Here is a 115343-nt window from a genome sequence, read left to right as displayed (position 1 = left end):
CTACGGACAGGGTATCAAAATCGCTCAGCTTTTGTTGATATTCCGCGAATAAATCAGCCAGCGTGGTCAGGGTTTGCGCCTGTTCTTCCTCGTCCGGAGAGGCTTTTGGTATCGCCATCAGCCCCCGCAATTTCAGGTTGGGCAACCCGTTGATAGTATCAATCAGGGCTGGCAGTGCATTGATCTGAATGCCTGATTTACTGTCTTCATCATCGATATTAAGCTGTATGCACACATTCAGTGGCGGCATGTGAGAAGGTCGCTGGTCGTTCAGCCGCCGGGCAATCTTTTCTCTGTCTACAGACTGCACCCAGTCAAAATGCTCTGCAACGACTTTGGTTTTATTCGATTGCAGCGGGCCAATCATATGCCATTCAATATCAGTGAGTGCAGACAGATGCTGAATCTTTTCAACGCCTTCCTGTACGTAATTCTCACCAAACAAACGTTGTCCCGCTTCATACGCCAGGTTTATATCAGATACCGGTTTAGTCTTGCTGACCGCTAGTAATTGCACGGATTTTGGAGGACGATGCGCATTGGCAGTAGCTTGTTCGATTCGCGATTGGGCGGATTTCAGTCGTTCTGCTATTGTTTGCATTAATCATCTGGTGTTTGGAGACGTGGTTGTGGATATTACCGAACTTTTGGCTTTCAGTGTTAAAAATAAAGCTTCCGATTTGCACTTGTCGGCAGGGCTGCCGCCGATTATTCGTGTCGACGGGGAAATGCGCAGACTGAATATCCCTGAGCTTGATCACAAGCAGGTACATTCGCTCATTTATGAAATCATGAATGACAAGCAGCGCAAGGAATATGAAGAGAATCTGGAAGTTGACTTTTCCTTTGAAGTAAAGGATTTATCCCGTTTCCGTGTTAACGCCTTTGTACAGAATCGTGGTGCTGCTGCGGTACTTCGTACCATCCCCAGTAAAGTATTATCACTGGATGATATTGCAGCCCCGCCCATTTTCCGTGACCTGATTGACCAGCCTACCGGCCTTGTTCTGGTGACCGGTGCGACAGGTTCGGGTAAAAGTACCACGCTGGCAGCCATGATTGATCACATCAATAACACCAAACGGGACCACATTCTTACCATTGAAGATCCCATTGAATTTGTTCATGAAAACAAGATGAGTGTTCTGAACCAGCGTGAAGTGCACCGCGATACACACAGCTTTTCTAACGCGTTACGTTCGGCGCTCCGTGAAGATCCCGACGTGGTGCTGGTGGGTGAGTTACGGGACCTGGAAACCATCCGTCTTGCGATGACTGCGGCGGAAACCGGTCACCTGGTATTTGGTACGTTGCATACCAACTCAGCGCCGAAAACCATCGACCGTATTATTGACGTTTTCCCGGCGGAAGAAAAAGCAATGATCCGCTCCATGTTGTCAGAATCATTACGGGCAGTTATTTCGCAAACCCTGATGAAAAAAGTCGGCGGTGGCCGAGTAGCGGCACATGAGATCATGGTGGGCATACCGGCAATCCGTAACCTTATCCGTGAAGACAAAGTGCCTCAGATGTACTCGGTTATCCAGACCGGTCAGGCGCATGGTATGCAAACCATGGATCAGGCACTGCAAAAACTGGTTGCATTAGGCGTCGTGAGCCATCAGGATGCAGCGGCGAAATCCACCGATAAAAATAAAATGATGTAGGAGGTAAAGGGTGAAACTGCAGGGGTATTTTGAGAAAGCGACAGAACTCGGGGCTTCGGATATTTTTATTACCGTAGGTTTCCCTGTCAGTGCCAAAATAGACGGGCAGCTGACCCCGTTAGGCGATGAGCCGTTATCTCAGTTTCAGGCCAAGGAACTGGTTCAGAGTGTGATGGAAGAACGTTACATCCGTGAACTGAATGAACTGAAAGAAAGTAACTTTGCAGTTGGTATTACTAATGTAGGACGTTTTCGTTGCAGCGCATTCTGGCAACGGGATTCCATAGGTATGGTCGCCCGCCGTATTGTCACAGAAATTCCTAAAGTGGATGAACTGGGACTGCCTGCGGTACTTAAAGATATTATCATGAGTAAACGTGGCCTGGTGCTGATGGTGGGAGCTACCGGTACCGGTAAGTCTACCTCGCTGGCGGCACTGATTGACCACCGCAATCACAATTCCAAAGGGCATATCCTTACTATTGAAGATCCCATCGAGTTTATTCACCGGCATGGTTCCTGTGTGGTAACACAACGAGAAGTGGGCATTGATACCATGAGTTTTGACGACGCATTGAAAAGCTCTCTGCGTCAGGCGCCCGATGTGATCCTGCTGGGCGAAATCCGCTCTATGGAAACCATGGAATATGCCATGTCATTTGCTGATACCGGCCACCTGTGTGTCGCGACTCTGCATGCTAATAATGCAAACCAGGCGATAGAGCGCATCATGCACCTTGCACCTAAGGAAATGCATAACAAGTTGCTGTTCGATTTGAGTTTGAACCTGAGGGCCATCGTTGCCCAGCAACTGGTGCCGAAAAAAGACGGCAAAGGCCGGGTAGCTGCTATTGAGATCCTGCTTAATTCCCCGTTTGTGGCTGATCTAATTCAGACAAACCGTACCGGTGAGTTAAAAGATGCCATGAAGAAAGGCAAAGAAATGGGCATGCAGACATTTGATATGGCGCTGTATGAATTGTTTAAAGAAGATCGGATCACCTATGACCAGGCCATTCATCATGCCGATTCACCGAATGATTTGCGTCTGATGATCAAACTGGACAGCAGTGAAGGCAATGAGCTGGGTTCTTTGTCCGGCGTGTCCATCGATATGGATGACTGACTCTTCCGATGCTGAAGTTATTTGGTCATGACGACCGTTTTCTGGTTCAGCAGGTTCGCTCTGAGCTGGATGTCGCCCGTATTCCTTACCTGGTAAAAAATGAATATGCCGGTGGTGCGGTGGGCGAACTTCCCTGGCAGGAAACACAAATGGAATTGTGGCTGCTTGATGAGCAGTGGTTCGGCAAAGCGAAGGGAATCGTTGATGCGCTTACCCCAAATAGTAATAAAGGGGAGAACTGGCAGTGTACCCATTGCGGGGAAGAGAACGAAGGGCACTTTTCACTGTGCTGGCAATGTCAGGCCGTGAAAGCAGAGCCGGCTTACTGACCGGCTTTCTCAGTACTGATTTTCTGCCCAACTGGTGAAAATCACGCAGGCAGAAACGCTGTCGACTTTATCTTTAGTCAGTTTCTTATAGCCACCTAATTCGAACAACATAGCTTTGGCATCCGCCGTAGACAACCGTTCATCCCAGGTCTCCACTTTTACGTTAAAGCGGCCGTGAAGGCGGTTTGCAAATCGTTTGGCCAGTTGCGTCACCGGTTGTTCAGTACCGTCCATATTCAACGGCAGCCCGACAATGACGAGATCCGGTTGCCACTCATCATAGATCCTTTTAACCTTTTCCCAGTCCGGCACACCATCCTGTGCTTTCAGGGCGGCAAGAGGAGAAGCTGTACCGGTTATCTCCTGACCAACAGCTACGCCAATACTTTTTGTGCCAAAATCGAAGCTTAAAACAGTCCGGCTCATATCAGGCGTGGCCAACCTGCGGCGTAAGCTGCCATACATCCACGCCCAGTTTCTTCACAGCAGACTGCCACTTCTTGTGTACGGGCGTATTGAACAGAATGTCTGTGTCGGCTTCCACCGTCAGCCAGGCATTTTCCTGCATTTCCTTCTCAAGCTGGCCGGCTTCCCATCCCGCATAGCCCAGCGCGATGATTGCATGCTCAGGGCCCTCGCTGTGACCGATGGCAGAGAGAATATCTTTTGAAGTGGTCACAACAACACCCGGTGCCATTTTCAAACTGGAACTCCAGTCACCGTCATCAGAGTGGAGCACGAAACCGCGCTCCTGACTGACCGGACCACCGGCCAGCACAATATGCTCTGACGTACTGTCGGCAAACTCCGTGTCTTTATCAGTTTGCTCAAGCAGTTCTTTCAGATTCATGTTCGATGGCTGGTTGATCACAATACCCATTGCGCCTTCACTGTTATGTTCGCAAATGTATGTGATAGACCGCGAAAAGTAAGGGTCTTCCAGTGACGGCATTGCGATCAGAAAGTGATTTTGCAAGGACTTCAGTTCTGTCATTCAACGTTACCTCAAAGCTGCCAGTTTAGTTTCTATGGCATCAAACAATTTACCCATAATACTGAAATCGAAATGGGCTTCAATTTCACGGACACAGGTGGGGCTGGTGATATTTATCTCTGTAATACGATCGCCAATCACATCCAGACCAACAAACAAAATGCGGTGCTCTTTCAGTACGGGCGCAATCGCGTTCGCCAATGCTTTATCAGACTCACTGACTGCCTGGGGACGCCCGGTACCGCCGGCTGCCAGATTACCCCGGGTTTCTCCCTTAGTGGGTAACCGCGCCAGACAATAAGGCATCACTTCACCGTCTACAATCAGAACCCGTTTGTCACCCTCTTTAATGGCCGGCAGATATTCCTGCACCATCATCTGTTGGGTCCCGTTTTTGGTCAGGGTCTCAATGACGACGCCCAGGTTATTACCATCGGGTTTTACCCTGAAAATCGATGCGCCGCCCATACCGTCCAGCGGCTTACAGATTATATCCTGATGTTCTGCGTGGAAATCTCTGACCAGTTGGGGGTTGCGTGTTACCCGTGTAGCCGGAATTAAATCCGGGAACCAGGAAGTAAATAACTTTTCATTGTAATCCCGCAGCGCCTGAGGATTATTGACTACCAGCGCGCCTCCGGCTTCCGCTAAAGACAGCATTTGTGAGGCATACAGAAATTCACTGTCGAAAGGCGGGTCTTTTCTCATCAGCAGAACATTGATATCTGCCAGTGCCATGGTCTCGCGGGGCGACAATGAATAGAAATCCTGTGCCTGGTCCCGTACGGTAACTTTACGCACGGAGGCCATTGGCTTGCCGTTATCCAGATAAAGATCGCTCATTTCCATATACAACAGGGTCGCGCCGCGTTTCTGCGCTTCCAGCATCATGGCAAAGCTGGTGTCTTTATGGGGTTTGACAGACGAGATAGGGTCCATCACAAAGCCGACTGAATAGCTCATCGGGTGATTCTCTTTTATGTAAACGGGGTAATACCTCTACTATGGCGTTGATATTGCTAAAATCAACACCTTTTCGCAGGTAATCATCGTGCTACACCGCGTTAGCCGGCGGTTTGTTCCGGAAAAGTGAAGATTATCTTGTTGCCGCCCGACTGGCGCTGCACGATTTGCATGGTTCCGCCAAGACCCGCGGTAATTTGTTGATAGCACAATGCCAAACCACCCGGTGCCGAATGCCGTCTGAGCAGAGTGGCTGCTGCGGGTCGCATGGCGTTGTGAATGGTGGTGCGCGGAATGGCCTGTCCTTCATCTTCAACAATGTACCTGATCATCGGGTAAGTGCCATTGCTTGTTTTTGATGCGGAAAGCCAGATTTTTCCTTCGTTACGGTTGGGGTAGCTGTGATGGCACACGTTTAAAATCAGTTCGTTGAGTATTTGTGTAAACGTGCCGGTAGCAATGGTGGAAGTACAATCCGGGTCGATGTCGATACAGGCTTTAATATCAATATGCTTCGCTGTGCTGGCAATGACAGAAAGCATGGTGCCGGTGGCTTTCGCCAGTGAAATCTGCTTCACCGGATTGTGAGTGATAAGGCTGATGTAACCGGATAATTCATCAAGTCTGCGAACCGCTTCGCCGAGCATGTCTGAACCGGCTCCGGTTGAGCGGTTTAATGCATTATAAAATTGATTCAGTTCTTTACGGGAGAGTTGTTTTAAACTCACATTTCTTTTGTTCTGTGCGGTAATCACTTTTTGGAAGGAAAAAGTGGTCTTTACCACGGCCAGTAACGCTTCTGTTTCTTTGATTAAACCCGATGCCATGGGGCGGAAGGTTTTAGGGAGCGGACAACTGGCAAGAATATGCTCAGCCTCTGCCATTTTCAGGGCCAGTTTTTCAGCGGTTTCTTTTAAATGCTTATTTTCTTCCTGCTGCTGAGAAACCTGCTTTTGTAAGATCCAGTTGGCGCTGTTTTTTCCTTGCTGATAATCACAGTAAGCAAAAATTTTACTCAGGTTTACCGCTACGGCCTGATAATGGGCAATGGTGTGGGGATCCGGAGTTTGCTTCTGACCGCCGGTGACCGCCAGAGTCCCGATACATTTATTTTCACGGATCAGCGGGAATGACCAGCAACTGGTGATCCCGACTTCTGCCATTTCCGGTGAAAAGTCCTTCCAGTTCGGATGGGCTGCAATGTTATCGATGAAAAAGGGCTGGCCTGTTACGGCCGCCGGCCCGCAAGCGCCTTCCTTTTCACACAGTTTCATTTCGTGAATGGCGCGAATAAAATGCTCAGGCAGAGATGGGGCGGCTAACAGGGATAAGCTGCCGGTTTGCGGTACAACCTGCATGACTGCAAAACGGTAACTGTTGGTGTGCTGTTCCAGAAATTGTAAGTAGAAAGTCACCACCTTCGCCAGAGGCTGACCGTCGAGAATACGTTCAAGGCAGGCACTGTAGACCTGATCTAAATTCAACCTGCCGGAGGCGATGGCCGGATTACCGGCGGAATGTACGAGATACATAAGCTTTTTATTGTTTTTCTGGCTTAGTTATTTTTTAACCTGTTTTAGCATACAAAACAAGTATGACGTTTATAAGTCTCCATGCTGGGACTGTAGAATAGTAATGGCAGCAAGGGCTGCTGTTTCTGTTCTTAATATGCGCGGGCCCAGACTGACAGAGGTATAGCCGCTTTCATTTGCCTGATGAATTTCCTGCTCAGACAAACCACCTTCCGGTCCGATAAGCAAACGAAAGCCTTTTGATGAATAGGGCGTTTTTACCAGCGGTGAATCTGCGCCCGGGGCTAATATTAAACGAACAGCCTGAGTCGGACTCGCCAGCCATTGATTCAGTGTTACCGGCGCATTGAGTACCGGAACAACATTACGTCCGCATTGCTCACAAGCACCGGTGACAATTTTTTGCCATTGCTGAATTTTCTTTTCCCAGCGCTTTTCATCCAGCTTCACTGCACATCGTTGTGTCAGTACCGGTGTGATTTCAGTAACACCCAGCTCGACACTTTTCTGTAAAACAGTATCCATGCGGTCGCCTTTCGACACACCCTGACCCAGATGAATTGGAAGAGGTGACTCTTTACCGATGGTCAGGCAGGCGTCAGTTTCAATGACAACCTGTTTGCGGTTCACTGCGATAATCTGGGCACTGTACTCATTACCATCGCCGTTAAACAGTACGACGGGATGATTCGCTTTAAGTCGCAACACCGTGGCAACATGGTGTGCAGCGTCATCATTAAGCAGAAACTCTTCGTCCAGAGGAATATTACCGGGGTGGTACAGGCGGGGGATTCGCATCGTGATATCACTATAACTTCAGTTTTATAAGCGTTATATGATAGCGAGTTTGCGGGTGCAGACGCAATGTCTGCACCGCAGTAAACGGGGGAATTTAGTTAACCTGAACGCTGTTCGGACGGGTTTCTTTGGAAATTTTACTTAAATCCGTCGCAGCACCGCTCTTTCGGGCGTGAACAGTATTTTTACCTTTGTCAGAGGTGAGGGCAAAACCCAGGATGAAGAGAACAATCACAAAAAGAACAGATAGAAAGAACATTTTAAAATCCCTTAGTTTAGCAAACCGGTACTTGGCGATAGCTAAATAACCAGATACGTCATTACGTCTTACATCCAACATCGGATCCTGATGTTGTAAATCCATACGAAAGAAGTCACTTTCTTCCGGTATTCTGGTTCGTATTTCCTGCCACTGAGCGGCTTGTAAGCCGAAAAGTGATGACTGAATATAGACTAAAATCTGCGAATTTCCAGCCTTTCCCGATGCCGGATTTATTCAATTTTGTTATTAGCACTAAAATCAGTTGGTTAAAGAAACACGTTGTCGAGCATTCATCGCGCTGTTTTTTTCACGCACTGCAAACTTTACGTTGATGCGATGACAGAAATATTATCGTCAGCTTATAAGTGTTTCATCATCTGAAATTATACCATTGTATAACGCAGAAAGCAGACCAGTGGCATTGCATGAACTACCGCAATATTGCTATCGTATCGCCGCACTGTGCAACGATTCGCGCATTAACAAAGGAAACAGAAATGGAAGAAACTTTATCAATGTTTACTGCTTCAGATATTGAACGGTATATTAATACATACGCTATTCCCTGGGCGATCAACATCGCGATGGCAATTGCTATCTTCGTTATTGGACGAATCATTGTCGGTATACTGCTGTCTGTATTCCGTCGTGTGATGGCAAAATCTAAATATGACGAAATGCTTATCAATTTTGTAGAGTCGATTGTCTCTGCAATACTGATGTTGTTCGTTATTGTGGCATCACTTGACCAACTGGGCGTGGATACCACCTCTCTTGTTGCTATTGTGGGTGCAGCCGGTTTAGCTATCGGTTTATCTCTGCAGGATTCTCTGAAGAATTTCGCAGCCGGCGTTATGTTACTGGTATTCAAGCCGTTCAAACAAGGCAACTATGTTGAAGCCGCAGGTACTGCCGGTGTCGTTCAGAAGATTGGTATTTTCCACACTGTGATGACGTCCCTGGATAACAAAGAAATCACTATTCCGAACGGTAAGATTTACAGCGACAACATCACTAACTACTCTGCAAAAGACACCCGTCGTTGTGATATGACGTTCGGCATCGGCTACGATGATGATCTGCTGAAAGCTAAGCGCATTTTGCAGGAACTGGTAGATGAAGAAACCCGTATTATGAAAGAACCAGCCTGCTTAATCGGCGTGGCTGAATTAGGTGACAGTTCCGTTAACTTTACTGTTCGTCCGTGGGTGGCTGCCGCCGATAACCTGGCCGTACGCCTGGCCTTCACTGAAGCGGTGAAACTACGTTTTGACGCGGAAGGTATTTCTATTCCTTATCCGCAAATGGATGTGCACTTTTTCAAAGAAGCTGACAAAACAGTATCTGCGAAAGAATCAGCATAATTCTGTTTAGTATTCTGAGTACTTAACACTGATACTAAAAACCCCCTTTTTCGAAAGGGGGTTTTTTATTGGTGCCCGTCGGGTCAGCTCCTGACACCTTCACTGCGTTTGGCAGCTACTTACAGGAAGGGCGTTTAGCTGTTCCCTGATAATCCGTCATGGCAGCCTGCATGTTGGCCTGCAAGTTTTCAATACGGCTTTGCGGAGCAGGGTGAGTGGAAAGAATTTCTACCGGACGCTGACCGTTGCTGGCGGCATCCATGTTCTTCCATAACTCTACTGACTCCCTGGGATCGAAGCCTGCCTGCGCCATCAGTGCCAGGCCGATAAGATCGGCTTCAGACTCGTGGGCACGGGAGAAGGGCAGCGTAATCGCAACCTGTGAACCCATGCCAATAGCCGCCATAATCGCACCGCTGTATGCCACCTGGTTTGCTTCAATTGCCGTTGCTACGGCTTGCGTACCCAAGTTTGTCAGTGTGGAAGTCGACATACGCTCGTTACCATGATGAGCAATAACATGGCCGATTTCGTGTCCGATAACGGCTGCTAACTGGGACTGGGTTTTCGCCACATTGAGCAAGCCGGTATAAACACCGATTTTACCACCGGGCAATGCAAAGGCGTTGACCTGGTCATCCTGAAAAACCACCACTTCCCATTCGCCGTTAAACACCGAGTCCGGTACCAGCGGCGTCAGCGATTTTGCAACACACTGAACGTAGGTATTCTCTACCTGTTTACTGGAAACCTTCAGTTCCTCTTTCATACTTGAAAACGCCTGACCGCCCATTTCGGCCATTTGTGTTTCAGAGTACAACAACACCTGGTTGCGCCCGGTCGGGGATGTAGCACATGCGCTCAGCACACTTGCCAGTCCCGCCACTGCGAGCACCTTCATCCGTTGTTTCATTTGTGTCCCTCTTCTGCGTTTTTTCATTGCTTAATACTAATTAAGTGCCTGTTAAAAAGCCACTGGCAAAGGTTAACTACGAAGCGGTAAGCGAAAGAGTTTTTATTGTTAAGCAACGGTTCAGCTTTGTTGTGGGAAAGTGTTCAGACAACAAATGAAGGGAAGATAAGATGACATAAATTCGTCATCTCCCTGACTTATTGCTGTCATACCGTTTCCTTAGGTTATTGAAATTTTGTTGTATGCACACTCAGCCGCATGCGACGTATTTCAATAATAACTTCTAAAGGAAACAGCATGTTGATGCAAAATAAATTTAAACTGGGATTACTGGCGTTGGTGGTATCTGCCGCTCTGACAGGGTGTAGTTTAGATGGCGAGGACGGTGCCGACGGTGCACAGGGCCCTCAGGGTGAACAGGGCGAAACCGGGAGTGATGGTCAGGACGCCACAACAGGCGTCGCACTGGAAGTTGTTGGTCGTGCAGTTGTCGGCGGGGCCGGTGCTGCTGAAATTGTGCAGTATCATGCAGGTACTCAAACCGTTTATGCGACCAACGGTGAGTCAGATACCATTTCTGTGATCAGCATTGCAGAACTCACCGGAGATGCCCTGGAAGCGCCGGTTACCTCTACCAACCTCACTAACACATCAATCGAATTACCTGTTGAAGCAGACGGCACAGCGCTGGCCGGCCTTACCAGCATTGCCGTTTCCGGCGACTTGCTGGCTGTCGCTATTCCCGCAGATGAAAAAGCTGAAAACGGCTTTGTTCTTTTCTACAACGGCCTTGATGCCGGCGAGCCGGTTTTCCTTTCCGCTGTTGAAGTTGGCAACCTGCCTGATAATGTTGTTTTCACTCCGGATGGTACAAAGGTACTCACTGCGAACGAGGGCGAACCGTCAGATGATTACACCATTGACCCTGAAGGTTCTGTAAGTGTTATCACTGTCACAGACGGTGTCCCGGCAGACACTGCAACAACCCTTACATTTGAAAGCTTCAACGGCCAGCAGGCAGAGCTTGAAGCCATGGGCATGCAGTTCCCTAATCCGTCCGGCCGTACTATAAATGGTGTTGCCATTAACACCACAGTCGCTATGGATTTAGAGCCTGAGTACATCACAGCCACCGATTCTGTTGCTTACGTTACCTTGCAGGAAAATAACGGTGTCGCCGTGGTTGATCTGGAAGCCATGACTATCAGCATTATCGGACTGGGCGTAAAAGACTGGAGTCAGTACCAAATTGACGTGCAGGAAAATGGTGAAGTCAGCTTTGGTCAGTACGAAGGTCTGTATGGCGTTTATATGCCGGACACAATCACCAGAACCACGTGGAAGGGGGCAACTTTCCTGCTGACTGCAAACGAAGGTGATGCCCGTGAGTACATTTTCAGTGCAGATGATGAAACATCCTGTCTGGCTGCCGGAGGTCTGGAGTTTGACGACGGTGACTGTCTGGCTTACACCGATGAAGTTAAAGTCGAAGATCTCACTGCCGCAACAAATTCAGAGCTGGCCATGTTGCAGGCAAACGGTGAAGCTGATGATCTGCGGGTGACGCTGGGTATGGGCGATGCCGATGGTGACGGTGAATATGATGCAGCATATACGTATGGCGCACGTTCTTTCACTATCTGGGATCAGAACGGCCAGGTTGTATTTGATTCAGGCGACGATTTTGAACGCATTACCGCCTCTGTACACGGTGCAGCGTTTAATAACGGTGATGATGAAAATGAAGGCGACAGCCGCTCCGAAAATAAAGGGCCTGAGCCGGAAGCCATTACCACAGGTACACTGGGCGATCGCACTTATGCCTTTATCGGTACTGAGCGTATGGGAGGCATTTTTGTTTACGACATCACGAATCCTTACGATGTCAGTTTCTCTGAATACGTGATAAACCGTGATTTGACGGAAGGGCTGACGGCTGATGACAGTATTGGTGATCTGGCGCCGGAAAGTCTGGTATTTATCAGCCCGGAAGACAGCCCTACCGGTGAAGCTTTACTTGTAGTGGGTAACGAAGTCAGTGGCTCAGTCTCACTGTGGCAGGTAACTGCTAAATAAAGCTTCTGCCTCTTTATACCTCTTCAGAAAGCCTGAATGCATTAGCATTCAGGCTTTTTTGTTTGTCAGAAGTCCGATGACTTTTGGGTCTCAAACGGCTAAGCTACGAAAAAACGAGAGAGTTATTCATGACTAAAAAAGTTGTTATCAGTGGTGTCGGCCTGTGGACACCTGAACACGTAATCACTAACGAAGAACTCGTCGCCAGCTACAACGCCTACGCAGACAAGTTTAATGCAGAAAACGCGGCACAAATTGATGCCGGCACTGTTGCTGCCAAACCTCATTCCAGTGCAGAGTTCATTGAAAAAGCGTCCGGTATAAAGCAACGCTACATCTACCGTAAAGAAGGCGCGCTGGATGTTGAACGCATGCGCCCGGTCATTCCTGAGCGGCAGGACGAAGAGTTGTCCCATCAGGGGGAAATTGCTCTGGAGGCTGCGAAGAAGGCGCTGGCAGCGGCGAATAAATCACCGGAAGACATCGATGCGGTGATCGTATCATGTGCTTATACACAACGGGCTTATCCTGCCATTGCTATCGAAGTGCAAAACCAACTGGGTATTAAAGGTTTCGGTTTTGATATGCTGGTTGCCTGCTCGGCGGCCACATTTGGCATGCACCGCGCATGGGAAATGGTGGCATCCGGCAACGCCCGTGCCGTGCTGGTTATCAATCCTGAACTGGTGTCACCTCAGGTAAATTACACCGACCGTGACAGTCACTTTATTTTCGGTGATGTGGCAACGGCCACGGTGGTAGAAAGCGAAGACACCGCAAACAGCGACCATGTATTTTCGGTGCTGAGCACAAAAGCGGTGACATCGTTTTCAAATAACATCCGTTCGAACTTTGGCTACATCAGCCGCGCTCACGATGTTGATCCGTACGGTGAAGACAAATTATTTCACCAGGCCGGCCGTAAAGTATTTAAAGAAGTATGCCCGATGGCTGCTGACCATATTGAGGCACACCTTGCCAGTCACAGTTTTACGCCGGCAGATGTACGCCGCTGGTGGTTGCACCAGGCCAATATCAATATGAACCTGTTAATTGCTAAGCGTCTGTTAGGGCGGGATGCGACGGCAGATGAAGCGCCAATCGTACTCGACCGTTACGCTAATACGGCATCAGCGGGCTCAGTCATCGCATTTGCATTGCATCATCAGGATCTTCAGTCCGGTGACGTGGGCGTACTGTGTTCTTTCGGTGCCGGATACTCCATCGGAAGTTTAGTTATTCAAAAGCAATAAGTTGCCGGAAATAGGGAAGTTATGATTTCAGATATTGGTTACGGCCTGAATGCAGCAGGCTATCTGGTTCTGCTGCTGTTGTTATTCACAGTCCGTAAATCCGGTCTGGCGAAGCACTTGCTGGTGCTCGCCACGATGGCAACCATGGTGTGGTCACTCAGTTTCGTCACCAGGCTTACCGGTCCGGTTTCCGGTCCGCATTTGCTGATAGCAGACACTCTCAAGCAAATGGTGTGGTTATTATTCATTGCCGGCTGTCTGCAGGATAACTTCAATAATCTCTGGCAGGTGCTGCGCAGGCCGGCGACGATGGTGATCCTCACGCCGCCGGTACTGGCGTTATTTCTTCCTTTTATTTCTACAATTCCTCACTCCTGGCAGTTTCTCTTTCTTACCGTGTTATCACTGGAAGTACTTATTCTGCTTGAAGTTTTATTCAGACAGGCGGGTGAAAATCAGTGGGCGTATAAACCGCTGGTGCTTTACCTTGGCGCCATGCACCTGTTCGAATTTGTGATGTACGCCAATGCCACTATGGTCACAAAAATCGAGTTGGTCTACGTGGTATCAAGAGGGTATATCTATTTACTGATGATGCCGCTGCTGGTGGTTGCTATCCGCCGCATCAAGCATTGGGGCGTTGATATATTTATCTCCCGTGAAGTGGTGCTGCACAGCTCCCTGCTGCTGGTGGCCGGTATCTATTTGCTGGTAATGGCACTGGCCGGTTATGTGGTGAATTACATCGGCGGCAACTGGAGTTCCACGATTCAGACTGTGCTGGTGGTACTGTCTCTGGCACTGCTCATCACAATGGTCCTGTCGAACAGTTTCCGTACGCGGATAAAAGTATTCATCACCAAGCACTTCTTTGCCAACCAGTTTGATTACCGGGTTGAATGGGTGAAGCTGACTCAGGCTCTGTCTTCGTCAGAAGCTGATGCAGCGCCGGATGTTTATGGCAATGCATTGCGGGGGGTGCTGGGTGCCATCAACTATGAAAACGGCACACTGGTTAAAGCCACGGGTATCGATTTTGACGTGGTGGCCAATGTAAACAGCGAAGGAATATCGGCAGACGAAATTAAGATCCTCAAGCAACTTATGCCATTCTGTCAGCAAACCAACTGGCTGGTTGATGTGGATGAGTATGCATCAAAGCCCTTTGAGTACAATGGCTTGCTGCTGGACAGAGAGGCGCTGAAAGGTTGTCGCTTTCAACTGGCACTGCCACTTTTAAATTCAGAACAAATATGGGGCTTTGCCCTGCTAAAAACAAAAGACAGTGAGGCACTGACACTGAACTGGGAAGTCCGCGATTATCTTAACGCTGTGACTGAACAGGTTGGTACATACTTACTACACCATGAAGCCGCCAATGCCGTGGCAGAGAACGCACAATTTGCTGCTTTCAACCGGATGTCAGCGTTTGTACTTCACGATTTAAAAAATGTGATGGCGCAAATCGACCTCATTCTTTGTAATGCCGAACAACACAAACATAACCCTGAGTTTATTGAAGATACCTTTGAAACTCTGCATTATACTAAGGCGCGCATGGATAAAATGCTGCGTCAGCTCACCGAGAAAAAGGTCGATGAGCCCGGTGTGTTCTCAGCGCACACACTCTCTGATTTAACCGGTAAGCTGATAGAAACCCGTTGTCAGTCGCTTAAACCAGTACCTGAACTGGTGGTGGAAAGTGAAGAAAAGGTAGTGGTCGATCCTGAGAAATTCAGTAATGTGATGTACCATCTAATCAGTAATGCACAGCAAGCCACCGGCGATGACGGTTTTGTCCGTATAACGCTGGAAAGTGACCTGGCCGGTCAGCGCCAGATTGTACGGATTGAAGACAATGGCTGTGGCATGGATGAAGCATTTATTGAACAACGGTTGTTTAAGCCGTTTGATACCACAAAAGGTAACGCGGGCATGGGTATCGGTGCCTATGACGCAAAAAATTATATGCAGTCTATTGGCGGCAAATTGTCGGTAGAAAGCGAAACAGGAAAGGGAAGTTGTTTTACCCTGGTGTTCCCGCTGGATTAACAGATTTCATTTCCCATAATTCATATTTACTAATGGAAACATGCGAATGACGGATACGATTCTTGTTGTCGATGACGATCTCGGCATCCAGAAACAGTTAAAATGGAGCTTTGCTGACTACAATGTGGTATTTGCAGATGACAGAACCTCTGCGATTGCCCAGTTGCGTCGTCATGAACCCAAAGTAGTGACTCTGGACCTGGGTCTGCCACCTGATCCTGCTAATGCCTCTGAGGGGCTTAAAACTCTTGAAGAAATCATGGCACTGGCACCGCGGACCAAAGTGATTGTTGTCACCGGCAATAACGATAAAGAGAATGCGCTGAAAGCAATCGATCTCGGGGCTTACGATTTTTATCAGAAGCCCATCGACTCCGATACTATCAAGCTGCTGGTCAACCGCGCCCTGAATCTGGCTAATCTGGAACATCAGAACCGCATTCTGGCGAAAGCCCGTCCTGCCATGGGACGTATTATCGGTAATTCTGAGGCAATTCAGGTTGTTATGCGCAAGGCCGAGAAAATTGCCGGCACCGATATCAGTACGTTATTACAGGGCGAAAGTGGTACCGGTAAAGAAGTGTTTGCCAGAAGTATTCACGAACACAGCCCCCGTAAAGACAAGCCTTTTGTCGCGATTAACTGTGCGTCGATTCCTGAAAACTTGCTGGAAAGTGAATTATTCGGCTACGAAAAAGGTGCATTTACCGGGGCTAATAAAACGACTCTGGGTAAAATCGAAACGGCTCAGGGCGGCACACTGTTTCTTGATGAAATCGGTGATATGCCTATTGGCCTGCAAGCTAAAATGCTTCGTTTCCTGCAGGAGCGGGTGATTGAACGGGTTGGCGGGCGAACAGAAATTCCGGTGGATATCCGCGTGATCTGTGCAACCCACCGGGATTTGCAACAGATGGTGGCAGACGAAACCTTCCGTGAGGATTTATATTATCGTGTGGGCGAGATCCCTATCTTTATTCCGCCACTGCGTGACCGCGACCAGGACATCATTCTGCTGGCCCGTACATTCCTGAATACATACCGGGAAGAGTTCGGTGCTAAAGCCAAGAGCTTCTCTGATACCGCTATTCAGGCTATGTTAAACCATAAATGGCCCGGCAATATCCGTGAAATGCAGAATAAGCTGAAATCAGCCGTCATTATGGCAGAAGGCTCTGTGGTGCAGGCTGAAGATTTAGGCCTTATGGCACCACGGGGAGACAACGAGCCGGAAACGCTGAATTTACGGGAAGTCCGTGAGATGGCGGAAAGCCGTGCTATCAGACGGGCTTATCAGACAGCCGATAAAAATATGTCAAAGACTGCAGAGTTGCTGGGTGTGACCCGGCCGACCTTGTATTCTCTTATCGACAAATATCATATGGAAGACATTAAAACCGGCGTGTAACGCCGGTTATTCCATTGGCCACTCAATACTGGCCAGGTTATTCAGAGAAGTTTTTATCTGCACATCGGTGAGTGAGAACTTCCCTTCCAGCGGAGAGGGCGGCAGAACATTGTCGTTTTCTTTGCAGGCTTCAATGGCGCCCACCCAACAATCTCTTTGGGATATTTTTGCTGCGTACAGGCAATAATCCATCACCGAGAAGGTTTTTACCCAATCCATCTCATAAGGATTTCTGCGACACAGAGGCATTGCACAAAATCCCACGCTGCAGGTGGCGTTGATCACCACATCATCAGGTAAGTGAAAACGCTTGTGGCGTACCGCCTCGATAAGCCTGTCAGCCAGTTCCACCATATCATTACGGTTAGCGTTGCGGCACACCGCCAGAAATTCTTCGCCACCCCAGCGGATAAGCAAATCTGTCTGCCTGAATACTTCTTTTAAGATACCGGTAAATTGTACGAGGAAGCGGTCACCGGCAAGGTGACCGTATTCATCATTGATTTGCTTAAAGTGGTCTATATCAATTAAAAAGCAGAGTAAGTCATGATTCGGCGGAAAGGTCTCATCATTAAGACTGGCGTAGTGATGTTGCACCCGGCTAATCTCACCCGGCAACTGGGCTGAGAGGAAGTTTCGGTTATACAAACCAGTGAGCGCATCACGCATGCTGACCTGCTCCAGCGCATGATAAGCTTCTTCCAGCTGTTGATTTTTCTGCTCCAGCTCAGTGGTCCGGTTGCGGACTTCCAGTGCCAGCCGCTGATTTTGCCGGTACTGGTTATAACGGCTCCACAGCAAAAAAAGAAACAGCAAGAGGGACACCAGGCTACCCAGCGATAACATACTTTCCAGGTTATGCTGACGCACCTGAGCCAGTTCAACAGTGCGGTTTTTCTCCTGAATCTCGAAATCCCTTGCCTGACGTTCCATCTCCACTTTGGCTTTCAGCTTCTCAAAGTAGATCGCTTGCTCCGTGTCCATCTGGTGTTCCAACCTGGCGATGGTTTCGTCAACAGAGTTGAAAAAGGCCGGAGGCAGTACGTCCAGACGGGGGGCGATGTCATTATCGGCAGTCTGGTGAGCAATAAACCGGGCGACGGTGGTTTCCCGGCTGGGGGGGGCAACCTGCAAATCTTCCTGTCTGACCGTCCCCTGGGCACTAAGCAGCGAGGGAAATAATCCAAGCAGTGTAATCAAACTGCCTGACAGATAACTTTTCATCTTCATCCTGTTCAGAAAAAGTAAAACCGGGGAGCACAGTGACACCGTGCTCCCGTTATTGCGTATTGGCGCGCTTTGCATTCCATGCAAACGCCTGCACCCGGCCGCCACCTTGTGGTATGTCTGTCAGGGTGTTTTATTTGTCAGTAAAGGCCTGATGTCTTCACTGCTTTGATTTTCTATCCATATTCTGATGAGTCTGGAACGGCAGATCCCTGTTTCTGCCGACAACTTTCCAAGCTTCTCAATTGCGTCTTCAGATAATGTAAATGTAGCACGTCGCATGGGACCGCAAGGCGTAATGTTGTCTTTGTTAGCAGAGTCCGTTGCCGGATAGACCTGCCTGATAACATGTTTACCTGCTGCGTAGGCCAGTGCGTCGTCAATAAATTCATCAACGCTCACCGGCTCAACAGGTTTAGCTGACGGCGTGGATTTTTTGAGGCTGCACAGACTCATAAGATTTCCCCTCTCTCCGCGACAGAAGTTCTTCAATAATATTGCGAATTTCTGCTGATGCTTTTCCGTCCGGCTCACTTTCCATGACTGACTGGCCAGACTCTTCAGAATCGTCATACATATTGCGGCTGTATGTCACTGAGTCCAGTACCGGTACTTCAAATGAACGACAGACATCTTTTGCTTCCAGGATCCTGCTGCCCAGCGAAGGCAGAGAAGGGCACTGGGTAATCACAAAAGCAGCATTCATGTCGGGATTCACCATTTTGCAGGTTGAAAGAATATCTTCCATATGGGGAACCGTTTTCAGATCCCGCCGTTTGGGACGTAACGGAATAAGAATGTGGTCAGCCACTGCCATCGAGGAGCGCAGCGCAAGGTTATCCTGTCCGCCACAGTCAATGACTACGTAATCGTAGTGCTCGCGCAGGCTCAGTAATTCGTTGCGGATCTTGCCGTACAACTGCACGCAGTTAATCGACGGCAATTTATCATTAGCTTTGCGTTCCTGAATCCAGTCTGAAGTAGTGCGCTGCGGATCGCAGTCGACCATCAGTACACTGGCATTTTTTTCAGTTCTCAGATAAACAGCGATATTTTGTGCAAGGCAGCTTTTGCCACTGCCGCCTTTCTCGCCACCAACCAAAACGATCATCGTTCGTTCCTCAACTTTTGATCCGTCATCACGGATAAACGGTTAACGAATGTGACTGAAAAAGTGAACATGAGCCGGATTAAGGACTATGCTTGTTCGGTAACCCCGCTATCATTATCTGTAATCAGATGGCAGACCGGAGGCTTTGCGTCACGGGCTTTCGCACCGCTTTGCCTTTTTCAACAGTACATTTTCGGGTAAGCGGCGGGGATGCCATGGCTTACCGGTAATCAGGATACTAGTTAAAACAAACGGTGTGCGCCGCATGCCTCTCGATATTTAAGAATAAAAAAATATACCTGTCAGACCAGGTGGCCGGTGGCGACAAACGGGCTGCAGGACTTGGAAATCCGCGGTTCGCCCGTGTAAATCATTCTAATTAAAGTTATATCTGTTAATATGCCAACACATGGTGTTATTGAAAACTATACCCGCAAATAAGGAGAAGGGAGTGGTAAAAACATCCCTGTTGAGTTTGTTTCTGCTGGCTTTCAGCACAGTCAGTTTCGGGCAGAATAATGCAATGGATGAAGCGTTTGATTCATTCAGTCACTTGTATGAAGAGCGCTTCGGCCAGATCAGGGCATGCATGAACCCCACATTTCAGCGTTTCAGTGTGTGTTCTCCTGCTCTTCGCAACGATGGCAACGCGCCGTATATTCTGCATCACGGAAAACCTGTCGATACGGTGGTTGTTTTGCTTCACGGATTAAGCGATTCGCCGTTTTATATGTCTGGCATAGCACGGGCACTGCATGACAAAGGTTACAACGTTATTGTGCCTTTAAACGTAGGACATGGCCAACTGGATGCAAGCGATGAAATGAGCGACAGCAATCTGGCAGAACGCTGGGGTGCACACCTGAGTGACGTCATGGCGCTGGCACCGCAACTTGGTAAGCACGTTTATCTGGGCGGCTTTTCCACCGGCGGCGCGCTCTCTGTTCAGCATTATTTGCATCACCCTGACAACATTGACGGCCTGATGTTATTTTCCGGTGCTCTGGCACTCGACAGCGGCGTAGAGCGGTTATCCGGGATATGGGGAATTCAGTGGGTCGCCAGGTTTCTTGACGGTCACTATGAAACACAGGGGCCGAATCCGTATAAATATCCCACCATTGCCAGTTTTTCCGGACTTGAACTGATGGAAGTGATTGATGATGTGAGAGACCAGTTTGAACAGGGGAAAACTGTAGACGTACCTGTATTTGCCGCACATTCTCAGGCAGACACCACTACGCCCATTACCGGTATTGAAGATTTAATGTCGCGGGCAACCACGAAAACCAATACCTTTTTTATCATCGATGAGAGTTATAAATTATGCCATGCTGATGTGGTGGTGAATAGGAAAATGCTCAGTGATATGCATTTCGATAAATCCGGTGTGGATTTACGTGATCCCTGTGCGGCTCCCGGCGCTAATCCGCTTTTTCGCCAGATGATTATGATGCTGGGCAGCTTTATGGATGAAGCGGCACAGAAAGCCGGTTAATTGATTGACACAGTGCCCGGGATTGATTAATTTAACTCCATTATCGCTACGAACTAACATTGCAAACTGGTCAACATGATTTTTCAAACTTTGTCACAATCAGGCAAGCCACAATCTGCACTCATTATTCTACTCGCTATTCTCAGCAATTGGCGGGTTCGTTAGTACGTAAATGAACTGAAGAAAACCCGCCGCGAAGGCGGGTTTTTTGTTTTCGTCTTCGTGGTTTTAACAAAATACGGAGACGACAGCCATGACTCACCCGGTAACCCGGCAATTACATGCCATGCACGATGCAGTTAATAATAACGACTTAACTGCATTACAAACCCTGTATTGTGAAGACGCCTTTCTGGTTGATAAACCTCGGGTATCCTCACGCTCTGATCTGCAGCGTGCCCTCAGAGCTTTTAAACAACGGTATATGCCTGAACATATCGTCTCGCAGGGCGACGAGGTTGTCATTGAAGCCGGTGACACTGCGCTGGTCATAAGCAAGCTGTACCTGAATGCAACCGGCTCGGTGGACTGCAATGTGAAAAAAGCCATTTATGTATTCAGAAAAAATGCAGAAGGTAAGTGGCAATGCGCCATCGATAACTTCTTCGGCGTTGATCTGATAGATTATGTGTAGGTGGTTTTGCTTACTATCCGTTTTTTTAGTGGCCGGCTAATGGCAATGCGGCCATTGAAAATACGGATATCGCCACCATATCGGGTGAACCGCAAAGACAGACCGGCATTAAGGTTTGTCCGCTAACCGGAAGCTATATCCTTGTTGACGCAGGAAATTGAAACAGACAATAACGACAGAGGACCTTCAGTGAAACTGGTCTTCTTTTTGTTGTGGCTGTTGATTGCGTTTACCTCGGGGAACGGTGCAGAGCGGCAGGCCCATGCCCAGTCAGACAGCCTGCAAAGCTCTGAACACGCCGCACTAGCATCAGGCCGTTCAGAAGGTCTGATCACGCGATATCTGCAGCCCCAATCTCATTCCGGCGATCGTCCGGAACCGCTGCTGTTTACCGGCGCTGAACTGAAACTCGCCGGCGTTTACCGGGTGCTGCATAGTGTCGCCACCGGTTTTTCTGAGCTGGCTGCCCGGCCTGCACAGCCTGTTTTTTCGCGCCCTCCAGCCAGGGCGTCTCCTTAATCCTTCATTTTTGATATTTACGGGCCTCTGGCCCTGTTTACAATTTTTGAAGGACAATTATGAAACCATTTTCTGCACGGGGCGTGATGACCGCACTCGTGATTGTGCTCGGCCTTTTGAGCGCAATGCCCAATATTTTACCGCCGTCATGGCAACAACAATTACCCGGCTGGTATACCCAAAATCAGTTATCTTTAGGTCTTGATTTACAGGGCGGTTCCCATTTATTGCTGGCCGCTGATACACAGCCACTGTTTGATAAAGCCTTTACCGGCATGAAAGAAAGTCTCACTAAGGATTTACGGGAAGCGGGGATCCGCTATCAGGTTCTGTCTGCTTCTGACAATACCCTGCGATTATCGATATCAGGGGCCGGCGGGCAATTTCAGCAGGCCCGTGAGCTTGCCTTTGCTTACCGTACAACGGGGCAGGGCGAGCCGCAGCTCACCATTGAGCAAAACGATAACCTGCTCACAGTCAGTCTGTCAGAGTCGTTTAAGGAGAGCCTGGTCAGTGATGCGCTGGAGCGCAGCGTGGAAGTGGTACGCCGCCGTATGGATGAGACCGGATTGGTCGACCCCGGCATTTCACGGCAGGGTAACGATGGCGTGCTGGTACAGATGCCGGGCGTTACAGACCCGTCACGTATCAGGGAGTTACTTGGAACAACCGCGCAAATGGAATTTCACTGGGTAGTCACGGATAGCAGTCGTGGCAGTACCGTGATAATGCAGGATATGGACGGTCAGCAATACCGCCTGGAAAAGCGGGTTGCGATGGAAGGTGAGCACATAACTGATGCAAGGCTAGCTTTCGATCCTGACACAGGAAACCCAGTGGTGACTTTTAAGCTCGACAGTACCGGCGGCAATATTTTTGCTGCTATGACCCGCACGCATATTGGTGAGCCGCTGGCAGTCGTTCTGGATGGCAAAGTGATCACCGCACCGGTAATACGGGCAGTGATTGGCGCATCGGGCGGCCAGATTAGTGGTAATTTCACACCGGATGAAGCTAAAGATCTGGCACTGATGTTACGTGCCGGTGCGCTGCCTGTGCCCCTGACTGTGATTGAAGAGCGGACGGTTGGTCCTGATCTCGGTAGTGATGCTATCAAGATGGGGCTGAGTACAGGACTTGCCGGTGCTGCGCTGGTTTTGGTGTTCATGACCGCACTTTACCGTCGCTGGGGGGCGATTGCCTGTGTAAGCCTGATGATTAACATGGGCCTGCTTTTTGGCGTGCTGAGTTTATTCAGGGCCACACTTACATTACCCGGTATTGCCGGCATTATTCTTACCCTTGGCATGGCAGTAGATGCCAATATTCTGATAAATGAACGTATCAAAGAAGAGTCGCTGAAAGGGCGTGTCGCCGGGGCGGCAATCCGTTCCGGTTTTGACAAAGCCTGGTCAACCATTCTTGATTCCAGCCTGACAACCCTGATTGCCGTGAGTCTGCTATTTATGTTTGGCAGCGGGCCGGTAAAAGGTTTTGCGATTACTATCGGAATTGGCCTGTTTACGTCCATGTTCACGGCCATTGCGGTAACCCGCCTGTTAATGTTGTTTGCTATCAGACGCCGTGAAAGAGAAGTGCTCCATTTCCCGGGATTCCGCTGGCTGTCGCGGTCAGATAAGAAGCCGCTGAACTTCCTGAAAGGCCGTGTGGCAGGCTTAATTACGTCTGCTGTCTTGTCGGTGGCTTCCGTGGTGCTGTTTTTCAGCCCCGGATTGCATTACGGCGTTGATTTCACCGGTGGCACACTGGTGGAAGTGAAAAGCCATAACGTGCAGGTGGAACAACTGCGTAATGCTCTGACAGAAGGCAACATTGAAGGCGCCAGCATTCAGGAGTTTGGCCGGGAAGGCGATTATCTTATCCGCGTCCCTCAGGTAACTGCGGACACTCCGGTTGAACAGGCAGCGTTGCAAAGTCAGCAGGTTAATCAGGTGAAATCTGCAGTAACCACACTGGATGACCAGGCAACCTTCCCCCGTGTGGACATGGTTGGTGCGAAGGTCAGCGGCGGTTTTGCTGATGCTTCTGTGCTTGCTGTGCTGATTGCCGGAGGGGGGATTCTGCTGTATTTGTGGTTGCGGTTTGAATCACATTTTGCACTGGCAGCAACGGCGACGATTGCGCTTGATCTGACAAAGACCATCGGTTTCTTTGCGCTCACCGGACTGGAATTTAACCTCACGGCAGTAGCAGCATTGCTGGCCCTCATCGGCTATTCTATCAATGATAAGGTCGTGGTGTTCGACCGCATCCGGGAAGGATTCCGGGCTACACCGGATAAACCCATTATTGAAGTACTCAACCGGAGTATTTCTGCGACCTTGTCCAGAACATTGTTTACATCAATGACTACATTTCTGGCTTTATTGCCAATGGGGCTGGCCGGCGGGGCGTCTGTCGCGAGTTTTGCGCTACCCATGCTTTTTGGCATCGTAATTGGTACCAGTTCCTCTATTTTTATAGCATCGCCTATTTTGTATTACCTTGGAAAGCGGCGTGAAAAGAAAGGGTTAAAGCAACTGCGCCCCACCGCAGAGGAGGTGAGAGAATCACTGGCGCACATACCCTGAGCGTCGCCACGAACAGAGTCTGCAACTTCAGGTAACTTGCAGACTCTTACTGAAACGGAAATAACCTGTAAAAAGGAAACCTATGTTCGCCATCGATTACCAGATCCTTATAGCGGCTGTATTGCTGTTTGTCGGTATTCTGTCCAGCAAACTGTCCCCAAGGCTGGGTTTACCTCTGCTGGTACTGTTCTTACTGGTAGGCATGCTGGCAGGAGAAGACGGACTGGGACTGGCATTCGATGATGCCAGCACAGCACATGCGCTGGGTACACTGGCGCTGGCTATGATCCTCTTCGATGGCGGGCTGCAAACTTCTTTTTCTTCTATCAAGCTGGTATGGAAACCGGCTTCATTTCTGGCCACCTTCGGAGTAGCCATAACGGCCGGGATAACCGGTTACGCAGCAGCCTTTATTCTGGGTGTACCACCTATGGTGGGATTGCTTATCGGGGCTATCGTCGGTTCTACCGATGCTGCCGCAGTATTCTCTATTTTGCGGAACGCCGGTGTGCATATCAGTCCGCGCCTGAAAGCTACGCTGGAAATTGAAAGTGCTTCTAACGATCCCATGGCGATTTTCCTTACCGTGGGCATACTTGAGCTGCTCACCAGTCAGATGAAGCCGGGGTGGGATCTGGCGCAGCTGTTTATTCAGCAAATGGGCATTGGTACCTTTGTCGGGCTTGGCGTAGGCTGGGCTGCAGTAAAACTCATCAACCGTATCACACTGAGTGCGGCAGGGCTTTATCCTGTTCTTGTCGCAATATGCGGTTTTCTTACGTTTGGTATATCTGCCAGTCTGGGCGGGAGTGGGTTTCTGGCAACTTTCATCGCCGGAGTCTTTATCGGTAATAGCCGGTTTGTACTAAAACGGGCTACCTTTATGTTTCACGACGGTCTGGCCTGGCTCAGCCAAATCGGCATGTTTGTTATGTTGGGATTGCTCGTGAATCCTGCATCGCTCCTCAAGGTCTGGCTGGAAGGACTGCTCATTGCAGCTGTTCTTATCTTCGTCGCCCGTCCGCTGGCTGTTGCTCCGTTTCTGGCCTTTGCCGGGTTCAGCAAGCGGGAAATCGGGTTGGTATCATGGGTGGGGCTTCGCGGATCGGTGCCGATTATTCTGGCTATTTTTCCGTTGTTGTTCGAAATTCCCCAGGCCTATCTCATTTTCAATGTGGTGTTCTTCGTTGTATTGATTTCGGCTACCTTGCAGGGTTCAACATTGCCGTGGATGGCAAAGAAACTGAAGCTGATTGAAAAGGCACCGGTAACACCGGCTGCCACCCTGGAAATCAGTGCTCTGGGCGAAGTTAACGCTGACATTGTTCAGTACACGCTGGGAGATTCCGCCAAAGCTGTTAACCGGACGCTGGCTGAACTGGCACTGCCTGAAGGTGCGGTGGTGGCAATGATAACCCGTGGTGATGCGGTTTTTCCGCCAAGGGGATCAACGTTGTTACTGCCGGGGGATCATATCTTTATTCTTATCCGCCCGGGACTACGGCCCTTCATCGATTGTATTTTCTCCCACACTTCGCAGTTGGAACCGTCGGCTTTTAAATCCGGAGAGTTAGTGCTGAAAGGCGCGGCAAGAGTGCATGAAATAAGCCATGCATATGGTCTGGACCTGGGAGAAACAAAAAATATCACACTGGATGCCTTTATCAGAAAGCATCTAAGCGACGATGTGGTGGAAGGGCTCACTTTGCATCATGCTGCCGGGCGATTTGAAGTTAAAGCGGTAAGAAATGGTCTGGCTGTAGCAGTGCAGTTTACCGCAGACAGCCGCCTGTCAGAGTCGTGATTTTTGCTTTGAAAAACGGCCTGTGAGGTGCTGACATATCAGGCCTGAAATGGCAGTGATGAAAAAACTAAGGTTTCTGCCGTACTCTGTATCAAGGGGAAAAAGTATCGGGCTGATACTGGCTGTTATGAACAATGCGCAGGTAAGGTAAAAGTCCGATTGTGTCACGAGTCTTACCGGGATAAGAAGCAAGCCTGTCAGCGCAGATAATATAAAGTTTAAAATGATATCGTCCATGACATCAGTTCCGTTTTATCTGATGTTTGAGATGATCAGAGATTACGCCGTCTGTTTTATTATGGCAAGGTAGACAGTGCCACAGAACGTGGCACTGAAACTAGTTGCAATCAGAACTTAATGTGATGCAGCGTATTTTTCGACTTCAGACCATACCCGAAGCAGGTTACCGCTAAGTACTTTCTCGATGTCTTTGCGGCTGTAACCACGATCCAGCATGCCCTGAACCAGATTCGGGTAGGTAGAAACATCTTTCAGACCGGTTGGCAGAGAATCACCCACACCATCAAAATCTGAGCCGATACCCACATGGTCAATACCAATCAATTCTACGACATGGTCAATGTGGTCCAGCACCTGACTCAGCGTAGAATACGGATAGGGGTTTTCCTTGCGGTACTTTTCATCAAAAGCAGCGACTTCTGCACTGTCTTCACCCATTTCTTTGATAAGTTTGTTTTTCTGCTTAGTCAGGTTATTCCGCCAGTCCCGGGTTTCTTTTGAAACAAAGCTGGAACCAAAGTTAATCATGATCACGCCGCCATTTTCACCCAGCTTTTTCACCATATCGTCGTTCATATTACGCTCAAATCCCGGCGTGTATTTACGCAGGGAAGAGTGTGAAGCGATAACCGGTACCTTGCTGATTTCAATTGCCTGATAAAAAGCATCATCGGAGACATGAGAGATATCCACCATGATCCCCAAGTTGTTCATTTCAGCTACCAGTTCCTTACCGAACGGGCTCAGGCCATGCCATTGACGGCGCAGGTCATAGGATGAGTCAGATATATGGTTAGACAGCGAGTGGGCCAGCGTAATGTAGCGGATACCGCGCTCATAAAACGTTTTCAGATTTTCCAGGCTTCCCTGAACCGGTGAACCGTTTTCCATACCCATGGGCAAAGAAATGAGTCCTTTCTTAAACTGGGCTTTTACATCCGCCACGGATTTTGCGATGGCAAATTTCTCCGGTGAACGGTAGACCATGGCTTCAACCAGGTCGATAAGCTGGTGGGCTACTGCTGTAGACTCGTCGGAATTATCCAGGCTGGCCGGCACATAAATAGACATGAACGGTGCTGTCAGACCACCTTGCTTCGCGCGGGGATAATCAAAGTCGCCGCCTTCTGTCGCAACGCTCACGTCTTCCCATTTTGCATGTACGCGGTAAGGAACATCAATGTGACCATCCACAATGATGGTTTCCTGTGCGATAGCCTCAGCTTCTGCTGAAACCGGGGGAATGGTTTCTGCCTGTGCAGCATAGCTGCCGGTCAGTAACAGTGCCGGTATGAGAAGCGACAATGGCTTTTTAGTTAAACGTCCCATGGATTTTCCTTCGTTCATTATTATCTGTGTCGTGTGTGTTCGTGAATTGCAAGCGTTCCGGCAACGGGTAACTTAAGCAATCGTGCTCATGTAGCCTACGAAATATTTAAATTGCCTACAATCATCACACCCGTTGCGCCAGCTAAATGCACTGAAATAACAGGTAAAATGAAATGCTTACCCCGGGTTGTTACGTCAACGAAAGAAGCTTGTAATAAAAGTTTAAATTTTGATATGGTTTTCAGGGCGTGACTTCCCGCTTTAAATACGGGATACTGCCTGTCGACCTGTTACCGGCAATTGAATGCGGTGGCAGGCTACAAGAATAATCTTCGTGGTAATCCTCTCCTAATCTGTGTTTGGTGAGTCCATTGACCAGAGTTGTTAGTGGTCGCGTACGCAGGGACTGCAGGCTTTCACCAATAGGGCAATTCCCCTGGCGAATTCCATTTGTTGATTACCACCAATAAACGTAATGAGAACAGAATTATGGCGATTAACTACACCCCGCTGAATAAAGAAAAACATAAAGATGTAAAAATAGCGGTGAACAACGCGTTTGCTTTCGCAAAAAATACACACTTATCTGCAGCGTCTATCCGTGAATACGCGCAACTGGCGTCTACTATGCCAATCGTATTTATTCAGGATCCTAACAGCGACCGTTATCACACTGTTGCCATGCTGGGTATGGAACAAAATCAGAACCTTTTCCTGGCGACAGACAAGTGGAAAGGTCCTCACGTACCAATGAACATTCTGCGCTATCCTTTCGATGTTCGTCCTGAAGGTGAAAAGCTGGGCGTTTACATTGATGAAGAAAGTGAACTGGTAGGTAAAGAAGAAGGTCAGCCGTTATTTAAAGAAGACGGTTCTCCTTCTGAGTTTCTTGATAACCGTCAGAAATTCTTAGGTGACCTGGCAAACAGTGAAATGCTGACTCAACGCTTCATTCAGAAAGTGGTTGAACTGGAATTACTGGACGCCATTCAAATTCGCCTGACTTACAAAGACGGTCAGCAGCGCAACGTGACCGGTATGTACAGCATCAACGAAAAACGTCTGATGGAACTGCCTGAAGAGAAAGTACTGGAATTGCATAAGCAAGGTTTCCTGGGTGCACTGTATGCAGTAATGATGTCACTGGGTCAGTTGAACCGTCTGGTTGAACTGTCTAACGACACGGCGAATCCGATTGCCAGCATGCAAATTACCGGTGAAGCAGCTCAGGCGGCCGCACAGCCAGCTGAAAATGCGTAAATAATTTGTTCAGAAAACTATAAAGCGGGCATTGCCCGCTTTTTTTTGTATCTTTTTTGCGGTGTGAATTCTCAGGCCGCCACAAAGGGGATAATATCGCCGGTGATACCGTGTTTCATCCTGGCTTTCATACAGTCTGCGGTGCCGTAATCAAACTCTCTGCAGGTGGACGAGCGTTTTTCATAAATAGAGCAGCCGATATTGCCACCTATGTCACCTTCCAGGGCCACACACCGCGGAGAAGGTTGGTTTGTGCCCTTCATTGCGACCAGGGAAGGGGAGATCTTTTCAGTCAGTTCCGGCGGTACACTACCACCGGTAAACGGGTCAGATTCTGCCCAGTAAAACGATACACGAAACGTGGCGCAGCAGGCACCACATTGTATACAGGGATTCATTACTATTCTTGCTCCACACTACGTGCACAACAACCAGCAAATTCCGGGTTGGCCATCACATTGTTACAATGATTTTGATGTCTTTCAGGCAACAAACAGAGTGTGTCAGAACGACCATGTTGCCGGGACGGCGCATTATTCCAGAGTGCCGGAAAAACGCAATAAAACATTGCACTGTCGCACTATTCTTTTTTTATCCGGGGTGTTTAATTACCATCAGTCGTCTGAGGAGGGATCATGATTGAATTACAACACTGTGCGGTGTCACTGGCACCGGATTTTACCTTTGGCCCGGTTAGTGCGGCACTGACTGAAGGCCGGCATCTTGCCATAACCGGGAAAAACGGCAGTGGTAAATCGGCGCTGGCGGCCATTCTGGCCGGAGAGGGCGAAGTGGTCAGTGGTGAAAGACGCCTGACCTGTAAGACAGGGTGGGTCAGTACTGCACAGCAGCAGGCATTGATTGCTCAGGAAAAGAAAAAGGATGACGCGGACATTCTTGATGTCATTCCTGTGCCCAGCACAGCCAGGGAAGTTATTTTACGCCAGATCAATATGGCTGATTGCGGGGAGGCATTCACTCTGCTGACGAGCGGCCTGCGGATGGTCCATTTTCTTGATAACGCCTTTTTGGGGTTATCTACCGGTGAAACCCGGAAAGTGCTGCTGGTTCGCACCCTGTTAGCTTCACCTGATGTGCTGGTGCTTGATGAACCTATGGATGGCCTTGATACCGCATCCTGCGAGTTTTTGCAGGAGCACCTGCAAAGTATTCAACACCGTTGCACTATCGTGATGGCGCTGAACAGGCTCAGTGAGATCCCGTCTTTCGTCAGACAACTCTGGCTGATGCAGCAAGGGCAGTTGTCCTGGCAGTCAGAGGGCGGCGGAGTTGAGCAAAGCGATTTAGCTCACCTTAAACAATTGCTGCACATGGAGAATACGTCTCTTACCTTACCGGAGAAAGACGAAACACGGTATTCGCCGCAAATGGCAGAAGGTGACAATGTGCTGGTAAAGCTGGTTAACGGCAAAGTGAGTTACGACAACCGCACTATTTTCTCGGGTCTGAACTGGCAGATTAACCGCGGGGAGCACTGGCAGGTTACCGGGCCTAACGGTTCAGGTAAAACCTGTCTGCTAAACATGATTACCGGTGACGATCCTCACTGTTACACCAATGAACTGACAGTATTCGGTTACAAGCGGGGCAGTGGTGAAAGCATCTGGGATATCAAGCAGCATATCGGGTTAGTGTCTAACAGTTTTCATCTTCAGTACCGTGTCAATTGCAGTGTATTACATGTCGTATTGTCCGGCTTTTACGACAGTATCGGGTTATACGAACAACCCGATATCAGGCAAAAACAACTGGCCCGTGAATGGCTCGAACTGGCTGGTATGGCACACAGAGCTAATGAACCTTTCCAGTCACTGTCTTTCGGTGATCAGCGACTTTTACTTATTCTGCGGGCGATGGTGAAGCATCCCACGTTGTTAATTCTTGACGAGCCATGTAACGGCCTGGATGAAATTAACCGTCTGAAAGTACTGGCACTGCTTGGCATTATCGCCGCAGGCAAGGAAAGCACATTGTTATATGTGAACCACCACAGTGAGGACAAAATCAACGGAGTTGAACTTGTGCTTGCCATGGGACGCCATAATCAGGAAGCGCAGGCTTAAGGAACGGTTAAGCGGGTGCCCGGTACTTCTTCAGTCCGCAACTGAGCCTTGAACTGGATTATACCCACCGGGACCTAGGATACAGGAGCTATCATGCGATTTATCAGTCTTATCTTATTTGTTATCAGCATTTCTGCGTCTGCACAGTCTTATGAAACGAGACTGACTGTTGCCGCTGACGGTTCCGGTGATTATACCTCCGTTCAGGATGCCATCTACGCTGCCAAAGCCTTTCCCTGGACAGACGTCACCGTGTTTATTAAGAACGGGGTTTATAAAGAGAAGGTCAACGTATTTGCATGGAACACCCGCATCAAAATGGTAGGAGAAAGCCGGGAGGGCACGATTATCACTATGGATGACCATTTTGATAAACTGGCGAAAGGCAGAAACAGCACCTTTCATACCTACACGGTACGCGTGGCCGGCAACGATTTTACTGCTGCCAACCTGACTATCCGTAACACTGCCGGGCCGGTGGGGCAGGCCGTTGCTTTGCATGTAGAGGCTGACAGGGCGGCGTTTTATAATGTCAGTATTGAAGGCTACCAGGATACCCTTTATGTCGCCGGTGAGGGTCACAGGAGCTACTTTGAAAACAGTATAATAAGCGGCTCAGTGGATTTTATCTTTGGTGAAGGAACGGCATTGTTCAGTGGTTGTGAAATCCGCTCGCTGATAAGCAATACCTATGTGACCGCTGCATCCACACCACAGGATCAGCCTTTCGGACTGGTGTTTGATAACAGTCACTTTACTGCACCTGACGGTGTTGAAAACGTGTATCTGGGACGGCCCTGGCGACAGTTTGCGGCAACGGCTGTGATGAACAGTCAACTGGACGGGCATATTCATCCGGCCGGCTGGCACAACTGGGGGGATCCGTCGAAGGAACAAACCAGCCGTTATGAAACCGGCGGGAATACGGGAGAGGGTGCTGCCGGCTCAGACAGAGTGAACTGGCAACACGCACTCAGTGAACAGCAACGTCAATCCTACAATAAGGCCACCGTATTACGGGGCTGGTTACCGGAAAAACCGATCTAAATCCTGCCTTTTGATCGCTTTCAAGCCCCCGTCCTGCGGGGCTTTTTTCGTTGCCGGTAATTTTTTCAAAAAACTTTTCACGTATCCATTCTGATTCTTTTTTAATCTTTTCATGGGCTTTACATAAACAACTGTATATAAAAACAGGCTGCAGCCCAGTGTTTACGTGGGTTTTAGCCGTGTTTTTCCTTGACAGTGGGGAAAGTAGAGACCAAACTGTCTAGCAAGTGGGTAAATGTGGCGAATTGTGGATCGAGTCATCAACGAATTGCAGATTGGTACTCAGAAAACAAGAACAACAAGAGCACAAAAATATAAAAGGCTAGGGGAATGTTCCGCGGCGCTAATGCAATCAATCTGGATCCCAAAGGTAGACTGGCTATACCAACAAAATACCGCCAGTCACTTCTGGATGATTGTAACGGACAACTGGTCTGCACAATCGATACACAGCAAAGCTGTTTGCTACTTTACCCACTTCCCGAATGGGAGGAGATCGAACTCAAACTGAGTAAGTTCTCCAGTATGGTTCCGGCTGAACGCCGGATGCAGCGGCTGCTACTTGGTTATGCCACCGAAGGTGACATGGACAAGAGCGGCCGTTTTCTCTTATCCGCGCCTTTGCGCCAACACGCCAATCTCTCCAAAGAAGTCATGCTCGTCGGACAGCTTAACAAATTTGAAATATGGGATGCTGATATTTGGGCTAAACAAATTGATGCAGACATGGAAACCGAGCGTGATGGTGCATTTGAGCTTACTGACCGCCTGCAGGAATTTTCACTATGAGCAACACCCCATTCAGTCATGTTTCGGTGTTGCTTAATGAATGTATTGACGCACTGGCGATTAAACCGGACGGCATTTATATTGATGCCACATTCGGTCGCGGCGGACATTCCGGCAAGATCCTCGAAAACCTTGGTGCTGAAGGCCGCCTGATCGCGTTTGACCGTGATCCTCAGGCGATTGAAGCTGCACAGCGTTTTGCAGATGACAAACGCTTTACCATTGTTCATGAACCCTTTGGCGAGATGGCCCGTGTTATCAGCGAAATGTCTCTGACGGGCAAGATCGACGGTGTGCTGATGGATCTCGGTGTCTCTTCTCCACAGCTCGATGATGCTGAGCGTGGTTTCAGCTTTATGAAAGATGGCCCGCTGGATATGCGCATGGACACCAGCCGTGGCCAGAGCGCTGCCCAGTGGCTGGCAGAAGCTGATGAGCAGGATATCACCCAGGTAATAAAAGAATTCGGCGAAGAGAAGTTTGGCAAACGTATCGCCCATGCCATCGTGGAAACCCGTCAAACCACGCCTCTCACACGTACCGCTCAACTGGCTGAGCTTATTGATAAAGCGGTGCCGGTAAAAGACAAATTCAAGCATCCTGCCACACGCGCTTTCCAGGGGATCCGTATTTACATTAATGCGGAGCTGGAACAACTGCGGGTGGGGTTAAAAGCGGCTGTGGATGTACTGGCGAAAGATGGCCGTCTGGCTGTGATTTCTTTCCATTCTCTGGAAGATCGTCTGGTTAAACGTTTCATTAAAGATCAGAGTCGCGGCAAAGTAGTACCGGCTAACTTACCGGTAACACAAGCTGAGATTGATGCCGACAAAGTTCTCAGGGCGCTGAGCAAAGCGATTAAGCCGACCAAAGAGGAAATTGCACAGAATGTGCGCTCCCGGAGTTCTGTATTACGGGTGGCCGAAAAACTATGACGGACCGGCAGAATTCACGGACGACGTCTCCGACAAACTTCAGTTTAATACTGATTCTGGTCTCAGATTTGACCCGCAACAAGTTGCGGGTTTTGTTGTATTTAATGGTTGTAACCAGTGCCATGGCTGTGGTGCTCGGCAGTCACCTGAACCGTCAGCAAAATATCGCCATGGAAACACTCATGCAGCAGAAAGATGATCTCGATGTGGAGTGGCGAAATTTAGTGCTGGAACAACGGGCACTGACAGAACACAACCGCATTGAAAACGAAGTGGAAAAGCAATTAGATATGTACCGGCCAACCGCCGATCAGGAAGTGGTGGTAAGACTGAAATGAGCATATTTGCACTCCCTGCCAAAAAAGTGAAACGTGGTGCCAGACAGAATGTGACCCCGTCACCGGTGCAATGGCGTTTTGTACTGGTCATTGCCATTGTTATGCTGGTGTTCGCCGGGCTTGGCGTCCGCGCCGCCTACATTCAGGTCATTGCTCCGGATAACCTGATTGCTCAGGGCGATAACCGTACCATGCGTACCAAAGATATGCCGGCATACCGCGGAATCATTACCGATCGCAATGGCGCAGAACTGGCTGTCAGTGTGCCGGTGCGAGCTATTTATGCCGACCCGAAAATTATCCATGAACAGGGCGGACTGGAGCAGTTTGAACGCTGGGAAGCGCTTGCCGATGTGCTGGGCCGCGATGTAGAGGACTTACGCAGCAAAGTACAAAACCCCAAACGCCGTTTTGTTTATCTGCAACGTCAGGTGTCTCCGGCCATGGCGGATTATGTTGCCAAACTGGATATCCCCGGTATTTATCTGCGCCGTGAAAGCCGTCGTTACTATCCTAATGGCGAAGTGACAGCGCAACTGATTGGTATCACCGATGTGGACGACTCCGGTCTGGAAGGTCTGGAACGGCTTTATGATGACTGGTTAACCGGTACACCGGGTTCAAAGGTTATCCGCCGTGATGCCAAGGGCCGTCAGGTGGAAATTCTGAAATCCACTGACGGAGAGGAAGCGGGGAATCTGAAGCTGACAATTGATCAGCGGATTCAGGCGCTGGCCTACCGTGAAATCAAAGAGGCGATGCTTTATTACCAGGCTGCTTCTGCTTCCGCTATTGTGCTCGATGCCCACACCGGTGATGTGCTGGCCATGGTCAATGCCCCTTCTTTTAACCCCAACGATCGCAGCGATGTGTCTCCCCACCGGATGCGTAACCGTGTGCTGACCGATGCCTTTGAACCCGGTTCATCGCTGAAGCCGCTGGCAGTGCTGTCAGCGCTGGAATTCGGCAGTGTAAAAGTGGGTGATATTGTAAATACCAACCCGGGCTGGATGCGTCTGGGCGGCAGTCTGGTAAAAGATGCCCGTAACTACGGCAAACTCACCTTAGAAGAAATTATTCAGCATTCGTCAAATATGGGGACCTCCCGTCTGGCACTGGGTGTACCGAAACCATTTTTGCTCGATACCTATTACAACATGGGACTGATGAGTGATACCGGTACCAACATGCCGGGTGAAAGTAACGGTCTTTTCCATGAGCGCAGCCGTTGGTCTGATTTCGAACTGGCTACCTTATCTTTCGGTTACGGTATATCTGTAACTACCGCACAGCTTGCGCGGATGTATGCCACTCTGGCCAACGGCGGTGTCAGCATGCCGCTGAATATTGTTAAGCAGCCTCAGTCCACCGGTTACAAACCGGAACCTCAGCGGGTGGTGTCTGAAAAGAATGCCCGTGCCGTGCTTGAAATGATGGAGAGCGTTGTGCAGCGTGGCGGTACAGCCACAAAAGCCGCAGTGCCGGGTTATCGTGTGGGCGGAAAAACCGGTACAAGCCGTAAAGCTGTCGCCGGTGGTTACGGCGACGAGTACGTGAATATTTTCGCCGGTGTGGCCCCTTTATCTGACCCGCAAATCGTTACGGTTGTACTGATCAATGAACCCGGTGGTGATCTTTACCATGCCGGAGATACAGCGGCGCCGGTGTTTTCTGAAATTATGGGCGGTGCCCTGCAACTGCTGAATATTGCCCCGGACGACAAACAGGTCACGTCTACGAAGTGGCTGAACGGAGGGCGCAATGGTAGTTAATGCATTTGAACAAAGTTTAAGCGTGTTGCTGGCAAAGTTCGGTATTACAGCGCCGGATGTCCGCATTCAGGGGCTGACGCTGGATAGCCGTCGGGTTACCCCGAAACTGGCCTTTGTAGCAGTAAAGGGACATAGCATGGATGGCCGTGAATTTATTCCGCAGGCTATCAGTCTCGGTGCCAAAGCCATTCTTGCGCAAACCGAAAAAGTGCGGGAGCACGGCCGCATGGAAATGCGTGGCACCACGATTATTGTTCATCTGTATGAATTAACAGACATCCTGTCATCACTGGCCGGGGCGTTTTACGACTATCCCGCCACCAAAATGCAATCTGTTGCTGTCACCGGTACCAACGGAAAAACCTCCGTCGTGCAAATGTTATCCCAACTTACTACCGCCGGCGGAACACGCTGTGCAGCAGTAGGGACGCTGGGTGCAGGGCTGTTTCAGGGGGCAGATACAGAGTGGGAACCCACACCTGCCGGCAATACCACCCCTGACGCTATCCGCATGCAGTATTTATTGGCAGAGTTTGTGCAACAAAACGCGCGGCAAGTGGCATTTGAAGCGTCTTCTCATGCCCTGGTGCAGGGAAGGCTCAGTCAAATCAAAACGGATATTGTGGTGTTTACCAACCTGTCGAGAGACCATCTTGACTATCACGGCACCATGGAAGATTACGGTGCGGCCAAGCGTCTGGCTATGCAACTGCCGGGCGTCAGCACAGTAGTACTGAATGCCGATGATCCTGAAAGCGACCGCTGGCATACCAACAAGCCCTCCGGTGTTACCACTGTGTGGTTCGGCATGTCGGAATTGGCAGCGCAAAAGTCAGAAGATCGCCATTGTTTGGCCACAAATGTGAAATATCATCCGGACGGGTGTCAGTTCAGACTGGTATCAAGTTGGGGAAGCCGGGATATTCAGGTGCCGCTTCTGGGAGCGTTCAACGTGCACAACCTGCTGGCTGTGATTTCAGTGATGCTGGTGCAGGGGCTTCGTTTTGAAGAAGTGGTGGCGTTGTTACCACAGGTTTCTCCGGTAGCCGGAAGAATGGAAGTATTTCCTTTTACCGCGCATGCGAATGTCATTGTGGACTATGCCCATACTCCGGATGCGCTGGAAAAGGCGTTACAAAGCACAAGAGCGCATACCCCGGGGGATGTGTGGTGTGTTTTCGGATGTGGCGGCGACCGTGATAAAGGCAAGCGTCCTCTAATGGGACAGGCTGCTGAGGCTGTAGCCGATCATCTTGTCATCACTACCGATAACAGCCGTTCAGAAGCGCCGGAAGATATCGCCCGTGATATCCGTGAAGGACTGACACAGCCACAACGTGCGGTGGATGAGCCGGACAGAGAAAAGGCCATTCGCCACTGCCTGGAAAAGGCAGCACCGGAGGATTTGATCCTCGTGGCGGGTAAAGGCCATGAAGATTTTCAGATCATCGGTGAGCAAAAGAAAAATTATAACGAGCGGGCCGTGGTAGCGCGGCTGCAAAGGGAGTACAGCTAATGATTCTGACCACGCTGTCCTGGATTGCCGGTAAAGTGAAAGGCGCCCTTACAGGGGAAGACCGGGACGTAAACGGGGTAAGTACAGATACCCGTACGCTGAAAGAAGGTGATGTGTACATTGCCTTAAGCGGCGAAAATTTTAATGGTCACCGTTTTATTGCTTCGGCAGAGCAGGCCGGTGCCAGTGCAATAATAGCCAGCGAACCGGTGAATACTGCTTTGCCTGTCATTCAGGTAGAAGACACGAAACTTGCTCTGGGTTTACTGGGTGCTGCGGTAAAAGCGCAGGTCGCACCAAAAACTATTGCCGTGACAGGCAGCAGCGGCAAAACCACCGTAAAAGAGATGACTGCGGCAATTCTGGCACGCCGCGGCAATGTGCTGGCAACAGCGGGTAACTTCAATAATGACATCGGTGTGCCGCTGACATTATTACGTCTGGAAGAAGGCCATGATTACGCAGTAATGGAACTGGGTGCTAATCACCTTGGGGAAATTGCGTACACCACCGAACTGGTGAAGCCGGATGTGGCGACCATTGTCAATGCCGCCGCTTCTCATCTGGAAGGATTTGGCAGTCTGTTAGGTGTTGCCCGTGCAAAAAGCGAAATCTTTAAAGGGCTGAACGAACAGGGCGTAGCTATCGTCAATGCTGACAGTCAGTTCGCAGAGTTCTGGTTGGGCAAACTGAAGTACAACAATGTACTTACTTTCTCACCCCAACAGCAAAATCAGTCGGATTATACAGCAGAAGACATCACCGTCGGACTGGACGGCTGTGCTGAATTCAACATGGTCACCCCGCAGGGGCAAACCGGCATCCAATTACGCATCCCCGGTATTCATAATGTGGGTAACGCACTTGTAGCGGCCGCGCTGGCCATGCAGGTGGGAGCGACCCTGGAAGACGTACGTACCGGATTGCTGAACATGGCGCAGGTGAAAGGGCGTCTTAATGTAAAAGCGCTGTCTGACCATTTCCGGTTGCTGGATGATACTTATAACGCCAACGTGGCATCGGTGAATGCGGCTATTGATACGCTGTCCACATTCTCCGGTTTACGGGTTCTGATCCTTGGTGACATGGCGGAGCTGGGTGAAAAAGCCCGCTTTTACCATGAGCAGGTAGGTGAGTACGCGCAGCAAAAGGGCATTGATTACCTCTTCACTCTGGGTGTACTGAGCCAGAGCGCCAGTGCTGTATATGGTAAGCAGGGATTTCATTTCACCAGTGTGGAAGCGCTGATGGAAACATTGAGTAGTGTGCTGATGGCCGATCAACGGGATATTTCCGTGCTGGTTAAAGGTTCGCGCAGCTCGCGGATGGAACGGGTAGTGGAGGCCATTGAGGTATCCCGCCTGGGAAAGTTTGAACGCCGTCGGGAGCGCATTGCATGTTGATATGGCTGGCCGACTGGCTTAAACAGTTTGAACCGGGATTCTTCGTATTTTCCTATCTGACGCTCAGGGCAATTTTAAGTACCCTGACGGCACTGGTGATTGCGATTGTTATCGGACCGAAAATGATTCGCTGGTTGCAGCGTCTGCAAATCGGTCAGACCGTACGTGACGACGGTCCGCAAAGTCACCTCTCAAAAGCGGGCACGCCGACTATGGGCGGACTGCTCATCTTATCGGCGATTGTGGTCAGCGTGTTGTTATGGGCAGATTTAACCAATCGTTATGTGCTTGTGACTCTGGCCGTAGTGATTGGCTACGGCATCATCGGCTTTGTTGATGATTACCGCAAAGTGGTGCGTAAAGACTCCAAAGGCTTAATTGCCCGCTGGAAATACTTCTGGCAGTCAGTCATTGCACTGGGTGTGGCGTTTTACCTGTACAGCAGTGCAAACCTCGCCGCTGAAACCTCTTTGCTGGTGCCTTTTTTCAAAGAAGTTATGCCGCAACTGGGTCTGTTTTATCTGGTAGTCGTGTATTTTGCGCTCGTAGGCACATCGAATGCTGTCAACCTCACGGACGGGCTGGACGGACTGGCTATTGTACCCACCATACTGGTTGCCGGTGCGCTCTCAATTTTTGCCTACGTCACCGGTAATGTGAACTTCGCGACTTATCTGAATATTCCTCACATCCCGCTGACCAGCGAGCTGGTTATTGTGTGTACCGCTATAGTGGGCGCCGGACTGGGCTTTTTATGGTTTAACACTTATCCGGCTCAGGTATTTATGGGCGATGTGGGTTCACTGGCTCTCGGCGGCACGCTGGGTATTCTGGCAGTCCTGGTACGTCAGGAAATCGTGCTCATCATTATGGGCGGTGTTTTTGTGATGGAGACCGTATCGGTGATCCTGCAGGTCGGCTCATTTAAGTTACGTGGAAAACGTATTTTCCGCATGGCACCTATCCATCATCATTTCGAACTCAAAGGCTGGCCGGAACCCCGCGTGATTGTGCGGTTCTGGATCATTTCTCTGATTCTGGTGCTGGTGGGACTGGCTACATTGAAGCTACGCTGATTTATGAACGAATTGCTGGCATCACAACATGTTGTCGTGGCTGGTCTGGGAATGACCGGTCAGTCTGTTGTGCGCTTTTTAACAGAAACCGGTGCGTCAGTGAAAGTCTGGGATACCAGACCGGACGCCAGAGTACCTGACAATATCACTGTTCCTGTCACCGCCGGTGAAGTGCCGCCGGGGTACTGGGAAAATGTTGATACCCTCGTGCTCAGTCCGGGGATTTCGCCGTCCCATCCGTCGGTGAAAAGTGCTGCGCTGTCTGGTGTGGAAGTCATTGGTGATATCGAGCTGTTTGCACGATTGTCGCGCACGCCGGCTTTCGGCATTACCGGTTCAAACGGAAAAACCACCGTCACGCTTCTGCTTACCCATATTCTTAATCAGGCCGGACTGAAGGCCTGTGCTGCCGGCAATGTTGGCCGTCCGGTACTGGACACCATTGGTGAAGGATTTGATTATATGGTGCTGGAGTTGTCCAGCTTCCAGCTTGAAACCACATCATCTTTAAATTTACTCGCCGCCACGATTCTGAACGTGAGTGATGACCACCTTGACCGGCATGGCACCATGGCAGCATATGCAAACGCTAAGCAGCGTATTTTTGCGCATTGTCAGCATGCTGTTATCTGGCAGGGACATCCGGAAACCATTCCTCAGTCTCACGTTGCTGAAACGACACTCTACCAGGCCAGCGAAAGTAAAACCGGCTTCGGCTTTGTCAATCAGGCGATTACCTTGCAGGGCAAAGCTGTTTTGCCTATGAGTGAAGTAAAGCTGGTAGGTACACACAACGTGCTGAATATTCAGGCCGCACTGGCAATGGCGCTTGTTGCCGGCGTGAGTATTGAAACCGCCTGCAACGGAGTAAAGACCTTTGAGCCGGCTCCCCACCGCTGTGTGGAAATCGCCAATACACAAGGCGTACGCTGGATTGACGACTCTAAAGCGACAAATGCCGGCGCCACGCTGGCGGCTCTGGAAGGACTGGGCCGGGATAAAACCGGAAAACTGATTTTAATTGCCGGCGGAGATGGCAAAGGGGCTGATTTGTCCGTACTCAGGGAACCCTTGCTGCAGTATGTGGATTTGGTGCTTACCATCGGAAAAGATGGCAGACAAATCAGCGACCTGATCCCGGGGGCACATTATTTACCCGATTTACCTTCTGCGGTTCAACTGGCAGCTCAACAGGCTGAGCCCGGCGATATGGTGCTGTTGTCTCCGGCCTGTGCCAGTATCGATATGTTTAATAATTATGCTCACCGGGCACGGGTTTTTGCTGAAGCGGTTCACGGAGTATCCGGTAAATGAGTACAGCAGCGTCTGAGCAAACAGGCACAAAATTATCTGAGATTTTTTCTCAGCGTCACTGTGCGGCAAAATCCGCGTCACCTTATGATGCCGGTCTGATTCTGGTGGCACTGGCGCTGGCAACACTAGGGCTGGTAATAGTGACCTCCGCTTCCATGCCCGTGGCTGACCGTTTGTACGGTAATCCCTTTTATTTTTCCATCCGTCACGGCATTTATCTTCTTGTCGCCATTTTGTCTGCCGGTGTGGTGCTGCAGGTGCCCATGAGTTTCTGGCGTGTAATCAATCCCTGGTTATTGCTGGCTGCCATTGTGATGCTGCTGGCGGTACTGGTGATGGGGCGTTCTATTAACGGTAGTACCCGCTGGATTGTAATAGGGCCGCTGACCTTACAACCGGCGGAACCTGCCAAACTGTTCTTCTTTACTTATCTGGCCGGTTATCTGGTGCGCCGTTATGAAGAGGTGACAGAAAACATTAAAGGCTTTATTAAGCCGCTGGTGGTGTTCTTTGTACTCGCCTGCTTACTGCTGCTGCAGCCGGATTTCGGTACTGCGGTGGTAATGTTCACCACCACAATGGGACTGTTATTTCTGGTGGGCGCAAGGCTCTGGCAGTTCTTTGCCATCGTGTTTGTGGGCTTACTGGCCATCGTGTTCCTGATCGTTTTTGAAGAATACCGCATGCGGCGGGTCACGTCTTTCCTTGATCCCTGGGCCGATCCCTTTGGCAGCGGTTATCAGCTTACTCAGTCGTTAATGGCCTATGGCCGGGGCAGCTGGTTCGGACAGGGGCTGGGCAACAGCTACCAGAAGCTGGAGTTTCTGACTCAGGCTCACTCCGATTTCATTATGGCAATTCTGGCCGAAGAACTGGGCTTCACCGGTGTGCTGATTGTGCTGGGACTCATTCTTTTCCTCGTTGTCCGGGCTCTGAAAATCGGCAATCACGCACTGGCTAAGCAACGGCCTTTCGAAGGATATCTGGCTTACAGCATCGGGATCTGGCTGAGCTTCCAGACTGCCGTAAATGTTGGTGCCAGTGCCGGCATTCTGCCCACGAAAGGTTTAACACTGCCACTTATCAGTTATGGCGGTACCAGCCTGATCGTGATGATGGTGTCGGTGGCCATGTTGCTGCGGATAGATTTTGAATTGCGGGTCGACGGTGTTCAGGCTATCGGCCGGAAAGATAAACGTAAGAAGAAGCCGGCTCCGGTTTCCTCAGCTGCTGAAGACGGTGAACAACCGGAACAAAAGAGTAAAGAAGATATCAGAGCCATGTTAGAAGAAGTAGAAAAGGGGGCGTTGAATGACTAAGCGCTGTCTTATCATGGCTGGCGGTACCGGCGGACACGTGTTTCCCGGACTTGCCGTTGCACATGCGCTGAAAGCCGACGGCTGGGATGTACACTGGCTCGGCACCGCAGAAAGGATGGAAGCGCAGGTTGTGCCTGAAAACGGATTCCCCATCCATTTTATCCACGTGAAAGGGTTACGGGGTAAAGGGTTATCAGCCAGAGCCAGCGGATTTATGGCGCTGATGAAAGGCATGGCAGAAGCCGGAAAACTGATTTCCTCACTCAAGCCTGATGTGGTCATTGGCTTTGGCGGTTATGCCAGCGGACCGGGTGGTGTTGCTGCGTGGTTACGGGGAATTCCTTTAATCGTGCATGAGCAGAATGCGGCCGCAGGTATGACAAACCGTATGCTGGGTAAACTGGCAAAGCGCATTTTACTGGGCTTCGATAATGCCAGAGGCGGGTTTGGCAGTGCAGCAAGCAAATGCATGACGGTGGGTAATCCGGTGCGTCGGGATATTGTGGCAATCGCGCCGAAAAAAGAAACCCATTCGCCGTTGCGTATGCTGGTGATTGGTGGCAGCCTGGGAGCGAAAGCGCTCAATGAGGCTGTGCCTGCAGTATGCAAGAATCTCTATGGGTTAACTATCCGTCACCAAGCCGGGAAAGGTAATGCAGAAGCGGTTCGAAGTGCTTATGCCAGTGGCAGTGTGGATGTGCAGGTCAGTGAATTTATTAAAGATATGGCGGCAGCCTATGACTGGGCTGACTTTATCGTTTGCCGTGCCGGCGCACTGACTGTAGCTGAAGTGGCAGCGGCGGGGTTACCTGCGGTGTTTGTGCCACTGCCTCATGCTGTTGATGATCATCAGACAAAGAATGCCCTGTCTCTGGTAGAGGCCGGGGCTGCGGTGTTATTACCGCAAACAGAATTACAAAGCGGGCTGGGCAAAGTGCTGGAAAACTGGCTGCGTCATCCCCAATCCTGTCTGGCCGCTGGCAGAAAAGCCCGTCAGTCAGCGATAACCAATGCAACACAGCGGGTCGCAGAACAGTGTGCCCTGCTGACAGGAGACAAAGCGTAATGGTAGGTGAAAAACCATTCCAAAACCCGCAGATGCGTAAAGTGAAGCGCATTTTCTTCATCGGTATCGGTGGCGCGGGCATGGGCGGTATTGCAGAAGTACTACTGAACGAAGGCTATGATATCGCCGGCTCAGATATACAGGCCGGTGCGATGACAGCACGGCTGGAAGAGCTGGGTGCTGAAATCTTTATTGGCCATCATGAAGACAATGTTACAGCGTCTGATGTGGTGGTGGTCTCCAGCGCGATCAACGAGTCAAATCCGGAAATCCGCTATGCCCGTGAACACCGCATTCCTATTATCCGCCGGGCCGAAATGCTGGCTGAACTTATGCGCTTCCGTCATGGTATTGCCATTGCGGGTACCCACGGAAAAACTACCACGACCAGCCTGATTTCCACTATTTTTGCCGAAGCCGGCTGGGATCCCACATTTGTTATCGGTGGTCTGCTTAACAGTGCGGGCACAAACGCACGTTTGGGTAAGAGCCGCTATCTGATTGCTGAAGCAGACGAAAGCGATGCGTCGTTTCTGCATCTTCAGCCTATGGTGTCCGTGGTGACCAATATTGAGCCGGACCACATGGGTACCTATGAAGGTGATTTCAACAAAATGAAAGACACCTATCTGGAGTTTCTGCATAACCTGCCATTCTACGGACAGGCCATTTTGTGTGGTGATGATGAAGTGATCCGTTCTCTGCGGCCGAAAATTGGCCGCAACATCCTTACTTACGGTATTGAGCCGGGTAACGATGTGCGCGCAGAAAATATTGAACTCAGGTTCGGTCAGGCGCAGTTTGACGTGATCCGTCCTGACAGGCCGGTACTGAATGTCACGCTGAATCTCACCGGCATGCATAATGTGCTCAATGCCCTTGCTGCCATTGCTGTCGCCACAGATGAAGGGGTCGGTGACGACGCTATCGTGACGGCACTGAAATCCTTTGGCGGTATCGGACGCCGGTTTGAAGTACTGGGCGAGTTTACGACCAGCAAAGGTGATGTGTGCCTGGTTGATGATTACGGCCATCATCCGACTGAAGTCAGGGCAACCATCGCGGCGGCCCGTACTAACTGGCCGGATAAGCGGCTGGTCATGGTGTATCAGCCACACCGTTACACACGTACCCGCGACTTATATGAAGATTTTGTTGAAGTGCTCTCACAAGTGGATGTGCTGTTATTGCTGGATGTGTATGCCGCCAGTGAACAGCCCATTGAGGGTGCTGACAGTAAAGCACTCTGCCGGTCCATCCGTTTAAGAGGCCAGGTGGAACCTGTTTACGTGGGTGAACCGGATTCTCTGGCAGAAATTCTTGCCAGTGTGATGCAGGAAAACGACGTGATCATGACCCAGGGAGCCGGTAATATCGGCCAGATTGCTAAAAAACTGGCAAAATCTGAATTGGAACCAAAAAAATTTCAACGTGAGTGGCAGTGATGGCTGAACAGGTAAATCCACAAAAATTTGGTCGTGTAGCAGTAATGTTTGGTGGTGATTCTGCTGAGCGTGCAGTATCGCTGAACTCGGGGAAAGCGGTACTGAATGCCCTGCTAAGGCAGGGAGTAGATGCCTTCGCATTTGACCCTGCTGAGCGTCAACTTACTGAATTAGTTGATGAAAAAGCTGATCGTGTGTTAATCATGTTGCACGGACGTGGTGGCGAAGACGGTGCGATGCAGGGCGCATTACAGCACCTGAAAATCCCCTATACCGGCAGTGGCGTGCTGGGGTCTGCGCTGGCGATGGATAAGATCCATACCAAACAAATCTGGCAATGTCTTGGTTTATCTACCGCAAAATATCAAATTGCTGACAAAAGTGACTTTGAAGCTGGATCATGCGGGGCTATAATGATGGAATTGGGGAATGAAGTCATGGTCAAACCAGCCCGCGAAGGTTCCAGTATCGGGATGGCGAGAGTGACAAGCGCTAAACAACTAGAAACTGCCGTTCAGGACGCCTTTCAATATGATAATCAGGTCCTGTTAGAGCAGTACATCGATGGCCCCGAGTTCACTGTCTCTGTTTTGCAGGGCAGGGCATTGCCGTCGATCCGCATGTCTACCCCCCATACTTTTTACGATTACGCGGCCAAGTATCAGGACGATACAACCGTGTATCAATGCCCCGGTGGTTTGTCGGAAGACAAAGAAGCTGAACTGGCAGCATTGTCGCTTCGTGCGTTCAATGCATTGTCTTGCAGCGGCTGGGGCCGCATTGACGTAATGCAGGCTGCTGATGGCACGTTCTACTTGCTTGAAGCGAATACCGTACCCGGCATGACTGAAAAAAGTCTGGTGCCGAAAGCGGCGAAAGTGGCCGGTTTGAGTTTTGATGAACTGACGCTGGAAATTCTGGCGACCAGTCTCTCATCAGACTAAACGGAGCTTGCATGACAAAGGCGAAGCACAAGAAGATTCAATTCTGGTCCGGCGTGGCATTTCTGCTCGCGGTCATTGGTGGTCTGATTGTGGGCGGCATTAAAATTCAGGATTACCTGCAGGATGCCCAGAGAGCACCGGTACAGGTGGTGGATTTTTCCGGCGAGTTCAGCCATGTGGATGTAACCAGGCTGGAGCGTCTGATCCGCAAGTCACAACCGGGAAGTTTTTTCTCGCTGGACGTCAATGAAGTTTACAAGCTGGTGGAAGCCCAGCCATGGATTTATCGCGCATCGGTACGTAAGCAATGGCCAAATACGTTAAAGATTTATCTGGTCGAGCAAAAGCCGGTGGCGCAGTGGAACGATGACTTTTTGCTGAATCCCTACGGGGACACATTCAGCGCCAGTGTGGACGACATGACGCTGCCCAGGCTTTTCGGACCGGGCGGCAGTGAGAAAACCGCGCTGGAGGGCTACAACGCCATGCAGTCATTGTTGGCTACCACTGCCATGCCTATCGCAGAGCTGACGTTAAGCGAGCGGTTTGCCTGGCAGATTCAGCTGGCCAATGGCATTGAGCTGAATCTGGGCAGACAGGAATTTATAGATCGGTTGCAACGGTTCATCGATGTGTATCCGTTGCTGGCGAAGCAACCTAAAGCGGTGAAGTATGTGGATTTACGCTACGACACCGGGCTGGCAGTCGGCTGGCAGGATGCACAAGACGAAAAAAGTTAATGAGAGAGTTTAGGAATACCATGTCAAAACCTGCTGAACGCAACCTGATTGTCGGACTGGATATCGGTACCAGCCAGGTGAAAGCCGTTGTCGGCGAATTACTGGCCGATGACCAGATCAGCATTGTTGGTGTAGGCACGCATGCTGCGCAGGGTATGGATAAAGGTGGCGTAAACGATCTCAACCTGGTAGTGAAATCTGTACAACGTGCAGTCAGTGAAATGGAGTTGATGGCCGATTGTCAGGTTTCATCCGTATTCATGTCCATTTCCGGCCGTCATGTGAAGTGCCAGAACGAAAGTGGCATGGTACCGATCAACAACCAGGAAGTGACACAGGAAGACGTGGATAACGTGATTCATGCAGCGCGCTCGGTGCCTATTGCGTCAGAACGCCGCCTGCTTCATGTGCTGCCGCAGGAATTTACGATTGATGTGCAGGAAGGGATTAAAAATCCGGTTGGCATGTCCGGCGTCCGTATGGAAGCTGAAGCCCATATCATCACCTGTGCCGATGATATGGCAAAAAATCTGGTGAAGTGTATCGAGCGTTGTGATTTGAGCTCAGATCAGCTTATTTTCTCTGCTCTGGCATCCAGTTACGCTGTATTAACTGATGACGAACGTGAATTAGGTGTTTGTGTGGTGGATATCGGTGGTGGCACCATGGATATCGTTATTTACACCGACGGCGCAATTCGTCACACTGCTGTGATCCCTGTGGCGGGGAACCAGATAACCAGTGATATTGCCAAGATTTTCCGCACTCCTATTAGTAATGCGGAAGAGATCAAGGTGAATTATGCCTGTGCGCTGAAAGACATGGTCAGTATGGAAGAGAATATCGAGGTGCCCAGTGTGGGCGGTCGTCCAGCCAGAGCTATGTCCAGACACACCCTGGCAGAGGTGATTGAACCTCGTTATCAGGAATTATTTGAGCTGGTGCATAAAGAGATCCGTGCCAGCGGTTTTGAAGAACAAATTGCAGCAGGCCTGGTTCTGACCGGCGGTACCGCCAAGATGGAAGGGGCTGTTGAATTTGCGGAAGAAATCTTCCAGATGCCTGTGAGAGTGGGCAAACCAATAAATATGCGCGGGTTATCGGAATATACCGATGACGCAAGTTTTGCAACTGTGGTGGGCTTGCTCCACTACGGCAAAATGCAAAGTGATAATAAAAAATCCAGTAAGCAGAAGTCCGGCGAAAGTTTCTTTCAACGGGTGCAAAGCTGGTTTAAAGGTGAATTTTAATTTTATTTTGGGGGCGCTAAGACTACGGCATACGGTCGCACGGAGGCATCCGACCGGCGTAACTATGACCTGGCTTAGTGTTGTAAGACGTACCAATCCGGAGAGTAAGTATGTTTGAGTTAATGGATAGCCACGGCGAAGAAGCCGTAATCAAAGTTATCGGCGTCGGTGGCGGCGGCGGTAATGCTGTAGAACACATGGTGGCACAGAATATTGAAGGCGTAGAGTTCATCGCGGTGAACACTGACGCTCAGGTATTGCGCAGCTCTAGCGCAGACGTGACACTGCAAATCGGTTCATCGCTGACGAAAGGTCTCGGTGCCGGAGCTGATCCGAATATCGGCCGTGAAGCCGCTCAGGAAGATCGCGAAACCATCCGTCAGGCTTTAGACGGCGCTGACATGGTGTTTATCACTGCCGGTATGGGCGGTGGTACAGGTACAGGTGCTGCGCCTGAAGTTGCCAGAGTTGCCCGCGAAATGGGCATTCTGACGGTTGCTGTAGTGACCAAGCCTTTCCCGTTTGAAGGTAAAAAGCGTACTGCTTTTGCTGAACAGGGTATCGTTGAGTTAGCGAAAAACGTTGATTCACTGATCACCATTCCAAACGAAAAGTTGCTTAAAGTGATGGGCCCGGGCACGCCGCTTCTGCAAGCTTTCAGCGAAGCCAACAACGTACTCAATGGTGCGGTGCAGGGTATTGCTGAACTGATCACCCGTCCTGGTCTGATTAACGTTGACTTCGCCGACGTAAAAACCGTGATGTCTGAAATGGGTACTGCGATGATGGGTAACGGTGTTGCATCCGGTGCAGACCGTGCTGAAGAAGCTGCAGAAGCCGCTATCGCCTGTCCGCTGCTTGAAGACATCGATCTGTCCGGTGCACGGGGTATTCTGGTGAATATCACTGCCGGCCCTGATTTCTCCATCGACGAATTCGAAACTGTGGGTAACGCCGTTAAAGCGTTTGCATCTGAAAATGCTACCGTGGTTGTGGGTACGGTTATCGATATGGAAATGGCCGACGAACTGCGTGTAACGGTTGTTGCAACCGGTATCGGCGCAGAGCGTAAGCCTGACATTTCACTGGTAAGTTCTGAAGGTTCCCGTTTATCCGGTGCAGCCCGCGAGTTCGGTACTTCAAGTACCAGCGAAGCCCGCGCTGTAGGCTCTACCGATGGTAACCAGGCACTGAAAGTAGAAAGTGAAGCACAGCCGAACAACGATTTAGAATATCTGGATATTCCGGCATTCTTGCGTAAACAGGCAGACTAAGCTGTTCATTTCGGGGAATTTTTCTCCGGAATTGTTGTCAATGTATAAGAAGTTGGTGTTTAACCAAGGTCAAGTGTGACAGAAATTTGACAAAATAAACTTTTGTCTATATAGTACGCGACCGCTTTTTGAACAGGTAAAAGCAACGAAATGATTAGACAACGTACAATCAAACAATCGGTACAAGAGACCGGTATTGGTTTACACAAAGGGGAAAAGGTCACTATGACTCTCCGGCCTGCGCCTGCGAACACAGGAATTGTGTTCCGACGCATTGACCTGGAACCCTATGTGGATATCCATGCGCGTGCAAACGCGGTGGGTAACACCATGCTGTGTACGTGTGTAAACAATGAAGATGGTGTCAGTATCCACACTGTGGAACACCTTGCTTCAGCGTTAGCTGGTCTGGGCATTGACAACATCATTGTTGAAGTAGACAGCAACGAACTGCCGATTATGGATGGCAGCGCCAGCCCGTTCGTTTTCTTACTGCAATCTGCAGGTATTGAAGAGCTGAATGCGCCTAAGCGTTTTATCCGTATCACGAAGACAGTGCGGGTTGAAGACGGAGACAAGTGGGCCGAGTTACGTCCTTACGATGGTTTTCGCGTGGATTTCCGTATCGATTTCGATCATCCTGTGATTAGTCAGACTAATCAGCATATGGTGATGGATTTTGACAGTTGTTCGTATGTAAAAGAAGTCAGCCGTGCCCGGACATTCGGTTTCATGCGCGACCTTGAGTACATGAACGCGAACAATCTGGCACTGGGTGGCAGCATGGAAAATGCTGTTGCTCTGGACGAGTTCCGTATTCTGAACCCTGAAGGTTTGCGTTATGATGACGAATTCCTGAAGCATAAGGTTCTGGACGCAGTGGGTGACCTTTATATGGGTGGTCACAGCATCATTGGTGAACTGGCAGCCTATAAAACCGGTCACGGCCTGAACAACAAATTGTTGAATGCTGTGCTGGAGAAGAAAGATTGCTGGGAATATATCACTTATGAAAACCAGGATGAGATGCCCATCCGGTATGCAGAGCCCGTCATAGCATAAATAAATTCTTGTTTGAAAACCGCCTTTTACAGGCGGTTTTTTTTGTACCTGATGTAAATTTTTAATACCAAAACTCTCCAAAAGATTAATCACTTCAAAGGGAAGTGAACTATCCTTAGTGGTAAACTCTCCATATAAACAGACAACGATCTGTTGTACGCGCAATTCATGTTTTAATTTTCGGGGAATGTACACTGCCTATGAGCACTCAGGGTTGTCCCGCTATTCTTTCAACGCATCAAGGCCGGATTGAACCGGTATTTGTCCGCTGCCTGCCAGCTTTACTGTTTTTTTATGCATTGGTATTCCTGTTTCTTTTCCCTGCGGACCTAATTGCAGCTCCGGTCGCTAAGGAAGCGCCGGCGACTATTCCTTACAGTCAGTATCATCAGCGTATCTGGGATACCCGTAACAATATGCCTCAGGTCTCTGCCATTAGTATTGCTGAAGACAATACCGGCTTTATATGGGTAGCCACAGAGGGAGGACTGGCGAGGTTTGATGGCAACCGGTTCCGTGTCTTTGATGGCAGAACATCTCCACTGTTTTCCGATCCTATTCTGCGGAAAGTCTTTGTGACACCGGATGACAGGTTATTTGTCGGTACATCAAATCACTTGCTAAAAATGGAAGACGGGCAAATAGAAGAAGTGCTGTTTGACGGGAAGTCTCTGGGAGCAATTAACGATATTATCTGGTTTAATGGATATCTTTACGCTGCCGGAGACGGTCTTTTCCGGGTGTCAGCAAATGGTGACCATGTAAACCGCATAGCAGGGGAAGCCGGGCATATCCGAACCCTCGCCACAGATCAACATCGTCTCTGGATTGGCTCAAGTACCGGGCTGAGTTATCTGGACGGGCAACACATCAGCCAGTCAGTGCCCGCAAGCGTGCTGCCTGCCGGCGTGCACATTATTCACCTTGCGCAGTATCGCGGACAGCTTCTGGTGGGGACGTCGGAAGGCCTTTTCATTGCCAGCGACAGCGACAAACTCAGTGCATATGAAACCACGTCCGGTGTAATTAACGATCCAATTGAGATGTTATTTGCTGACAGTAAAGGCAACCTATGGATAGGCGGTAAGCAACGTCTTCTTCAACTTAGCGGCCATACTCTGGTAGAAGAAGTTACCGAAATAAAAGGCAGGACGTCTCCCTGGTTTGTGTCTGCCTTCGAAGACAGAGCGGGCAACCTTTGGTTTGGAAGCCGCACTCACGGTCTGCAGCGTTTGCGCTATGACGGAACATCCCGTCTGGGTAAAAAGGCCGGGCTAGATGAACCCTATGTCTGGACTTTTGGCAAGCAGGGGGACGGGATCCTTGCCGGCACGAATGCCGGGCTCTATCTGCTCAAAGATCATCAATTCACGCCCCTAATACAGGATGCCAGGTTGTCTAATCACGTGGTCTATTCAATATTAACGGCCACAGACAATACTCTATGGCTGGGAACCCGCAGTGGCCTTGTGCACCTTGATGAAAACTACCAGGTGTTACAGCGGTTCCCGCAACTTGATGGCATGCAAATTAACGGCATTGAAGAGTTTCCTGGCGGCGATGTGCTGGTGGCCTCTACAGGCGGATTGTTTCGCTGGGATCAGGAAACGCTGCAAAAAGTTTCGTTTAGTAAAGGTGAAGAGATTGGTAATACCCGCTTTGTGTTTGCAGACAACACAGGCGATATCTGGGCGGGCACCACCGGCGGCCTTATCCACCTGAACGGCAAGGGTGAGCGGATACCTGTCAATGATGACATTCTCAACACAGTGTCAATTGCCTATATCGGACAACTCAAAGACGGCCGTATGCTGGTCGGGACTTTTCAGTCCGGCTTTGCGGTTCAGCAGCAGTCAGGCTGGTACTGGCCGGATGAACGTCAGCTACCGGCATCCGGCGTGATGTTTATGGCTGAACAAGACGACAATCTGGTCATTTCCAGCCTGAAAGGTGTGTATCAGATAAGTAAGCGTTCACTTGAAGCCGGTGCACCGGTGGAGGTGTCTATACTTGTGGACGATTATGGCCCGGAATCAGACACTGACGGGATCCGCTGCTGCAACGGCGCGGGAAATGCGAAAGGTCTTGTTGACGGTAATATGCTCTATCTGCCCACACTCAACGGAGTGGCAACCATTGATTTAACTCTGAGTGCCATTCACCGCAGAGGACTGGTACCGGTAGTCGATGAAATCATTGTGCAGGGCGAATCCGTGACAAGGTCGGGGGCTTTACTCTCTGAGGGGGAGCGGAATCTTCAGATCAATTACACCAGTCCCCGTTTTTACCGTAACAGTGCACTGGAATTCCGTTACCGCCTGAACGGGTACGACCGTGACTGGATTGACGCCGGAAACAGGCGGGAAGCGTTTTACACGAATTTACCCCCGGGCGATTACACATTTGAAGTGGAAGCCCGCCTGAAAGAGTGGAATGCCTGGGGAGAGCCTGCCTTTTTCCGTTTTTCCATGCCGCCCTTCTGGTACGAACAACAATGGATGCGACTGGTATTTGTGTTGTTCGCTGTCCTCGCTTTCTGGGCGGTATACCACATCAGAACCCGCCGGCTGGAGCGCGCCAGACTGCAACTGGAGGCAATGGTAACTGCGCGCACCGCGGAGCTTGATAAAGCAAACAAGCAGCTTGCAGAAGCCAACGACCAATTGCAGCAGGCAAGCCTGACCGACTCCCTGACCCGGCTTAACAACCGTCGCTATCTCGATACCTTTATCGATAAAGTCCTTGCGAAGGCTGCCCGCCAGCAACGGGGGGTATTTTGTATCATTCTCGATATCGATAATTTCAAAGTCCTGAACGACGAATTAGGCCATGCTGTCGGAGACGATATTCTGGTTAAATTCGCAGATATTTTGCGCAGGGAAGTGCGCAGTGCCGATCACGTTATCCGCTGGGGCGGCGAAGAGTTTTTGATTGTGCTGGATGCAGGCATTTCCGTAAGTGAATTTATCGGGCGCCTGATGTGTTCTATGGAGCTGACGCGCTGGCCTCACCAACAAAGGCTCAGTTCGCCGCCTACCTGCTCTGTTGGCGTATGTTACCATCCGCCCAGCGGGGAGGCTGGCTGGACATGGTCTCACACCCTTATCCTGGCTGATAAAGCAATGTACATGGTTAAGCGGTGCGGGAAAGAAGGCTGGCTTCAGTTACAGCCGCAGCAACCAGTGGCAGAAGATTTACCGGAAAAAGTCATTAAACAGAAGCCGGAGATGCTGGTTAACAGTAACCGTTTCCACATGGAAGGTTCACCGCATATTCTCGCGGCGCTGAGTAACCTGAAGAATAATATTTTTCCGTTACGGGAAAGAAAGTAGTCATCCTCCGTGTATTTTGTCGTCAATTCTTCTTACCTTGTCTTACGGGGTATGAAAAAAACGCACTGAGTATCTGATTGTGGTTTGTTCATTTGCATTAACAGCGGTAAACTAGTCCGGATTTTATTAAGAGTGCCCGATGAAACTAACGATAACCTTTATTGGTAAGCAGAAGCGATACAGGAAAAGCATCAGTGTGAGAACACTGGTGAGTTTTACCGTGCTCTCGTCGTTATTCATGTTAGTTTCCAGCCGTTCCACTGATTCCGTTTCCGAAGATATTGCCAGAATTAAGCTTGCTCAGGCCGCTAATGAAGCCGGAGGTGCAGAAGTTGATGCACTTGCCGCCAGCACACGTCAGCAATTACAAATTCTGGCAGAGCGTCTCGCTGAAATGGATGCGACGGTGTCGCAACTTGATGAAAAAGGCAAATTAATTGCCGCTGAATTTGGGATGAAGGCAGAAGATTTAGACGCCTTTGACCCCGGCACTTCGCCAAAAAACGTGGATAATGAACCCCTGATGGAACAAATCGCCGCTTTACAGCAGACTGTGTCTGCGAAAAAACAGCAGCTGGCGATGCTTGAAAGTCTTGTCCGGGGGCATCATATCCATGAACAGAGTCAATTATCTGGCCGGCCAATAGCGTCGGGATGGTTGTCTTCTTATTACGGCATGCGCGCAGATCCTTTTACCGGCAATCCAGCAATGCACAAAGGGCTGGACTTTGCGGGTAAATCTGGTGATGACGTTGTTTCCACTGCTGCAGGCATCGTGACCTGGGCAGGAGAACGTCACGGTTATGGCTTACTGATAGAAATCGATCATGGTGATGGAATGGTGACCCGGTACGGGCACAATCAGGCACTGTCGGTTGCTATCGGTGACGTTGTAACAAAAGGTCAGACTATCGCAGTGATGGGTAGTACCGGCCGCTCCACAGGTGCTCATGTTCACTACGAAGTAATAAGAAACGGGCAACAAATCGATCCTCTGCCGTACGTTACCAAAAGACGTTAAGCAGCAGCCAGAAAAGGTTTACTCCGGTAAACCAGCACAAACAGATAGGGTGACAACCATGCACATGATGTGCGCGGCGTCATTTATTTTAAATCTACGAGCCCACCGGGATGCCGGAACTCGTAAAAAAGTAGTGGAATCATCAACCAAATGTTTGCAAGCATCCTGAGGAAAGTATTCGGTAGCCGTAACGACCGTCTCATAAAAAAACTAAAAAAGAACGTCGATGCCATCAACGCATTGGAAAAGGAATACGAAGCGTTAAGCGATGAGCAGCTAAAGGCGAAAACTGCCGAACTCAGAGCTCGTTTGGAAAAAGGTGAAACCCCGGAAGATATCCTTAACGATGCCTTTGCCACCGTACGTGAAGCCAGTAAGCGCGTTTACGGTATGCGTCACTTCGACGTACAGATGATTGGTGGTATGGTACTGCACACAGGTAAAATTGCAGAAATGCGTACCGGTGAAGGTAAAACCCTTACCGCGACCTTACCTACTTACCTGAATGCACTGACCGCTAAAGGTGTCCACGTTATTACCGTGAACGATTACCTGGCCCGCCGTGATGCCGACTGGTCCCGCGAATTGTTTGAATTCTTAGGCATGACAGTAGGGTGTAATGTGCCCGGCATGTCACCGGATATGAAGCGTGAGGCCTACAACGCCGACGTTACTTACGGAACGAACAACGAATTTGGTTTTGATTACCTCCGTGACAATATGGCCTTCAGCCCGCAGGATCGCGTTCAGCGCCCGCTGCACTACGCGGTAGTGGATGAGGTTGACTCTATTCTTATTGATGAGGCAAGAACGCCGCTTATTATTTCCGGTGCAGCCGAGGACAGCTCTCACCTGTACAGAGCAATTAATACGGTGATCCCTGAACTGGTTCAGCAGGAAAAAGAAGACGAAGAAGGGCAGGAAGGCGACGGCGATTACACCGTTGATGAAAAAGCCCGTCAGATTCACCTGACCGAGCGGGGACAAATCCACGTTGAAGAAATACTGCAACGTAACGGTATTCTGCCGGAAGGTGAATCACTGTTTGCTGCCGGTAATATTTCCCTGCTTCACCATATCAATGCCGCATTGCGTGCCCACAAGTTATTCCAGAAAGATGTGGATTACATCGTAAAAGACGAACAAATCGTCATTGTTGATGAGCACACGGGCCGCACAATGGAGGGCCGTCGCTGGTCTGAGGGCCTGCATCAGGCGGTAGAGGCCAAAGAAGGCGTGAAGATCCAGAACGAGAACCAGACTCTGGCATCGATTACCTTCCAGAACTATTTCCGTTTATACGACAAACTTGCCGGTATGACAGGTACTGCCGATACCGAAGCTTTTGAATTCCAGTCTATTTACGGACTGGAAACCGTGGTTATTCCGACTAACCGTCCAATGGCCCGTAAAGATATGGCCGACCTGATTTATCTGACTGCACAGGAAAAATACGACGCCATTGTGGCAGACATCCGTGTTGCAGTGAAAAAAGGTCAGCCGGTACTGGTCGGTACGGTGTCTATCGAAAACTCTGAACTGCTGTCCCGCTTTCTGAAGAAAGAAAAAGTGCCGCATAAAGTGCTGAACGCCAAGTTCCACGAACAGGAAGCGGATATTATCGCTCAGGCCGGCCGTCCCGGCGCTGTTACCATCGCGACTAACATGGCCGGTCGTGGTACAGATATTGTGCTTGGCGGTAACTGGAAAGCCGAAGCTGAGAAACTGGAAAACCCTACTGAAGCGCAACTTAAGAAACTGAAAGATGAATGGGAAGCGCTGCATCAGCAAGTACTCGATGCCGGTGGTTTGCATATCATTGGTACCGAGCGTCACGAATCACGCCGTATTGACAACCAGTTACGTGGTCGTGCCGGCCGTCAGGGCGATCCCGGTTCCAGCCGTTTCTACCTGTCGCTGGATGATGCACTGATGCGTATCTTCGCGTCTGAGAAAATGGCTGGCATGATGAAGCGCCTGGGCATGGAGCATGGCGAAGCCATTGAGCACCCGTGGGTAACCCGCGCAATTGAAAACGCCCAGCGTAAAGTAGAAGGCCGTAACTTCGATATCCGTAAGCAATTGCTGGAATACGATGACGTGGCTAACGATCAGCGGAAGGTCATTTACGAGCAGCGTAATGAACTGCTGGATGAAGGCGATATCAGCGAAACGATTAAAGCTATCCGTGTAGACGTGGTGAATGGCGTAGTTGATGAGTACATTCCTCCCCAGTCACTGGAAGAAATGTGGGATGTACCGGGGCTGGAAGAGCGTCTGAAAGCAGACTTTAAAGTCGACTTGCCAGTGCAGAAATGGCTTGATAGCGATGACAAGCTGTACGAAGAAAAACTCCGTGAGCGTGTTCTGACAGAAATCGAAGGCGCTTATCAGGAAAAGGAAAATGCGGTAGGCCCGGATGTACTGCGTCAGTTTGAAAAAGCGATCATGCTGCAAAACCTCGACAGTCACTGGAAAGAGCATCTGGCCGCTATGGACCACCTTCGTCAGGGTATTCACCTGCGTGGTTACGCCCAGAAGAATCCTAAGCAGGAATATAAGCGTGAATCCTTTGAACTCTTCTCGGGTATGCTTGAAGCATTGAAAGTGGAAGTTATCACCATCTTGAGCCGTGTGCAGGTAAAAGCTGAATCTGACGTGGAAAAGGTGGAAGAGCAGCGTCGTCAGGCTGACGATGTGCCTAAGAACTTTAATCATGAAGAGGCACCTGAACAGGCACCGGAGGCCGATGGCCAGTCAGGCATCCGTTCTGAAATGCGCCAGGGGCCTAAAGTAGGCCGTAACGACCCGTGCCCTTGCGGTTCTGGCAAAAAATACAAACAGTGCCACGGTAAACTGTCTTAATGAAAGAAGTGCATGTAGCCGTAGGTGTAGTACTTCGTGACGGGTTCGTTTATATCTGTAAGCGGCCCGACGACAAACATCAGGGCGGAAAGTGGGAGTTTCCCGGTGGTAAAGTGGATGCCGGCGAAACGGTGACTCAGGCACTGGCCCGTGAGCTTAAGGAAGAGATTGGTATTGATATACAAACCAGTCAGCCACTGACTGTTATCGGTCACGATTACGGAGATAAGCGGGTACTGCTTGATGTTCATACAGTCACGGACTTCGCCGGTGAACCTGCCGGTCTGGAAGGACAACAGGGTAAGTGGCTTAAGCTTTGTGCACTGGAGCCCGAAGATTTTCCCGCGGCGAACGTGGCGATCATAGAAAAGCTTCAGGGCTGAACTTACTCTGCGTCTGCTTTCAAATCAGAAACCCCGGCCATGAAAAGCCGGGGTTTCTCACATTTATAACCTGTTATTTCATTACAGCCATGTAATGTTTGAAATAAATACAAAAAAAGTCCGGTATTATAATCTGACTACGCCAAAAGGCTAGATTGACAGATATTCCGCTGCGTACGGTCTTCTCAGGCGCCCCCTAAGTCATTGAGATCTTATACCTAAATGCAGTTGTTGTGACATTTGTGCATAAGGCGACAAAGATGCACTTGTAGGGAGATCCCCCCACAACCAGATTTCCTCTTATACCAAGGTATCCTGTTTGATACCTAAAAATTTCAAGCCTGCTCTAAACCTTTACTAAACGCGCTGTTAAGCAAACGTTCATTCATAGTAAATTTCCGAGGTTTTCCATGGCACTGAAAAAAAGCACTGAGGCCAGCCCGGCCACACCGGCCGTAAGAGTTGACGCGAAACTACGCAGAGAAGCAGAAGAGCAGCGAAAAAAGGCCCGCACGCTCGCCAGGCAACAACAAGCTGCCGAGCGGGTAGCGACCGCGACAGCTGAACTGGCCAGTGGCATCAGTCAGTCTGCCAGCGCGACCGATCAGTTGGGTACTGCCATCAATGAAATTGCGGCCGGTGCAGAGGAGTCCAGCAGTGCGAGTCAGGAGAGTCTGGCGGCGATCACACAGATATCTTCATCACTTAAATCTCAGCTTACCTTATCCGGACAGACCCTGGATAAAACCAATGTGCTTCAAACCTTCGTTGACCGTGTTATGGGCAACCTCGGCAATATGATGGACAGCGTAAAAACAGCGTCCGAACACCAGTCACGCTCTGTAGTTATGATGAGCGAACTGGAGCAGCAAGCATCCAATATTGGTGAAGCAGTTAAACAGGTTACCCGTATCGCCGACCAGACTAACCTGCTTGCATTGAATGCGGCAATCGAAGCCGGACGCGCCGGTAAACACGGTAAAGGCTTTGCCGTTGTGGCTGATACAGTACGTGCTCTGGCTGAAGTATCGGACAAGAGCGCTGCCGACATCGCCATGCAAATCGAGCAAATTCAGCAGCAGTCAAATCAGGTTTCTGACGCAGTAAAACAATCATCGCAAGCCGCGTTGGAAGAAGTGACAAAAGGCGAAGCGGTAACCAGTCAACTGGCCACAATCAAAGAAGATATGCAGATCATTGCTAACGGCTCTGAATCACTGCAGACCAAAATCCGCGAAATGGATAATGCCGCAAAAGAAATCCAGGCAGGGTCTGAAGCCATTTCCTGTGCTGCTGACGAACAGTCTTCTGCTGCCCAGGAAGTGTCCAGTAACATTTCAGAGCAAAGTAGCGCTCTGTCACAAGCTGAGCAGGCTGCCCAGTCTCTGGAAATTATTACTGAAGAGCTTAAAAATAGCACCGACATCAATAAAAGCGCGGAAGAAGTAGCGTCCTCGGCAGAAGAGTTATCTGCAAGCATGGAGGAAATCAGCCGCTCAACCACAGAAATATCCACGGCTCTGAATCAGATTAACAACGGTGCGCAACAGGCAGCATCAGCGGTTGATCAGGCGGTGAGTAATATTGACACCCTCCGCGATGGTGTGGCGGAAGCCTCTGCTCAGTCTGAAAACGCGCTTACCCGTGGAGAGGCAATAACAGAACTGCTGAAAGAGAACCGCGCACTTATTGAAGAAATGGTGGAAGGTATCAATACCGCACTGGAAACCAGCAAATTAAACGTATCAGCCATTACTGATATGGAATCAATGACCCGCACTATCGACAAAGTTATCGATACCATCACCACCGTGTCAGTGAAAACCAGCATGCTTGCCGTTAACGGTGCTGTGGAAGCAGCCCGGGCGGGTGAATATGGAAAAGGTTTTGCCGTGGTATCTGCCGATATTCAAAGCCTTGCCGATGAGGCCGCTGAGAATGTTGAACAAATCAAAGATCTCATCAAAGCCATTCAGGATCAGACACAAAATGTAAAAACTGACCTGACCAACGTGGCAGAAAGTGCCTACCGTGAAGTGCAAAAAGCAAAGCAAACCACTGAAGACATCGCCGGTATAGCAACCGATATGGCAGAAGTGCTTTCTTACAACAAGGAAATGCAGCAAGCCGGTGAAGAAATTGCAGCCGCTGTAGCCCAGGCGCAGAAGGGCCTGGAGCAAATTGCCGCAGCGAATGAGCAGGCCAGCAGTAACTGTCAGCAGGCATTGTCTGCCGCAGAACAGCAGAGCAAAGGTGTGGAAATTCTTGCCCGCTCTATTGAGGAAATTTCCTCTGTCGCTGATGAAATGCAAAACAGCTAAGGCCGGTTGATTCAGAGTTAAAGGTGAGGTGAGACCATGCAAGAAATGGAAACTCAGGAAATTACCGCAACAGACACCGAGCTGCAGTTTGTTTCTTTCCAGATTGGAAAAGAGAAATTTGCATTTCCCATGCAGTCTGTTGGCGAAATTATACGTGTACCTGTGATGGTAGGTGTCCCGCTGGGGCCCCACCAGATGATGGGGCTGGCAAACCTGCGGGGTAATGTGCTGCCGGTTTACGATTTACGGGCTATTTTGCTGTCGTGTACAGCAGAGCAAACAGAAACATCCCGTGTTGTCGTTGTGGAGTCAACACTCGGTATGACGGGCTTTCTGGTCGACAAAGTAAACCGTGTGTACAGTGTGCCGAAAGATACCGTGGTGAATGACAAACAAGGCGATTCGTCAATTTCATATGACTACCTGCAAGGGTTGATTAAGCAAAAGAACGAACCGCTGGAGCAGATCCTCAATGTTGAAAACCTGGTGCAGTCACAGTTAACCGTCAGCCATAAAAAAGACGGTTCCGGCCTGCAACTGCAGCAAAACCGCACTGGCTCGCAAGACAACAACAGTGAAGCCGAAGATGATTTGCAGCAACTGGTGTGCTTCTCCATAGCCGGTCAAGAATTTGCTTTTTATCTCCATGATGTAGGCGAAATTGTGCGGGTGCCCGACGACATATCCGCCTTACCGGACAGTAATCCTTCAGTACTGGGGCTGGTGAACCTGCGGGGAAGAATTATTCCCATCGTGGATCTGGCCATGAATCTTGGCATGCAGCCCTGCGAAATGAACGATGCTACCCGCATCATCATTGTTAACTGCAGCGACAGCAGTCAGTCCGCTGTGGGCTTTGTGGTCGCGAAAGTCAGCAATGTGGTGAGTATATCGCCGTCGGCGCTGGAGCCTGTTCCGTCAATGTGTAACGACGGATATACCGATGGCGCGCTGGAAGCAGTTTACCGTGTGGAAGGCACAAAGCGACTCATTTCTATCGTTAACTTGCACAGCGTTTTCCAACGCTCGCTAAGCCAGGCGCTGAGCCAGGTTGATTTACAAGATGAGGTTTCTGATATGGCTAATCAGGACGAAGGGGTGCTGACCGAAGAAGACTATGCCCAATACGTGATCTTCTCCATTGCCGGTCAAGAGTACGGGGTAAGCATCGAAGATACCCAGGAAATAACACGCATTCCCGACAAGTTGGAAAGCGTGCCCAATACACCGGACTACCTGCAAGGCATTGTCAATCTGCGGGGCACGGTACTGCCTGTGATTGATTTACGCACGCGATTGGGATTACCCAAAGCGGAAGCCACTGACCGCCAGCGCATTGTGGTGCTAACCCGGAACAAGCAAAAAACCGGCTTTATTGTGGATGGCGTGGCAGAAGTTAAAACCGTCATTACCGATTCTATCGAAGATGCGCCTTCACTGTCTGATGAGCAAACCGAGCTGTTAAACAAGCTCATTAAACTCAATAAAGAGCAACGCATCATTCAGCTCATCGAGCCTTCGGTACTGCTGAACGACAACGATATTGCAAAAGTAAACGGGGGTTAACGGGAAGATGGCAGTCAAAGTATTAGTGGTAGATGACTCTGCCTTGATGCGGAAACTGTTCACACAGGTTTTCACTGCACGGGGCTATCAGGTTGATTCAGCCCGCGATGGCGAGGAAGCACTGACGAAATCAGCAGCTTTTAAACCTGATGTGATTACTTTAGATATCAACATGCCTGTAATGGACGGTCTGACCTGTCTCAGTCTGCTAAGAAAGTTTCACCAGTGTCCGGTGCTGATGCTGTCATCGCTGACACAGAAAGGTGCGCTGGTGACACTGGAAGCGCTGGCACTGGGAGCGGCAGACTTTGTCTTGAAGCCCAGCGGCACGGTAAGTGCGGATATCAGCGACATTGAAGATGAGCTGATTTCCAAAATTGAAGCCCTTACCGCAAACGTCAGGCGAACGGCAGCACCGTCAAATCCCGTGCACACGCAACAGCAAACGGCAGCGGTAAAAGCAACGGCAGCGCCGGTAAAAAATGGCAAGGTTCAGGTGGTGATGATTGGTGTATCCACCGGTGGCCCGCGCAAACTTGAGCAGATTTTGTCTCAGTTGCCGGCCAGCTTTCCCTGCCCGGTAGTTGTAGCGCAGCATATGCCAAAAGCGTTTACTGCTGCACTGGCGAAAAGGTTGAATGATTTATGTCCTCTTGAAGTGATGGAAGTCAGCAGCCGTATGCCGGTGGAGACCGGCAAAGTGTATATCGCAAAAGGGGATGCAGATCTGTCGTTCGTTAAAAACCAGAACACGGTGTTTGTCAGACCCATCCCGGCCAGTCCGAATTTTCTCTGGCATCCCAGTGTGGATCGCATGGTGGAGTCGGCATTGGGATGTTTCGATGCCAAAAATATGCTGTGCGTACAGCTCACCGGCATGGGGTGCGATGGTGTGGCTGCCATGTCGAAAGCTTACTGCAGAGGTGCTGTGACCATTGCGGAGAGTGAAGCTACTGCAACCGTATTTGGGATGCCGAAAGAACTTATTCAGGCGGGGTGCGCCAGTCATGTGCTTGACAGTCACGCCATCGCTCAACGTATTAATCATTTGTGTAAGCAATAGGAGTACGCCATGGGACTGAGAAAAAGCCGCGGAGAGTCTGCCAGTCAGGCTGACCGCAGACAAAATAGCAGAGACCTGGCTTCCTTTATTGACGATTTACAGGCGAGTTGTGCCGATGTCAGACGTTGGGCGGCAAGAGATCTGACGAACAATCTGGCAGCCCGGACTGCTTTGCTTGAGCAAATTGACATTGAGCACGAGCCCACCGTACTGGAGGCGTTATTCAGCGCTGTCGAAGGCATGTGTGACGAAGATATGGCCGGTGCGCTGCTTGAAAAGCTGAAGTCGGAAGATGCGCAGGTACGTAACGGGGTAATTGAGTTGCTGCAAAGCCAGCCGGTACTGTTCGCAGCCCATGTAAACGAACTTTTATGTGATGAAGACAGTGATGTACGGATTTTTGCCGTGGACGTTATCGGCGCTATTCGTCATCCGGATGCTGCAACGTGGTTGCACAATGTCGTGTTGAACGATAACAACATCAATGTGGTGGGTACCGCAGTAGATAAACTGTCAGAAATTGGCGATAGCGGAACGCTGGAGGTACTCGAAAAAGTATCTGCCCGTTTTCCCGGTGAAGCTTATATCCAGTTCGCGATTCAGTGCGTACGGGATTCTGTTGCAGGAGAGGGTGTATGACCAGCATCCGGACAACGTCGCCGGCAGGGGAAATCTCTGACGCTGACTTTGACCGGTTCCGCTCAATGTTCTACCGGAAAACCGGCATTTACTTCGAAGATTCCAAACGATACTTCGTTGATAAACGGTTGAAGGAGCGCATGAAGCAAACCGGCCACAATCTGTTTAAGAGTTACTTTACCTTCATGCGTTTTCAGGCGTCCGGTGAAGAACTTCAAAGTCTTGTCAATGCCATGACGGTGAACGAAACCTACTTTTTCCGCGAGGAATACCAGTTCGAAACCATGTGCCGTCATTTAATGGATGATTTAGACAGCATGCGACCGGCCGGCGAGGATTTAAGGATCTGGTCAGTACCTTCAAGCACAGGTGAAGAGCCGTATTCCATTGCAATTTACCTGCTTGAGTACTGGAAAGGACTGGATCACCGCGACGTGGAGATTGTGTCGTCTGATATCGATACCAGTGTCCTTGAACATGCTAAACGAGGCATTTATTCCAAGCGGTCTGTTCAAAATATTCCGCTGACTGTCCGGCAGCGTTATTTCACTCAGAAGGGCAATGAGTTCCATTTGAGTCCCGACATTAAAGAGTCCGTGACTTTATGTCTGGCGAACATTCTTGGCACTGAAGTGCCCGGCCGTTTCCGTTCATTCGACCTGATTTATTGTCGCAACCTGCTGATTTATTTTGACGACGATTCACGTCGTAAGGCAGCGCAGGTGTTATATGACGCACTCAAGCCCGGAGGCTACATATTCTTAGGCCACAGTGAGTCCATGAGCCGCATTTGCTCATTATTCAAAATTAAAAAGTTCGGTGACGTTATTGTTTACCAGAAGCCCGGGTTCGAGGGAGTCAGCAGATGAAAACTATTATGATCGTGGATGATGCCAATACTGTCCGCACTTACCACCGGATGATTGTTGCCAGCGCGCAACGCAATGTGGAAGAAGCAGAAAATGGCGTAGAAGCGCTCGAAAAGGCAATGGGTAAACAAATCGATCTGTTCATGGTTGATGTCAATATGCCGAAAATGGATGGCTACCGTCTGTGTCAGGAAATTCGCCGGGATGCAGGATTGAATCAAGTGCCTATTATTATGATAAGCACGGAATCTCAGGCTGCAGACGCGACCCGGGCATTCGACTGTGGTGCAAACTTCTATATGACCAAACCCGTGGACGGCACCACGTTAAATGACATGGTGTCACTGATGCTGGGAGAATAATCATTATGAGTGAGCTGTTAGATACATTCATCGGTGAATCCAGGGAAAATCTGGAATCTGCCAGCCAGGAGCTGCTGACCCTGCAAAACAGTGGTTATGATGCTAAAGCGGTCGACACGATTTTCCGTGATATTCACACTATCAAAGGTTCATCGGATCTGTTCGATATCAAGCCGCTGACCCGCCTTGCTCATGCCTCTGAAGATTTACTGGATTGCATGCGGGCCGGCGAAGTGTCTTTTACCGATGAACTTGGTGATGTGCTGTTAGAAGCATTTGATCAAATCAGCACATTTTTTGATGAGCTTGAGTCGGGAACCCATCAATTATCTCAGTGGGAAGAAACGTCCACCGGGCTTGCTGCCAGATTGCGTAGCTTTATGGAGCCGGCATCCGGCGGGACCAGTTCAGACACTGAACAAGGAGATAGCCATCTCATTGATAACAGCGCATCTGATTCTCCGGCTACTGTTGCTCCTGTACCTGACAAAGCGGCTGCCTGGCTAAATGAGCTAAACGAAAAGTGCCGTATCAGCGCGTTTTTCAGTGCACTGGAAAGCGATGAAATGGTTCATGTTATCCGCTATACACCGGATGCAGACTGTTTCTTTCGTGGTGAAGATCCGTTTAACGTCAGTCTGGCAACCCCGGGGCTTATCTTTCACACTTTGTCCCGTAAAAATCATGTAGAAGGTCCTGAAGATGTTTTCCTTTGCCACCTGGACATTACAATCCTCTGTGTGGCCAGTTCAGCTTCACTGGCTGGGCACTTTGCGTATTACGAAGGCCAGTATGAACATGATGCTATTTCCGCAGCCAGTTTTTACTCATTATGTGAGCCACTGCTGACTGGCTTCTTACAAAGTGATGATGCTGATGGTATCACCGAAGCGGCAGCGCTGGCAGACAACGAGCAAGTGGCCCGCATATGCAGCTTCCTGTGTGCTTCGCTGAATCCGGACTCCGTACACTGGCAAATCAGTGAATGGCTTGAAAAACTCGCAGCAGGTGAGGCCCTGTCACGCTTCTGTGATATTGCCACTTCAGCCGGAGATGCTGCTACATTCGAAGAGCAGGCGCAGACTGAAGCCGGTGACGCTTCAGGTACTGACTTTGCCACCGGTGAAGATAACGCTGAGACACCAGACTCAACGACAGATGACTCCGGTTGCGGAAATAGCGACGGATTATCCGGAAGTGCCCTTGCCATGCTTGAGCAGCAACAAGCCTTACTGGAACGCCTGGCGGCAGGGGAAGGCAATCCTGCGTCGCTGGCGTCAGTGAATCTGGTTGTCAGCCGTGTACTGGGTGCTGATGTGGTTGAACGGTCTGTTGAAGACTTGCTGGCTCTCATTGCCGGTGAACAGGTTGAAATACCTCAGGCTGACACATGCGAAGAAGAAGCTGACGCAGTAGAGCCTGAGATAACTGCTGCTAAGGAAACTGAACAAAACGTTCCTGTCGCTCTGAAGCCTGTTGCGGAAGAGGCGGCGCAGAGTGCAGCTCCGGCTAAAACGGCAGAGCGTCAGGTACCACGTACGTTAAAAGTTAATCAGGAGAAAATTGATTACCTGATGGACCTGGTGGGCGAGCTGACAGTTGCGAAAAATTCTCTGCCTTATCTTGCCCGGCAGGCAGAAGAAGAAGGCGGCAGCAGAAAACTCAGTAAACAGATTAAGTCACACTTCACTATCGTGAACCGTCTTACCGAAGAGCTTCAAAGTGCTGTTCTGCAAATTCGTATGGTTCCTGTATCTCACGTGTTTCAGCGTTATCCCCGTCTGGTGCGGGATCTGGCCCGCAAGCTCGATAAGAAGATTGACCTTGAAATGCAGGGGGAAGACACGGAATTTGATAAGAATCTGATTGAGTCTTTGTCTGAGCCTTTAATCCACTTACTGAGAAACAGCATCGATCACGGTATTGAGTCCCCTGCTGACCGTCTCAGTGCGGGTAAAAATGAAACCGGAAAAATTGAGCTCATTGCCACACCGCAGGATGACAACGTAGTGATAGAAATCCGCGATGACGGTAAGGGCATTGATCCGGCGAAGATCAAAATGCTTGCATACCAGAAAGGCGTAATTACCGAAGCGCAGCTTGAATCAATCAATGATGACGAAGCACTGCAACTGATATTTGCACCCGGCTTTTCCACTTCCGAGCAGGTGTCTGATTTGTCCGGTCGCGGTGTGGGAATGGATGCCGTGAAAACCATGGTTACTCAGGCTGGCGGTCATATTGAAATGCAGTCTGAAGTGGGTACCGGCACACGTTTCCGTCTTGTGTTGCCGCAAACTATGTCGGTTAACCGTGTGATGATGTTTGAAGTCAGCGACCAGATGTTCGGCGTCAGTATGGACAGCGTGGTGGAAACCGTAAAAGTGCGCCCTGAGGAAATCCAGCAAATCAAGAATCATCAGGTGCTGGTTATCCGCGACAAGCTGGTACCGCTTCATTGCCTGCGTGACTATCTGGGGTTTGCACCGGAAACGCAAAATACAGAAGAACAGTCTATTCTTGTAGTAAACACAGGCAATGGGGATATCGGTTTGGTTATCGATAAATTCCATGAGGGTATTGATGTTATCCAGAAGCCGCTTGAAGGTGTGATGGCGGGCTACGCCCACTTCAGCGGCACAGCCTTACTGGGTGACGGACGGGTTCTGCTCATTATCAACATTCCGGAGTTACTGTCATGCCGATAATTTTCAAGCAAAAGGTTGCAGCACTCGACGGCAACTGTGAAATCGATTTAGCGGAAGAACTGGATCTCTGGCTGGCAGAGAATCCGAAAAGACAGGTTAATCTGAAAAAGCTCACCCACGCCCATACCGCCCTGTATCAGGTATTAATTAAACATCAGACCGGTATTTCTGTATGGCCTGAAGCGGGAGAGTGGGGCTGGCTTAAACGTGCCATTGATGCCGGTTTATATAACGCGGAGTCTCAGGCATGACAAAAGTGCTTGTGGTTGCAAACCGTAAAGGTGGTACAGCCAAAACAACGACAGTAGTGAATCTGGCTTACGCACTGAGCGAGAAAGGGGCGAAAGTGCTGGTGATTGACCTTGATAATCAGGGGCATATCGAACTGGGTTTCACTGCACAACCGGACTTACTCTCTGCACTTTCTCAACCGGCGTGGATGAGCGAATTCGAAGAGTTCAAAGGCGTGCTGGCATACAGCGACAGGATCCATCTGGCGCTGGCACATACTGACAGCGCCTTTGATGAATCCGCATATACCCTGAACCGGTTCAGTCAGTTGTTTGATAACGCAGGCGACGCCGGGCACTACGACATAATTCTGGTTGATACGCCGCCTACATTGGGGCCCCGGTTGTTATCAGCACTTGCCGGCGCACACCGCATTGTTATTCCGGCCGAGCCGACGCCACTGGCTTCTGACGGCGTAAACAAGCTGCTGAATGCGTGTATGAAAGCTATCAGGAATAAGCACTTCCGTGCCAGTGGCATTGATATTCTGCCCGTGATGGTGGATGGCAAATTACGGATACATCGTCAGACACTGGGTCTCTGGCAGGAGAAATTCGGAGCGGGCAGAATCTTGCCTGCTATTCGTCGCAACGTAAAACTGGCGGAAGCATTCGCTGTACATCAGCCAGTCAGCGAATATGCGCCATTTTCCGCAGGAGCGAAAGACTATCGCTCTCTATGCGACAGTCTTTTCTCATAGAAACGAGGTGATCAATGAAGACCATCCATTTAGTTGACGATTCGGCGACCATGCTGATGAGTATGGAAATGCTGTTAAAACGTGCAGGCTACGACATCATTAAATCAGAAAATGCTGAAGCTGCGCTGACAACACTGCAAAGCGCGTCACCAAAACTCATCATCACCGATTTGAACATGCCGGGAATGAACGGCATCGAACTGATTAAAGAAATAAAGAAAAATACGAAATTCAGATTCACACCTATTTTGATGCTGACCACTGAATCCCAACAAACTAAAAGGGAAGAAGCAAAGCGTGCTGGCGCCACAGGATGGCTGGTAAAACCTGTCGAACCTGATCAATTGATCGCAGTAGTAAAACAATTGGTGCCGTAGGAGGCTTTATGGTGAATTTACGAGAAATATTTCTGACTGCTGTTGCACGCCTGAAGCAGGCTCAGTGGTACGCCAGTCCGTCTGTACAAGCGGCGGTACTGTGTATTACCGGAACAGGAATCGCGATGGTAAGCGTGCTGCTTATAAACCAGTTTGCCGGAACGCAGTTGTCATGGTGGGGAGCAATTATTTGTAGTCTCGTCACCAGCGCTGTCTGGGTTGTACGTCAAACCGTGGCTGAAACACGTCATATTGATGAACTTGAAACAGCACTGGCGGAAGCAAATGCTTATCTGGACAAAACCTCAGAACAGTTGCATACCACTCACCAGCAGGTAGATGAGTATGCAAGTATTCTGAACGGACAGATTGACGGTATTTCTAACATTACCGAAGAAGCTTCCGTCGACTTGATGAGTGCCTTGTATCAAATTGAAGAAGTCATTCAAAACGGTATCGACAGTATTGAGCTCTCCCGGCGGAATACTGCTGACTTTAAAGAAGAAAGTGCAGCGGAAATTGACCAGGCAAACCACCGTCTGGAAGAAATTACCCAGTTAATAAATACCCAGCATGAACACGACAAAGCGCACACTGCGGCGATTCAGGAAGTCCTGCAGGAAATTGATAAGCTCAAAGAGCTCACTGAGCTGGTAAAAAACATCGCGTTTCAAACCAACTTGCTGGCACTGAATGCAGCGATTGAAGCTGCCCGGGCCGGAGAATACGGGCGAGGATTCGCTGTGGTGGCAGAGCAGGTAAGAACCTTATCTTCCCAGTCGTCAGAGGCCGCGGAGAAAATTGAATCCGGGATCCGTTCCGCTATGGAAACGGCAAAAATCCACGGTGAAAAATTGCTCTCCACGAATCAGAGTGACGAAACCTGTGAGTTACTGACGTCGTTCTCCGGCTCTCTGGCCAGCATGACAGCCCATTACCGCCGGCTCGAGGAATTCAGCCCGCGGATGCTCAATTGCTTCAGCGGCGTAGCAAAAGACATCGCCGGCAAAGTCAGCGGGGCAATCGGTAAGATCCAGTTTCAGGATATTATCCGCCAGCGCGCCGAGAACGTAAAACTGGAACATGAAGCCCTGGTAAGCCTGTTCGGCCAGTTCTCTGACTACATTGACGGACGCAAGGCTTTCGACGATTCATTCAATTTAAGTACGGCGGAAATGTTTGAAAAATATGTCATGGAAGATCAGCGCCGTATTCACTTCGACCTGACCACCTCTACCGGTGAAAAGCGGGTAGCGCCGGAAGAAACCCGGGAACCGAAAATCGAGTTGTTCTGATCTGCATAGTTTCAGAAATGAAACAGGCCACTTTGTAAAAGAGTGGCCTGTTTTTTATCGTCTCACACTAACCGGTACTTGGTGGCAGCACAAACCTTCAGGATCAGAACTCAATCCGGTCAGCGGTGGCGAAGGCCACGTCTAATTTGAAATATGCTGCTTCATTTATAAAGTGGGGGTAGGTTTCTTTGTCACCTTCCCAGACATAATCAGAACCGTCAAACCCCCGGAATACCGGTGCACCCGGAAGCAGCGGCGTAAAATCCTGATCCTGAATGCTGTGGTGGATCATGGCTTTACGTACGCCGTTCTCATCCAGCGGGAATTTTACCTCATAACCCAATCTGAAAGCCTCGCAGGCAGGCAGCGAATCCATTGAGCTGCTATCTGTATTCCAGGCAACACAGAAATCCAGTATCGCTTCCGCCATCGTTTGCGTTAACTGGTAAACATCTTCCCGTAATACGCCCTGTGGCTGAGCGCCGACTTCAATCATCACACCTTTTTCACCCACGGTGCATAAATAGCCATGAGATGCGTAGTCTTTTTCATCTTCCACCAGAATATTGGCTTCCGGCATGACGTCTTTAACAAACCGGGCGAGTTTGGTATTAAACTCGTCGGTTTCCAGCACAATAAGGGTAGCGCCCATGTGGCTGGTGGTATTGTGAATGTCGATGAAAAAATCTGTTGCAGCATTACCCTTCGGGCCAAAGCGTTCATTCAGCGATTTTGCCAGAATAGCCTCTCTGGCCGGGTTGTCTGCCGCAAGACGTTCAGCAGTAAACTGCCGGTTTAAATCTTCATCCAGAAAACGGACATTAGCGTTCATAGCCGCCGAATTGGCAAAATCACAGGTGACATTCAGAGACGAGAAGCGCTCAGGCAAACCAGACTTCTGCCAGTTGCGGATAAGTTGAATACCACTGGTCTCGTTGCCGTGAGTACCGCCAATAAGTGCAATTGAATTTAACATAAGAGAAAAGCCTTATCTGAATTCGGGCTGAGTGCCCGGATACATTCACACAAAACGCTCAACGGGGAAGGGTTTAGTGTTTAAAAAAATCGTCCTGCTGCTGACTGAGCATTGCTTCAATGTCCTCGATATCAGGCATTCCGGGCGGTGTATCAGAATGTTGCTTTGGCCCGGGAATCGCGCGCTCTTCACCAGCCCATTCTCCCAGATCGATAAGCTGGCATTTCTTGGAACAAAAAGGACGATGTTTATTTTCTGCAGACCACTCGACAGATGTGCTGCATACAGGACAGTTAACCTTCACTGAATTCACTCTCTTTCAGGTAAAAAGTATGGCGGCAGTCTAGCAGGCTGCCATAGCAAAAGACACTGTATTCTCCACAGAGGGAGACTGTCCGGCTTCGTTTTCAAACAGCATAAAGCGAATGGCGAAGCGGTATTTATTGCCGCTGAGAGTAGGGTAATACCCCTGATTGGCATCACAGCGAACACGGATTAATCCGCACTTGTCATCAGCCACGCCCTGATAAAAGCCGTTTGTGGCTTCCATAGGTTTAAACGGACCTCTTTCCCGCAGGAATGACAACAGTACCGATACTGTTTCTTCCAGCAATGACAGGGATAAAAGCCATTCTTTCATCGATTCCTGAATGTCTTCTTTGGAACGGTTAAGCCAGTAGTGTAAATTGGGTAAGTCAAAACTGCAGGTGCCGCCGGGTATGGAAAAACGCTGCCGGATACCGTTAAGAAATTTATCTTCTTTCAGCGCTGTGCCGAATTTGCGTTCCGCTTTTAGCTTTCCTTTCAGGCGTACAATCACTTTTAAGGACTGTTCAAGCGCGTCTGTATCAATATTCGGATATTGGGACCAGTGCACCAGATTGCGTTCATGCACATCAAGATCTTTAATCAAATCAGTACGCAGATCAATCCGGTCCAGCAGATCCATAAGGGTGAATAATTGCTCGAAGAAGTACACATGCAGGGCTTTATTCTGCACTGAGGCACCGGTTTTCAACTGCGCAAGCAGATGCTCGATGCGCAGGTAATTCCTCACTTTTTCTTTAAGCGGAAATTCGTATGTGGTGCTGGTCATGTGGGCCTCTCTGATAAACTGTTAGCACTACAGCGCAAAAGTGCCAAAATATCAAGCCCTAAGGAAAAAACAGCCGTTCAGCTACCGGGGGGATTTCTCTGCTGCTTTCAGTAATATTTGATGTAATTGTTCAACCTGAGCGGGTAAAAGTTCAAGCGCACCGTTGTTATCTATAATATGACTGGCCTTAGCCAGCCGGTCATGGCGGCTGGCCTGAGATGCCATGATCCCGCGGATAGTGTTCTCGTCACTGCCATCCCGCTTAAGTGCCCGTGTAAGTTGCGTGTTTTCCTCACAGTCAACCACAATCACGGTATCTGCCATCGCATCAAGTCCGTTTTCTATGAGCAGAGGCACCGAAAAAATCACGTAGGGGCTGGTGGCTGCTTCAAGCTGCTTTCGCATTTCTTCCCTGATTGCCGGATGGAGCAGGGCGTTAAGCCACTGTTTTGCCGTTTCATCAGCGAATACCTGTTTACGCAACGCGGCGCGGTTCAAACTGCCGTCTTTTTGTAAAATGTCACGGCCAAAATGACCGGCGATTTTCGCAAGCGCCGGCGTACCGGGTTCAACCACCTGACGGGCAACTACGTCAGCATCGACAATGGTTATGCCGAGCTGCGCAAATAAATCACTGACGGCAGACTTACCGCTGCCGATCCCACCGGTTAACCCTGCTACATAAGGAAGGCTCATGCACCCATCACCCAGGCAAGATAACCATCTATGATCTCTGCCTTGTACAATAATGTGAGATAACCGGCGACGGCGAGATACGGACCAAAGGGGATCGCAAGAGATTTACCGGAGCGCTGCACAATCATCAGTGTGATACCCGCCACGGCTCCCACCACGGAGGAAAGCAGGATAATAATGGGCAGCCCCTGCCATCCGGTAAAGGCGCCTAATGCGGCAAGCAATTTAAAATCGCCGTACCCCATTCCTTCCTTTCCGGTGAGCAATTTAAACAGCCAGTAGACAGACCATAAACTTAAATAGCCCGCAGCAGCACCAATAATGGCATCCACCGGACCTGTAAAGACAGATTGAGTACTTAAGATCAGTCCCAGCCATAGCAATAGCAGTGTTAATTGATCAGGCAGCAGCATTTTATCAAGGTCGATAAAGAGCAGTGCGATAAGAATAAAGACTAGCAATACCGCCCAGACGCCCTGCACTGTGGCACCGAAATGCCAGGCTGTAAAAGTACATACCAGCGCGGTGAACAGTTCTACCAGCGGATAACGGATTGAAATACCAGCCTTACACCCCGCACATTTTCCGCTCAGCATCAGATAGCTGAGCACAGGAATGTTTTCCCATGCCCGGATTTTGTGCTGACAGTGGGGGCAGGTGCTGTCCGGTTTTACCAGATTGAAAGGTTCCTGCTGTTGGACTTGCTCGTTTTCGTGAAAATAACTTTGGTATTCCGCTTTCCAGCTTCGCTCCATCATAATAGGGAGACGGTAGATGACAACGTTTAAAAAACTGCCAACCAGTAAACTGAAAATGAAGATGGTGGTGAGAAACACCGGCAGACTCTGCTGCATTAATGAAATGATGGCGTCCATATAAGCGCTTTATTTTTATCGTGTTCTGATACAACAAGACTGCCCGAAAAGCAGTCCTGTCTCAATGAATAATTAGTCTTGGGTGTGTAACCAGAGGCGGTTGCTCAAATTTGTTACACCACGTTACCCATCTGGAAGATAGGCAGATACATGGCCACAATCAGACCGCCGATAATCACCCCTAGCACTGCCATGATGATAGGTTCCAGCAAGCTGGTGAGACCATCGACCATATCATCCACTTCTGCTTCGTAGATTGTCGCTATTTTAGACAGCATTTCGTCTACCGCACCGGACTCTTCACCAATGGCAACCATCTGGGTAACCATGTCGGGAAACACGTTAGTAGCCCGCATGGCTGTGTTCATTTGTAAACCGCCCGCTACTTCTTTCTTGATGAATAAAATAGCTTCCCTGTACACGGCATTTCCCGATGCACCGGCAGCGGAATCAAGAGCACCGATTAACGGAACACCAGCGGAAAAGGTCGTTGACAGGGTACGAGCGAATCTTGCAACAGCCGCTTTTTTCAGAATATCGCCAACGACAGGTGCTTTTAAAACCAACGCATCAACTTTGTCCCGTAAACCGGGTGATTTCCGGTGAGCTCTGATAAACAGAAACACACCAGCTGCAAGACCAGCACCTATAAAAATGCCGTAGTCCTGAACGAACCTTGAGATCGCCAACACAAATTGAGTGAAAGCCGGCAACTCAGCCCCGAAACTGCTGAATATTTCTTCGAACTGGGGGACTACGAACACTAAAAGTACTGTTGTAACTATAAAAGCGACGACGACAACAGCAATAGGATAGAACATCGCTTTTTTGATCTTTGACTTGAGCGCTTCCGCTTTCTCTTTATAGGTCGCGATCCGATCGTAAATGGTTTCCAGTGCACCGGATTGTTCACCGGTTTTCACCAGATCACAGTATAAATCATCAAAATAAAGAGGATGTTTTCGTAATGCAGTCGAAAGAGGGTTACCAGCCTTAACTTCGTCTGTTATTTCACCGAGAAGTTTACGCATAGAGGCCTTATCATGGCCTTTAGAGATCATTTCAAGAGATTGAATCAGTGTGACGCCAGCGCCCAGCATGGTAGCTATTTGTCTTGAAATGACACAAATATCTTTCGCATCAATTTTCTTGTCGCCCCCAAAAAGAGGCTTGCTCATTTTTTTTACTTTATGGGCAGAAATTCCCTGACGACGTAACAGGTTTTTAGCTTCAGCCAGCGTCAGTGCTGATATTTCGCCTTTCCTGTTACTGCCTTGTTTATCTTTTCCCTGCCAGACAAAAGTTTCTGCTACTTTGGCCATCATTTCACCCTGAAAAAATAATGAGTATTTAACACAAAAGCCCAGCTGGTACTGGGCTTTTGGATTGAAGGCTTAACTGATTAGCACAGTGAAGCAGGTGTACATTTTGCGGACCAGGTCACACGACCACTGTCGTACTTTGGAGTCAGAACATAAGTCGCAGTATCAGTACCTGCAATTTTACCGTCAGAGGGTTCGGTTGCAGTAATTACACCGTCTGCCACTTTGATGCCTGCGATGCCAGCCCCTGCTGTTACATCAGCTGGTATGCCATTCGAACCTGCCGTACAACCTTTTTCTGTATCCAGTGTCTGAGCACAAACTTCAACAGAGGATTTTACACCGGCAGTTGCGTTTACAACTTCAGTAAAGCGTGCCTTCTCTGTGTAGCTGTTGTACGCTGGCAAAGCAACTGCTGCCAGGATACCGATGATAGCAACAACGATCATCAGTTCGATAAGAGTGAAACCTTTTTGGTTTTGAGCGTTAACATTTTTCATGGTATATCTCCGGGTTTGCGTATAAGCGCTAAATTAAATAATTCATTCAAAGTTACGATTTATACCCGAGTCGTCCTTTTCAACGTCCCCGGTACTTGATGCTCAGTATAGGCGGAGCAAGCCAACTGACAAGTATTCAGAAATATACATATGAATAGGTTCTACATCAGTGAGGGGATGAGAGTGAATACCTTTAGGGGATAACAGGAATGTATCCACTCTTTTGATTTGTAAGTGAATTTTATCCTTTCATAGCGACACGAAGCGACAGATCTATAGCCTGAACGTGTTTCGTTAATGCCCCTGAAGATATGAAGTCAACCCCTAATTTTCCTAACGATTGCAATCTTTCTTCCGTAATATTGCCAGACACTTCGAGTTTACTCCGGCCTTTTGTGATGTCGACTGCGCTTTGGATCTGATCGTTTGTAAAGTTATCAAGCATGATGATATCTGCACCGGCATCAAGCGCCTGCTCAAGCTCATCAAGGCTTTCCACTTCCACTTCCACCGGTTTGTCCGGATGATTTTGCTTTGCGATCTGTACAGCCTTCGTAATCGATCCGCAGGCAAAAATATGATTCTCTTTGATCAGAAAGGCATCGAATAATCCGATCCGGTGATTCTGACCACCGCCACAGGCGACGGCATATTTTTGGGCAAGGCGTAGTCCGGGCAGCGTTTTACGGGTATCCAGTATCTTCGTCGGATAGCCGTCAAGCAGCGATGCATAATGATGTGCAACGGTTGCCGTGCCGGAAAGGGTTTGCAGAAAATTCAGCGCAGTGCGCTCAGCGGTGAGAATGCCTCTGGCAGGACCGGACAGTGAAACCAGCACGTCATTAGCTTTGGCTGCACTCCCGTCTTGTGTATGGATCGTGATATCTATTTGCGGATCGATCAAATTGAATGCCGCTTCCACCCAGGCCATACCACAAACAATACAATCTTCACGGGTAATAATGGTGGCTGTGGCCTGCGTGGATGCATCAATCAGGTTTGCGGTGATATCTGCACCGGCCTCGGCGCTGCCGCCCAGATCTTCAGCCAGTGCTTCTGAGACTTGCTGGCGGATCGCGGCTTGAGAAGGAATAGTCATGCTTACGCTCTGCTTATATTAAAGTGTACGCAATATTAACCATTCTCCGCGCTGAGTAAACTCAAGCTGCTTTAAAACGCTCATTCCGAGTAAAATTTGTTCACCATTCATACCGGGGTTGAGATTCGCACGTACGTTATAAACAGTAATATCGCCAATAGACACACTGTTTAACTCTGTTCTTGCAACACGGACCACACCGTTGGCGGTTTGTGCCAGTGCACTGCCCGTAGTAATTAAGCCAAGTCTTTCCTGCAGATGTGCGGGAATGGCAACATCTGTTGCGCCGGTATCGATCATAAACTCAACCGGTACGCCATTTATCGTCCCCGCCGTGACGTAATGACCGGCGCGGTTTTGTTTCAGCCGTACTTCCGTCTGATTATCAATGCGTACGGATTCCGGTTCACGATTCGGGTTTTCCTGCCGGTCAAGCAAGTCGCCAAAAACAAATGTCAGCAAGCCCAGCCCGCAAATCCAGGCCAGTATGTACATCCACTTTCCGGCATTGTGTTCACTGCTCACCGTTCCCCCGGCTATATATAAGTGTCTAACTTTGAAAGTTATATGTAGGGTTATTCTTGAGTATGGCAATAGCAGATGTCAAACTTAGGCATGACCTGAGATTTTCTGTGCGACCATGGATTTTATCCCCGACAGTCAGTACACACCGTCACCGTTCTATGATGAGCGGCCGGAAGATGCCTGCATTTCATTGCTTGTCATCCATAATATTTCATTACCTGCCGGACAGTACGGTACAGGTGATATCCGCCGGTTGTTCACCGGAACCATTGATATCAATGCACATCCTTCATATGGCGATCTTAAAAACGTAAAAGTATCCGCTCATTGTGTGATTTACCGTGACGGGCAGGTTGAACAGTTTGTGCCGCTGTCGGCAAGAGCCTGGCATGCCGGGCTTTCTGTTTTTCAGGGGCGTAATAAATGTAACGACTACGCCATCGGTATTGAAATGGAAGGTTGCGATAACGAACCTTTCACTGCTGGGCAATATCAGGCACTACAACGGGTGACACAGTTTATTATCGACACCCATCCGGCCATCACCATTGGCAGAATTACCGGACACAGTGATATTGCACCCGGCCGTAAAACCGATCCCGGAGAGTATTTTGACTGGTGCCGGTTGCGCACAGGCTTGTCGTTTGAAGCGACAAAGCAGTAGTAACGTTAATTAATATTGTTTAAGTGATAACGGGTCACCGGACCCGGGCATAAAGGAATAATGACGTGATTCTGATAAGTCTTTTACTGGCGCTGGCGTTTGACAGAATGTTCTTGCGGAACCGCTACTGGCAGTCACCGGTTTTTGTTAACTTCTGTTTACGGAAAATGGGAATAAGCGGCGACGATACACAGGCATCCCGCAAAATCTGGCTGTACCTTCTTATACCAGCGGTGCTTTTAGGGCTGACAGAAACTTACATTTTCGGTGGCTTTCTGACATTTATCGTTCAAACGGCGGTGCTGTTCCTCGCATTAGGGTGTACGAATTTTCGCCGGATTTATAAGTCCTGGCTTCAGGCTGCCCAGCGGGAAGACAGAGAAGCCTGTGATTTGTATGAAAAAGAACTACATCTCGGGTTGCTGGGTAAAGAGGATAATGAACCGGAGCCGGACGACGGCACACGTATGCAGCAGTTACTTTTGCTGGCAAACTTTCGTTATTACGGCGCGGTAATGTTGTTCTTTATATTCTTCGGTGCACCAGGCGCATTGTTCTATATGTTTGTCCGTGAAGCTCACCATTATTACCGCGGCAAACACATGGAGGCAGCGCTGACCACAGGGCAGTTGCTCTTCGCACTGGAATGGTTACCAGCCCGTGCGGTGACATTGGGATTTTTGGTGGTGGGGCATTTCTCCCGCGCCGCATCCGTCTGGCTTGAGAAACTGACAAATGTGTCTGAAGGCACGCCGGCTGTACTCTGGTCTGTAGCCCGTCAGGCTGAAATTATTGAAGCCGGAGACGGCGTTACCTGCAGCAGAATGACAGCGTGTACACACGTTCAGGCAGGAGTAAAACTGGCAAAAAGGAATATTATCTTCATTCTCGTGATCACATCTGTTCTCACCATTACCGGTTGGGTTGCCTGAATCTTGAAGCACGTTAAATCAACTGGATTTGAACAGAAAAGCAACATATTTCGCTCATCAGACCAGATGGTGTTGTAAAAAAATTTCAACAATTTCAATATCTAGCTCGTCTAAAAGGTTAAATGTAAGTTACTTTCGATGGGTGACTATTTACCTCCATTTCGATCTGCCCTAAACTAGATAGGTAAAATGGTATGACCAATGAGTGGGTGGCAAGTAACTTTGTTTACATTATGGCCGCCCCTTTTCATAAGCGAGGAACCGCACAGGTATGCGCCACGGTCGGAAAAAATTATCAGATGTCATCACTGAACAGCTCGAATCAATGATTCTTGATGGCACACTGCTGGCCGGACAACAGCTACCTCCTGAACGCGAACTGGCAACCCAGTTTGATGTTTCCCGTCCTTCGCTCCGTGAAGCAATTGGCAACCTGCAGGCCCGTGGTCTGGTTGAGCGCAAGCAGGGAGGCGGCACCTTTGTCAGCCGTAACCTCAATGCGGCAATGACCGACCCGTTAATGGCGCTTATCAGCCGTCGTCCGGAAACGCAATTCGATTTACTTGAATTTCGTCATGCGCTGGAAGGTATGGCTGCCTATTACGCAGCGCTGCGGGGCCAGCCTGAAGATTATCAGGCACTGCAGGCCGCGCTGGATAACTTGCCGGTACCCGCTCCCGGGGAAAGTAAACGTGCTCTGGCAGAAGCGGTCGGTGAATTTTATATGGTGATGGCGCGCGCCTCCCATAACATGGTGTTGTTACATGTAATGAGCACCATGCAGACCATGCTGGTCGAGAATATTGAACGTAACTTCGAAATGTTTGCCTTACATCAGAATGATGAAATAGACATTAACGCCGAAGTCAGACGTCAGCGTAAGGAAATTCTGGCTGCTATCGCATCCCGCGATCCGGAAGCAGCAAGACAGGCGTGTAACGCCCACCTTGCGTTAATTGAGAAAACGCTTCTGGCGATTAACCAGCGTGACAGCCGAGTGCAACGCGCGTTAAGACGCCTGGAGATTTAAGGCACTGCCTTAGTAATACCTTGCCGGTTTGTAACAGGTAAGAAAAGAAAAACAGTAAGCCGGTAAGGCCTACGTAACGTACAACCTGGTTTTAGTCTTTCCATCCTCCGGTTTTGCCGGCAAGGATGGTTTTCAATATCAGCAACAATAGGATGGCACCATGACTGAAATGATGCACCAAGATGTGGATCCGCAAGAAACACAAGAATGGCTGGAGTCGTTAGAGTCAGTTTTAGAAGAAGATGGCGTTGAAAGAGCCCACTTTTTATTAGAATCACTGATTGAGAAAGCACGCAGAAATGGTGCCCACTTGCCGTACGATGCAACGACGGCATATATCAACACCATTCCTCCCGGACAAGAACCCACCATGCCGGGTGACCAGACTATTGAAGGCAAAATCCGTAACGCGTTGCGTTGGAATGCCCTGATGATGGTTCTGCGCGGTTCTAAGAAAGACTTAGAGCTGGGTGGTCACATTTCAAGCTTTGCATCTTCTGCAATGCTGTACGATGTGGGTTTCAACCACTTCTACCGCGCACCAAATGAAAAAGATGGCGGCGACTTCGTATTCTATCAGGGCCACGTGGCTCCCGGTATCTACAGCCGTGCATACATTGAAGGTCGTCTGACCGAAGAACAACTGGACGGTTTCCGTCAGGAAGTAGACGGCAAAGGTCTGTCTTCTTACCCGCACCCTAAATTAATGCCTGATTTCTGGCAGTTCCCCACTGTATCTATGGGCTTAGGTCCAATGCAGGCCATCTATCTGGCACGTTTCCTCAAGTACCTGACTGACCGTGGTATCAAAGATTGTTCAGAACAGCGCGTATGGTGCTACATGGGTGACGGTGAGTGTGATGAGCCGGAAAGCCTGGGTGCAATCGGTCTTGCTGCCCGCGAAGGCCTGGACAACCTGACTTTCGTTATCAACTGTAACCTGCAGCGTCTTGACGGCCCTGTTCGTGGTAACGCAAAAATTATTCAGGAACTGGAAGGTACTTTCCGTGGCGCAGGCTGGGAAGTAATCAAAGTTATCTGGGGTCGCTACTGGGATCCACTGTTAGCTCGTGACACTTCTGGCAAACTGCTTGATCTGATGAACGAAACTATCGACGGTGAATACCAGAACTGTAAAGCCAAAGGCGGCGCGTATACCCGTGAGAAGTTCTTCGGTAAGTACCCTGAACTGAAAGAAATGGTTTCAAACATGTCAGATGAAGACATCTGGCGTCTGAACCGTGGTGGTCACGATCCGGTTAAAGTTTATGCAGCATACGATCGCGCAACGAAGACTAAAGGTCGTCCACAGGTAATCCTTGCTAAAACCGTTAAAGGTTACGGCATGGGCGCATCCGGTGAAGGTAAGAACATTGCCCACCAGGTTAAGAAAATGGACAAAGAAGCGGTTAAGCAGTATCGCGATCGTTTCAACATTCCTGTATCTGACGAAGCATTAGCTGATCTGCCTTACTACAAGTTCGACGAAGACAGCGAAGAGATGAAATACCTGCGCGCCCGTCGTGAAGCCCTGCATGGCTACATGCCGGTTCGTCGTGCTAAAGCAACTGAAGATCTGCCAGCGCCTGCTCTGAAAGCGTTCGACGCTATCACTAAAGGTTCCGGTGACCGTGAAATCTCTACCACTATGGCGTTTGTACGTGTCCTGACTGCGCTGCTTAAAGACAAGCAAATCGGTAAGCGTATCGTACCTATCATCCCTGATGAGGCCCGTACGTTTGGTATGGAAGGTCTGTTCCGTCAGGTAGGTATCTACTCTTCACAAGGTCAGAAATACGAGCCACAGGATTCTGATCAGGTTGCTTACTACCGTGAAGACAAGAAAGGTCAGGTACTGCAGGAAGGTATCAATGAACTGGGTGCAATGGCATCGTGGTTAGCAGCAGGTACGTCTTACAGCACCAACGACCTGCCAATGGTTCCGTTCTACATCTACTACTCAATGTTTGGTTTCCAACGTGTTGGCGACCTGGCGTGGGCAGCCGGTGATTCACGTACCCGTGGTTTCCTTGTTGGTGGTACTGCTGGTCGTACAACGCTGAACGGCGAAGGTCTGCAGCACCAGGACGGTCACTCTCATACCCAGGCGGCATTGATCCCGAACTGTGTGAGCTACGACCCGACTTACGGTTACGAAGTTGCTGTTATCGTACAAGACGGTTTACGTCGCATGCTGGAAGATCAGGAAGACGTGTTCTACTACCTGACAGTCATGAACGAAAACTACAAGCAGCCTGAAATGCCTAAGGGCATTGAAGAAGGTATCGTTAAAGGTATCTACAAGCTGGATACTGTGGGCAGCAGCGATAAGAAAGTGAAACTGCTGAGCTCCGGTACCATCCTTGAGCAAGTGCGTGAAGCTGCTGCGAAACTGGCATCTGACTACGGCGTAGAAGCAGAAGTTTACAGCGTAACGTCGTTCAACGAACTGGCCCGCGATGGTCAGGATTGTGACCGTCACAATATGCTGCACCCTGAAGCGACAGCGAAAGTACCTTACATCACAGAAGTACTCAGCGAAGGTAACGATGGCCCGACTATCACTGCAACTGACTACATCAAGAACTACGGCGAGCAGGTACGTGATTTCGTACCGGGCGCATACCGTGTACTGGGTACTGATGGTTTCGGTCGTTCTGACAGCCGCGCGAATCTGCGTCGTCACTTCGAAGTTGACGCTGCATACGTGACTTACGCTGCGCTGTACGAACTGTACAAGGCAGGTTCTGTTGATGCCAAGACGCTGTCTAAAGCAATGACGGATCTGGGTATTGATGCTGAGAAAGTTAACCCACTTTACGCATAAGCTAAGGGAGACTAACGAACATGGCAGATATTAAAGACGTACTGGTACCGGATCTGGGTGAAGATTCGGTAGAAGTAATCGAAATTTGCGTAGCAGTGGGTGACTCCGTAGAAGCGGAATATGCACTGGTTACGGTAGAAAGCGACAAAGCCAGCATGGATATCCCTGTACCGTTTGCCGGTAAGGTATCTGAGCTGACTGTAAAAGTTGGCGATAAAATTTCTGAAGGCGATTTGCTGGCGAAACTGGAAGTAGCGGGTGACGCAGATAGCGCACCTGCGGCTGAAGAAAAGCCTGCTGAAGCACCGAAAGCTGAAGCACCAAAAGAAGAAGCGCCTAAGCAGGAAGCGGCTCCGGCTGCTTCTGGCAGCACGTCTGTGATTGAAGTAACGGTACCGGATATCGGTGACGCTGCTGACGTAGACGTAATCGAAATTCTGGTAGCTGAAGGCGATACCGTGGAAGCGGAAGACGGCCTGATTACCCTTGAAACTGACAAAGCAACCATGGACGTACCTTCGCCGCAGGCGGGTAAAGTGGTTAGCCTGAAAGTAAAAGAAGGTGACAAGGTGTCTGAAGGTTCTCTGGTCCTGACTCTGGAAGTCGGTGGTGGCGAAGCTGCTGCGCCTGCACAGGAATCAGCACCGGCGGAATCGCCGGCACCAGCAGCAGATTCTGCGCCGGCCGCTGAAGAAGCGCCTGCAGAAGAAGCTGCGGAAGAAGAAATTGAAGTTCAGGTACCTGATATCGGTGGCGATACTGATGTAGACGTTATCGAAATTCTGGTTGCTGAAGGTGATACCGTGGAAGCGGAAGATGGCCTGATCACGCTGGAAACTGATAAAGCGACCATGGATGTGCCTGCACCTAAAGCCGGTACCGTTACCAAACTGCTTATCAAGCAGGGTGACAAAGCGTCTCAGGGTACACCGGTTATTATGCTCAAAGTGAAGGGCGCGGCGAAACCTGCTGCACCTAAATCGGAAAGTAAGCCTGCAGCAGCGCCGGCTCCTGCCGCGCAAGCGCCTCAGCAGAAAGCGCCGCCGGTTCCGCACCATCCGTCTGCAGGCAACAAGCCTAAGACCGGTAAAGTGCATGCGTCTCCTTCTGTACGTCGTCTGGCCCGTGAATTTGGTGTTGATCTGACTCAGGTTGACGCAACAGGGCGTAAAGGCCGTATTCTGAAAGAAGACATCCAGTCTTACGTGAAGCATGAACTGGCCCGTCCGAAAGCGACAGCCGGTGCCGTAGCGTCTGGCAACACAGGTGGTGGCTTACAGGTTATCGCACAGCCTAAAGTTGATTTCTCCAAGTTTGGTGAAATTGAAGAGAAGCCATTAACCCGTATTCAGAAAATCTCCGGTCCGAACTTGCACCGTAACTGGGTAACCATCCCACACGTTACGCAGTTCGAAGAAGCGGATATTACTGATCTGGAAGATTTCCGTAAGCAGCAGAACGTTATCGCTGACAAGCGCAAGCTGGGTGTGAAAATTACGCCGCTTGTGTTCATGATGAAAGCGGTAGCCGACGCACTGAAAGCGTATCCTGTATTTAATACATCACTTTCTGCGGACGGTGAGTCTTTAATTCAGAAAAAATACTACCATATCGGTATAGCAGTAGACACGCCGGGAGGCCTGGTTGTACCGGTTGTCCGTGATGTTGATAAGAAAGGCATCATGGAGATTTCCAAAGAGTTAATGGAAATCAGTGTGAAAGCCCGTGACGGTAAGCTGAAAGCTGCTGACATGCAAGGTAGCTGCTTCACCATTTCAAGCCTTGGTGGCATTGGTGGTACAGCATTCACGCCAATCGTTAATGCACCTGACGTAGCCATCCTTGGCGTATCGAAGAGTGATATTAAACCGAAGTGGAATGGTAAAGAGTTTGAGCCTCGTCTGATGGTGCCGTTGTCACTGTCATACGACCATCGTGTTATTGACGGCGCGGTGGCAGCACGCTTTGCTGTACACTTAAAAGCAGTTCTGGAAGATATGCGCCAGATGTTGCTTTAGAAAATGAGTGAAGGGGAGGGTTGATTACCTCCCCTTTGTGATTTTTATGATCATAAAGCCAAGTTGGCTTTACAGGGCTCGCAAGCCCTAGTTACAATCCGTAACGCATATTTATCAAATATTTGGACAGATTTGAGGTCACAATGAGCGAAATTAAAACGCAATTAGTCGTATTGGGTGCAGGCCCCGGCGGTTACTCAGCCGCTTTCCGCGCAGCCGATTTAGGTATCGAAACCGTCATCGTAGACGCCCGTGAAACACTGGGTGGGGTATGTTTGAACGTAGGCTGTATCCCTTCAAAAGCCCTGCTGCACGTCGCTAAAGTGATCAAAGAAGCCAAGCATTTGTCTGCGCACGGCGTAACCTTTGGTGAGCCAAAAATCGATTTAGACAAAATCCGTGAGTACAAAGACGGTGTTGTTGGCCAACTGACAAAAGGTCTGGCTGGTATGTCTAAAATGCGTAAAGTTAAACACGTTCAGGGTTACGGTAAATTTACCGGTGCAAACACCCTGGAAGTAGAAGGTAAAGACGGTAAAACAACCATCTCTTTTGAGAAAGCGATCATCGCTGCCGGTTCAGAGCCGGTATCTCTGCCTTTCATCCCTGAAGACGATCGTGTAATCGACTCAACCGGCGCACTGGAAATGAAAGATATTCCGGAAAAAATGCTGGTACTGGGCGGTGGTATCATCGGTCTGGAAATGGGTACAGTTTACGAAGCACTGGGTGCGAAAATTGACGTGGTTGAATTCCTTGACCAGTTAATCCCTGCTGCTGATAAAGACATCATGAAAGTCTTCATGAAAGACTATAAAGACAAGTTCAACATCATGCTGGAAACCAAAGTGACCGCGGTTGAAGCAAAAGATGACGGCTTGTATGTAACGTTTGAAGGTAAGAATGCACCTTCAGAAGCAGTTCGCTACGACAAAGTGCTGGTAGCGGTTGGCCGTCGTCCTAACGGTAAACTGATCGGTGCTGACGCGGCTGGCGTTACTGTTGATGAGCGTGGTTTCATCAACGTAGACAAGCAAATGAAAACTAACGTTGACCACATCTTCGCAATCGGTGACCTGGTTGGTCAGCCTATGCTGGCGCACAAAGCGGTTCATGAAGGTCACGTTGCTGCTGAAGTTATTGCCGGTAAGAAGCATTACTTCGACCCACGTTGCATTCCTTCAGTTGCCTACACTGAGCCGGAAGTTGCCTGGGTTGGTCTGACTGAGAAAGAAGCGAAAGAACAGGGCATTAACTACGAAACTGCGACATTCCCGTGGGCAGCTTCTGGTCGTGCAATCGCGTCTGACGCAACTAACGGTATGACCAAGATGATCTTCGATAAAGACACTGCACGTGTTATCGGTGGCGCAATGGTTGGTACCAACGCCGGTGAAATGCTGGGCGAAATCGGCCTGGCTATCGAAATGGGTGCTGATGCAGAAGACGTAGGTCTGACTATCCACGCTCACCCGACGCTGAACGAGTCAATCGGTCTGGCGTGTGAAATCTTCGAAGGCAGCATCACTGACCTGCCTAACCCTAAGGCGAAGAAAAAGTAAGTTGTTTAACAGCTGAATGAAAAAACGAGGCAACTGCCTCGTTTTTTGTTTTTTACGACTGACGTTTTAAGTCCCGAATTATTTGCTCATGGTGGCTTTGGAAGGTGAGCCCACGGATTTTACCGGTTTAGGAGTCACTGTTAATCCGCCTTCACACTGCTTGTCTGACTGACGGGCTTTCATCGATTTTACTGTCTCCGGACAATAACCTTTCCGGCAACACTGGGACAATCTGGCTTCATGTTGTGCACAGCGTTCGTGGATAATACGGACAACATGACGACGCAACCATTGCAGGCCCTGATCCACGTCCTGACGTTTATGCCATAACAAGGACACAGGCGTTGGCATAATTTCCACCGGTGTTTCGAATACGGCCAGGCGGCCGGCAAAAATATCGTGCTCTACTACTAATGACGGCGCCACACAGATAAGATCGGACTGCTCAAGTAACGGCGGCACATTGTGAAAATCGTTCACCGTCATGGCGATCCGGCGGCTCAACCCTAAATTATTCAGTACCTGGTCTGTGGGACCGGTGGTATCGCCGGTAATAGACACTAACAAGTGTTGTGCATTGACAAATTCTTCCAGCGTTAACCGTTCTTTCGCCAGCGGGTGCTCAGGGCGCATAACAACAACATACTTAGGCTCAAACAGAAACTCTGAACGGATAACTGAATTCGGTGCTGTGTACTTACACACAGAGAGTTCGGCCTCTGCGTCAGTTAATATTTTCTCACTGTCACTGTTCGGGTTCGGAATCGCGAAAATATTAATACCCGGCGCTTCCCGCTCGATGATTTGACGGAGCGGACCCCATATCATTTTTACCAATGTATCAGTGGCAGCAATACGAAACGTACGTTGCGATGTGGCCGGATCAAATACGGTAGGGTTCACGGCGGTTTCAAGCTGACTCAGCGGGCCCTGAATCTGTGTCCATAAGTTGCGGGCAAAAGAAGTCGGCTGTATACCTCTGCCGTCTTTAACAAATAACTCATCACCCCAGGCCGAACGCATACGGGACAGGGCATTGGAGACAGCGGGCTGTGTCATTGCCAGTCTGTCAGCGGCGCGGGTGATAGCGCCTTCAGTCATGATGGCATCGAATATCATCAGTAAATTTAAGTCTTGTGTTCGCATAGCAGCACTCCGGTGAACCTGCGATAAATATATTACATGGAATGATGTGTTGTATATAAAAAGATAATTATTTTTATTGATTGGTGGTGTGCATAATGCGCAGCATCCACACTCAACGAGATCGCCAACCATGTCTGCATTAATAAAATTCTCTTTAGCATTATGGGTCACCATTCTGTTAACCGCTTGCGGCGGAGAAGAAACAAACCCGGCTAATCAGGCTGCCACAGCAGCGCCTGCCATTCCTGTTGATATTGCGCCTGTTATTCATCAGGAAATCGCTCAATGGGATACTTTTACCGGTCGCCTTGAATCGCCGCAAACAGTTTCTCTGCGCCCGCGGGTGTCAGGGTATATTGACTTTGTTGCCTTTGAAGAAGGTGAATGGGTTGAGCAGGGACAAACCCTGTTTCTTATTGATAACCGCGCGTTCAAAGCTGAAGTCGACCGCTTATCTGCCCAACTTGAAGATGCGCAAAGCCGCTTACGTTTAGCTAAGCAGGATTCAGAGCGGGCTGCGTCATTGCGCCGCACCAATGCCATTTCCAAAGAAATTGCTGATGCCCGTCAGGCGGCAGTTGAACAGGCTGAAGCCAGCGTGTCTTCAACCCGTGCTGCGTTAGATTTAGCGCAGTTAAACCGGGGTTTTGCCCGTGTTGAAGCGCCTATTTCAGGTCGTGTTTCCCGTGCCAATATAACTGCCGGTAACTATGTCACCGCCGGTCAAAGCGTACTGACCAGCATTGTTTCAGTCGACCGCATTTACGCCTACTTTGATGTTGATGAAAGTACTTACCTTGCATACACCTCTGCGCCTCCTGAAGTGTCTCAGCCACTTGATCAACTGACCGTGGCTATGCAACTGAGTAACTCTGAGAAATTTGAGCACTGGGGTCAACTGGACTTTGTTGATAACCAGGTCAACCCGAATACCGGCACAATCAAAGTGCGGGCGGTGTTTGATAATACTGACGGCCGTCTGGTGCCGGGATTATTTGCTCACCTGCGTCTTGCTAGCGGTGAATCCCGCGATCGTATTTTAATTGATGAAACCGCCATCGGTACCGATCTCAACAACAAGTTTGTTCTGGTTGTCGATGAAAACAATGTTCTGGCTTACCGCGCTGTGAAGCTAGGCGACAAAGTCGGTGCGCTCCGCTTTATCGATGACGGGTTATTCCCTTCAGACAAAATTGTCGTGAATGGTCTGCAGCGCGTCCGCCCCGGTGCCACTATTGCACCCACTGAAGTATCCATGCACAGCAGCGAAGCCTTCGAGCAGTTGCAGGTATGGCAGCAAAATATAAATCAGAACAGTGACCTGGCCGCAAATGCATCACCTGCGAATGCGCCTGAAGGAAGTCGTTAATGAATCTGTCTACGTTTTTTATACACAGGCCTATATTTGCCGGGGTGTTGTCACTGCTGATTTTTATCGGCGGTGCCATTGCCGTGTGGCAATTGCCCATAACGGAATATCCCGAAGTGGTGCCGCCTACCGTGGTGGTCACTGCTAATTACCCAGGGGCCAACCCTAAAATCATTGCAGAAACTGTAGCCAGTCCGTTAGAACAGGAAATCAACGGAGTAGAGGATATGTTGTATATGTCTTCTCAGGCTAACTCTGATGGCAGAATGACACTGACCATTACTTTTGCAATCGGTACCGATCCCGATGCTGCTACAACACTGGTGCAAAACCGGGTTAACCGTGCATTGCCACGTTTGCCGCAGGAAGTGCAGAGACTGGGTGTGGTGACTGAGAAATCTTCGCCGAACCTGACCATGGTTGTGCATTTAACATCGCCGGATAGCCGTTATGACATGCTGTATTTGTCGAACTATGCTGAGCAAAATGTCAAAGATGAACTGAACCGTATTAATGGTGTGGGCGAAGTGCGCTTATTCGGTGCAGGGGAATACTCCATGAGAGTCTGGCTGGATCCGAATAAAGTGGCCGCCCTTGGCATGAATGCCGGTGATGTGATTTCCGCTATTCAGGCACAAAACCAGCAGGCAGCCGCAGGTAGTCTTGGTGCCCAGCCAGCCGGTGGCAGCGAGTTTCAGTTACTCATCAACGTTCGCGGTCGTTTACTTGATGAACGTGAATTTGGTGACATCATCATTAAAACCGGCGAGTCCGGTGAGATTTCACGGTTAAAAGATGTGGCCCGTATTGAGCTGGGGGCGGATTACTACACCTTACGTTCGTTACTGAATAATCGTCCGGCCGCTGCGTTACCTATTTTCCAGGCGCCCGGTTCTAATGCGATTCAAATCAGTGATGATGTGCGCGCTACCATGGCTGAATTGTCAAAAGCCTTTCCGGAAGGCCTGGACTACGACATTGTGTACGACCCCACAGTTTTTGTGCGCGGTTCCATTAAAGCCGTAGTGAATACACTGTTCGAAGCGGTATTACTGGTTGTATTAGTTGTTGTGCTGTTCCTGCAAACATGGCGTGCATCCATTATCCCTCTGGTTGCTGTACCTGTGTCTCTGGTAGGTACGTTTGCATTTATGCAACTCATGGGCTTTTCATTAAATGCGTTATCTCTGTTCGGGCTGGTGTTAGCTATTGGTATCGTGGTGGATGATGCCATCGTTGTGGTTGAAAACGTCGAGCGGAATATCGCTGCCGGGCATTCGCCTGTAGAAGCCACAACCATCGCCATGAAAGAAGTGACAGGGCCTATTATTGCCACCACCATGGTACTGGCGGCGGTGTTCATTCCTACGGCATTTATGTCCGGACTCACCGGCCAGTTTTATCGTCAGTTCGCCCTGACAATTACCATTTCAACGGTGATTTCAGCCATCAACTCGCTGACGCTGAGCCCTGCATTATCGGCCTTGTTGTTAAAGTCTCATGATGCACCCAAAGACTGGCTCACCAGAGGCACGGATAAGGCGCTGGGCGGATGGTTGTTTAATCCGTTTAACCGCTTCTTTGACCGTGGTGCTAAAGCGTACACTGCCGGTGTGGGTTCTCTCATTCGTAAATCCGGCATCATCATAGTGCTGTATGCAGGATTACTGGCACTCACATGGCAGCAGTTCAGCAGTACGCCTACCGGTTATGTGCCGGCTCAGGACAAAATGTATCTGGTTGCGTTTGCCCAGTTGCCTGACGCGTCTTCACTGGACAGAACGGAAGACGTGGTACGTCAGATGTCCGCGATTGCGTTGCAGCAGGATGGTGTGTCTGATGTCGTGGCATTCCCGGGGTTGAATATTAACGGGTTTACCAACAGCCCCAGTTCCGGTGTAGTGTTCTTCCCGTTAAAGCCTTTCGCTGACAGGGAAGGGAAGGGGCTCACTGCCGGTGCAATTGCCGGGCAATTAAACCAGAAGTTCGCAGCAATTAAAGAAGCGTATGTCGCCGTGTTTCCGCCTCCGCCTGTACTGGGCTTAGGCACAATCGGCGGTTTCCGTCTGCAATTGCAGGATCGCGGTAATCTGGGTTTTGAAACCTTAAATGAAGTCACGCAGCAGGTGGTGCAAAAAGCCTGGGCAGACCCGGTACTCACCGACACATTCAGCAGTTACCGCGTGAGCGTGCCGCAACTGGATGTGGACGTGGACCGCACCAAAGCCATAGGAATGGGCGTGAATATCGATACGTTGTTTGACACCTTACAAGCCTATTTAGGATCGGTGTATGTGAATGATTTCAACCTGTTCGGACGCACTTATCAGGTGAACGTGCAGGCAGACTCTCAGTTCCGTCAGGATGCAGAACAGATACGTCAGTTTAAAGTGCGCAATGCGCAGGGCGAAATGATTCCGTTAGGCGCGTTTTTAGACATCAATCATACTGCGGGACCGGACCGGGTCATGCACTATAACGGCTACGTTACCGCTGAAATCAACGGTGCCCCTATGCCCGGTTTCAGCAGTGATGAGGCGAAGGTCGCTATCGAGAAAATCCTTGATGAAACCCTGCCAATTGGCATGACGTACGAGTGGACAGAATTAACCTATCAGCAAATTCTGGCCGGTGATGCATCCATGTATGTATTCCCGCTGGTGGTGTTGCTGGTGTTTCTGGTACTGGCTGCACAATATGAAAGTTTGTCGCTACCATTGGCCATTATCCTTATCGTGCCTATGACTTTGCTCAGCGCGTTAATCGGTGTGGGCATTTACGGCGGAGACAACAACATCTTCACCCAAATCGGGCTCATTGTGTTGTTTGGTCTGGCCACGAAGAATGCCATTCTGATTGTTGAATTTGCTAAAGAACTGGAAGAGGAAGGGCACACTGCGCTGGAAGCAGTAAAAGAGGCATGTCGCCTGCGTTTGCGCCCCATTCTGATGACATCCATTGCCTTTATTATGGGTGTGTTGCCCATGGTAATTTCGACCGGAGCCGGTGCAGAAATGCGTCAGGCCATGGGCGTCGCGGTATTCTCAGGCATGATTGGTGTGACTTTCTTTGGCCTGGTACTGACCCCCGTGTTTTATTACCTGCTACGCCGGAACCGTAAACCGGCACCCGCCTTAACGTCTCAGGCGCAGTCCCACACAGCTTAGACCCGACGTGGGACTCCTTTTGCCGTCCTCCCCGGGCGGCTTTTTTATGTTAAAGACACAATTCATCACAATTTGATCGTAGTAATGCCTTTTTCATTACGTATCCTCAGAGCATTGATGAATCAACGCCAGACAAGAAAAAGGAAAACTATGAGTAAAGCAGCTGCCGCTATTATTGGCACAGGACTTGTTATCGCATTTGCCGTGCTGGGAGGCCAGCTGGCAACGGCGCTGGTGGATTTTAAAACCTGGGACAGAGTTGTCACCGTGAAGGGGTTGTCAGAACGGGAATATCCGGCAGACCAGGTGATCTGGCCGATACAGTTTACTGAAGCCGGCAATGATCTCTCAGCACTCTATGACACGCTGGAAAGCCATTCAGATAAAATTACCGCATTCCTTACAACCAGCGGCATTAGCGCTGACGACATCAGCTTTAATCAGCCGGTGATCACCGATAAGCTTGCGCAACAGTACGGCGGCGATAACAGGGTGGAATTCAGGTACAGTGCCAGCCAGACCGTAACCGTGTACTCAACCGATGTAGAAGTGGTAAGAAAAGCCATGCCCGATATTTCTGATCTCGTTAAACAAGGTATCGTGTTTTCTAATCAGCAGTGGGATGCTCAGCCTCAATATGTATTCAGCCGGTTGAATGAGGTGAAGCCTGACATGATTGAAGAGGCAACAGTAAATGCCAGGGAAGTGGCTGAGAAGTTCGCCCGGGACTCTCAAAGCAGGATAGGTAAAATTAAGCGGGCTAATCAGGGGCAGTTCACCATTACGCCACGGGATGCGCATCAACCGCACATCAAAAAAGTCAGGGTTGTTTCAACCATAGAATATACCCTAACCGACTAACTGATACGATGTTCAGATTGCGGTGCACACGGCATAGCGTCTACACTAACTGCCTGGAATAATGGTGCGGCCGTATGGGGTTGCACACCTGGCAAACGGGGGCTTCATGGCAGTAAAAGTAAACCATCCTGAACAGATGGAAATTTTTGCTGTACCCAGTCCCTGTATTGGTGTTTGTCAGGCCGGTCCGAAAGGCTATTGTCTGGGGTGTTACCGTACCCGCGACGAGCGTTTTCACTGGCTGCAGATAAATGACGCCGCCAGACGTACCGTGATTAAAGCCTGCCAGAAACGTAAAGCCATGGCATTGCGGCAACAACAGCCCGAGGATGGCGGGCAGGCAACGGTTGAAGAACCTCAGCAACAATCTTTATTTTCCGACAACGGGAAGCAGTAACATGGTCACAGCAATCAGGCTGTTGTCCGTATCGCGTTTTCTCCCGTATTTACAATAAGTTGCTATACTCAAAATCAAGAAATAAACAAGGGTTACTCATGTCGATGGAAAAGTACGTCAGTTACGCCACACAGTCTTTTACGTTCCCGAATATTTGTCTGAAAATCCGGAACGTACTGGATGATCACCGCAGCGACATGGATGATTTGGCGAAGCTCATTGCCGTTGATCCGTCGCTGACGGTAAAAATTCTCCGTCTGGCTAACAGCGCTTTATTCCGCTTTCCTTCCCAGATTGATTCCATCGCCAAAGCGGTCAGTGTTATCGGGGGCGAGGCGCTGTACAACCTTGTGGTAGCAGAAACAGCGAATACAGCGTTCAAGCACTTCAACAGTGCTCATATCCGGCTGGACAAGCACTGGTATAAGTCAGTTTACAACGGGCTACTGGCCAAAACGCTGGCCAAACAGTCAAATATCCGCGGCAGTGAACGGTTCTTCGTGATGGGCATTCTCTGCCATTTCAGCGAACTGGTGGTGGCCAAAGAAGACCCTGAACTTTATCTGGCATATCTTGAAGATAAGTCCGGTGACTTACTATGGGAAAAGCAGGAGAAGCACTTCGGTTTTACCTTTGCAGCCTGTTCCGGGGAAATTATGGAGCAATGGCGCTTGCCTCTTCCTCTGTTTTTCCCGGTAAAATATGTTCACAATACCAGGAAATACGCTGAAGAGGCGGATATAGGTTTGTTGGCGTGTTCAATGCGGGTTACAATTCGGGAAATCATGGAACCGGAGTACGGCGATATTGAACTTTTCACGCCGGAAATGGCCAATACGTTGTTGGTTGAAGGAGAAACGATGGATAACGCGATAGCCTGGACAAATGCTGAGGCTGAAAAGGTATCTGCGCTAATCCTGTAGAAAAACAAGGTCGCCACGGACGGTTCATAACAGTGCGCTAAATAAAAATATTAAAACCCATGTTAAATCCGTTTACTGCGAGATTACTGGTCGTTGTTGCCTTATTTTCCGGCAGCATCACCGGCGCCATGGCCGCCGACCGGAATCTTATACAAACTTTATATCATTCCGACTTCGACGAAGTGGGTGATGGCGGGCAGCCCCGCTTTACCCTGGACGGAGAAGTTGGTCTGTTGTCTGCGTCAGGGAATACCAATGCTAATTCCCTGAAAGCGGCCTTACATTCTGAACATGAAACTGCGAAATGGAATAATAACTACTTCGCAGAAATGCTGTACAAGCAAAGCAAAACAGAAAACGATGACGGTGAAACCACCAGTGAAGTTACCGCTCAGCGTTTTTTTGGTTATGCGCAATTTGATTATAAACTTATGACGCCCGGACAACGTACTTTCATGTACGCTGATTATGAGAATGACCGGTTTAACGGTTATAAGTACCGGTCCTCACTGGCAGCAGGTTGGTCTCAGCGATTGTGGAACGAGGATGAAAGTTCATTTCGTTACAGCGTAGGCCCGGGTTATGCTTTCGTCGGGGTGGAAGAGGGTACTGAAACCAATGTGAATAATGGCCTGATTGCAAGAGCGTCAGGTGAGTATCAGTATCAGTGGAACACGGGGGCACAGCTTCGTCAGTTTATGAGTGCAGAGATCGGAGCTGATAATATTAAAACCAAATCAGTCACCGCTTTATCAGCCAATTTATTTGATTCGCTAGCCATGAAACTTGCATTCAATCTGGCTTATGAAACCGAACCTCTCGAAGATGTAAAAAGTGTAAATACGGAAACCACAGTCTCTGTGGTTTACCGTTTTTTCTGAAGAATAATAAAGCGACGACGCTGAAGACAGCGCGCATCTGGCCGGGCCATCAGGATGGCTACCGGGCTTTTGGATGGGGAACAATCACTATCATGGATGATATACGCTTTGCCGGCCTGAACGGAGTCTGTTCAATACTGGTATCATGGAAACACATATTTTAGGAATGCAAATGAAAAAGCAACTTTTAGCTGTCGCTGTGCTCAGCGCAATGGGTACCACTTCTGCACTGGCACAAGATGATGCTAAACCGTTTACTCTGGAAGGTGGATTAGGTTTCATCTTTACTTCCGGTAACACGGAAACCGCGTCTATTAACGCGTCTTTAGAAGGCCATCAGGAACTGGAAAAGTGGAGTAACGACTACACAGTTGAAGGTCTGTATAAGAAAGAAACGGTAACTGACGACGACACTGGCGAAGACGTAGAACGTACTTCTGCACAGAAATTCTTTGCTTCAGGTCAGGGTAACTACAAGCTGGAAAATCCTGATTACCGCTTATTCGGCTTCGCCTCATACGAAGATGACCGTTTCAGCAGCTATAACTACCAGTCTACTGTCGCTGCCGGTTGGAACCAGAAGGTTTGGCAGAACGACACAACGTCTTTAGAGTATTCAATCGGTCCTGGTTACTCCTGGGCAGAAACACAGGAAGATGTTGAACAAAACAGTTTCATCGTTCGTGCTTCCGGTGCATTCGAATGGCTGATTTCTGATACAGCGAAATTTTCTCAGACAGTGAGTACGGAAGTGGGTGATGAAAACACCAAGTCACGTGCAGAGTCTGCACTGACGGCCACTATCAGCGGTAACCTGTCGATGAAACTTTCAGTCAAACTGGACCACAACTCCCGTGTAAACGAAGGCGTTGAAAAGCTTGATACTGCCACAGCGGTAACACTGGTATACAGCTTCTTCTAAGCCTTATCCGTTGTGAATGAACATGAAAAGCCCTGATTTACAGGGCTTTTTTGTGGGAGTTACTCAATACCTTCAGATTATCTTCTGTCAAAGTTCACCGGCTTCTCCGGTGTCTGATAATACCCTTCTCTGAGCAGGCGTTTGAAACGGTCCAGTTCACCTTTTTCTTTCAGGTTATTCAGGCCTCTGTTAAACAGCTCCAGCACCAGTCGCTTTTCTTTGTTTTTAGGTACCAGCAGGTGAGTGGTGACAGTAGAAACCAGCGGACTTATCTGGTGAATTTCATCCCGTTCTGCCTCGCTGAAATCACGTTGCAGAAGATACCAGCCGGTTAATTCATCGATAGGGAAAATATCTGTGTCGCCTTCGATCAGATGGTCGAAATTCTCATCGTCGCTGTCTGCCGTACTGATGTTCTTGCCTTCTTTGATGTATCGGGACAGTTCGTTATTGTACAGGTAGTCTTTCGTGACACCCATGGTGTAGTCATTCAAATCATTCAGTCCTGACCACATGTCGGGACCGGATTCATTGTTGACGTAGAAAACCAGGCTTTCTGAGGTGACCGGCTCGCTGTGCCAGAAGGTCTTTTCCCGATCCCGCACATAGTTGCCGTATGAAATGGCGTCATATTCGCCATTCTCTGCACCTTCCAGTGCGTCTTCCCAGGGAACGTAAATAAACTCAGCCCGTACACCTGTTTCCAGAAACACTTCGCTGATGATGTGATTCATGTAGCCGTTGTGTTCCATCTCTTCAGAGGTATACGGTGCGTATTCCGTGGTGGCAATTTTCACCGTCATCCAGGTGTGAGCCATGGCTGCGGCGGGTAACAACGCGGCGGTCAGCAGCGCTGTTTTTATAAGTCGTAGTGATAACATATCAGAAATATACTCCCAGGCTGATGTTCAGGCGGTGTGTGGATTGCGGATCATCGTTGAAGTTTAACCCCATGCCGGACCCGCCGGAAAACCACATGTTTTTGCCCTGAATACTGTCGACATATACGAATAATTTAGACCAGCCGAAGCTGCATCCGTTTACCCACTGTGTACTGTCGCTGCCAGCTTCTGAGTCTCCTTCCACGCGGGAATATTCACTGTAGCAGGTAATATCCTCTAAAGAAGCGACAGTGAAAGGCAAGCTGTAAGCCAGGTTAGCCATATACGACTGACCTTCGCTGGCCATCAGGAATGGCGCTTCAAACGAAGACAGGGCCAGCCGGTCATGAAGTTGTCCTTCCGGGGCTGCCAGGTCATAACGGTAATCCAGATACTGCAGCTCTACTTTCCAGGGTTTCTGGTTATGGCGCAGGTGTACAGCATAAGCGGTCATATCTCCGCTATCCTGTGTATCAAAATTAAATATGTCACCCTGCTGAAACGATACTCCGATGTCGGTGGTGGAGCGGGGAAGCAGTCTGGCTTCGTAGTTTACCCGCAGGTTGTACTGGCCGTCTTCCTGATTACGGTATTCGCCGTCATCAGCGACGTCAAAGGAATAGCGGCCAAAGCGGGTGGCATTATTGTATTCATCATTCAGGAAATATCCGGCGTGAACCGTAAACGGACCCCGTTTATAGCGGGCAACAACTCCTGCATCATAATCATCTTCAAAACCAATATAGTAATTGGCGGAGAACCAGAAGCTGTTTGAAGCGAAAGGTAACAGGCCGAAGGGGACTTTAGTGATACCGCCGGTGACATCCAGGTATTCGTCGTAGTGCCAGGTCAGATCGGCATAGCGGACCGTATCGAAATCAGTATTTTCATACCACCGGTAGTCAGCTTTATAGGAAAAATCATCGAATTTTCCATCGACGGTGAGTTTGATTGATTCAAATTCCAGTCCGTCCCGTATTGCCGGCGCCTGCCAGTCACGGTGACCGTAATTGACTCTCACATGACCGCCAAGGTTAAAGTTATCTTCTGCTGCTGTGACGGGACCACACAAGGCGGTTATCCCTAACGTCATGCACAGTGCGTTTCTTCTCATCATGCTTAAAAGCCCTGAGGTTGAATACGTGCGCCATCATGGCTCAACGTAGCAGGTGTTAAATTTTTGTGTCACAGAAAAGATACACGGCAGCACAACGCTGAGATCAAACAGAGCAGGATTTAACTGAGAAAGGCGTGATCAGAAGAGATAAAAAATCCGGTGTACAGAGACACCGGATTTGATTTTGAACATAATCCTTTTTAAGGGATCAGTGCAGAAGACGGGTTTTAATTGTGCCTTTAATGTTTTGCAGCTGGGCCAGACCTTCATCGGCTTTATTTGCTTCCACATCAACAACTACGTAACCGATATCAGCAACAGTTTGCAGGTACTGAGCTTCAATGTTGATGCCTTTTTCTGCGAATGTCTGGTTAATCTGGTTCAGAACACCCGGACGGTTTTCGTGGATGTGCAGTAAGCGTGAACGGCCGGGGTGATCCGGTAAGGATACTTCAGGGAAGTTCACTGCAGACAGAGTTGAACCGTTGTCAGAGTATTTCGCCAGTTTACCGGCTACTTCAATCCCGATATTTTCCTGCGCTTCCTGTGTGCTGCCTCCCACGTGTGGGGTAAGGATCACGTTATCGAACTGACGCAGCGGCGATTCGAATTCTTCAGTATTCGATTTCGGCTCAACCGGGAATACATCGATAGCGGCACCGGCAAGGTGTTCGCTTTCCATGGCTTCAACCAGTGCATCGATATCAACAACAGTACCACGGGACGCATTGATAAGAATGGCGCCTTTTTTCATTTTCGACAGTTCTGCTTTGCCAATCATGTCTTTAGTAGACAGCGTTTCAGGAACATGCAGAGAAACAACGTCAGATGTCGCCAGAAGGGTATCCAGTGATTTCACCTGCACAGAGTTACCCAGTACCAGCTTGTCTTCAATGTCGTAGAACTGAACGCGCATGCCCAGGTGCTCAGCAAGAATGCTCAACTGTGTACCAATGTGGCCGTAACCAATGATACCCAGCGTTTTACCGCGGGCTTCGTACGAGCCGACAGCACTCTTTTCCCACTCACCACGATGGGCTTTGGCATTCTTTGACGGTACGCCACGAAGAAGAAGAATTAACTGGCCCAGCACCAGTTCTGCAACAGAACGGGTGTTAGAAAACGGCGCATTGAATACAGGAATACCTTTAAACTGAGTGGCTTTCAAATCTACCTGATTGGTACCGATACAGAAGCAACCTACAGCAACCAGCTTTTCAGCGGCCTGAACCACGGCTTCAGTGATCTGAGTACGTGAACGGATGCCGATAAAGTGAACATCTTTCACTTTTTCGATGAGATCTTCTTCTGACAGGGAGGTCTTCAGATACTCAACATTGGTGTAACCGTTACTGTTTAAGGTTTCAACGGCACTTTGGTGAACGCCTTCCAGTAGCAATATACGGATCTTGTCCTTGGGTAGGGATACTTTACTCATTGCCTCACATCTCGAATAGTTGGTTGCAAAAAGACATCTGGACGTCTATATGGGCAAAATAACAGATATCGTTGTTGGTTAAAAGCGCTATTTCATTCAGCAAGCCTTATATCCGGCTTGCTGACAGGGTGGTTAAGTTTAGTCGCTGACCGTAATTACGCCCGAACCGGTTGCTACCAGCACAATATCTGCGCCACGGTTAGCAAAAATACCGTTAGTGACTACGCCCGCCAGACTGTTAATAGCATCTTCCATTTCCCGGGGATTGATTATGTTCAGGTTGTGAACATCCAGTATCACGTTGCCATTGTCAGTCACCACGCCTTCACGGTAAATCGGATCGCCTCCCAGTTTTACCAGCTCTCTGGCTACGTAAGAGCGCGCCATGGGAATGACTTCAACAGGAAGCGGAAATTTGCCCAGTACCGGTACCTGTTTGGTGTCGTCTACAATACACACGAAGGTTTTCGCTACCGCTGCGACGATTTTTTCACGCGTCAGGGCTGCACCGCCGCCCTTGATCATGTGCTTGTGTTCCGTCACTTCATCAGCGCCGTCAACATACACAGAAAGGCTGTCTACTTCATTCAGCGAAAACACTTCAATGCCGTGGGCTTTAAGTTTTTCTGTTGATGCGTCAGAGCTGGATACTGCGCCAACAATCTTGTGTTTAATGTCTGCCAGCGCATCAATAAAAAAATTGACCGTTGAGCCTGTGCCCACACCAACAATAGTGTCCGGCTCTACATATTTTATGGCTGCTTCAGCAACAGCTTTCTTCTTCGCGTTCTGATCCATAAGGGTTCTCCAAAGTTTTGCAGAAGTTTAACTGAAAACTGCAGGAATGGGAGACGAAATTAAGGGCAATTCGTCTTATCCGGCCGTATTACGCCACAAGGCGTGATGATGAGATCCAGGGGGAAATCCCAGGGTTCAACCGGAAGCGCGTCAACCTGCTGACAATCATGTGCGATACCGGCAAGCAGGGGGCGGGAAGCGGCGTTGCGATAAGGTGCCAGCGTACGATCGTAAAATCCGCCGCCCATGCCCAGCCGGTTTCCTTTTTCGTCGAAACCGGTGAGCGGCATCAGGATCAAGTCATGACGGGAAAAAGGTATGACATCAGGGCAGCGTAACTGAGGTTCAGCAATATTGAAGCGGTTACTCACCAGTACGGTGTTGTCATGATAGTGCAAAAATAGCAGATGCTGACGGTTAAACGGGTGCAGTACCGGCAGGCTGACAGTTTTATTCTGGGCTGCCGCGGTGGTAATAGTGTCCGAAAGGCTGACTTCTCCGTCGTTTGCCAGGTATGCAGCTACATGCGCGGCTTGTTGCCATTCCGGCAGTGCCGTCAACTCGCGGTTCAGGCGTACAGCAGCCTGAGCCTGCGTCTCTTCAGACAGGTTGTTGCGGCGTAACCGCAGTACTTTGCGTAATTCCTGACGTGTTAATCCTGCGCTACTGATTTTTTCCATCGGGTAATAAGAAGAAACTTAAGGTGTCGCAAAGTGTATCATTATTCACAGGCAGTGTGAGGGCGGCATCAATGCCGGTTTGTCTTTGATAAACGGAGCAACAGGTCTCTTACCCGGAACGACTTCCTGCTTCTTCCGGTAATGGCGGTTGACTCATGATTCCCCCGGGCTGTCCTTAAGTCACAAAAAAAAGCGCCCGGAGGCGCTTTTAGCAGGGAAATACTCCTCCGGACTTTATAAAGCGTAGGTGTCGATGAACAATTGTTCCAGTTTTTCGTGATTAACATCGGTTGCGACATCAATCATTTGCGCTTCAGTCCATAGCGGGCTTGGTGTTGAGCCTGCCGGAGCGACGACCGTTTGTCCTCTGTCCAGTTCACCGGTACCTACACGGGCGTGGCCACGGGTGATGGTAAACAGTTCAGGGTTGACCAGCCAGGCCAGCGGATACGCGTCGTGGAAGAAGCACACACGCTCTTCACGGTTTTGCGAGTAAAAATCGATATAAAACTGTGATACACGCTTAACGAAGCCACCCAGTTTTTCATTACCCGTTTCCAGAGTATCCAGGAAAGACGGTGCGAAAGGCGCTTTCAGCGTAACATCAAGGCCAAACATGGTAACAGGCCAGTCTGCAGCGAATACAATGGCGGCGGCGTGGGCGTCGTTCCAGATATTGGCTTCAGCCACCGGCGTTACGTTACCGGGTACAAATGCTGCGCCGCCCATAATCGCGACACCTTTAATCAGCTTGGGTAATTCCGGCTCAAGACGTAATGCCAGCGCCAGGTTACCCAGCGGGCCAATCGCAACCAGCGTGATTTCACCGGGATGTTTGCGGGCCATGTCTACGATGTACTGTGCTGAACTGCGGGGATCAAGCTCCCGCTCAGAGGCTTCCGGAAATGTATTGCCGAAGCCGTCATCACCATGTACGAAATGGGCGTAACCTGACTCCGGGCCAACCCAGGGCATGCCCACGCCTTGGGTGACAGGAATGTCCTGACCGGCGTATTCACACAGGGTCAGCGCATTTCTGGCAGACATGGTTACCGGTACATTACCGAAAACGGTAGTCAGGCCCAGCACTTCAATTTCAGGATGTTGAAAAGCAAAAAAGATCGCCATTGCATCATCGATGCCCGGATCGGTATCAAGAATAATTTTGTGTGTCATAGTTGTCCTTTTGAACTATCAGACATGTTTCGCGAGGAAGCGGTCTACTTCCTTCTGCTGCGGTATAGATTGTGCGGCACCTTCACGGGTAACGGCGATGGCAGAGGCGGCACAGCCACGGATAAGTGCTTGTCTGGCGTCTGTGTGATTACTGTAGGCCGATAAAAAATAACCGATAAAACAGTCACCGGCGGCGGTGGTATCAACGGCATCCACCGTAAATGCGTCTACTTTGATCACATCGCCACTTTTACGCAGCATCATCACGCCATCTTTACCCAGTGTAAGAATCACTTCGCCATGTTGCCAGTTAGCTTTAAACCAGGTGACGATTTCTTCAACATTGTCCTGACCGGTAATCGCCGCAGCTTCGGTTTCATTTACGATGAGCAGATCAACACATTCCAGCGGTAAAGACTTTACGGATTCACTCATCGGCGCAGGGTTAAAGGCAACTTTCAGTTGCTTCTCTTTTGCCTGCTTCAACATATCAGCAATGCTGCTGGTCTCATTCTGGGTAAGTACCCAGTCAGCTGAACTGGTGTCACTGAGGGCTTTTCTGACTGTCGCTTCATTGATTGTCTGATTTGCACCGCCGAACAGCACGATGGCGTTCTCGCCGTCAGGGGTTACCTGAATAATGGCATGCCCAGAGGCCGTTTCGGTACAGGCAACATACTGACAATCAACGCCATGGCGAATTAGTGTTTGTTTGAATGCCGCATCAGACTGATGAATTGCGCCCACGTGCTTAACATCAGCACCGGCCTGTGCCAGTGCAATCGACTGGTTTGCGCCTTTGCCACCAAGCAACTGAGTGTATTTTGTTGATGCCAGTGTTTCACCCGGCTTTACGAAATGATCTACGTGGTAGACGTGATCGATATTTATCGAACCAAAATTAATGACTGCCATTTCTACTTTCCGTCGAAAGAGGGCGCCTTCCGAAATGCCGCTGTTCATCGTTCGCCCGTGAACCGAAATGTTCAGGGCGGAAGAATCTTCATAGCCGTAGGCTTCCCAGTACGCGCCGGGCTTGCACAATAGCTACGCGGTCATCTTCCTTGGTTTAAAGCATCGGCCAGGGACATGAATGAACTGGCAAACATTCCAGAAGACAGTGTAATTAAAAAACAGCGCAACAGAGTATATCAAACGACACGGTTCGTGAAGCAGATCACCCTTAAAGTTTTGAGAACTTTTCAAAAAAGGCTGTTTTATTGGCTCTAAGCCTGCTGTAGCAACGTATTGCATGCCTGACCATTTGGTTAAGCTTGTTGCTTTATTGAGCAGGTTTTATCGATAACAGTGTTGATCCTAAAGCATTATGAGGGACGTGAAAAGGGGAGAAATACTGACTGCTCAAACACTGTCCATGAAATTGGTTTAAACTGGGTTTTAAGCTGCCTTTTTGGTAGCATGACCGCAATTAACTGATGGAAAGAATACGTGGATAAACAACTCGATTACGACCGTGTCACTAATGTGTTGTCACAATACGATGTCATCGCAGACGGTGCTGAAATTCAGGGCACATTGTGCGGTATGTTATGTGGCGGTATGGCGGTATCAGAACGGAAGTGGATGGATGTTCTGAAAGACACCATGAATGAGGGCGCAGCGTTTGCCCCGGAACTGACCGTGGTGCTTACCGATGTATTCAATGAATTATGTCAGCAACTGATTGAAGTGGAATTTTCCCTCAATCTGATGTTGCCGGATGATAAAGCACCGATCAATGACCGTGGTCTGGGTCTGATTAACTGGGTGCAGGGCTTTATGCTTGGCTTCGGATTGTATCAGCAAAACCTGATGCAATGTTCTGAAGACGTCAAAGAAGCGTTGCAGGATTTCGCCGATATCTCCCGCATGGAAGAGCCTATGACCGAAGATGAAGAATCTGAGCGGGCGCTGTTTGAAGTGGTGGAGTACGTCAAAATTTCTGCACTGCTTTGCTTCAACGAACTGGGCGAGTCGCTGCTCGACGATCAAAAAGATAAACCTTCCGTACACTGATCATGATAAGCAAACAGGAATTTATTGCGCGCCAGCACCGCTTACTTGCTCTGTGTGAACCGGAAAGCGTGGTAGTGATCTCTGCTGCTTCGCTGATAACACGCAGCCGCGATACAGAATATCCTTTCCGCCAGAACAGTGACTTCTGGTATCTCACCGGTTTTGATGAGCCGGATACCGTTTTGTTGCTGTCGAACCACAGCCAGTTTTCCGATCCTTACCGTGCAATGGCGTTTCGTCCGAAGGACAAAACAGCCGAAATCTGGCAGGGCAGGTGTTTAGGCGCTGATGCCGGTTTGTCAGAGTTTGCTCTGGATGAAGCGTTTGAGCTGAGCGAACTGGATGATGTGCTGTCAGAATGGCTTGGCGGACACGACCATGTATATTTTCCGTTTCAAAGTCCGCTGCGGGAAACCCTGTTTGCTGTGCACAATAAGCTGGCGGCAGCGCCGAAAGAAAATATTTCTCCGGCGGCGTTCTGTGATGTAACACCGCTGATTCATGAAATGCGGTTATTCAAATCTTCCTGTGAAATTGCGCTGATGCAGGCTGCCGGAAAAATCTCCGCACAGGGACATATCCGCGCCATGAAGTTTGCTCATCCCGGCTGTTACGAATATCAGCTAGAAGCGGAGCTGCATCACGAATTTGCTATGTCCGGTGCCAGACATCCTGCCTACGGCACCATTGTTGGCAGCGGTGATAACGCCTGTATTTTGCATTACACCGAAAACAACGCACAGGTTCGTGACGGTGATTTGATCCTGATCGATGCCGGCGCAGAATATGCGGGTTATTATGCTGGTGACATCACCCGGACGTTTCCGGTAAATGGTAAATTCAGTGCGCCACAGCGCAGTATCTATCAGTTAGTACTGGATGCTCAGCTTGCCGTACTCGACAGGATCGGGCCCGGTATGACACTGAACGAAGCCGGTTTAATTGCTGCTGAAGTGCTTACCGCCGGTCTAGTTGAACTGGGCCTGCTGAAAGGCACTGTGGCAGAAAGCCTCGAAGGATTGCATTACCGGCAGTTCTTTATGCACGGCATAGGACATTATTTAGGGTTAGACGTACATGATGTGGGTGACTACCGTCAGGACGGTGAGGAGCGCCCACTGCAACCCGGCATGGTGATCACTATTGAACCCGGGCTTTATATCGCGCCGGACGCAGATGTGCCGGAAGCCTATCGCGGTATAGGTGTGCGTATTGAGGATAACCTGGTGATCACGGCAACCGGTGCTGACGTAATAACTGCTGACGTACCGAAAGAAATCAGTGAAATTGAAGCGTTAATGAGGAAGTCTTAACCGGTGTCTGAATTTGATGTCGTGATTATCGGAGGCGGAGCTACAGGTAACGTTATTGCCCGTGGATTGCTGAAACACACCGGCTTTTCTGTTGCGCTGGTCGAAGCCAATGCTTATACCTCAGACGGTTCCCATCCCGGGTTTGATGCCAGAGTGATTGCACTGGCAAAACGCACCGTGGATGAGCTGGCCGCGCTGGATATCGACGCAGGTTCTGCCGGTGCTGTACCCATTAAGCATATTCAGGTTTCAGACAAAGGTGCTGCCGGGCTCTGCCAGCTCAATGCTGATGACTTTCACGTCAGCCATTTCGGGCAGGTAATTTCATTGAAGCATCTGGGTGAAGCCCTGCAACTTCCGCCGGAGACCCCGGGATTCAGTTTGTTTTGTCCGTTGCATGTGAGTTCAGTCAGCCGTACTCAGGAAGCCACGGAACTTACCCTGAGCAACAGCGAAACTCTGCGTGCCCGGCTGGTTATTCTGGCAGATGGTGGCCGTTCGCCACTGCATGAAGAACTCGGGTTTGAGCGTACCGCAGAGGATTACAGGCAAACCGCCATTGTGGTGAATGTCATCACGCAAAAACCTCACAAACATCGTGCTTACGAGCGTTTTACCGCGGAAGGGCCGGTGGCTTTTTTACCTTACGATCCGGGCTTTGCTACCGGACACCGTAATGCCTGTGGCTTTTCCGTTGTCTGGACGGTATCGCCTGACCGGGCGGAAACCCTGATGCAGTCCGGTGATAAAACTTTTATTCAGGCGCTGCAAAAAGATTTCGGCTGGCGGCAGGGCGCAATTCTGCAGGCCGGAGAGCGCACTGCATATCCCTTATCACTGCAACGCACCGTGAATACCATCACGCATCGCGCAGTCGTGTGTGGCAATGCCTCGCAAACACTTCATCCCATTGCCGGGCAGGGTTTTAACCTTGGCTTACGTGATGCCTGTGCGCTGGTGGCTCAACTGACTGATGCTGATGATCCCGGTGCTTTTCATGTGTTGCGCCAATATGCGCTGAACCGTGAGCAGGACAAGAGGTCAACCATCACGCTGACCGATGGCCTGGTCAGGTTATTTTCCAATGATAACCGGGGGTTGCTGGCAGCCAGAAATGCCGGTTTGATGGTGATGGATAACTGTCCGTCGCTGAAATCGTTTTTTGTCAGACAAACCACCGGATTTGCCCCGGGCGCATAATATTCAGGAGAAAGAGCATGGATACAGTGGATATTGCTATTGCGGGTGGCGGCATGGTGGGATTAAGCCTTGCCGCCGCCTTGAATGACAGCGGGTTATCTGTGGCCGTGATTAGCGACCAGCCATTTTCCCGTGAGATGCCGAAAGAACCTGCGTTACGCGTCAGTGCAATTAACGGGGCTAATTATTCAACGCTGTCAGACCTTGGCGTGTGGCAGCGCATGCCACAAGAGCGGGTAAGTGCCTATCACACGATGTCCGTTTGGGATAAAGACAGTTTCGGAAAAATTCACTTTTCGAAGGAAGATTTACCCGCGCCGCAGTTGGGTCATATTATTGAAAACCAGTTGCTGACCAATGCGCTGGCTGACACGGTAGCGCAGCAGTCTCACGTAAAATTGATCGAAACCCGCATTCAGAAAGTACTTTCCGGGCAAAGGGAAACCATGCTGATGCTGGAGAACGACCAGGTACTGGCCTGCCGGTTACTGGTCGGTGCCGACGGCGCGAATTCTTTTGTGCGCCGGCAAGCCCAATTTCCTCTTACCTTCAAAGATTACGGTCATACGGCAATCGTCGCCACAGTGAGAACCTCTGAACCTCACGAACAGTGCGCGAGACAAGCGTTTACCCCGGACGGACCGTTAGCGCTGTTACCCTTATCTGAGCCGGATCTGGTTTCTATAGTATGGTCTCAGACCAATGAAGTGGCAGCGTCTTTAACCAGTTTGAGTGATGAAGCCTTTAATCATGCCCTTAGTGCTACCAGTGACGGTGTTCTGGGCGTGTTAACGGTAGAAAGTAAAAGACACAGCTTCCCGCTTGCCATGCGTTATGCAAGGCAATGGGCAAAGAACGGCATGGTTATAATCGGTGATGCGGCACATACCATTCATCCACTGGCGGGGCAGGGAGCGAACTTAGGGATGCGTGACGCTTTTGCGCTTGCAGAAACTGTTAAAACCTGTGTTCAGGATGATAAAGATTTTGCATCTCTTGAAAATTTACGGGCGTTCGAGCGGGCGAGAAAGGCTGATGCAATGGCAGTGGTAGCTGCAATGGACGGGTTTAAAACGTTATTTGCCGGAAATCATCCCCTGAAGAAATTTGTGCGCGGGGCCGGGCTGGTAATGACAGATGCCATTCCCGCTATCAAGCGTCAGTGGCTGGCTCAGGCGATGGGTTGGTAACACGCAGCAGCGCATTCAACGATTCCCGCGTAAAGCGGGATTCACCACTTTCGAAGCTTTGAGTCTCAATCTCTACTTCCCCTTCAGCCAGCAGTTTCATCGTCAGCACATCTTCGTTATAAAGCTCTGCAACGATTTTCAAATCGTTTGCATTTTCTATACTTCTGACTCTGTAGTGACAGCGTTGACAATAACTTGACAACGCTGTCAACAAAAGAGAATTTACTTGCCGTAAATCGACCCCGATGTCGTTTTTCATAATATTTTCCGGTTAACTGTGTAAAGGGGCAGGAAGAAAAGTTGCCACATGAAAGCTTTTACACATACCGGATGGCGACCATCCGGCAACTATTTTTAGAATCATAGTTTTTGTTAGTATACTCTTCAGTGTAGTCAGGTAATTTAGACAAAAGTAGTAATTTTTGTTGGTAAGATGAGTAAGCAATAATGTTAAAAACGTCAGCGGTTAAAAACTGACATCCCATTGTAAGCGCCAGGTTATCCGGTCTCCCACCTCTTCACTCTGTTGTTCCATGCTGATATGACTGACTTCCGCGGTCACTTTATTGTTATGACCGTTGATAAACCAGTTAAATGCCAGTGTGCGTTCGTAAAACCTGTCGCCGTCATCACCGGTTTTCGGATCGTACGTGGCATATCTTGCTGCCACTTCAAGCGGGGCAGGCCACCAGGCGAACTGTTCATTTAAGAAGTATCCGGCCTGCACGTAATAACCACGCAGGGTTGTTTGCCGGTTCCCGTTAATTCTGTCGGTAACCTTTTTTTCGTGATATTCGCCCTGAGCATTAAAACCCTGATAGAAGAATGCGCCGTCGACGAGATATTGTTTTACGTCGTATTGGTCAGGGGTTTCACCAATATCGATATTATCCAGTGCGCCAGGGCCCGACGAGGAAAAGCGGGTGTAAATACTGCGGTATTTTGCGCCGGCTACAGCAACAGCGGCTGCAGGTTCTGATGTGCGTTTGATATCACTGTTTTTAAATCCGGTCTCCTTACCCAGAAAGTTCCACTGGAAGCGTCCGGCATACATGGGGTTGCCATCGTGATTGTGGTATTCACCGCGACCGGAGCCGGTTAACAGGGCTGTCCAGTAATTAAAGTTTGCCGCGCCGCCTTCATCAATATGACCATAAACCGACATACCCTGCTGGCGATCCAGAGTAAAAACACGGTTGATGATTGAGCGGTCCATCATTTGCTGTCCGCCGCTGCTCACGCTGCGTTCACGTGAGTATTCTACTTTCCACTGACCAAACTTCACCTTTAGCCCGTCATATTTTTCCAGCGCGATGGTAGCGTTTAATGTGCGGGAATCTGCGGCGTCGTACTCCCAGTAGTACTTTACCCATTCACGAACAGCGTGGCCGCCAACCTTCAGCCGGGCACGGTTAATATCAAACTGATTACCACTTTCAGCAATGAAGTCGCCGATGTCGTTGGGTTGCCCTGCACCCGGGCTGGCAAAACGAAACTGCGTTCTGCCACGGATTTGCACCGAATACTGATTATCCGCTGTAGAATAGGTCAGACCGTTACCCTCGTAGTCTGAGAATAAAGACGTGGCATTGCTGTTGAATGCAGAAAGAACGCTGAATGTAATGAAAAGAAAGCGAAGAGAAGAACAAGTAAAAGACACATTTCACCTTGCAGCCGGTAAGAATGGCAGCGGAGTGTATAGTCTTTAGTCGTATATTCAAAGGTGATTGTCACAAAACTGACATATTAAACGACCCATGACATACCAATAGCCGCACCCGCTCCCATGCCCAGAGTAAAAAGCAGTACACCGGCGAGCAGATTTTCTGCCGGAAACCTTGTAGTTGATACTGGCGGCGTATGTTCGTGGTTCACAGTGGCATCCTTATCTATGGTTGATTAATAACGTTAAGTTTTAACCACTTCATACTAAGCATACTGCCAGCCCGGAACCACTGAACTCATGAACGGATCTGAAACAGATTAACGCTGTAACCGGCTCTTTATAAACTCTGCCAGCGTGCGGCTGACCACCGGATGCTGGGTATCCTGATTGAACAGGCAAATATTGACTTTACCCAGGCGGGGCAGGCGGCTGTCTTTTAAGATAGTTAAATTCTCCGGCATACTGGAGCGTGCGAGGGCGGTGATCCCCAAACCCTGCTGAATAGCGGCAACCAGACCGCCCAAATCAGCATTGGTATAGGTAATTTTCCATACCCGTGTTTGCTGCTTTAATTCATCAATTACCCGGCTGCGATACATACAACCGTCCGGAGCAAGCACTAAAGAAATATGGTCACTCACCAGCGGTCTTGCCGCATCGCCTACCCATACCATATCGTCTTCCAGCACCAGTTCACCGCCGGCTTCCGTATCAGGATTCACCAGAGCCAGAATCAAATCGAACTGGCTGCGCCTTGAAGCATGGAGTAAGTCGCGGCTTAACGATGAGGTCACTTCCAGAGATACATCCGGGTAGCGCTTGGAAAACTCACCAATTAAACCCGGTAACAGTGTTGAGGCGAATTCGTTCGGAATGCCAAGACGCAGGCGGCCACTTAACGGAGCCGGGGTTAACCAGCGGAAAATGGCATCGTTCATCTCAAGCAATTCTTTTGCCTTAGGGTAAAGCCAGTTGCCATCATTACTGGGCAGGTGCCGCTGACCGACTTTGGTGAATAATTTCCGGTCTAACTGCTCTTCCAGTTTTTTGATTTGTAAGCTGATAGCAGGCTGGGAACGGCCCAGCCATTCGCCTGCTTTAGCGTATCCACCTTGCTCAATAACACTCACGAAAGTACGTAAGTTATCTAACGACAACTGCTTCATAATGATTTGAAATGCTGATGATATGAGTTTCTTATATTATATTTGCAAATGTAAGGATAAGAAATTCCAATTTGATTGGTCTTTTGCCGTAACCCTATACTTTGTGCTGTTTTTATCACATCGAAACGGACAAAGTCGCATGACGAATACCACCGCATTACACGCTAAGCACCTTGAAGCTGGCGCAAAAATGGTCGATTTCTTCGGCTGGGATATGCCAATCAATTACGGTTCACAAATCGAAGAGCATCACGCGGTGCGTAAAGACGCCGGTATGTTCGATGTGTCTCACATGACCATTGTTGATGTCACAGGTGCGCAGGCGAAAGATTATCTGCGTTACTTGCTGGCTAATGACGTGTCCAAGTTACAGGTTAAAGGTAAGGCGCTGTACAGCGGCATGCTGAACGAAGAAGGCGGTGTGGTTGATGATCTTATCGTGTATTTCTTCGATGAAACAAACTATCGCCTGGTGGTGAACTCTGCCACCCGCGAAAAAGACATGAACTGGCTGAAAGACAAAGCCAGCGGTTTTGATGTCACCATCACTGAAAAGCCGGACTTCGCGATGATTGCCGTTCAGGGCCCGAATGCGAAAGAAAAAGCCGCTACGCTGTTCAGCGCTGCTCAGAAAGAAGCGGTTGCCGGCATGAAGCCGTTCTTCGGCGTACAGGCGGAAGATTTATTCATTGCTACCACCGGTTACACCGGTGAAGCAGGCTACGAAATTATGGTTCCCGCCGCGCAGGCAGGCCAGTTCTGGCAGGACTTGCTGGATGCAGGTGTTAAACCGTGTGGCTTAGGTGCACGTGACACGCTGCGTTTAGAAGCCGGTATGAACCTGTACGGTCAGGATATGGATGAAACCGTTTCTCCGCTGGCTGCCAACATGGGCTGGACCATTACATGGGAACCGGCAGACCGTGATTTCGTCGGCCGCAAAGCATTAGAAGCACAAAAAGAAGCCGGTACTGACAAACTTGTCGGCCTGGTAATGACCGAGAAAGGCGTGTTACGTCACGGTTTAAAAGTGCGTTCAGAATCAGGAGAGGGTGTGATCACTTCAGGCACCTTCTCACCAACATTAGGGCATTCCGTTGCACTGGCCCGGGTACCTGCCAATACAGGTGAAACTGTAGAGGTGGAAATGCGTAAAAAGTGGGTTACAGTAAATGTGGTTAAGCCCAGCTTTGTACGCAATGGTAAAAGTGTATTGTAATCCCAACATCAAGGAAAAATCAGGAACTTATTATGAGCAATATCCCAACCGATTTACGTTATGCATCAACTCACGAGTGGGTTCGTCCTGAAGGCGATGGTGTTTTCACTGTAGGTATTTCTGAGCACGCTCAGGACTTACTGGGTGACATGGTATTTGTTGATTTGCCTGATGTGGGCGACGCGGTAAGTACCGGTGACGACGTATGTGTCGCTGAGTCTGTTAAAGCTGCATCTGATGTATACGCGCCAATCAGCGGCGAAATCGTTGCGATTAACGATGCGCTGGAAGATTCTCCTGAGCTGGTAAACAGCGACCCGTACGGAGACGGCTGGTTATTCAAGATTAAAGCGGATGATCCTGCTGAAGCTGAAGGTCTGCTGGACGCAGAAGGCTACGAAAACAGCATCGACGAAGACTAATTCGTTACAGAGCCAACATCCAAAAAGGCTTAAAGGGGCAATTTAAGCCCCTTTTGTTTTTATTACCCATTGCAAGTGCTTAACAAAACTATGTCGAATTCATCCCTTACTTTGGCTCAGTTAGAGCAAAAAAATGCCTTTATCCGCCGCCACGTCGGCCCGGGTGAAGAAGAAATTCAAGCCATGCTGGCATCTGTGGGCGCTGACTCACTGGATGAGCTGATGGCACAAACTGTACCGGCAGCTATTCAACTGGATAAACCCATTGAAGTAGGTGGTGGCGAGACAGAAGTTGATGCACTGGCTGCACTGAAAGCCGTGGCTTCTAAAAACAAAATCAACCGCTCTTTTATCGGTATGGGTTATTACGATACCCACGTACCGAACGTTATTCTGCGTAACGTGCTGGAAAATCCGGGCTGGTACACGGCATACACGCCATATCAACCTGAAATTGCCCAGGGTCGTCTTGAAGCCATTCTGAACTTCCAGCAGGTCACTATTGATTTGACCGGTCTGGAACTGGCCTCAGCCTCATTGCTGGACGAAGGCACAGCGGCCGCAGAAGCCATGGCTCTGGCCAAGCGTGTTTCGAAAAACAAAAAAGCGAACCTGTTCTTTATCGCTGATGATGTGCACCCGCAAACCAAAGACGTGGTAGAAACCCGCGCTGAAATGTTTGGTTTCGGTATCGTTACCGGTCCTGCAGAAGAAGCCGCAGAGCACGATGTGTTCGGTGCGCTGCTGCAATATCCGGCTACCACCGGTGAAGTAAAAGATATCAGTGACATCATTGCAGCGGTACAAGCCAAAAAAGGTATTGTTGCTGTAGCGGCAGATCTGATGAGTCTTGTTATGCTTAAATCGCCGGGCGAGCTGGGTGCTGATGTGGCACTGGGCAGTGCACAGCGTTTCGGTGTACCGATGGGCTACGGTGGTCCTCACGCAGCGTTTTTCGCAACCCGTGATGCCTACAAGCGTTCATTACCCGGTCGTATCATTGGTGTGAGTAAGGACACCCGTGGACGTCCAGCACTGCGCATGGCGCTGCAAACCCGCGAACAGCATATCCGTCGTGAAAAGGCCAACTCTAACATCTGTACTGCACAGGTGCTGCTGGCCAACATGGCGTCTTTCTACGCCGTTTATCATGGTCCTGAAGGCCTGAAAACCATCGCTAACCGCATTCACCGTTTCGCCGATATTCTGGCAACCGGCTTAACGCAAAAAGGCGTTGCGCTGAAGCACAGCACTTTCTTCGATACGTTAACTGTGATGGTGGATAACAAAGCAGAAGTGCTTGAAGCGGCTTATGCCCGCGGCCTGAACCTGCGTGCCGATCTTGAAGGCGCTGTAGGTGTGTCGTTAGATGAAACCACCACCCGTGCGGATATTGCCGGTCTGTTCGATGTACTGCTGGGTGGCGATCACGGTTTAACCGTGGATGGTCTGGACGCTGAAGTTACCACACAGGGCAGCCAGTCTATTCCTGTTGATCTGGTACGTACGTCTGATTTCCTGACTCATGAGGTATTTAACTCGTATCTCTCAGAAACTGAGATGCTGCGTTACATCAAGTCACTGGAAAACAAAGATTTAGCGCTGAACCACTCAATGATTTCATTGGGTTCATGCACCATGAAACTGAACGCCACAGCCGAAATGATTCCGGTCACCTGGCCTGAGTTTGGTCAGCTTCACCCGTTCGCGCCTGTGGACCAGGCTTCCGGTTATCAGGAAATGATTGGTGATCTGAGCGAGTGGCTTATCAACATCACCGGATACGACGCATTATCCATGCAGCCTAACTCCGGTGCACAGGGTGAATATGCCGGTCTGCTGGCGATTCAGCGCTACCACGAAAGCCGTGGCGAAGGTCACCGTAATGTGTGCCTGATCCCAAGTTCAGCGCACGGTACAAACCCGGCGTCTGCGCAAATGGTCAGCCTGAACGTGGTTGTTGTGGCGTGTGATAAGAACGGTAACGTCGATTTAGCTGACTTGCGTAAGAAAGCAGAAGAAGTGGGTGATAATCTGTCTTGTGCCATGATCACCTATCCGTCTACCCACGGTGTTTACGAAGAAACTATCCGTGAAATCTGCGACATCGTGCACCAGTACGGCGGTCAGGTTTACATGGACGGTGCCAACATGAACGCACAGGTAGGCGTTACGTCACCAGGCTTCATCGGCTCTGACGTATCGCACCTGAACCTGCACAAAACCTTCTGTATTCCTCATGGAGGCGGCGGCCCCGGTATGGGACCAATTGGTGTGAAATCGCACCTTGCGCCTTTCCTGCCAAATCACGCAGTGGTGAACATTGAAGGTACAGGTAAAGATTGTGGTGCAGTATCAGCCGCGCCATGGGGCAGTGCATCTATTCTGCCAATCAGCTACATGTACATCAAAATGATGGGCTCGGAAGGTTTACGTAAAGCGACTGAAGTTGCCATCTTGAATGCTAACTACGTGGCAAAAGCGCTGGAAGGCCATTATCCGGTACTGTACAAAGGCCGTAACGGTCGTGTTGCTCACGAATGTATTATCGACCTGCGTCAGCTTAAAGAAGCGTCCGGTGTGACCGAAATGGATATCGCCAAGCGTCTGAACGACTACGGTTTCCACGCGCCGACCATGAGCTTCCCCGTAGCCGGAACGCTGATGATAGAGCCAACAGAATCTGAAGCTAAATACGAGCTGGACCGCTTTATTGAAGCTATGGTCAGCATTCGCAACGAAATCGCCAAAGTGGAAAGCGGCGAGTGGGATGCCACAGATAACCCGTTGCACAACGCACCACACACGCTGGCCGACATCTGCGACAGCGACTGGACCCGCAGCTACGACCGTCAGGTCGCCGCTTACCCGGTTGAGTCTGTTGCCCGCAACAAGTTTTGGCCAAGCGTAAACCGTATCGACGACGTATACGGTGACCGCAACCTGATTTGCTCTTGTCCAAGTATTGAGAGCTATATTGAGGAGTGAGGTTTCTGATAACTGGTAATGAAGTTTGTGACAGTTTTAATGAAGTCTGTGACAGGTAATTAAGATTGTGACAATCTAGCTAAATAACTGTTCTTAAGTGTAGAGCACCCCATAGGGGAACTCAGTGTGATTTCTGCGATCAGATCAATCGCCAAAAAGAAATTACCGA

General features: G+C 49.6%; 101 protein-coding genes, 1 other RNA gene and 1 riboswitch (1 of these 103 running past the window's edge). Of the genes, 67 read left to right on the top strand and 35 right to left on the bottom strand.

The features are described from left to right. Positions 1 to 601, bottom strand: partial view of a YggS family pyridoxal phosphate-dependent enzyme gene (locus tag ACXAG2_RS11385; protein WP_474867072.1) — the 5' portion only. It extends 86 nt beyond the left edge of the window; only the first 601 of its 687 coding nucleotides appear in the window; its start codon is at positions 599 to 601; its stop codon lies beyond the left edge, outside the window. A 28-nt stretch (positions 602 to 629) separates the two neighbouring features. On the opposite strand from ACXAG2_RS11385, the gene ACXAG2_RS11380 reads away from it, so the two are divergent. Genes ACXAG2_RS11380 through ACXAG2_RS11370 form a run of 3 tightly spaced genes read left to right on the top strand, consistent with a single transcriptional unit; the run spans position 630 to position 3122 of the window. Further along, positions 630 to 1667: a type IV pilus twitching motility protein PilT gene (locus ACXAG2_RS11380; RefSeq protein WP_119503450.1), complete on the top strand. Its 1038-nt coding sequence runs from the start codon at positions 630 to 632 to the stop codon at positions 1665 to 1667. A gap of 10 nt (positions 1668 to 1677) precedes the next feature. Further along, positions 1678 to 2793, top strand: coding sequence for a PilT/PilU family type 4a pilus ATPase (locus ACXAG2_RS11375; RefSeq protein WP_119502226.1), 1116 nt, complete (start codon positions 1678 to 1680; stop codon positions 2791 to 2793). An 8-nt stretch (positions 2794 to 2801) separates the two neighbouring features. Beyond that, on the top strand, positions 2802 to 3122 hold the full coding sequence (locus ACXAG2_RS11370) for a putative signal transducing protein (RefSeq protein WP_303572837.1): 321 nt from the start codon (positions 2802 to 2804) through the stop codon (positions 3120 to 3122). 9 nt (positions 3123 to 3131) lie between these two features. Here the strand turns inward: ACXAG2_RS11370 and ruvX are convergent, their stop codons facing one another. The 6 genes from ruvX to ACXAG2_RS11340 all read right to left on the bottom strand — a co-directional run bounded on the left by ruvX (position 3132) and on the right by ACXAG2_RS11340 (position 7773). Continuing rightward, a complete protein-coding gene (gene ruvX / locus ACXAG2_RS11365) occupies positions 3132 to 3548 on the bottom strand; it encodes a Holliday junction resolvase RuvX (RefSeq protein ID WP_119502224.1) in 417 nt (138 codons plus the stop codon). Position 3549: 1 nt separating this feature from the next. After that, a complete protein-coding gene (locus ACXAG2_RS11360) occupies positions 3550 to 4116 on the bottom strand; it encodes a YqgE/AlgH family protein (RefSeq protein WP_119502223.1) in 567 nt (188 codons plus the stop codon). Between the two features lie 6 nt (positions 4117 to 4122). Beyond that, positions 4123 to 5079, bottom strand: a complete 957-nt coding sequence (gene gshB / locus ACXAG2_RS11355) for a glutathione synthase (RefSeq protein WP_474867069.1) — start codon at positions 5077 to 5079, stop codon at positions 4123 to 4125. A 101-nt stretch (positions 5080 to 5180) separates the two neighbouring features. Then, on the bottom strand, positions 5181 to 6611 hold the full coding sequence (locus ACXAG2_RS11350; RefSeq protein WP_474867067.1) for a sensor histidine kinase: 1431 nt from the start codon (positions 6609 to 6611) through the stop codon (positions 5181 to 5183). A gap of 69 nt (positions 6612 to 6680) precedes the next feature. Next, positions 6681 to 7409, bottom strand: a complete 729-nt coding sequence (locus ACXAG2_RS11345) for a 16S rRNA (uracil(1498)-N(3))-methyltransferase (RefSeq protein ID WP_474867064.1) — start codon at positions 7407 to 7409, stop codon at positions 6681 to 6683. 94 nt (positions 7410 to 7503) lie between these two features. Then, on the bottom strand, positions 7504 to 7773 hold the full coding sequence (locus tag ACXAG2_RS11340; RefSeq protein ID WP_474867061.1) for a hypothetical protein: 270 nt from the start codon (positions 7771 to 7773) through the stop codon (positions 7504 to 7506). Positions 7774 to 8168: 395 nt separating this feature from the next. Between ACXAG2_RS11340 and ACXAG2_RS11335 the strand changes: the two genes are divergently transcribed. Further along, the gene (locus ACXAG2_RS11335; RefSeq protein WP_474842992.1) at positions 8169 to 9035 is read left to right on the top strand and encodes a mechanosensitive ion channel family protein; all 867 of its coding nucleotides are present in this window, start codon (positions 8169 to 8171) and stop codon (positions 9033 to 9035) included. A 115-nt stretch (positions 9036 to 9150) separates the two neighbouring features. Here the strand turns inward: ACXAG2_RS11335 and ACXAG2_RS11330 are convergent, their stop codons facing one another. Next, complete coding sequence (locus ACXAG2_RS11330; RefSeq protein ID WP_474867059.1) at positions 9151 to 9948, bottom strand: M48 family metallopeptidase; 798 nt, start codon at positions 9946 to 9948, stop codon at positions 9151 to 9153. A 297-nt stretch (positions 9949 to 10245) separates the two neighbouring features. Between ACXAG2_RS11330 and ACXAG2_RS11325 the strand changes: the two genes are divergently transcribed. The 4 genes from ACXAG2_RS11325 (at position 10246) to prsR (ending at position 16737) form a co-directional block, all read left to right on the top strand. After that, complete coding sequence (locus ACXAG2_RS11325; RefSeq protein ID WP_474867056.1) at positions 10246 to 12024, top strand: choice-of-anchor I family protein; 1779 nt, start codon at positions 10246 to 10248, stop codon at positions 12022 to 12024. A 128-nt stretch (positions 12025 to 12152) separates the two neighbouring features. Beyond that, positions 12153 to 13277 (top strand): beta-ketoacyl-ACP synthase III, encoded by a 1125-nt coding sequence (locus ACXAG2_RS11320; RefSeq protein WP_119502215.1) that lies wholly within the window; start codon positions 12153 to 12155, stop codon positions 13275 to 13277. A 21-nt stretch (positions 13278 to 13298) separates the two neighbouring features. Next, positions 13299 to 15329 (top strand): XrtA/PEP-CTERM system histidine kinase PrsK, encoded by a 2031-nt coding sequence (gene prsK / locus ACXAG2_RS11315; protein ID WP_474867053.1) that lies wholly within the window; start codon positions 13299 to 13301, stop codon positions 15327 to 15329. 46 nt (positions 15330 to 15375) lie between these two features. Then, positions 15376 to 16737, top strand: coding sequence for a PEP-CTERM-box response regulator transcription factor (prsR, locus tag ACXAG2_RS11310; RefSeq protein WP_474867051.1), 1362 nt, complete (start codon positions 15376 to 15378; stop codon positions 16735 to 16737). A 6-nt stretch (positions 16738 to 16743) separates the two neighbouring features. Here prsR and ACXAG2_RS11305 read toward each other — a convergent pair whose 3' ends face one another. The 3 genes from ACXAG2_RS11305 to ACXAG2_RS11295 all read right to left on the bottom strand — a co-directional run bounded on the left by ACXAG2_RS11305 (position 16744) and on the right by ACXAG2_RS11295 (position 19075). Next, complete coding sequence (locus ACXAG2_RS11305) at positions 16744 to 17961, bottom strand: GGDEF domain-containing protein (protein ID WP_474867049.1); 1218 nt, start codon at positions 17959 to 17961, stop codon at positions 16744 to 16746. Positions 17962 to 18087: 126 nt separating this feature from the next. Continuing rightward, complete coding sequence (locus tag ACXAG2_RS11300; protein WP_474867046.1) at positions 18088 to 18420, bottom strand: replication protein RepA; 333 nt, start codon at positions 18418 to 18420, stop codon at positions 18088 to 18090. Further along, a complete protein-coding gene (locus ACXAG2_RS11295) occupies positions 18380 to 19075 on the bottom strand; it encodes an AAA family ATPase (RefSeq protein ID WP_119502210.1) in 696 nt (231 codons plus the stop codon). The genes ACXAG2_RS11300 and ACXAG2_RS11295 overlap by 41 nt, the downstream gene beginning before the upstream one ends. 95 nt (positions 19076 to 19170) lie before the next feature. After that, positions 19171 to 19260: riboswitch (cyclic di-GMP riboswitch) on the bottom strand. Between the two features lie 266 nt (positions 19261 to 19526). On the opposite strand from ACXAG2_RS11295, the gene ACXAG2_RS11290 reads away from it, so the two are divergent. The 5 genes from ACXAG2_RS11290 (at position 19527) to ACXAG2_RS11270 (ending at position 26121) form a co-directional block, all read left to right on the top strand. Next, positions 19527 to 20573, top strand: a complete 1047-nt coding sequence (locus ACXAG2_RS11290; RefSeq protein WP_474867043.1) for an alpha/beta hydrolase — start codon at positions 19527 to 19529, stop codon at positions 20571 to 20573. Positions 20574 to 20826: 253 nt separating this feature from the next. Next, positions 20827 to 21207, top strand: coding sequence for a YybH family protein (locus ACXAG2_RS11285; RefSeq protein ID WP_474867041.1), 381 nt, complete (start codon positions 20827 to 20829; stop codon positions 21205 to 21207). 141 nt (positions 21208 to 21348) lie between these two features. Continuing rightward, complete coding sequence (locus ACXAG2_RS11280; protein ID WP_474867039.1) at positions 21349 to 21726, top strand: hypothetical protein; 378 nt, start codon at positions 21349 to 21351, stop codon at positions 21724 to 21726. Between the two features lie 59 nt (positions 21727 to 21785). Further along, complete coding sequence (gene secD / locus ACXAG2_RS11275; RefSeq protein ID WP_474867037.1) at positions 21786 to 24317, top strand: protein translocase subunit SecD; 2532 nt, start codon at positions 21786 to 21788, stop codon at positions 24315 to 24317. An 82-nt stretch (positions 24318 to 24399) separates the two neighbouring features. Beyond that, the gene (locus ACXAG2_RS11270; protein ID WP_474867034.1) at positions 24400 to 26121 is read left to right on the top strand and encodes a potassium/proton antiporter; all 1722 of its coding nucleotides are present in this window, start codon (positions 24400 to 24402) and stop codon (positions 26119 to 26121) included. Between the two features lie 354 nt (positions 26122 to 26475). Here the strand turns inward: ACXAG2_RS11270 and ACXAG2_RS11265 are convergent, their stop codons facing one another. Further along, positions 26476 to 27690, bottom strand: coding sequence for a dipeptidase (locus ACXAG2_RS11265; RefSeq protein WP_474867032.1), 1215 nt, complete (start codon positions 27688 to 27690; stop codon positions 26476 to 26478). 489 nt (positions 27691 to 28179) lie between these two features. On the opposite strand from ACXAG2_RS11265, the gene ACXAG2_RS11260 reads away from it, so the two are divergent. After that, a complete protein-coding gene (locus ACXAG2_RS11260) occupies positions 28180 to 28950 on the top strand; it encodes a SapC family protein (RefSeq protein ID WP_119503449.1) in 771 nt (256 codons plus the stop codon). 71 nt (positions 28951 to 29021) lie between these two features. Here the strand turns inward: ACXAG2_RS11260 and ACXAG2_RS11255 are convergent, their stop codons facing one another. Then, positions 29022 to 29348 (bottom strand): YkgJ family cysteine cluster protein, encoded by a 327-nt coding sequence (locus ACXAG2_RS11255; protein ID WP_119502202.1) that lies wholly within the window; start codon positions 29346 to 29348, stop codon positions 29022 to 29024. Positions 29349 to 29585: 237 nt separating this feature from the next. On the opposite strand from ACXAG2_RS11255, the gene modF reads away from it, so the two are divergent. The 33 genes from modF (at position 29586) to ACXAG2_RS11090 (ending at position 70116) form a co-directional block, all read left to right on the top strand. Beyond that, complete coding sequence (modF, locus tag ACXAG2_RS11250) at positions 29586 to 31034, top strand: molybdate ABC transporter ATP-binding protein ModF (RefSeq protein WP_474867030.1); 1449 nt, start codon at positions 29586 to 29588, stop codon at positions 31032 to 31034. A 93-nt stretch (positions 31035 to 31127) separates the two neighbouring features. After that, on the top strand, positions 31128 to 32081 hold the full coding sequence (locus ACXAG2_RS11245; protein WP_474867028.1) for a pectinesterase family protein: 954 nt from the start codon (positions 31128 to 31130) through the stop codon (positions 32079 to 32081). 330 nt (positions 32082 to 32411) lie between these two features. Then, positions 32412 to 32870 carry a division/cell wall cluster transcriptional repressor MraZ gene (gene mraZ / locus ACXAG2_RS11240; RefSeq protein ID WP_303572868.1) on the top strand — a complete coding sequence of 153 codons (459 nt, stop codon included), beginning with the start codon at positions 32412 to 32414 and terminating at the stop codon, positions 32868 to 32870. Then, positions 32867 to 33805 (top strand): 16S rRNA (cytosine(1402)-N(4))-methyltransferase RsmH, encoded by a 939-nt coding sequence (gene rsmH, locus ACXAG2_RS11235; protein ID WP_349588445.1) that lies wholly within the window; start codon positions 32867 to 32869, stop codon positions 33803 to 33805. The genes mraZ and rsmH overlap by 4 nt, the downstream gene beginning before the upstream one ends. Next, a complete protein-coding gene (ftsL, locus tag ACXAG2_RS11230) occupies positions 33802 to 34143 on the top strand; it encodes a cell division protein FtsL (protein ID WP_119502195.1) in 342 nt (113 codons plus the stop codon). Before rsmH ends, ftsL begins: the two co-directional genes overlap by 4 nt. Next, positions 34140 to 35915, top strand: a complete 1776-nt coding sequence (locus tag ACXAG2_RS11225; RefSeq protein ID WP_474867026.1) for a peptidoglycan D,D-transpeptidase FtsI family protein — start codon at positions 34140 to 34142, stop codon at positions 35913 to 35915. The genes ftsL and ACXAG2_RS11225 overlap by 4 nt, the downstream gene beginning before the upstream one ends. Then, positions 35905 to 37431, top strand: coding sequence for a UDP-N-acetylmuramoyl-L-alanyl-D-glutamate--2,6-diaminopimelate ligase (locus ACXAG2_RS11220; protein ID WP_474867024.1), 1527 nt, complete (start codon positions 35905 to 35907; stop codon positions 37429 to 37431). Before ACXAG2_RS11225 ends, ACXAG2_RS11220 begins: the two co-directional genes overlap by 11 nt. Next, positions 37431 to 38834 (top strand): UDP-N-acetylmuramoyl-tripeptide--D-alanyl-D-alanine ligase, encoded by a 1404-nt coding sequence (locus tag ACXAG2_RS11215; RefSeq protein WP_474867022.1) that lies wholly within the window; start codon positions 37431 to 37433, stop codon positions 38832 to 38834. Before ACXAG2_RS11220 ends, ACXAG2_RS11215 begins: the two co-directional genes overlap by 1 nt. After that, on the top strand, positions 38828 to 39910 hold the full coding sequence (gene mraY, locus ACXAG2_RS11210) for a phospho-N-acetylmuramoyl-pentapeptide-transferase (protein WP_474842948.1): 1083 nt from the start codon (positions 38828 to 38830) through the stop codon (positions 39908 to 39910). Before ACXAG2_RS11215 ends, mraY begins: the two co-directional genes overlap by 7 nt. Before the next feature lie 3 nt (positions 39911 to 39913). Then, the gene (murD, locus tag ACXAG2_RS11205) at positions 39914 to 41224 is read left to right on the top strand and encodes a UDP-N-acetylmuramoyl-L-alanine--D-glutamate ligase (protein WP_474867019.1); all 1311 of its coding nucleotides are present in this window, start codon (positions 39914 to 39916) and stop codon (positions 41222 to 41224) included. After that, positions 41221 to 42543 (top strand): cell division protein FtsW, encoded by a 1323-nt coding sequence (ftsW, locus tag ACXAG2_RS11200; RefSeq protein WP_474867016.1) that lies wholly within the window; start codon positions 41221 to 41223, stop codon positions 42541 to 42543. Before murD ends, ftsW begins: the two co-directional genes overlap by 4 nt. Continuing rightward, positions 42536 to 43609 carry an undecaprenyldiphospho-muramoylpentapeptide beta-N-acetylglucosaminyltransferase gene (gene murG / locus ACXAG2_RS11195; protein ID WP_474867013.1) on the top strand — a complete coding sequence of 358 codons (1074 nt, stop codon included), beginning with the start codon at positions 42536 to 42538 and terminating at the stop codon, positions 43607 to 43609. Before ftsW ends, murG begins: the two co-directional genes overlap by 8 nt. Next, positions 43609 to 45054, top strand: a complete 1446-nt coding sequence (murC, locus tag ACXAG2_RS11190) for a UDP-N-acetylmuramate--L-alanine ligase (protein WP_474842941.1) — start codon at positions 43609 to 43611, stop codon at positions 45052 to 45054. Before murG ends, murC begins: the two co-directional genes overlap by 1 nt. Beyond that, positions 45054 to 45998, top strand: a complete 945-nt coding sequence (locus ACXAG2_RS11185; RefSeq protein ID WP_474867011.1) for a D-alanine--D-alanine ligase — start codon at positions 45054 to 45056, stop codon at positions 45996 to 45998. Before murC ends, ACXAG2_RS11185 begins: the two co-directional genes overlap by 1 nt. Positions 45999 to 46009: 11 nt before the next feature. Then, positions 46010 to 46738, top strand: coding sequence for a cell division protein FtsQ/DivIB (locus ACXAG2_RS11180; RefSeq protein WP_474847676.1), 729 nt, complete (start codon positions 46010 to 46012; stop codon positions 46736 to 46738). Between the two features lie 20 nt (positions 46739 to 46758). Beyond that, positions 46759 to 47988 carry a cell division protein FtsA gene (gene ftsA, locus ACXAG2_RS11175; RefSeq protein ID WP_119502184.1) on the top strand — a complete coding sequence of 410 codons (1230 nt, stop codon included), beginning with the start codon at positions 46759 to 46761 and terminating at the stop codon, positions 47986 to 47988. Positions 47989 to 48098: 110 nt separating this feature from the next. Then, positions 48099 to 49262 carry a cell division protein FtsZ gene (gene ftsZ / locus ACXAG2_RS11170; protein WP_474867008.1) on the top strand — a complete coding sequence of 388 codons (1164 nt, stop codon included), beginning with the start codon at positions 48099 to 48101 and terminating at the stop codon, positions 49260 to 49262. 150 nt (positions 49263 to 49412) lie between these two features. Then, positions 49413 to 50324 (top strand): UDP-3-O-acyl-N-acetylglucosamine deacetylase, encoded by a 912-nt coding sequence (gene lpxC, locus ACXAG2_RS11165; RefSeq protein ID WP_474867006.1) that lies wholly within the window; start codon positions 49413 to 49415, stop codon positions 50322 to 50324. Positions 50325 to 50524: 200 nt separating this feature from the next. Then, on the top strand, positions 50525 to 53656 hold the full coding sequence (locus tag ACXAG2_RS11160) for a diguanylate cyclase (protein ID WP_474867003.1): 3132 nt from the start codon (positions 50525 to 50527) through the stop codon (positions 53654 to 53656). 139 nt (positions 53657 to 53795) lie between these two features. Continuing rightward, complete coding sequence (locus tag ACXAG2_RS11155) at positions 53796 to 54677, top strand: M23 family metallopeptidase (RefSeq protein WP_474842930.1); 882 nt, start codon at positions 53796 to 53798, stop codon at positions 54675 to 54677. Positions 54678 to 54827: 150 nt separating this feature from the next. Continuing rightward, positions 54828 to 57542 (top strand): preprotein translocase subunit SecA, encoded by a 2715-nt coding sequence (gene secA, locus ACXAG2_RS11150; protein ID WP_474867001.1) that lies wholly within the window; start codon positions 54828 to 54830, stop codon positions 57540 to 57542. After that, positions 57542 to 57925, top strand: a complete 384-nt coding sequence (gene mutT, locus ACXAG2_RS11145; RefSeq protein WP_474842926.1) for an 8-oxo-dGTP diphosphatase MutT — start codon at positions 57542 to 57544, stop codon at positions 57923 to 57925. The genes secA and mutT overlap by 1 nt, the downstream gene beginning before the upstream one ends. 410 nt (positions 57926 to 58335) lie before the next feature. Next, positions 58336 to 60246 (top strand): methyl-accepting chemotaxis protein, encoded by a 1911-nt coding sequence (locus tag ACXAG2_RS11140; protein ID WP_474866999.1) that lies wholly within the window; start codon positions 58336 to 58338, stop codon positions 60244 to 60246. A gap of 36 nt (positions 60247 to 60282) precedes the next feature. Further along, positions 60283 to 61812, top strand: coding sequence for a chemotaxis protein CheW (locus ACXAG2_RS11135; RefSeq protein ID WP_474866998.1), 1530 nt, complete (start codon positions 60283 to 60285; stop codon positions 61810 to 61812). Positions 61813 to 61819: 7 nt separating this feature from the next. Then, entirely contained in the window at positions 61820 to 62875 is a 1056-nt protein-coding gene (cheB, locus tag ACXAG2_RS11130; protein WP_474866995.1) for a chemotaxis-specific protein-glutamate methyltransferase CheB, read from the top strand. Positions 62876 to 62884: 9 nt separating this feature from the next. Then, positions 62885 to 63514: a HEAT repeat domain-containing protein gene (locus ACXAG2_RS11125; RefSeq protein ID WP_474866993.1), complete on the top strand. Its 630-nt coding sequence runs from the start codon at positions 62885 to 62887 to the stop codon at positions 63512 to 63514. Continuing rightward, the gene (locus ACXAG2_RS11120; protein WP_474866991.1) at positions 63511 to 64383 is read left to right on the top strand and encodes a CheR family methyltransferase; all 873 of its coding nucleotides are present in this window, start codon (positions 63511 to 63513) and stop codon (positions 64381 to 64383) included. Before ACXAG2_RS11125 ends, ACXAG2_RS11120 begins: the two co-directional genes overlap by 4 nt. Then, the gene (locus tag ACXAG2_RS11115) at positions 64380 to 64745 is read left to right on the top strand and encodes a response regulator (RefSeq protein WP_474866988.1); all 366 of its coding nucleotides are present in this window, start codon (positions 64380 to 64382) and stop codon (positions 64743 to 64745) included. The genes ACXAG2_RS11120 and ACXAG2_RS11115 overlap by 4 nt, the downstream gene beginning before the upstream one ends. A gap of 5 nt (positions 64746 to 64750) precedes the next feature. Next, a complete protein-coding gene (locus tag ACXAG2_RS11110; protein WP_474866986.1) occupies positions 64751 to 67453 on the top strand; it encodes a chemotaxis protein CheA in 2703 nt (900 codons plus the stop codon). Further along, positions 67444 to 67704, top strand: coding sequence for a hypothetical protein (locus tag ACXAG2_RS11105; protein ID WP_119502170.1), 261 nt, complete (start codon positions 67444 to 67446; stop codon positions 67702 to 67704). Before ACXAG2_RS11110 ends, ACXAG2_RS11105 begins: the two co-directional genes overlap by 10 nt. Continuing rightward, a complete protein-coding gene (locus ACXAG2_RS11100) occupies positions 67701 to 68444 on the top strand; it encodes a ParA family protein (RefSeq protein WP_474866983.1) in 744 nt (247 codons plus the stop codon). The genes ACXAG2_RS11105 and ACXAG2_RS11100 overlap by 4 nt, the downstream gene beginning before the upstream one ends. 14 nt (positions 68445 to 68458) lie before the next feature. Continuing rightward, positions 68459 to 68821: a response regulator gene (locus ACXAG2_RS11095; protein ID WP_119502168.1), complete on the top strand. Its 363-nt coding sequence runs from the start codon at positions 68459 to 68461 to the stop codon at positions 68819 to 68821. Positions 68822 to 68829: 8 nt separating this feature from the next. Next, positions 68830 to 70116: a methyl-accepting chemotaxis protein gene (locus ACXAG2_RS11090; protein ID WP_474866980.1), complete on the top strand. Its 1287-nt coding sequence runs from the start codon at positions 68830 to 68832 to the stop codon at positions 70114 to 70116. Between the two features lie 103 nt (positions 70117 to 70219). On the opposite strand, the gene ACXAG2_RS11085 is transcribed toward ACXAG2_RS11090, so the two are convergent. The 9 genes from ACXAG2_RS11085 to ACXAG2_RS11045 all read right to left on the bottom strand — a co-directional run bounded on the left by ACXAG2_RS11085 (position 70220) and on the right by ACXAG2_RS11045 (position 77175). Beyond that, positions 70220 to 71092: an aspartoacylase gene (locus tag ACXAG2_RS11085; RefSeq protein WP_474866978.1), complete on the bottom strand. Its 873-nt coding sequence runs from the start codon at positions 71090 to 71092 to the stop codon at positions 70220 to 70222. A gap of 73 nt (positions 71093 to 71165) precedes the next feature. Continuing rightward, positions 71166 to 71396: a DNA gyrase inhibitor YacG gene (gene yacG, locus ACXAG2_RS11080; protein WP_119503448.1), complete on the bottom strand. Its 231-nt coding sequence runs from the start codon at positions 71394 to 71396 to the stop codon at positions 71166 to 71168. A gap of 39 nt (positions 71397 to 71435) precedes the next feature. Beyond that, positions 71436 to 72188, bottom strand: a complete 753-nt coding sequence (zapD, locus tag ACXAG2_RS11075; RefSeq protein ID WP_474866975.1) for a cell division protein ZapD — start codon at positions 72186 to 72188, stop codon at positions 71436 to 71438. Positions 72189 to 72269: 81 nt separating this feature from the next. Beyond that, positions 72270 to 72884: a dephospho-CoA kinase gene (coaE, locus tag ACXAG2_RS11070; RefSeq protein ID WP_474866972.1), complete on the bottom strand. Its 615-nt coding sequence runs from the start codon at positions 72882 to 72884 to the stop codon at positions 72270 to 72272. Beyond that, complete coding sequence (locus ACXAG2_RS11065) at positions 72881 to 73759, bottom strand: prepilin peptidase (RefSeq protein WP_474866970.1); 879 nt, start codon at positions 73757 to 73759, stop codon at positions 72881 to 72883. Before ACXAG2_RS11065 ends, coaE begins: the two co-directional genes overlap by 4 nt. A gap of 113 nt (positions 73760 to 73872) precedes the next feature. Beyond that, positions 73873 to 75081: a type II secretion system F family protein gene (locus ACXAG2_RS11060; RefSeq protein ID WP_474867254.1), complete on the bottom strand. Its 1209-nt coding sequence runs from the start codon at positions 75079 to 75081 to the stop codon at positions 73873 to 73875. A gap of 80 nt (positions 75082 to 75161) precedes the next feature. After that, complete coding sequence (locus ACXAG2_RS11055) at positions 75162 to 75581, bottom strand: pilin (RefSeq protein WP_474866967.1); 420 nt, start codon at positions 75579 to 75581, stop codon at positions 75162 to 75164. A gap of 241 nt (positions 75582 to 75822) precedes the next feature. Beyond that, positions 75823 to 76680, bottom strand: a complete 858-nt coding sequence (gene nadC / locus ACXAG2_RS11050; protein ID WP_474866965.1) for a carboxylating nicotinate-nucleotide diphosphorylase — start codon at positions 76678 to 76680, stop codon at positions 75823 to 75825. A gap of 18 nt (positions 76681 to 76698) precedes the next feature. Then, positions 76699 to 77175: a retropepsin-like aspartic protease family protein gene (locus ACXAG2_RS11045; protein WP_474867252.1), complete on the bottom strand. Its 477-nt coding sequence runs from the start codon at positions 77173 to 77175 to the stop codon at positions 76699 to 76701. A 145-nt stretch (positions 77176 to 77320) separates the two neighbouring features. On the opposite strand from ACXAG2_RS11045, the gene ampD reads away from it, so the two are divergent. From ampD to lpdA, 6 genes are all read left to right on the top strand, one after another. After that, complete coding sequence (gene ampD, locus ACXAG2_RS11040; protein ID WP_474866963.1) at positions 77321 to 77869, top strand: 1,6-anhydro-N-acetylmuramyl-L-alanine amidase AmpD; 549 nt, start codon at positions 77321 to 77323, stop codon at positions 77867 to 77869. Between the two features lie 65 nt (positions 77870 to 77934). Further along, entirely contained in the window at positions 77935 to 78801 is an 867-nt protein-coding gene (gene ampE, locus ACXAG2_RS11035; RefSeq protein WP_474866961.1) for a regulatory signaling modulator protein AmpE, read from the top strand. Positions 78802 to 79072: 271 nt separating this feature from the next. Further along, a complete protein-coding gene (locus ACXAG2_RS11030; protein WP_119502156.1) occupies positions 79073 to 79831 on the top strand; it encodes a GntR family transcriptional regulator in 759 nt (252 codons plus the stop codon). A gap of 160 nt (positions 79832 to 79991) precedes the next feature. After that, positions 79992 to 82658, top strand: a complete 2667-nt coding sequence (aceE, locus tag ACXAG2_RS11025) for a pyruvate dehydrogenase (acetyl-transferring), homodimeric type (protein WP_474866959.1) — start codon at positions 79992 to 79994, stop codon at positions 82656 to 82658. A 20-nt stretch (positions 82659 to 82678) separates the two neighbouring features. Further along, positions 82679 to 84676 carry a pyruvate dehydrogenase complex dihydrolipoyllysine-residue acetyltransferase gene (gene aceF, locus ACXAG2_RS11020; protein ID WP_474866956.1) on the top strand — a complete coding sequence of 666 codons (1998 nt, stop codon included), beginning with the start codon at positions 82679 to 82681 and terminating at the stop codon, positions 84674 to 84676. A gap of 143 nt (positions 84677 to 84819) precedes the next feature. Beyond that, positions 84820 to 86238, top strand: coding sequence for a dihydrolipoyl dehydrogenase (lpdA, locus tag ACXAG2_RS11015; RefSeq protein WP_474842882.1), 1419 nt, complete (start codon positions 84820 to 84822; stop codon positions 86236 to 86238). A gap of 78 nt (positions 86239 to 86316) precedes the next feature. On the opposite strand, the gene ACXAG2_RS11010 is transcribed toward lpdA, so the two are convergent. Beyond that, entirely contained in the window at positions 86317 to 87384 is a 1068-nt protein-coding gene (locus ACXAG2_RS11010) for a LysR family transcriptional regulator (protein ID WP_303572906.1), read from the bottom strand. Between the two features lie 130 nt (positions 87385 to 87514). On the opposite strand from ACXAG2_RS11010, the gene ACXAG2_RS11005 reads away from it, so the two are divergent. The 7 genes from ACXAG2_RS11005 (at position 87515) to ACXAG2_RS10975 (ending at position 95904) form a co-directional block, all read left to right on the top strand. Further along, on the top strand, positions 87515 to 88753 hold the full coding sequence (locus tag ACXAG2_RS11005; RefSeq protein ID WP_474866954.1) for an efflux RND transporter periplasmic adaptor subunit: 1239 nt from the start codon (positions 87515 to 87517) through the stop codon (positions 88751 to 88753). Continuing rightward, a complete protein-coding gene (locus tag ACXAG2_RS11000) occupies positions 88753 to 91920 on the top strand; it encodes an efflux RND transporter permease subunit (protein WP_474866951.1) in 3168 nt (1055 codons plus the stop codon). Before ACXAG2_RS11005 ends, ACXAG2_RS11000 begins: the two co-directional genes overlap by 1 nt. 150 nt (positions 91921 to 92070) lie before the next feature. Then, positions 92071 to 92781: an SIMPL domain-containing protein gene (locus tag ACXAG2_RS10995; protein ID WP_474866948.1), complete on the top strand. Its 711-nt coding sequence runs from the start codon at positions 92071 to 92073 to the stop codon at positions 92779 to 92781. 106 nt (positions 92782 to 92887) lie between these two features. Continuing rightward, positions 92888 to 93178 carry a DUF1289 domain-containing protein gene (locus ACXAG2_RS10990; protein ID WP_474866946.1) on the top strand — a complete coding sequence of 97 codons (291 nt, stop codon included), beginning with the start codon at positions 92888 to 92890 and terminating at the stop codon, positions 93176 to 93178. Between the two features lie 98 nt (positions 93179 to 93276). Further along, positions 93277 to 94101, top strand: a complete 825-nt coding sequence (locus ACXAG2_RS10985) for an HDOD domain-containing protein (protein ID WP_474866943.1) — start codon at positions 93277 to 93279, stop codon at positions 94099 to 94101. Between the two features lie 59 nt (positions 94102 to 94160). After that, positions 94161 to 94982, top strand: coding sequence for a DUF481 domain-containing protein (locus tag ACXAG2_RS10980; protein ID WP_474866940.1), 822 nt, complete (start codon positions 94161 to 94163; stop codon positions 94980 to 94982). A gap of 172 nt (positions 94983 to 95154) precedes the next feature. After that, positions 95155 to 95904, top strand: a complete 750-nt coding sequence (locus tag ACXAG2_RS10975) for a DUF481 domain-containing protein (RefSeq protein WP_474866937.1) — start codon at positions 95155 to 95157, stop codon at positions 95902 to 95904. Between the two features lie 77 nt (positions 95905 to 95981). On the opposite strand, the gene ACXAG2_RS10970 is transcribed toward ACXAG2_RS10975, so the two are convergent. From ACXAG2_RS10970 to ssrS, 8 genes are all read right to left on the bottom strand, one after another. Beyond that, positions 95982 to 96785, bottom strand: a complete 804-nt coding sequence (locus tag ACXAG2_RS10970; RefSeq protein WP_474866935.1) for a substrate-binding periplasmic protein — start codon at positions 96783 to 96785, stop codon at positions 95982 to 95984. 1 nt (position 96786) lies between these two features. Then, the gene (locus ACXAG2_RS10965; RefSeq protein ID WP_474866932.1) at positions 96787 to 97902 is read right to left on the bottom strand and encodes a hypothetical protein; all 1116 of its coding nucleotides are present in this window, start codon (positions 97900 to 97902) and stop codon (positions 96787 to 96789) included. 208 nt (positions 97903 to 98110) lie between these two features. Then, positions 98111 to 99340 (bottom strand): phosphoglycerate dehydrogenase, encoded by a 1230-nt coding sequence (serA, locus tag ACXAG2_RS10960; protein WP_119502144.1) that lies wholly within the window; start codon positions 99338 to 99340, stop codon positions 98111 to 98113. Positions 99341 to 99478: 138 nt separating this feature from the next. Beyond that, positions 99479 to 100138 carry a ribose-5-phosphate isomerase RpiA gene (rpiA, locus tag ACXAG2_RS10955; RefSeq protein WP_474866929.1) on the bottom strand — a complete coding sequence of 220 codons (660 nt, stop codon included), beginning with the start codon at positions 100136 to 100138 and terminating at the stop codon, positions 99479 to 99481. Positions 100139 to 100197: 59 nt separating this feature from the next. Beyond that, positions 100198 to 100818 (bottom strand): 5-formyltetrahydrofolate cyclo-ligase, encoded by a 621-nt coding sequence (locus ACXAG2_RS10950; protein ID WP_474866926.1) that lies wholly within the window; start codon positions 100816 to 100818, stop codon positions 100198 to 100200. Positions 100819 to 101052: 234 nt separating this feature from the next. Then, complete coding sequence (locus tag ACXAG2_RS10945) at positions 101053 to 101994, bottom strand: nucleoside hydrolase (protein ID WP_474866924.1); 942 nt, start codon at positions 101992 to 101994, stop codon at positions 101053 to 101055. Positions 101995 to 102012: 18 nt separating this feature from the next. Next, a complete protein-coding gene (locus ACXAG2_RS10940) occupies positions 102013 to 102909 on the bottom strand; it encodes a ribokinase (RefSeq protein WP_474866922.1) in 897 nt (298 codons plus the stop codon). Positions 102910 to 102931: 22 nt separating this feature from the next. Beyond that, positions 102932 to 103114: non-coding RNA, 6S RNA (ssrS, locus tag ACXAG2_RS10935), on the bottom strand. 329 nt (positions 103115 to 103443) lie between these two features. Here ssrS and ACXAG2_RS10930 point away from each other — a divergent pair. Genes ACXAG2_RS10930 through ACXAG2_RS10915 form a run of 4 tightly spaced genes read left to right on the top strand, consistent with a single transcriptional unit; the run spans position 103444 to position 107713 of the window. Next, positions 103444 to 104010 carry a UPF0149 family protein gene (locus tag ACXAG2_RS10930; RefSeq protein ID WP_474866919.1) on the top strand — a complete coding sequence of 189 codons (567 nt, stop codon included), beginning with the start codon at positions 103444 to 103446 and terminating at the stop codon, positions 104008 to 104010. Positions 104011 to 104012: 2 nt separating this feature from the next. Further along, positions 104013 to 105323, top strand: a complete 1311-nt coding sequence (gene pepP / locus ACXAG2_RS10925; RefSeq protein ID WP_474866917.1) for a Xaa-Pro aminopeptidase — start codon at positions 104013 to 104015, stop codon at positions 105321 to 105323. 3 nt (positions 105324 to 105326) lie between these two features. Beyond that, complete coding sequence (ubiH, locus tag ACXAG2_RS10920) at positions 105327 to 106523, top strand: 2-octaprenyl-6-methoxyphenyl hydroxylase (RefSeq protein ID WP_474866914.1); 1197 nt, start codon at positions 105327 to 105329, stop codon at positions 106521 to 106523. Positions 106524 to 106540: 17 nt separating this feature from the next. Continuing rightward, the gene (locus ACXAG2_RS10915) at positions 106541 to 107713 is read left to right on the top strand and encodes an FAD-dependent monooxygenase (RefSeq protein ID WP_474866911.1); all 1173 of its coding nucleotides are present in this window, start codon (positions 106541 to 106543) and stop codon (positions 107711 to 107713) included. On the opposite strand, the gene ACXAG2_RS10910 is transcribed toward ACXAG2_RS10915, so the two are convergent. The 4 genes from ACXAG2_RS10910 to ACXAG2_RS10895 all read right to left on the bottom strand — a co-directional run bounded on the left by ACXAG2_RS10910 (position 107676) and on the right by ACXAG2_RS10895 (position 110545). After that, complete coding sequence (locus ACXAG2_RS10910; protein WP_474866908.1) at positions 107676 to 107972, bottom strand: hypothetical protein; 297 nt, start codon at positions 107970 to 107972, stop codon at positions 107676 to 107678. The two genes, ACXAG2_RS10915 and ACXAG2_RS10910, sit on opposite strands and share 38 nt — an antisense overlap. 207 nt (positions 107973 to 108179) lie before the next feature. Further along, a complete protein-coding gene (locus tag ACXAG2_RS10905) occupies positions 108180 to 109373 on the bottom strand; it encodes a porin (RefSeq protein ID WP_474866906.1) in 1194 nt (397 codons plus the stop codon). An 86-nt stretch (positions 109374 to 109459) separates the two neighbouring features. Further along, entirely contained in the window at positions 109460 to 109588 is a 129-nt protein-coding gene (locus tag ACXAG2_RS10900) for a hypothetical protein (RefSeq protein WP_269748645.1), read from the bottom strand. A 108-nt stretch (positions 109589 to 109696) separates the two neighbouring features. After that, complete coding sequence (locus tag ACXAG2_RS10895) at positions 109697 to 110545, bottom strand: LysR family transcriptional regulator (RefSeq protein ID WP_474866903.1); 849 nt, start codon at positions 110543 to 110545, stop codon at positions 109697 to 109699. A gap of 139 nt (positions 110546 to 110684) precedes the next feature. Here ACXAG2_RS10895 and gcvT point away from each other — a divergent pair, with 139 nt between their 5' ends. The 3 genes from gcvT (at position 110685) to gcvP (ending at position 115174) form a co-directional block, all read left to right on the top strand. Then, positions 110685 to 111764 carry a glycine cleavage system aminomethyltransferase GcvT gene (gcvT, locus tag ACXAG2_RS10890; protein WP_474866901.1) on the top strand — a complete coding sequence of 360 codons (1080 nt, stop codon included), beginning with the start codon at positions 110685 to 110687 and terminating at the stop codon, positions 111762 to 111764. Between the two features lie 32 nt (positions 111765 to 111796). Next, entirely contained in the window at positions 111797 to 112186 is a 390-nt protein-coding gene (gene gcvH, locus ACXAG2_RS10885) for a glycine cleavage system protein GcvH (RefSeq protein ID WP_119502131.1), read from the top strand. Between the two features lie 90 nt (positions 112187 to 112276). Then, the gene (gene gcvP / locus ACXAG2_RS10880; protein WP_474866898.1) at positions 112277 to 115174 is read left to right on the top strand and encodes an aminomethyl-transferring glycine dehydrogenase; all 2898 of its coding nucleotides are present in this window, start codon (positions 112277 to 112279) and stop codon (positions 115172 to 115174) included. The last annotated feature ends 169 nt before the right edge of the window (positions 115175 to 115343 follow it).

This window comes from Alteromonas sp. ABH4_456, from assembly GCF_056160645.1.
The sequence above is the reverse complement of the archived record's forward strand: the minus strand, read 5'-3'. Positions and strand labels throughout refer to the sequence as shown.

Excerpts from the sequence above, each read along its gene's own strand:
- ACXAG2_RS11370 (WP_303572837.1), top strand. The coding sequence starts at position 2,802 with ATGCTGAAGTTATTTGGTCATGACGACCGTTTTCTGGTTCAGCAGGTT.
- ruvX (WP_119502224.1), bottom strand. The coding sequence starts at position 3,548 with ATGAGCCGGACTGTTTTAAGCTTCGATTTTGGCACAAAAAGTATTGGC.
- ACXAG2_RS11360 (WP_119502223.1), bottom strand. The coding sequence starts at position 4,116 with ATGACAGAACTGAAGTCCTTGCAAAATCACTTTCTGATCGCAATGCCG.
- gshB (WP_474867069.1), bottom strand. The coding sequence starts at position 5,079 with ATGAGCTATTCAGTCGGCTTTGTGATGGACCCTATCTCGTCTGTCAAA.
- ACXAG2_RS11350 (WP_474867067.1), bottom strand. The coding sequence starts at position 6,611 with ATGTATCTCGTACATTCCGCCGGTAATCCGGCCATCGCCTCCGGCAGG.
- ACXAG2_RS11345 (WP_474867064.1), bottom strand. The coding sequence starts at position 7,409 with ATGCGAATCCCCCGCCTGTACCACCCCGGTAATATTCCTCTGGACGAA.
- ACXAG2_RS11340 (WP_474867061.1), bottom strand. The coding sequence starts at position 7,773 with ATGGATTTACAACATCAGGATCCGATGTTGGATGTAAGACGTAATGAC.
- ACXAG2_RS11335 (WP_474842992.1), top strand. The coding sequence starts at position 8,169 with ATGGAAGAAACTTTATCAATGTTTACTGCTTCAGATATTGAACGGTAT.
- ACXAG2_RS11330 (WP_474867059.1), bottom strand. The coding sequence starts at position 9,948 with ATGAAACAACGGATGAAGGTGCTCGCAGTGGCGGGACTGGCAAGTGTG.
- ACXAG2_RS11325 (WP_474867056.1), top strand. The coding sequence starts at position 10,246 with ATGTTGATGCAAAATAAATTTAAACTGGGATTACTGGCGTTGGTGGTA.
- ACXAG2_RS11320 (WP_119502215.1), top strand. The coding sequence starts at position 12,153 with ATGACTAAAAAAGTTGTTATCAGTGGTGTCGGCCTGTGGACACCTGAA.
- prsK (WP_474867053.1), top strand. The coding sequence starts at position 13,299 with ATGATTTCAGATATTGGTTACGGCCTGAATGCAGCAGGCTATCTGGTT.
- prsR (WP_474867051.1), top strand. The coding sequence starts at position 15,376 with ATGACGGATACGATTCTTGTTGTCGATGACGATCTCGGCATCCAGAAA.
- ACXAG2_RS11305 (WP_474867049.1), bottom strand. The coding sequence starts at position 17,961 with ATGAAAAGTTATCTGTCAGGCAGTTTGATTACACTGCTTGGATTATTT.
- ACXAG2_RS11300 (WP_474867046.1), bottom strand. The coding sequence starts at position 18,420 with ATGAGTCTGTGCAGCCTCAAAAAATCCACGCCGTCAGCTAAACCTGTT.
- ACXAG2_RS11295 (WP_119502210.1), bottom strand. The coding sequence starts at position 19,075 with ATGATCGTTTTGGTTGGTGGCGAGAAAGGCGGCAGTGGCAAAAGCTGC.
- ACXAG2_RS11285 (WP_474867041.1), top strand. The coding sequence starts at position 20,827 with ATGACTCACCCGGTAACCCGGCAATTACATGCCATGCACGATGCAGTT.
- secD (WP_474867037.1), top strand. The coding sequence starts at position 21,786 with ATGAAACCATTTTCTGCACGGGGCGTGATGACCGCACTCGTGATTGTG.
- ACXAG2_RS11270 (WP_474867034.1), top strand. The coding sequence starts at position 24,400 with ATGTTCGCCATCGATTACCAGATCCTTATAGCGGCTGTATTGCTGTTT.
- ACXAG2_RS11265 (WP_474867032.1), bottom strand. The coding sequence starts at position 27,690 with ATGGGACGTTTAACTAAAAAGCCATTGTCGCTTCTCATACCGGCACTG.
- ACXAG2_RS11260 (WP_119503449.1), top strand. The coding sequence starts at position 28,180 with ATGGCGATTAACTACACCCCGCTGAATAAAGAAAAACATAAAGATGTA.
- ACXAG2_RS11255 (WP_119502202.1), bottom strand. The coding sequence starts at position 29,348 with ATGAATCCCTGTATACAATGTGGTGCCTGCTGCGCCACGTTTCGTGTA.
- modF (WP_474867030.1), top strand. The coding sequence starts at position 29,586 with ATGATTGAATTACAACACTGTGCGGTGTCACTGGCACCGGATTTTACC.
- ACXAG2_RS11245 (WP_474867028.1), top strand. The coding sequence starts at position 31,128 with ATGCGATTTATCAGTCTTATCTTATTTGTTATCAGCATTTCTGCGTCT.
- mraZ (WP_303572868.1), top strand. The coding sequence starts at position 32,412 with ATGTTCCGCGGCGCTAATGCAATCAATCTGGATCCCAAAGGTAGACTG.
- rsmH (WP_349588445.1), top strand. The coding sequence starts at position 32,867 with ATGAGCAACACCCCATTCAGTCATGTTTCGGTGTTGCTTAATGAATGT.
- ftsL (WP_119502195.1), top strand. The coding sequence starts at position 33,802 with ATGACGGACCGGCAGAATTCACGGACGACGTCTCCGACAAACTTCAGT.
- ACXAG2_RS11225 (WP_474867026.1), top strand. The coding sequence starts at position 34,140 with ATGAGCATATTTGCACTCCCTGCCAAAAAAGTGAAACGTGGTGCCAGA.
- ACXAG2_RS11220 (WP_474867024.1), top strand. The coding sequence starts at position 35,905 with ATGGTAGTTAATGCATTTGAACAAAGTTTAAGCGTGTTGCTGGCAAAG.
- ACXAG2_RS11215 (WP_474867022.1), top strand. The coding sequence starts at position 37,431 with ATGATTCTGACCACGCTGTCCTGGATTGCCGGTAAAGTGAAAGGCGCC.
- mraY (WP_474842948.1), top strand. The coding sequence starts at position 38,828 with ATGTTGATATGGCTGGCCGACTGGCTTAAACAGTTTGAACCGGGATTC.
- murD (WP_474867019.1), top strand. The coding sequence starts at position 39,914 with ATGAACGAATTGCTGGCATCACAACATGTTGTCGTGGCTGGTCTGGGA.
- ftsW (WP_474867016.1), top strand. The coding sequence starts at position 41,221 with ATGAGTACAGCAGCGTCTGAGCAAACAGGCACAAAATTATCTGAGATT.
- murG (WP_474867013.1), top strand. The coding sequence starts at position 42,536 with ATGACTAAGCGCTGTCTTATCATGGCTGGCGGTACCGGCGGACACGTG.
- murC (WP_474842941.1), top strand. The coding sequence starts at position 43,609 with ATGGTAGGTGAAAAACCATTCCAAAACCCGCAGATGCGTAAAGTGAAG.
- ACXAG2_RS11185 (WP_474867011.1), top strand. The coding sequence starts at position 45,054 with ATGGCTGAACAGGTAAATCCACAAAAATTTGGTCGTGTAGCAGTAATG.
- ACXAG2_RS11180 (WP_474847676.1), top strand. The coding sequence starts at position 46,010 with ATGACAAAGGCGAAGCACAAGAAGATTCAATTCTGGTCCGGCGTGGCA.
- ftsA (WP_119502184.1), top strand. The coding sequence starts at position 46,759 with ATGTCAAAACCTGCTGAACGCAACCTGATTGTCGGACTGGATATCGGT.
- ftsZ (WP_474867008.1), top strand. The coding sequence starts at position 48,099 with ATGTTTGAGTTAATGGATAGCCACGGCGAAGAAGCCGTAATCAAAGTT.
- lpxC (WP_474867006.1), top strand. The coding sequence starts at position 49,413 with ATGATTAGACAACGTACAATCAAACAATCGGTACAAGAGACCGGTATT.
- ACXAG2_RS11160 (WP_474867003.1), top strand. The coding sequence starts at position 50,525 with ATGAGCACTCAGGGTTGTCCCGCTATTCTTTCAACGCATCAAGGCCGG.
- ACXAG2_RS11155 (WP_474842930.1), top strand. The coding sequence starts at position 53,796 with ATGAAACTAACGATAACCTTTATTGGTAAGCAGAAGCGATACAGGAAA.
- secA (WP_474867001.1), top strand. The coding sequence starts at position 54,828 with ATGTTTGCAAGCATCCTGAGGAAAGTATTCGGTAGCCGTAACGACCGT.
- mutT (WP_474842926.1), top strand. The coding sequence starts at position 57,542 with ATGAAAGAAGTGCATGTAGCCGTAGGTGTAGTACTTCGTGACGGGTTC.
- ACXAG2_RS11140 (WP_474866999.1), top strand. The coding sequence starts at position 58,336 with ATGGCACTGAAAAAAAGCACTGAGGCCAGCCCGGCCACACCGGCCGTA.
- ACXAG2_RS11135 (WP_474866998.1), top strand. The coding sequence starts at position 60,283 with ATGCAAGAAATGGAAACTCAGGAAATTACCGCAACAGACACCGAGCTG.
- cheB (WP_474866995.1), top strand. The coding sequence starts at position 61,820 with ATGGCAGTCAAAGTATTAGTGGTAGATGACTCTGCCTTGATGCGGAAA.
- ACXAG2_RS11125 (WP_474866993.1), top strand. The coding sequence starts at position 62,885 with ATGGGACTGAGAAAAAGCCGCGGAGAGTCTGCCAGTCAGGCTGACCGC.
- ACXAG2_RS11120 (WP_474866991.1), top strand. The coding sequence starts at position 63,511 with ATGACCAGCATCCGGACAACGTCGCCGGCAGGGGAAATCTCTGACGCT.
- ACXAG2_RS11115 (WP_474866988.1), top strand. The coding sequence starts at position 64,380 with ATGAAAACTATTATGATCGTGGATGATGCCAATACTGTCCGCACTTAC.
- ACXAG2_RS11110 (WP_474866986.1), top strand. The coding sequence starts at position 64,751 with ATGAGTGAGCTGTTAGATACATTCATCGGTGAATCCAGGGAAAATCTG.
- ACXAG2_RS11105 (WP_119502170.1), top strand. The coding sequence starts at position 67,444 with ATGCCGATAATTTTCAAGCAAAAGGTTGCAGCACTCGACGGCAACTGT.
- ACXAG2_RS11100 (WP_474866983.1), top strand. The coding sequence starts at position 67,701 with ATGACAAAAGTGCTTGTGGTTGCAAACCGTAAAGGTGGTACAGCCAAA.
- ACXAG2_RS11095 (WP_119502168.1), top strand. The coding sequence starts at position 68,459 with ATGAAGACCATCCATTTAGTTGACGATTCGGCGACCATGCTGATGAGT.
- ACXAG2_RS11090 (WP_474866980.1), top strand. The coding sequence starts at position 68,830 with ATGGTGAATTTACGAGAAATATTTCTGACTGCTGTTGCACGCCTGAAG.
- ACXAG2_RS11085 (WP_474866978.1), bottom strand. The coding sequence starts at position 71,092 with ATGTTAAATTCAATTGCACTTATTGGCGGTACTCACGGCAACGAGACC.
- zapD (WP_474866975.1), bottom strand. The coding sequence starts at position 72,188 with ATGACCAGCACCACATACGAATTTCCGCTTAAAGAAAAAGTGAGGAAT.
- coaE (WP_474866972.1), bottom strand. The coding sequence starts at position 72,884 with ATGAGCCTTCCTTATGTAGCAGGGTTAACCGGTGGGATCGGCAGCGGT.
- ACXAG2_RS11065 (WP_474866970.1), bottom strand. The coding sequence starts at position 73,759 with ATGGACGCCATCATTTCATTAATGCAGCAGAGTCTGCCGGTGTTTCTC.
- ACXAG2_RS11060 (WP_474867254.1), bottom strand. The coding sequence starts at position 75,081 with ATGGCCAAAGTAGCAGAAACTTTTGTCTGGCAGGGAAAAGATAAACAA.
- ACXAG2_RS11055 (WP_474866967.1), bottom strand. The coding sequence starts at position 75,581 with ATGAAAAATGTTAACGCTCAAAACCAAAAAGGTTTCACTCTTATCGAA.
- nadC (WP_474866965.1), bottom strand. The coding sequence starts at position 76,680 with ATGACTATTCCTTCTCAAGCCGCGATCCGCCAGCAAGTCTCAGAAGCA.
- ACXAG2_RS11045 (WP_474867252.1), bottom strand. The coding sequence starts at position 77,175 with ATGTACATACTGGCCTGGATTTGCGGGCTGGGCTTGCTGACATTTGTT.
- ampD (WP_474866963.1), top strand. The coding sequence starts at position 77,321 with ATGGATTTTATCCCCGACAGTCAGTACACACCGTCACCGTTCTATGAT.
- ACXAG2_RS11030 (WP_119502156.1), top strand. The coding sequence starts at position 79,073 with ATGCGCCACGGTCGGAAAAAATTATCAGATGTCATCACTGAACAGCTC.
- aceE (WP_474866959.1), top strand. The coding sequence starts at position 79,992 with ATGACTGAAATGATGCACCAAGATGTGGATCCGCAAGAAACACAAGAA.
- aceF (WP_474866956.1), top strand. The coding sequence starts at position 82,679 with ATGGCAGATATTAAAGACGTACTGGTACCGGATCTGGGTGAAGATTCG.
- lpdA (WP_474842882.1), top strand. The coding sequence starts at position 84,820 with ATGAGCGAAATTAAAACGCAATTAGTCGTATTGGGTGCAGGCCCCGGC.
- ACXAG2_RS11010 (WP_303572906.1), bottom strand. The coding sequence starts at position 87,384 with ATGCGAACACAAGACTTAAATTTACTGATGATATTCGATGCCATCATG.
- ACXAG2_RS11005 (WP_474866954.1), top strand. The coding sequence starts at position 87,515 with ATGTCTGCATTAATAAAATTCTCTTTAGCATTATGGGTCACCATTCTG.
- ACXAG2_RS11000 (WP_474866951.1), top strand. The coding sequence starts at position 88,753 with ATGAATCTGTCTACGTTTTTTATACACAGGCCTATATTTGCCGGGGTG.
- ACXAG2_RS10995 (WP_474866948.1), top strand. The coding sequence starts at position 92,071 with ATGAGTAAAGCAGCTGCCGCTATTATTGGCACAGGACTTGTTATCGCA.
- ACXAG2_RS10990 (WP_474866946.1), top strand. The coding sequence starts at position 92,888 with ATGGCAGTAAAAGTAAACCATCCTGAACAGATGGAAATTTTTGCTGTA.
- ACXAG2_RS10985 (WP_474866943.1), top strand. The coding sequence starts at position 93,277 with ATGTCGATGGAAAAGTACGTCAGTTACGCCACACAGTCTTTTACGTTC.
- ACXAG2_RS10980 (WP_474866940.1), top strand. The coding sequence starts at position 94,161 with ATGTTAAATCCGTTTACTGCGAGATTACTGGTCGTTGTTGCCTTATTT.
- ACXAG2_RS10975 (WP_474866937.1), top strand. The coding sequence starts at position 95,155 with ATGAAAAAGCAACTTTTAGCTGTCGCTGTGCTCAGCGCAATGGGTACC.
- ACXAG2_RS10970 (WP_474866935.1), bottom strand. The coding sequence starts at position 96,785 with ATGTTATCACTACGACTTATAAAAACAGCGCTGCTGACCGCCGCGTTG.
- ACXAG2_RS10965 (WP_474866932.1), bottom strand. The coding sequence starts at position 97,902 with ATGATGAGAAGAAACGCACTGTGCATGACGTTAGGGATAACCGCCTTG.
- serA (WP_119502144.1), bottom strand. The coding sequence starts at position 99,340 with ATGAGTAAAGTATCCCTACCCAAGGACAAGATCCGTATATTGCTACTG.
- rpiA (WP_474866929.1), bottom strand. The coding sequence starts at position 100,138 with ATGGATCAGAACGCGAAGAAGAAAGCTGTTGCTGAAGCAGCCATAAAA.
- ACXAG2_RS10950 (WP_474866926.1), bottom strand. The coding sequence starts at position 100,818 with ATGGAAAAAATCAGTAGCGCAGGATTAACACGTCAGGAATTACGCAAA.
- ACXAG2_RS10945 (WP_474866924.1), bottom strand. The coding sequence starts at position 101,994 with ATGACACACAAAATTATTCTTGATACCGATCCGGGCATCGATGATGCA.
- ACXAG2_RS10940 (WP_474866922.1), bottom strand. The coding sequence starts at position 102,909 with ATGGCAGTCATTAATTTTGGTTCGATAAATATCGATCACGTCTACCAC.
- pepP (WP_474866917.1), top strand. The coding sequence starts at position 104,013 with ATGATAAGCAAACAGGAATTTATTGCGCGCCAGCACCGCTTACTTGCT.
- ACXAG2_RS10915 (WP_474866911.1), top strand. The coding sequence starts at position 106,541 with ATGGATACAGTGGATATTGCTATTGCGGGTGGCGGCATGGTGGGATTA.
- ACXAG2_RS10910 (WP_474866908.1), bottom strand. The coding sequence starts at position 107,972 with ATGAAAAACGACATCGGGGTCGATTTACGGCAAGTAAATTCTCTTTTG.
- ACXAG2_RS10895 (WP_474866903.1), bottom strand. The coding sequence starts at position 110,545 with ATGAAGCAGTTGTCGTTAGATAACTTACGTACTTTCGTGAGTGTTATT.
- gcvT (WP_474866901.1), top strand. The coding sequence starts at position 110,685 with ATGACGAATACCACCGCATTACACGCTAAGCACCTTGAAGCTGGCGCA.
- gcvH (WP_119502131.1), top strand. The coding sequence starts at position 111,797 with ATGAGCAATATCCCAACCGATTTACGTTATGCATCAACTCACGAGTGG.
- gcvP (WP_474866898.1), top strand. The coding sequence starts at position 112,277 with ATGTCGAATTCATCCCTTACTTTGGCTCAGTTAGAGCAAAAAAATGCC.